The sequence below is a fragment of the Chloroflexota bacterium genome (genome assembly GCA_023475225.1).
GTDB lineage: Bacteria > Chloroflexota > UBA6077 > FW602-bin22 > JAMCVK01 > JAMCVK01.
This window is the reverse complement of record JAMCVK010000036.1, coordinates 1-115,343: the sequence shown is the minus strand read 5'-3', so window position 1 is coordinate 115,343 and position 115,343 is coordinate 1. Positions and strand designations below refer to the sequence as shown.

Here is a 115,343-nt window from a genome sequence, read left to right as displayed (position 1 = left end):
ACCTCTGTTTCCCGTTCAGTCAAGCGTGGCTGTTGCCCACATTCTTCGGCTGCCTCCCTCATTCGAGCTATCACCTCGCGAGCAACAGCGGGATGCAGGAAGGCATCCTCCTGGTACACAGCACGGATAGCAGCGACCAACTCCGCTCCACCAGATTTTTTCAAAACGTAACCAGCGGCGCCAGCCTCCAACACGGGGAAAACATACTCATTGTTATCGTGCTGAGTTAGAACGAGTATCTTCACCTCTGGAAATGCCTGCTTGATCCGGCGGGTCGCCTCAAGCCCGTCCATCACAGGCATCGAAATATCCAGCAGCACCACGTCCGGTCTGAGTGTTTCTACCTGCTTCAATGCCTCTAACCCGTTCGCCGCCTCCCCGATGACTTGAAGGTCATCTCGCCGCGCCAACAATGAACATATACCATCGCGCAGGATAGCATGGTCATCAACAACCAGGACCCGAATTTTATCCATCATCACCTCCAAGGGAAACGCAGATCCGAATCTCTGTGCCATTACCGGGCATGGAGGTGATATAAAGTTCACCCCCGATAGCGCTGATCCGTTCCTGCATGCCCATCAATCCCCAACCGCATTTCGGATCGGCGGAACGGGCAATTGAGTCCACATCGAAGCCGATGCCATCGTCCTTAACGACAATCTCCAGCGCATTCGATTTTCGAGCGAACCTTATGGTAGCGTGGCGTGCCCCGGAATGCTTAGTAATGTTATTGATTGCTTCTTGCACGGTACGAAAGATCGCTGTTTCAACTACCGGTGACAAGCGAGGCACATCTCTAGCCTTCTGCACCTTAAGGCGCACCCCCAGCTCTCCCAGCCGTGTCTCTGCATACCAGCGCAGCGCCGCTGTCAACCCCAGCTGATCGAGCATCGTCGGGCGCAGATCGAAGATAATCTTATGGATTTCGTCGATGGTATGGATGGTCAGTTCCCGCATTCGTTGCAGCAGTGGCTGCATCTCTGATGAGGAGCCCGCCTCTCTTGCTGTATCAAGGGTATACAAAAGCGCGCTCAACGTCTGGCTGGTTTCATCGTGTAATTCTCTTGAGATACGTTTACGTTCCTCTTCCTGTGCGGAAATGACTGCACGCAATAAGGCACCACGCACTTGCTCTTTGCGCTGCAACTCCTCATATAGCTGCGCGTTCTCAACAGCAATGGCGATTTGGTCGGCTATAGAGGTGAGCAGCGCGATCTCTTCCGTTGAAAATTCGTGCAGTACACGTGTACCAACACACATGCTCCCCAGCCTTTGGCCTTTAGCGATCAATGGGATATGGGCCAATGAGCGTAGATTTTCCCGTTGAAGGGCGGTACCCGCCGTTGTCTGGTAATGAGGAACGTTCGATACTATGACAGGTTTGCCGGTGTCCAGTACCCCAGCACACCCACTATCGCTGAGTCCAACGCGTGTAACGACCATAGCCGCCTCTTTCGATAACCCTCGAAACGCCCGCAACTTCAGGGTGTGATCCTCCCCTTCAACTAGAAAGATCACACCCACGTCCACTCCGCTGATCCGCATAACCTCGGCCAGCACGATATCCAGACACTCCTCCAGATTCCGTGATTGAATGACGGTACGAGCAATAGTATTCAGCGCTGAGAGATCACGATTACGGGCGAGTAGCGTTTCCTCGAGACGTCTCTCTTGAGTCACATCACGCCATACCTCAACGATGCCATTTACCCGTCCACCTTCATCTATAAGCGGAGAGGCAACGATGTCCAGATAACGCCCTGAGCCCTCCTGGGGGTGAAAGTGCGTCACACGAACAGGCCGACCTGTCTCGACTACGATGGGTAGCGGACATGGACAATCGGCTGATTGACAGGGCGTGGACCCGTGAGCGATTTCGTAACAGGACTTGCCGATAGCAGCACATCCGTCGTCTAGATGCCTGCTTAGCCTCGCATTAACCTGTCTCACACGATAGTCCCGATCAATCACCATCAGCTCATCACTGAGACTGTCCATCACTGTTTGGAGTTGGTCACGCGAGCGCTGGGCTTCCTCTTGCGCCGCAACACATGCAGCTGTGCGCTCCTGCACACGCCTATCGAGTTCGCGGTTCCATGCCTGGCTCTCTTCCATGGACGTCTTCAAACGCAAGCGCATTTCATCAAAAGAGCGGGTTAGGGTGCCGATCTCATCACGACCATGCACCTCTAAAGGTGTCTTCAGGTCACCACTGGCTATGCGCCGCGTCGCTGTTGTGAGAGCCTGTACGGGCGTGATCACCATGCGCGTAGTCACATAGACCAGTCCCAGCACACCCAACAGCGCCATTGCGCCCAGGGTGAAAATCTTTGACAGCAATTGATGCCTCGGCGCGAACGCTTCAGCTTCGCCTTGATGAACTGCGACTCCCCACTGAGCCCGATACAGGGGTGCAAAGGCCAACACCTCGCGCTGGCGGTCCAGACCCCACGACGAGACATGACAGTCATGACAGGTCGTCACAAGCGGGCGATGGTCTTGGATCATCCTGATTAGATTGCCACTGTGATCGCCGAACTTTGAAACGCGATCGGATCGGCTGCTGGAAAGGATCACACCATTAGCATCCACAAGATCTGCATAGCTAGTTTCGCCCAGGGCAGGAGAATTGGCCAAGACGCCAATGTTCGACCCGTTCAAGTCGATGGTCAGGGCAAGTAAACCGATCACCTCTCCCGCAGCGTTTCGAATGGGGGCAGCTGCCAGGACTGATGGCTGGGGATTATGAGCGTCGATGGTGCTTGATATCGAGAAACGTTCGCCTTTCAAAACACTCACCACCGGGGTGGCATGGTCCAGTGAGAGAGAGGGGGCGCTTGGTGGTTGTGTCATGAGGATTCTTCCCTTGTTATCAAGTAGATAGACCTGGTCACCAAAAAGGGCAAGGCGATGAGCTACGGCTTTCAAGGCATCTTCGCGTTGCGTCGGATCCACTAACTCCTCTTGTGTGGCGGCAGTGGTCAGGGCGTGATCGATGTTGGCCAGGACGTAATCGATACGACTGGCCATGGTCTGGGCCAGCGCTACACGTTCTTGCAGGGTGCGGTCGGTGTTCTCTTGGAGGGCGCTTATACCAAGAAAGGCGAAAAGGCCTACCAGCGAAATCACACCAATGGCGGCGATGATCGCCATCTTCCTGCCCAGACCGATGTTGGGCCAAAAGAAACGAGACACGTGGTGCTCAAGCGATTTCTCAATGAAATTCCATTGTGGCTGGATTATCACCCACCTCCCTCTCCCCCCTTGAAAGTGTCGCATATTATCCCCCGGGGTTCAAGGTAACCCTTCAAGATTTCATTATGAGAGTCGGGACACATCCCCAGGCCCCTACCCCTGGCAATTCTGCTATTCGGCTTTCCCATGATAGTTAATGCGCTTTGGTTTGTCCATGCCGGGCTTTATGAGAGACCGGTTACCTCACAGGTGGATTACTACATAGTGTACTAATTTTGGCCCTAAAAATCATTTATTTTTAACATATCTTTTTTCCTAGCTCTTTCGTATACTTTGGGTTATTCTAAGCCCTGCTCCAGGCAGAGCCTGGAGTGCCTCTGATAGGGGGTGATCGCCTCAGCATATAGCCACTGGTGTTCCCCTACTTGATTAGGGAGAAGATTCATCTTATTAGGAGGTAAATGGGAGTGAGAAAAGTCACGGGTATCCTGTTGGTGATCCTGTTGGTTAATGTCCTGATAGTGGGCTTGGCGGGTTGTGCCCCGGGCGCCCAACCTGCGCCTACGGCCACGAAGGCCGCTGCCCCAGCGCCCACCAAGGCCGCAGCCCCTGCACCTAAGGTAGAGAGCATCGTAGTCAGTACCTGGGGTGGCAACTGGAAAGATACGCTGGATAGGGAGGTAAGCAAACGCTTTACTGCTGAGACGGGGATCAAGGTCGAGTATGAAGTCGGTGGCACGGTCGATCGCCTGGCCAAGGCCAGGGCGGCTAAGGGCAAGCCTCAGGTGGATATCACCCTCACCACCACTCATATGGGGCGCCTATACATCTCGGATGACCTCTTCGAGAAGCTCGATCTCTCCAAAATCCCCAACTCCAAGGATCTCTTCAAGGAGGCGGTTCGCAGCGATTATCACCTGGGTGTGTGGTCCTACGTCTACACCATCGTCTACCGCCCCGACCTGATCAAAGAGAATATTACCTCCTGGGCTGACCTTTGGAAGCCAGAGTTCAAGGGCAAGATCGGCTTGCCCGACTTCGACCCCAGCCATATCATCGTGATGAGTGCGTTGCTATCAGGCGGCAATGAGTTCCAGTGGGAGAAGGGGCAGGAGAAGCTCAAGGCCCTCAAACCCAACATTGCCGGCTTCTACGCTACCGATGCCCAGAGTCAAGACCTGTTGAAGACCGGCAACGCACCGATCGAGGTCATGCTCAGCATCAACGCCTTCCACCTCAAGGAGCAGGGTGTACCGGTCAAGATAGTCGACCCGAAGGAAAAGGCAGTGGTTGGTATCGACACGGTCGCCATAATGAAGGGGATCGACCCGGCTCGCCGGGAGGCGGCCTATAAGTACATAAACACCATGCTTGATAAGGATGTCCAGGAGAAGCTGGCCGCCTCCTTCAAGTGCGGGGTGATGAACATGAAGGCCAATCTCCCTCCTGAGTTAAAGGGCCAGCCAGGTGTCCTGGCCACACCGGATGACTGGAAGACGAAGGCTTACCTGATTGATGATGGACAACGGGCCAAGATGATGAGCGCCTGGAAGGAATGGTTCAACCGCGAGATCGTGGCCAAGTAGGGCCGGATAATATCCTGCACATCCTCAGGATGAGGATGTGCAGGATCGCTAATAAGGTATAATGATCTCTTTAGAGAAGAAGACCTTTGAGCTCGCTTATGGAAGGGCGCAGCTAGCTATTTCTCTGCCAAGGCAAAACCTCCTTGGCCTGCTCAGCGGCAAGAGGGTGGCTAATCTGCCTGATGTCAGAGCGGCCGTGCGGCGTGTCCTCAGCCAACCTATCGGCTCCCCACCACTAGTTGATATCGTGCGAAGAGGGGAGAAGGTGGCCATCATCGGCGGGGACATCACCCGTGTCTGGGTGCACTATGATCTGCTCATCCCGCCAATCCTCGACACGTTGAATCAGCGCGGCATATCCGATGATGACATCACTGTCATCATCGGACAGGGCACACATCGCTCTTTGACCAGGGAGGAGGTCCTGACCGTTTATGGCGCTGAGGTCGCAGCCCGGGTGCGGATTGAGGGTCATGATTGCCTGGATCGAGCTAATTTAGTGAACTTGGGAAAAACGGTGCGGGGCACCCCCATCGAGTTGAATAAGAAAGTTGTTGAGTCTGACCGGGTCATCGTCACTGGGGGTATCGTATATCATTTTCTGGCCGGCTTTGGGGGCGGTAAAAAGGGCATCATGCCTGGGATAGCTGGCTTCGATACAGTACAGACGAACCATGCTCTTTTCTTCAATCCTCCACCCGCCAGGGGAATGAATCTATCAGTCGGTTCTGGTTGTCTTAAGGGCAATCCGCTCTCCGCAGATATGGTCGAGATAGCCAGGCATGCTCATCCTGATTTTCTGGTCAACGTGGTGGTCAATGGGCAGCATCAGCTAAGCCATATAGTAGGAGGTGACCTAATAGCAGCCCATTTGGCTGGTTGTCAGTTCGTCAGAGAGCATTTCTCTGCCCCCTTAGATGAAAGGGCAGAACTGGTCATCGTTTCCTGCGGGGGATGGCCGAAGGATATCAACCTTTATCAAGCCTACAAGACGTTGGATAACGCTGTGCGGGCGGTGCGTCCGGGAGGGGTGATCGTCCTCTTAGCTGAGTGTAGCCAGGGATTGGGGGGAGCAGAGTTCGAGGAGATCTTCACCAGCCCGGATAGCCTGGAAGAGAAAGAGGACCGCTTGCGGGCCTACTGCACCATTGGTGGCGCTATGGCCTACGGGTTCTGCGTGCAGGCCAAGGCCCACACTGTAATTCTTGTCTCTGAGCTGCTTGACGAACAAGTCAGAGTGAGTGGCACGATCCCTGCCCACTCTGTTGATGAAGCGCTGTCGATGGCTTATCATCTGCTGGGTATGGACACACCGATCACCTATTTAATGCCTCAAGGTTCCATTACCTTCCCCATCCTATCAACGGAGATGACAGAGCCATGGCTGTAATGGAGAAAGAGCTGCCGATCGGACTGACGGACCGCATCTCTCGTCTCCCTAAGCGACGGCTGGCCTTGCTCTTTCTGCTACCAGTATTGGCTGTACTGCTGGTTTATCTGGCTTCGCTGGGCTTCCTCTTCCAGTATAGCTTTCGCACCTTCGTCCCCGGTTCCTTACAGATCGGAGGCTTCACCTGGGCCAACTACTGGAAAATCCTCGATCCCCTTTACTTGGGTTACCTGATGGACACCTTCCGCCTCAGCGCCTATACCACCATCTTCACCCTTATCCTGGGATATCCGGTAGCTTACGCCTTAGCTCGTTCCCAGTCTCGCCCTTTTAGCTCGATCGTATTGATTCTCACCGTAGTGCCCTTCTTTACCGGGGTGATCGTCCGTACCTATTCCTGGATGCTTATGCTTGGCAGCAGCGGATTCCTGAATGCCCTGCTTCTTCGTTTAGGGCTGATCTCTGAGCCGATAGAGATGATGTTCACTGAAACGGCAGTGATCATCGGTTTGGTTCAATACTCCTTGCCCGTGATGATTCTGCTCCTGGCGGCGGCGATCAGCCATATCGATGTCGCTTATGAGAAGAGTGCCCAGAGCCTGGGGGCCAATCCCTTGCAAACCTTCCTGCGTGTGACTCTGCCCTTAAGCCTCCCGGGGATCATCTCTGGCTCCATCGTCATCTTTGCCTGGACTCTCAGCGCCTTCCCCACGCCGCAGATGCTGGGTGGAGGTAAGGTGAAGATGATCGCCATCTCGATTTACGAGCAGGCCATTGAGACGGCCAATTATCCCTTCGGGGCGGCCTTGGCCTTGTTCATGTTAGTGTTGACTCTACTCGTCATGGGTGGATTACAATGGGCCCTGAATCGTCCCGGGAGGGGGAATGGGCATGGTTAGACGTAAGCCCGCCCGAAAGAAACTGCTCTGGACCAGCGGCCGTCTCCTTTTTTGGGCCGTAGTGATAGCCGTGTTGGTCTATTTGACTCTGCCCACGGTGGTCGTAATCATGGCCTCTTTTAACCCCACCGCTATTCTGTCTTTTCCTCCTGAAGGGCTATCCCTACACTGGTACCAGAACATGATTGAACGGTCAGAATTTCAGAGGGGCTTTTTCAATAGTGTTTATACTACCTCGCTGGCCAGCCTGGCCGCGGCTATCATCGGCATAGCGGCGGCGATCATCATTGAGAGAGCCAACTTGCCCGGCGCTGGACTGCTGGCCGTGGTACTCCTTTCACCTTTGATGGTCCCTGGTGTAGTAACCGGCTTAGGGCTCTTGCTTTTCGCTGCTTGGTCAGGACTGATGGCCAGCCGAGAGATCCTGGTCCTGGGGCATATTATCCTCATCATACCCTTCGTCCTGCGCAGCGTTTGGGTGAGCCTGCAAAATATCGATACAAGCCTGGAGAAGGCTGCCGCCAGCCTGGGGGCGAACCCGGCAAAGGTGCTTTTCCATGTTACCCTGCCGATGCTGCAACCAGGCATCTTCGCCGGGCTCCTGTTTGCTATCATTATCTCCTTCAATGAGTTCGTTGCCTCGGTATTCATCAGCGCTAGAACAACCGAGATCTTGCCGGTAGCCATCTACACCTATGTACGTAACTTCACCGATCCGACGGTGGCTGCTGTTTCGACGGCCTTCATCGTCTCTACCACCCTGATCCTTTTGGTGGTTGATAGAATCGCCGGGATAAGCAAGATCCTGCAAATAAAGTGAGGGCGAGCATGGCACAGATAAATGGAAATGGAGATAATGCGATCATTGTGGAATTAAGGGACGTATCTAAGCATTTCGGGGAGGTGATGGCTGTCAGAGACATATCCTTGCAGGTATACAAGGGTGAATTCTTGTCCCTGCTTGGGCCGAGTGGCTGTGGTAAGACCACCACTCTCCAGCTGATCGCTGGCTTCCACGAGCCGACAAGGGGAGAGGTGATCATCGATGGGGAGGCAGTGAACGACGTACCAGCCTACCTGCGGGGTTTGGGGATGGTCTTTCAGAATTACGCCCTCTTTCCTCACCTGACCATCTTTGAGAATATCGCCTTCGGGTTGCGCATGAGAAAGATGCCTAAAGCGGAGATCGTCAACCGGGTCAAAGAGGTTCTATCCCTGGTCAAACTCAGCGGCTATGAGCATAGATACCCACGGCAGCTCAGCGGTGGGCAACAACAGCGGGTGGCCCTGGCCAGGGCGTTGGTCATCAGACCCAAGGTCCTCCTCCTGGATGAGCCACTGGCTGCTTTGGACAAGAAGCTGCGTGATGAGATGCGCGTTGAGTTGAAGGAGATCCAACGTAAATTGGGGGTGACGACCGTTTTCGTCACCCATGATCAACAGGAGGCACTCAGCCTATCTGACCGGATCGCCGTGATGAATGCCGGCCAGATCGAGCAGATAGCGACGCCTTATGACATCTATGAGAATCCCCGGACTAAGTTCGTGGCGACCTTTATTGGTGCCTCGAACCTATTCAAGGCCCGCCTGATCAGCCAAAATGCCCGTACAGCTTGGGCCGAAGCAGAGGGACTGGGTAAGATCCTCATCAGTCTCGATGCCCAGAAGCTACCAGGCGAGCCCGAACATATTGAGGTCATCGTGCGCCCGGAAAGAGTGAAACTGGTGGAAGCGGTAGACCCAGAGGCACATAACATCTTCCTGGGAAGACTAACTACCCTGATTTATCAGGGAACCCATACAGAAGCACACCTCATCCTCGATTCTGGTCGTCGTGTCGTGGCTTACGTCGATGCTGTAGAGATGAGCCAGCCGCTTCAGCAGGGAGCTACGGTTAGTCTATATATGGATCCTCAGCACTTCCTGATAGTTTAGCTATGTACGAAATAAGATTTTTAGGACTTGGTGGACAGGGGGTCGTCTCCGCGGCTGATCTCCTGGGAAAGGCAGCTGTCAAACAAGGAAAGTGGGCTCACTCCTTTCCCTTTTTTGGCACAGCTATTCGGGGAGGGGTGGTGAAGGCTTTCACCAGGATAGATGACCAGCCCATCAGTATTAAATCATTCATTTATGACCCAGACATTATCGTCATTTTTGACCATACCCTGCTAAATCATCCAGAGGCTACGGAGGGATTGCAAAGGCATGGCTTCATTCTGCTGAATAGCAACCACTCCCCACGAGATATCGGTGCACGACTGGGGCTCAAGGTGTGCAGCGTCGATGCTACGGAGATCGCTCTCCGGCTATTGCAGCGCCCCATCCCCAGCACTGTGCTGCTAGGCGCCCTCAACAGGGTGACTGGGATCGTGCCCCTCTCCCTGATCGAAGAGGTGATTGGCGAGGAGTTCCCAGCGAGAGTCGCCGATTTGAATGTACAAGCGATGCGGGCCGGATACGAAAGTGTAAGAGGAGAGCTTTAAGCGATGGAACATCCGTGGCAAAAGGCACGGCCCATCTCACCCTGGATACCAGGCGGACTTTCTAGGCATAACCGAGAGGTCTCCAGGGTGAGCGTGCCTAAGGTCGATATGGCCAAATGTACCATGTGCAGCCTCTGTTGGATTTACTGTCCCGATGGGGTGATAAGCCGTCAGGGCAAGATAGTTATCGACTATGAATACTGTAAAGGTTGCGGTGTCTGTGCTGAGGAGTGTCCGGTTCAGGCCATAGAGATGGTTGTGGAGGAGCGGCTGTGAGCAGACAGTATATTTCTGGCTGCTGCGCCGTGGCCGAAGCGGCTAGGCTGGCTGAGGTCAATGTGGTGGCCGCTTATCCTATAACCCCCCAGACCTCCATTGTGGAGTATTTAGCCAACTACGTGGCCAAGGGGGAGCTCAAGGCAGAGATGATTCCGGTGGAAAGCGAGCACAGCGCTATGTCTGCTTGCATTGGGGCGGCCTGCGTTGGAGCCAGGACCTTCACCGCCTCCAGCTCGCAGGGGCTGGCCCTGATGCACGAATGCCTGTTTATGGCTGCTGGGCTCCGCTTGCCCATTGTGATGGCCATCGCCAATCGGGCCCTGGCTGCCCCAGTATCCATATTCTGCGACCACCAGGATTCCCTGGCCCAGCGAGATACCGGTTGGTTGCAGTTCTACGTTGAGAATTGCCAGGAGGCCCTGGATACTATCCTGATCGCCTATCGGACGATCGAGGATGAAAGGGTCTTGCTACCAGCCATGGTCTGCCTGGATGGCTTCTTCCTCTCCCATATCTCCGAACCAGTTGATGTGCCTGAGGCAGAACAGGTCAAAAGGTTCCTGCCGGCCCATTCCCCCAAGTACCCCATCCTGGATGTGAACAACCCAGGCATATTCAATGTGATGGCCTTCCCTGACACCTACGAGGAGTTCAGCTATGACAGGCATGTCAGCATGTTGCGAGCCAGGGAGGTACTCCGAGAGAGCATGGCCGATTTCGCTCGCCTATTTGGGCGAAGTTATGACCTCATCGAGACCTATGGTTGCGAAGATGCCGAATTGATACTGCTCGGCATGGGCAGCATGATGGGCACGGTGCGCACGGCTGTGCGCCTTCTGCGAGAGGAGGGGGAGAAGGTGGGATTGGTCAAGATCAAGAGTTATCGGCCTTTCCCCACCCAGGAGGTAGCTGCGGCCGTACAGAAGACCGCTGTGATTGGCGTCCTGGATCGGGGACTCTCCACCGGTTTGGGTGGTATCATTTACCCCGAGGTGCTCAAGAGCCTTTACCACTTGACCACACGTCCCTTAGCGCTGAACTTTATTGTCGGGCTTGGTGGTCGAGATGTAACCATCCCGATCCTTCAGAGGGCAGTGCAGGAGATGAAGCAGGCGATCGGAGCCTCTCGCCCGAAGAGGGAGACCATTTGGCCGGGTGCTGATAGAGCCCTCCTCCAGGCCTGGGGGATCAAGGACTAGGGGGTAAATGCTATGGCCACGACGTTGAAGACGCTAACTGACGAGGAGTTCGTCGCCCCTGGTAGAGCCGGATGTAACGGTTGTGGGGCAGTCATCGCGGCGCGCATGGCCACGAAGGTCCTGGGGCGAAACACGCTCATGGCCAATGCTACCGGCTGCATGTGTGTGAACTATGGTTACGCCGGCGCGCCGAAATTCCCCTTCATCCATACCCTTTTTGAGAATGCCGCGGCGATCATCTCCGGTATGGATGCCGGACTACGCTCACTGCACAAGAGGGACGATGTTAATCTAGTGGTGTTGGCTGGCGATGGTGGTACCACTGATATCGGTTTGCAAGCCCTCTCCGGCGCCGTTGAGCGAGGGCATCGCTTCCTCTATATCTGTTATGACAACGAGGGCTACATGAACACCGGTGTACAACGCTCCGGCGCTACCCCTTATGGGGCAAAGACGACGACGACACCGGTGGGTGGAGACAGGCTTGGTGAACCGAGGCCGCTGGAGCGACGCAAGGATATGGTTCGCCTCCTGGCTGCCCACGGCATACCCTATGCTGCTACTGCCTCCATCGCTCACCCCCTCGACTATATCCGCAAGGTGGAGAGGGCCATTGCTATCGATGGCTCCTCATACATACACGTGCTCAGCCCCTGTTCGCCTGGCTGGGGGTTTGCCGAGAATATGACCATCAAGATCGCCAGGTTGGCCGTTGAAACACATTTCTTCCCTATCTATGAGGTCGAGGATGGACGTTGGTACAGACTGACCATCAAGGCGGAGAGAAAGAAGGCGGTGGAAGAGTATCTGAGGCTACAGGGCCGCTTCAGTCACCTGTTCAGCGAACGATATAGGGATGAGATCGCCAGAATACAGGCAGAGGTGGATGCCAATTGGGCATATCTCAAACAGCTAGCCGCACTGCGGGCTGGCTGACAGACGAAGAGCTTCGGCAACTAGACTGTATCTTCAATCCAGCAAGCGTGGCCATAATAGGGGCCACTGACTCCTCGGATAGGGTGGGCTTCAACTGTCTGGAGGCCATCCTGATGGGTGGATTCAAGGGGAAGATCTATCCCATTCATCCCCGACATAAGGAGCTCCTCGGTCTCAAGGTATACGCTCACCTGGAGGAGGTGGAGTCTCCCATAGACCTGGCTATCATCGCCCTTAATCAATACGCCACAGTGGAAATGCTGGAGACGTGTGGACGGCTTGGGATAGCGGGGGCCATCGCCGTGGCTGGCGGCTATAAAGAGATGGGAGCAGAGGGAGAGGAGCTCGAACGTCGCCTCGTCGCCATATCCAGGCGATACGGTATAAAGGTGATCGGCCCGAATACCCTGGGACTGGCCAACACCCACGCCAATCTTAACGCTACATTCTATCCTCTGGGGCTAGCCAAGAAGGGCAATCTCTCCATCATCAGCCAAAGCGGTGGGGTGGGACGCTCTATTGTTGAGAAGGCCACCGATGAAGGACTGGCCATAAGCAAGTGGATCGGCGTCGGCAATCGTGCTTGCCTGGAATTCGCTGATTTCCTGCAATATCTGGACTATGACCCGACCACAAAGGTTATTGGCGTTTTCCTGGAGGCAACGGAGGATGCTCGTCGACTTGTGCAGGTGGCCGGTGAAGTAGCACAGCACAAGCCGGTGGTTATCTTCAAGGCTGGTGAGACTGAGATAGCCCAGCAGTCAGCCCTCACGCACACGGGGAGCATGGCCACCTCGCATAAGGTCTATACAGATATCTTCCAACAGTTTGGACTCATCAGCGTGGGCAGTGTGGCTGAGCTAGTAGCTGCCTGTAAGGCTTTGCTTATCGGGCAGGTGCCCGCTGGACCAAGGGTCGGTGTGATGACCCACACAGCCGGTCCCAGCATCATCGTCGTTGACGAGCTGGCCAAGCGCGGTTGTGTCTTATCCTCCCTCGGTGCACAGACGGTGGAGCGGGTTCGCACGCTTATCGGCCCAAACGTGCCCGTGATCTTGAAGAACCCCCTGGATGCCGCCGCCTTCGGCTATCAGCCGGAGCAGTATGGCCAGGTGGCCGAGGTGTTCATGGCCGACCCCAACGTTGATCTGCTATTGGCTATGCATGCCCTCCATAAGAATTGGCGCTTCCCCGCGCCAGAGATCATTCGTGCCAAGCAGCGGTATGGCAAACCAACCGTAACCTGCTACATAGCCAACGTGGAGGGGGCCAGGGAGCATATGGAAATGATGCACCGTGAGGGCATACCCCTTTACATCACTGCTGAGGAGGCCGCTTGGGGAGCTGCCTGGCTGGTCAATTATGCTCGACGAAAAGGACGAAGGGAGAAACGATGACCATCGGGGCGGTATTGGCTGACTGTCAGCGGCAAGGGCGGACCTTTCTGCTCGAACCTGAGGCGAAGCGAGTGCTATCCCTGGCCGGCATCCCTACCACAGATTGTCTTGTGGCCAGCACACTGGAGGAGGTATTACAGGCGGCAGAGGCGATTGGCTACCCGGTTGTGCTGAAGGTCCTCTCCTCACAGATCGTACATAAAACGGATATCGGTGGCGTTAAGCTCAACCTGCGCAATAAGAATGAGCTAGAGCAGGCCTACCGTGACCTCAAACAGGCGGTAGAGAGGGTGGATCCGACGGCCGAGGTCATTGTGCAAAAGATGGCTGAGAGCGGCACGGAAGTAATTGTAGGGATGAGCACTGAAGCACAATTCGGCCCCATCCTGATGTTCGGATTGGGCGGTATTTTCACTGAGATACTGAAGGATGTCTGTTTTCGCCTCATCCCGATAACACCGCAGGATGCCGCGGAGATGATAACAGCGATTCGGGCCTATCCCTTGTTGCGTGGCTACCGTGGCGTCGCAGCCGATCTGGCCGCTATCAGCGATATCCTGCTCAAGGTCTCGCAGCTGGCGACCGACTATCCTCAGATCAGCGAGCTCGACCTTAACCCGATCGTCATCTACGAAACAGGCGCCCTTGTACTTGATGCCCGCATAGGGTTACGGCCGATCAACCCAGAGATAGGACTGTAGAATCCGCCACAGGCGGACTGCCCATCCCCAGGGATTCTGAGGATGGGCAGCGCGGATAGTTATCCTTCTCCCTAAGCCGACCATACCGGACCTCTAGGTTAGGCGACAGCTGGCCTTTGCTCGGTCGGTCGTGCGACTGGGGCCCTTGTTCCCAGAGCCAGGGCGAAGAAATCCCAAAGGTAAATAAGCACCCCGGCGACCATGACGACGCCGAAGACCAGTCGCCAGAAGAGCCAGAAATTCAGATATTGATTCACCACTGTGGTGTGGTCAATTCCTAGCATCCTCTCCAGGTAGACCTGGACAATCCCAGCCGCGGCCATCATCAATACCATCCCAACCATTCCTACGTTGATGACCCAGAAGGCAGTAAGCCCTCTTCTCTGACCGAACCTCTGGAGCCCTCTCATTTCCGGCAGGAAGGTATAAATGGACATGAGCACCAACGTGGCATAAGCCCCAAAGAAGGCCAGATGGCCGTGAGAAGGAGTAAGCTGCGTCCCATGCGTCCAATAGTTCACCTGGGGCAAAGTAATGCTGAAGCCCCATACCCCAGCCCCAAAGAAATGGGTGATGACGCCCCCCACCGTCCAGTGCAAGGCCACCTGATTGGTGATTTCTGTCCTCCGTTCTCGCACATATCTTAAGGTGTCATAGACCATCAGGACGATAGGCACCGGTTCCATAGCACTGAAAAATCCACCTACCCAGAGCCAGTAGGCCGGTGTGCCTATCCAGTAGTAGTGATGACCAGTGCCGAGGATGCCGGTAAACAGGACAAGAGCCACCTCCACATACAGCCACTTTTCTACCACCGCCCGGTCCACACCGGTCAGGCGCATCAAGATGAAGGCCATCACACCGGCCGCGATGAGCTCCCAGGTTCCCTCCACCCAGAGGTGAACCACCCACCACCAGAAGAATTGATCGACAGTCAGATTGCTGAAGAAGCGCATCCCAAAGAGATAGACCACAGCCAGACCAATGATGCCGGTCAGTAGTACCCCCAGGGTAGCTGTGATCGGTTTGATCCGCCTTAGTACAGTGAGCCCGACGTTAACCACGAAGAGGACCGCCCCGATGGCGATAAGCCAGTCAGCCCATCTTGGTGCCTCGATGTATTCGCGTCCCTCCGTCCAGGTTAAGCCGTAACGGGGCACGATGAAACCGACCAGTACAGCTACACCAGTGAGAACCAGCAGTCCCAGCTGGATATAGGCTAGGCGGGTGCTCCAGATCTCCTGTCCCGTCTCTTCGGGCACAAGATAATAGACGATACCCATGAAGCCCAACACTAACCAGAAGACTAAGAGGTTGAGATGAACCTCCCCTCCCACATTAAAGGGGTAGAGGTACATGAGTAGTTGTGGCCAGATGTATTGGGCCGCGATGATGATACCGTCCACGACCTGTAAGACGAAGAGAAGGCTGGCTACGAGGAAGAACCAGTAAGACACCCTTTGGGATTGGTACTTAGGGGTCAGGTCCGGCATAGTTTACTCCTCCTTCAATATAGCAGAATTCATGCCACTCTTAACTCACCCTACTTGAGGCTCGCCAGATAAGATACCAAGGCATCGAGTTCGTCTGGGGTATACTCCAGCTTGGGCATCTTCGTCCCCGGTTTCACAGCAGCTGGGTCCTTAAGGAAACGGCGCAGATAATCTGCACTGAGGCGATCACCCACCTTGGTCAGGTCAGGTCCCACATGTCCACCTACACCAGCGATAGCGTGACAGCTGGAACACCCCTTCTGTTGAAAGACTTCCCTACCCTTCTGCTCAGTGCTCGCCGCTGGTGCGGCAGCGGGCTTGGGAGGCCAATTGTTGGTGTCCACCCCACCAACCCAGGTGAGGAAGGCAACTAGATCCCTTACTTCCTTATCAGAGAGATGCAGGTTGGGCATGAGGGCTCCGGGTTTGGTTTCCTGGGGGTTTTTGAGGAAAGCACCTACGTAGTTGCTTCCCTTTTGAGCGACCACCTTGGTAAGGTCAGGGCCGAGGTAGGCTCCATTGCCCAGGATAGTATGACAATCCATACAGTCATACCCTTGCCAGACCCTCTTTCCCTCCTCCACAGCGGCAGTCACGGCGGGGGTGCGGGCTGATACCCGCGAGAGTGAATCATAGCTCAGGGCCAGAAACACTATGAGGAAGAAAAGTGAACCGAAAATGAAGACATTGCGCAGGACAGATTTGCTCATTTTCTCTGTCATCCTCCTTCAATCAACTGTGGATGATCTGGGGTAGCCCCCGAGGCACGCGGTATCTAGGTAAAAAAAGATAGCCTGAGGTGCCCTTGCTGGCTGTGACAAAAGTCACATACACAGGACCAAATGTCAGCCTACGTTTTATACATTAGCCGCAGGATAGTGACGATGAAGCAGAACAGACATGGTTGACTTAGCGATGAGGAAGATAGAGACGCTGCCACTATTCAGTCATAAAGATATGCCTGACTACGACCCGGTCGAATGGCGACTGGTTGTGGGTTAACCGTAGTGATGCCAAAGATACGGGGTGGTCCATCGCCTTGAAGCGAATTGGAAGGGGCTAAAGAGAGATGAGTAGATGCCTCCTTATCCCTCGCGAGCACGGTGCCTGGGCTATGCTGCTGGTGCCTTTTGTAGTGGGGAGCGGCGTATCTGGAAGAATCGGTTGGGAAACCATCCTATTTCTGCTAACTATTTTATTCGTCTTCTTGGCTCGCTACCCTCTCACCCTTCTCGTCAAGAGAAACAGCGGGGAACAGCGCGAACCCATCCTCTGGTTACTATCTTATGGAGCCTTGGGGACTGTATCAAGCACACCGCTTCTTTTGTATTATGGGCGCTGGGGGCTGATCCCACTGGGTGGACTTGGCTTGATCTTACTCTTAACACAAGTCTACCTGGGGAGCTACCACCTGGAGCGAACGGCCTGGGGCGAACTGCTGGGCATAGCTGGGCTCTCATTGACCGCTCCGGGGGCTTACTATACCACTAGCGGTCAGCTGGATAACATCGCCCTGTGGTTATGGCTGCTGTGTTTCCTCTACTCAGGCAGCAGTGTTTTTTATGTAAAGATGCTGGTCAGACGGCGGATCAGGCGAATGTCGGCGATGGGCGACGAGGGGTGGTCCCTGGCCAGGGATATGGCCATCTATCAGTCCGTCCTGATACTGGCCCTTAGTGGCCTAGTTCTAGCCGCCTATATCCCCCTCCTTGTACCTTTAGCTTTTCTGCCGCTGGCCTTTAAGGTTTTGACCGCAATATTCTCGTCCCAAATGGAAACGAGCATCAAAAGAATCGGCTTCATAGAGTTGGCCCATGCCCTTTTGTTCTGTGTTCTCCTTATCCTAACCTATCGCCTCCCCCAGAGGATGATCTAAGCGATTCAGACTTCTGAGGTGCTCGTTAGGTCTCCTAGCTGAGATCCCGCTTCATCGCCTCGAACTCTTCTTTGGTGATCTCCCCACGGGCATAGCGCGCCTTCAGTATCTCCAAGGCCGACGATCCAGCCGATGATCCACAGGAAGTCCCGCCGGTTCTGGAGAACAGACCGACCAATCCCCAGACGACCAGGGCGAGAAGACCGATCCAAAACAAACTCATAAAGAGCATATTGAACCAACCGAAGCCTCCATAGAAACCCATCATTTTATACCCCTCCTACCTTGACAACTATTCACTAAGGTTATTCTAACAGGGGGAATATAGAAACAATGTGAAGAGCCTATGGAGATATTGTGAGTAAATTCCTGTTCACAGGGCAGCATAGAGGGAACAGTGTATATGCTATAATACATTCCCCAATCTTACTTTAGGAGGATCAGCACAGGATGCGTTACACGAGGCTGGGACGGACCGGTCTGGATGTTTCCGTGATCGGTTTCGGGGGGATTCCTATCCAGAGACTTGGGTTAGCGGAGGCTAAGCAAGTCCTGACCAGCGCGGTCAATATGGGCATCAATTATTTCGATACGGCACGCGCCTATACTGATAGCGAGGAGAAAATTGGTAGCGCCCTACAAGATAGACGTTCTCAGGTCTACCTGGCCACCAAGACATTGGCCAGGACGAAGGCCGAAGCGGCCAGAGATATTGCTGAAAGTTTACGACGGCTTCGAACCAACTATATCGACGTCTACCAGCTGCATAACGTTGACAATGAGACGATCTATGCCCAGGTTATGGGGCCTGGTGGTGCTCTGGAGGCCCTCGAAGAGGCTAAATCAGCAGGCAAGGTCGGCCACATTGGAATGTCCACTCATAGCCACCGGATGGCCCTGGTCGGGCTGCGCAGTGGCGAATTCGAAACCTTGATGGTCGCTCTCAACTTCGTAGAAACCGAGGTGGAGCAGGAGGTGATCCCACTTGCCCATGAGCTGGACATAGCTGTAATCGGTATGAAACCCCTCGGGGGAGGCGCTTTAACCAAGCCCAAACTGGCCCTCAAATACGTCCTAGTAAGGGGAGTTACGCTTACCATACCGGGCATGATGAGCGTAGCTGAGGTGGAGGAGAACGCCAGCGTCGGCAATCTGAATCCGCATCTTACCCTTGAGGAGGAGGCTGAGATAGAGCAGGAGCTCCGTCTGGTGGGCCGCAATTTCTGTCGTGCCTGCGACTATTGCCAACCCTGCCCCCAAGGGATACCAATTTCCGAGGTTCTGAAGAGCACGCTGGTGGTGAAGAGGTTCGGTCCCCGCTGGCTAGAGGGGGGACGCTTTCAGCGATTGGCCAGCGCCGTCGAATCCTGCCTTGAGTGCGGCGATTGCGAATCCCGTTGCCCCTATCATTTGGCCATCCCAACCCTGTTACAGGAGAAACTTAAGGAGCTGTGTGCAGCCTATGCTGAGCTTCAGGGTAGGGATTGATGATCACTGACCTTACGAATCAACAGACGGAAGGCATTGCCCCAATTCTCCACCTCGACAATCTTATGTCCTTCATTTTTGATGCTGCGGGGGACGTTACGTACGGGCTCGCCGTCGTCGATGATGATCTCCAGGAGCTGGTCGGGGGCCATCTCCTCCAGGGCCAATTTGGTCTTGACGAAGTTGAAGGGACAAACGGTCCCCCGCAGATCCAAGGAACGGTCTGGTTTCAAAGAGTCCATCTAGGCCTCGTCTCCTAATTCACTGTAGGTTGGGAAGGTGTCCGCTGTCCCGGCCCAGAAGATCCTTCTCCATCTCGGCTTGGCCAAGTCCTCTGGTCCTAGCAGATTCTCTCCGATGACGTCTTTTAGCCTCATCCTCAAACTATCGATGCCGACCCGATCGATGGTGAGTCCAAGGCGCTCATCCCTCTTACCGTGCTCCTTATACCATTGCATAACAATTTCAATGAGGGGGAAGACCTTTTCATCAGGCACGAACTCGGCCAAGGGATAGGCCACGTGGGGATGCTTGCCGTGCTTGCCACCGACATAGATGGCATGCCCCTTACGTTTAGCCACCATGGCTTCGAAAGGGCAGGCCTTGATGCAATCTCCACAGGAGAGACAGTTAGCTGCGTCGCGCACAGGTAGACCATTACGGGCCCGGGGTGTTTTCAATAGCGGCTCCATAGAGAGGGCATCGTCCTGGCAGGCGCGAACGCATAGTCCGCAACCGGTGCAGAGGTCAGCGACCAATTCAGGTTCCACCTGCCCCTGGAAGCCCAGGTCTGACTCTCGGCTGCGGGGACAGTCTATAGGGCAACCGGAGAAGCTTATCTTGAACTTGTGGAAAGCCTCGATACCGAAGTAGCGCGCGTTGACCTCCTCGGCGAGGGCTTGGGTATCGGTGATCCCATTGGGGTTGTACTCGCAGCCACCGCAGGCCGTGGGCACGCGTACCCGCTTACCACAGGAGGCGATACGCTGTCCCACCTCCTCAAGCTCCTTGGCCAGCGCCTCTACTTTATCCAGTGGTACATAGAGTATCTCTGGGGACATACGCACTGACAGATGCACCACGCCATGGCCGTACTTCTCGGCCACCTCAGCGATCCGCTTCAAGCGTGTGGCAGTCACTCGTCCACCCGGGGCCATACAGCGTACCGTAACCATATTTCTCTGTTTCTGGGGGATGAGCCCTCCAGACTTAAGCTCCTCTGGTCGAATGCGTATCTCTTGTCCAGCGATGAGTATTGCCTTTTCTCCTTCTGTACTGATCGACATCTTCTCCTCCTTCCAGGTGGGCCGTTCGTCAAGTGGTTCATTATCCGCAGATAAAGTTGATAATTTCTATCAACTTTATCCATTATCCTCTCTACATTATAGCAGAAGTATCCGTCTTGTCAAGCTGAAACGGAACTGCTTGTAGATGCTCTATAATTTTGGCATCCCTTAATTGCTCACAGCGGCTTCATCTCACCTTGATTTTCGGGTCATCGTTAGGCTAAGATTAGCCTAACGACCTGATGGGACCGTCTGGCTCAAGGGTTATATACTTCTTTGGACTGAGAGATCTTCTCTGCTCACTTATGGCATTTGATCGGAAGCAAGGAAAGGCATAGCGATAATCCCTGATCTCAAGGTAGGAGTCTAGAAAACAGTGAACAATTTGGGGATAAGGTCTCCCGTGGAGAATGAATTGGTCGGTAAAATGGTTAGAAGAATCCAGAGGATGATCTTCGGAGGCAATATCTATAATCGCGCCGAGCTGGCTGGTGCCTTCGGCGACCTGGGGACCTTCATTCCCTTCGTTGTGGCCTACATTATGATCAACGGTTTGGATCCCTCGGGCATCCTCGTCGCCTTCGGGATCATGAAGATCTTCGTCGGACTATACTTTAAGACTCCCATCTCTGTGCAGCCCATGAAGGCCATCGGAGGGATGGCCATCGCTCACCCTGAGATGATCACTCATGGCATGATCTGGGGTTCAGGGTTGTTCACAGCCATCTTTTGGCTGACGATGGCTCTAACCGGCACCATCAATTGGCTAGCAAGGATCATGGCTAGACCAATCATGTATGGCATCATGTTGGGGCTTGGCTTGAGCTTCATTATGGATGGAGTAGGTATGATGGGAAATCAGCCCATCATCGCCGTCATCGCTCTGGGGCTTACTTTCCTCTTCCTCTCCAATGAGCGCTTACCCGCCCTGTTGCTAGTCCTTGGCTTTGGCTTGGCCGTCTCCTTCATTCAGAATCCCACCATGCTCGCTGATCTGCACCGTCTCTCGCCCCACCTCCGCTTGCCGGAACAAACCTTGACCAAGATCACCTGGCATGACCTGGTTATGGGAACCCTTATCTTGGGACTGCCCCAGGTCCCACTCACCCTGGGCAATGCCATCTTGGGCATCGTGGCCGAGAACAATGCCCTCTTCCCGGGGCGCCCGGTTGAGGCACGGACGATCTGCCTTGACCATGGCCTTATGAACATTGTCAGCGCTTCCATCGGTGGGGTGCCACTCTGCCATGGTGCGGGGGGCATGGCTGGCCACGTCCGCTTCGGGGCCAGAACAGGAGGTGCCCTGGTCATTCTGGGGATCATCATCCTAACCTTAGGACTCTTCTTCAGTGATTCCGTGACGCTCCTTTTTTGGATGATCCCGAAGGCTATCCTGGGAGTCATCCTCTTCTTCACTGGCCTGGAGCTGGCCTCCATCATCAAGGATATCGGCGACCGTAAAGAGGATATTTACGTGCTGCTGGTCACGGCTGGGGTAGCCACTATCAATATGGGAGTGGCCTTCCTGGCTGGTCTCACTTTGTATTATGCTCTGCAAAGAGGGATCATAAAGGTCTAAGCGGATGGCCCAGGCTCCTGCCTTGTCATTATCAGTTCGTTTCGTCAGACGCAGGATCATCCGTAGCAAGTTCTATGCTCTCTTACAGGCTGTGCAGACCCACACCGACCAGCAGAAAGGCTATCCAAGGATCGTTCGAAAAAGAGACTGTTGACCAGTGGGGGTTCCAAGGGGGCTGTGTCCCCTTGGCAGGGGTCTCACAGATGTGCCGTGCCATAATCGTTGTAGGGGCAACCCTTGCGGTTACCGGCGTAGCCCCTTTGGCAGGGGACTGGGGATACACCCCAGTCTGCGAAAAGCCTGAAGAACTTCCTTGAACCCCCTGAAGGCGGATTTGGGGGAGATATTCAACATTCTCAAAAAGGACATTGTTTTTCTAGCCACAGTCATGTATACTGCCACTGCTGGATCCGTCCGATTGTTACGATCCTCTCGGACGTATCCCACAGGATGCCCAGCTAAGGAATGGCCCACATGAAGCTAGGAACTCGCGTTCCTGGCCTGGCTGCTTGAGGTCAGGAAGGGGACATCAGTGACTCGGATCATCGCCTTTGCCAATCAGAAGGGAGGGGTAGGCAAGACTACCACCGCGGTCAACCTGGGGGCCGCCCTCACCGAACGGGGTAAGAAGGTGCTCCTCCTTGATTTTGACCCACAGGGCAGCCTCACCAAGTATCTGGGGATACAGCTGCGTCCCGGTGAGCCGGCTACAGAGCATCTCCTGTTGTCGCCAGAGGTCACCCTGGTGGATGTCATCCGTACCACTCCCTTCGGGCTGGACGCTGTGCCGGCCACGCGCCATCTAGCCGTGTCCCGTACAGTCCTGCGCCAGGGTGATGTCCCCTGGCAGTTTTCCCTCGCCCGTAAGGTGCGACGTTCCTCCCATCCCTATGACTTTTTGCTCATCGACTGTCCCCCGGAACTGGGAGAGCTGAGCATGATGGCCCTCGTGGCCGCTCACGAGGTCATCATCGTCACCCAATGCGATATGGCCGTTTGGGACGGCATGCAGGAGCTACATCAGACGCTCCTCACGGCCCGCGATGAGATGCTCAATCCCGCCCTCAAACTCTTAGGTATCCTCATTAATATGTACGATGCCCGCCTCATCCACGATCAACGTATGCTTCAGATCATCGCTGCCGCCTATCCAGGAGCACTATTTCGCACAATCATCAAGCGTACGGTAAGATATAGAGACTCTTATGCCGCACAGCAACCCATCACTATCTTTGATCGCCACAGTGAAGCGGCTGAAGCCTACCGCCGACTAGCTCAGGAGGTGCTCAATGGCCAGTAAATCACCCCGCCCCGACTACGAGAAGAGGGCGCAAGAGCGCCGTTTTCCCCTCGACCTGGATGCCCATCTGCGTGATACCCAAACTACACCCCCCAAGCCCGCCACCCTTTTGGAGACGGAGGGGGCCAGTCTCGCTCAGGCTTACTGGATCGACATCGACCGCATCCGCCCTGATCCCAAACAACCGCGTAAGAAGTTCGATGAGCGCTCTCTGAGAGATCTGGGTGAATCCATGCGCGCTACTGGCCAGCTGCAACCAGTGCTTGTCCGTCGTCTCCCCGACGGCGCCTTTCAACTGATCACCGGCGAGCGGCGCTTGCGCGCTGTCCAGCTGGCGGGCATGCCTAAGATCCTGGCCGTACTCGCCCGGGACGATGTCGATAGCCTTAAGGCCCAGCTGCACGAGAATCTCTACCGGCGCAACCTGACCGATTTTGAGTATGCTCAGGCCATCAGCGCCCTGCGGGAGCAGATCCGCGAGGAGTTAGGAACCCGCGTTCCTGAACCCACCAGTAACGAGGTCGATGAGGAGCTGGGACGCTACCTGGGCATATCCGGCCGCATGGTCCGCAACTACCTGGCCCTCTTGCGCTTGCCACCTGAGATTCGCCGTGAATTAGGGGAGGATGCGCCAGAGCTCCAGGTCAGGGCCATCGTACACTTAAATCAATATCCAAACCTCCAGCTCGAGCTGGCTCGGACCATCCGCCAATTCCGCCTCTCCAGTCGTAAGGCCATGGCCGTAGCCAAAGAACTGCGCCGCTGGCCACATAGGCCAGTTCGGCAGGTAGTCGCCGCGGTCCTTGGATTCAACACCCCAGAGATGGAGCAGCCCAAGGTCTCCAAATTTGCCCTGGAGCTGGGTACGCACCTCAGCCGTGCCCTGGCCCTCCTAGAGATGGAGGAGGATCCCCTTTCCCAGCTTGATACGGACGACCCACTCTACCTGCAACGACTCCTCACTCCGCTTGTGACCTTTCACACTGCCCTCACTCAGCAATTGGGGGAACAAGCATCTCCCCAACTCTAGGTTCTATGCTCTAAAGGTGCTACCATCGTCGGCCGCTGCCAGAGGACGTCATCGGTAGCAATATGGGTTCTATCCAGCCCAAGGCATCAACAAGTAGCGTACACCTGGCAGAGGTAGGATGAGGGAGACCAGAAAGCCATCAGTCACTAGGACGCCTAAGAGGTAGTCCAGGGCCAACAGTCCTCGCTGCCCAATCCAGTCAGTTAGCATCCCTAAGAGGCTCCAGCGTAGATGAGGGATGATATACGCTGGAAACTTCAGAGGTGGCAGGTATCGTTAACCAGTCGGATGGTAAATACACCGTCTTGATACTCAATTATGTTTATAGCCCCGTTGTCTTGCTCTATCCGCCAGAAGTGGGAATCATCTAGCCCTAGGACAGCACAGAGCAGTACCTTGCAAATCACTTTATGGGATACCAGAACGATGGTCTGACCAGGATGGCGAGCGATCGCCTCATTTAGGGCGGCTACCACTCTCTGCCGCACCTGGCCCAGATTCTCGCCACCTGGTATCTGGGCCAGGTGGGGCTTCTCCTGCCAGCAGTGATAGAGGGCTGCATACTTCGCTGCTACCTCCTCTGGAGTGAGTCCCTGCCATTCACCATAGTCTATATCGATTAAGCCAGCGAGATGCTGAACCGCAAGACCAAACATTTCAGCGATCGGTCTGGCCGTTTCCAGCGAGCGGCTCAGGGGGCTGCTATAAACGGCCACGAGGGAGCCCTCAGCCCTTAACCGTCGGGCCACAGCCTGCGCCTGAATCAAGCCGGTTTGATTAAGCCCTACATCCGCCCTTCCCCTGAAGCGCTCCACCCTGTTCCACTCCGTTTGGCCATGCCGCACCAGGATGATTCGGGTCATCTTTTCTCCCATTCGTCCTCCTTCTCCCGCATGGCCACCAATGCCTCCGCGGCGCTTTGGCGCACGGTATTGTTTACATCCATTGTCGCCATGCCCAAGGCCAATGCTGCTCGCCTGCCGCCGATGGAGGCCAGAGCTCTTACTGCCGCCAGTCTGACGATCAGATAAGAGGTGCCGAGTAGCTGAGCCAACGGTTCGATCGCCCGCGCATTACCTATCTTGCCCAGCGCCTCCACAATGCTCTCCAGGAGATAGGGATCCTTGCTGATTTCCAGCGCCTTGATCAAAGGCTCGACACCACTGGCCTCGTGTAGCTCGCCCAGGATCCAGGCAGCCCGCCGGGGCGTGGCTGGTTCGGGATGCCTTAAAGCGGAGATCAACTTGGCCACAAAGTCTTCCTCGGCTAGTCCCTGGAGCGAAGCCCCGCAACGTTGGCAAACCGTGCTCCCAGGACTGTTCTCCATCCAGCAGCGTGGGCAATAGATTACCATCTGCTAACCCTAAACCGGTACTCTCTTATCCCTCATCGGCACAAGATGAGATGACTGGAGCTCCGCTGATGCGAATGGCTGCCCCATCAACTGACGAGTGGCTGAGAAGACACTACGAAATGGTCTGATGGATGGGCTCTCAAACTCCAACCTAATCCGCCGGATGATATCACCGGCCGGGACGGCCAATTCAATCCAGCAGCCAAGAAGGGAGTGATGCAACTCTACAGAGGAGAGTTCCCCGATAGCATAAGCTTCCCAGCCATCAGATTCGGCCCTACGATAGTCGGTTGGGAGGAGGAGCACCCGTTGGTTAGTGACCGCTAACAGTGTTGGCAGCCTTCTCTTCGCTGGCCAGGATGGGGCCAAGGCTTTCGCCAGCACCTCCTCGCCCTCCCCCAGAAGTTGAGGCAGGACGGCGCTGAGCTCAGTTATGCTCGCTTCCCTCGCCGGATCATCCCAATCAACCAGCACCACTCCACGACGATCCTTCTGTCCCTCTGTCTGGTAGAGTCGCCGTAAGGCTGTGGAGGCCTCGCCTGGAATAAACCTTTCTAACAATTCCTTCGCCCTCTCCAGCCACAGCCATTGATCCGTGGGGAACTCGATAGTCATTGTCTCTTTTCCGGCAAGGGCCTCGAAGACTAACTTTAAGACAGCGTAGGATGAATCTTTGTTGACGTACACTGTAGAGAGCCTCTCTATGGCGCTCACTCTCGCCTTATATCCCCAATGAACCAGCGTAGAATCAGGCGGGATGGTATCGGTCATCATCATGACCTGCCGGTCAGTGATTACCAGAATACCCTCATTCAACTGTTTGCGGCGGATAAACGACCATCTACTGGTTACAGGTGGACGGCTGATGAAGAGCAATATCCTCTCCTCAGGCAGCAGGCAATCCTCCACATACTCCTGGAAGCGATAAGGTAGCTTATGGACAGCGTATTCTGCCGCCGTGTGGGCCTCCATCTCTGTGGCCAGCCAGCGGGGCTTGAGTCCAACCCCCGCCTTCCAGCCGAAGCCACCACGCCGCCCTCTCTCACTCTCACCTTCAAGGCGTTCCAGAGTAGCCCTACGGCGAGCCTCGTGGATGAGATACTCTGCCTCAACTGCCCCATGCCAATTGAGGGTATCGGTGATCAGCTGTTCTCCACGATGATTGTAGAGGATTTCTATCCCATGGCGGCGATCATATGGAAGGTCCTGGATATCGTGGATATGGTTGAGCTGAGAATCACCCAACGGAACAGCGACCACTGCCTGTTCCGTTGCCGAACCATCACGCCGCTCCAGGAAACCGATGGGATGGGCCAACACGAGGCAACCGGGAAAGTTAGACTGGTTTGTCACCAGTAAAACGTCCAGCTCACTCCCCTCTGGGGTTAGGGTATGTGGGATAATGCCCCAATCCACCGGATAGTGCTCAGTGGCATAGTGAACTTGTTTTAGCCTGATGGCCTCGCGGCGCTTGTCATATTCATATATATTGCAGTCATGGCCCGGTAGCTCAATTAATACGTCTATGGTCATCCCATCAGATGAGCGTTGTACTTGAGTATGGCTCATATCGCCGGTTAACCCCCTAACCATGGCCTCTTACTGAATATATCAGATGGTCTATGGTGACCCCTAAGCGAGATAGTTATTCTGTAAGCTATCTCCCTGAACCGAAGTGTTGCTGCCTTCTTGGTGGGCTACTATGTATTTACCGCCAGCTACTGAGGAGAGCGCTGATCCTAGACAGGATGGTTTCTTTTTGTCGCTCAGTCGGCTCATCCTGTTGCCTATTCCCCTGAAGCTCAGCCAAATGTCGGTGCAGTTCAGTGTTCTCGGTTGTCAATCGCTTGATCTCTTCCTTGAGGCGTGCTTCATCCTGACGAAACAGATTGATGCGATGTCGTAGACCATCATTATCAGCCTGCAGCCCTGTGACGTTAAGCTCTAGGATACGCTTATCTTCATTCAGATAGTAGGCTCGAAATTTCATCACCGCGTACATGCTTTCAAAGTGGGCACAGCGCTCTGTGATAGAGGACATGAGCGTGAGGGCTGAATCTGACTCCGAGTCAGGCAAGGCATGCGCTTCCTTGAGGTAGGCAAGCCCATTAGCAAAGATGATGAGCAGTCCCTCTTCCTCATCCCAGCCATTCTCACGAATGAGACGCTGTGCCTCTTGATAGGTCTCCTCTAACATATGAAGTTCTACTTTACGTGCCTGTGTACCTGCAAAAATATCCATGTGGCCGCTCCTCAGCATAAGCATGGGGATGGCTGCCCACAAACAGCTCGATCGCCCTAAACCAAGCCATCTGTTCCTCTCCCCTTGGCTCGTCCCGAAAACGCCAATCGTGTTTACGAATATACTCCCGCAGCTGAGAGGAAAGCTCCTCTATCCTGGTCAAGTATGACCAGATGAGCGCCTTGTCCACCATCAATGGCTGATCAGACAGAGTGAGACGGAGGTGAGGCAAGCATAGAGCATGGCCCTGCTGAAGGCTGTTCGCCTGCCCTTCGATTGATAGAGCTTCCCGGAATCGCACAGTCTGTTCCAGCTCGTCTTCCCTCAATCGGTCGCAGATGGGACAGGTCGGCGGCAGTGAAAGGATACGTCGACCCCGATCCCAACGCCATCTGGTCAAGAGTGGCCTCCTTTCCCCTCTTAGTGAAGTCTCCACCTGGTGTAGGCGATGTAACTCTCCACTTAAATCCTGTAGCCCACTCACATAAAGAGAGATCAGGCTCGAGCGGTAGGGTTCACCCAATCCATATAACATCCAGGCATGCTCCCGACAAAGCCAGGCTGATGGCCAGTCATCAGCCTTGTCGCCCCCCTCTTCTTCCAACAGACCCTGCAAGTGGAGACGTTCAGCTTCCCCCTGCGACATGCAAATAGGACAGCCTGCCCTTTCCAGAAGCTCAGCGGAGGACATACCTATCTTCAAACCTTTAGCCCACCTTCTGTTTGCCCCTACCATTAGATTTAATATTTTAGATTGAGTGCTCAGCTGAATAGCCTCAGGCAAGGGGGATAGCCCCTGATCACCATCCCCTTCCTTGAGGCTGCTGAGCTTCTCCAACTGCACTTCAAGCAGAAAGCGTCGTACATCGCTTCGCCCAGCCACCTGCAATGCCCGCTTAAGATGGTTCAAGCACATCCCTGTCGAGTCCCGATAGAGGGTGGCGAACCAATCCTCAGCGCAGTGGACAACCAACCAGGACAGATAGATTTCTTCCATCTCCCTATTAGCAATGCATGCCGGACACGAACGTCCCCCGATGATGGAGAGCAACCCTTTACCCTCACCAGGGGTCCATCTCACTTCTCTATAACCATCCCCGGACCCTTTTGTTATCCCCTTCGACTTACTGCGTCGCCAGAGGCGATTGACCAGATCCTCATAGATAATCGCCGTTCCCAGGCAGCTTCCAAACTCATCCCTTTCCAGCGCTGCTAACTTCCAGGCATGTTCGTAACAGAAGCCCCAGGAGGCAGCGATCCCTGCCCGGATACCTGGGTCATTGACGTTCTCCCAGAGCAAGGACCATAGCCAGCGTTTCTCTTTTTGCAGAACGAGGTGGCAGATAGGGCACCCAGCCTGTTCGAAGGCTATCTCCAAATCTATAGTGCTCAAATCGCGTGGCATACTTCTACCCTGACGCTCGCCTCTCTAAATTTCAGTTCAAATGGTCCAGGCAGCGACCGACGCCCCCTACCTGAGGGCATGACCCACCCCAACAAAAAAAGCCTCTACCGTGCCCGCCGCAGGCGGGCCAGTAGAAGCTATCAGTCAGTTACCTGACACTCTGACCCAGGCCACTTTCTGCCCAGGCAGGGTGAGCCTCATCACCTTGCTAAAATATAGCAAATTATAGCGCACCTGTCAATGCAGCCAAGCAACCAAGCCTTCGGTTGACACATCTAATTTAGTCAATCTATAATTTGAACAGTGCGGGTTCTAAGGCGGCGCAGCCCCTTTGGCCGGGGTCTTTCGGATGTGCCCTCAGAACAAAGAGAAAGCCTGCAGGGCTATCTTGAATCCGCCGAAGGCGGATTTGGGGGGAGATATCGACACCCTCAATCTATTATCAAGACTACTAATCGGAGGAAGTCGAGATGCCTATTCGTGAGGATCGGATAAGAGAGGTCCAAAAACTGATGGGGGAACACGGCATAGATGCCCTCCTTCTCCTGAACCACGATGAGTACCTCTATTTTATAGGTGAACAGCGGAACCAACCACGGGCGATTATCCCCAGGGAGGGCGAACCGGTCGTTATCGCCTTCCGAGAGGAGTTGGAGGAGGTACAGGCCAAGACAGGGGCCAAGGTCGTCCGCACCTTCAGCAGCCTAGGGGAACAGATGAACGCTGTGATCAAGACCCTTGCCGAGTTGGGCCTCCAGGAGGGAACGATCGGCATACAGATGGGATTCACTACCCCCTATTTCCTGGTGGATAGATTCCAGAGAGCAAACCCGAAGGTGCGTGTAGTGAATTCAGCAGCGGTGATCATGCCGCTGAGAATGATCAAAACGGACGAGGAGCTCTCCTTTATGCGCAAGGCAGCCGAGATAGCGGCCATTGGGATGAAGGCCGCTATGTCCACCATTAAAGATGGGGTCATGGAAAATGAGGTGGCAGCCGAGGCTGAGTACGCCATGCGCCGCGCCGGTGCCCAGGGAGTAGCCGTTCCTACCTTCGTCAATTCAGGCTATCGCTCCGGCTGGCTACATGGTCGATCCACCTATAAGATGATCAATCAGGGAGAGCTGATCGTCCTCGACCTGCTTCCCATCTACCACGGCTACTGTGCCAACCTGGCCAGAACAGTCGTCCTGGGAGAACCCACTGAACCGCAACAAAGACTGTTCGAGGCCTACCTGGCAGCGCAGCGAGCCGTCCTGGAAACCATCAAACCCGGTGTAGCGGTCTCAGCCCTGGATGCCGCGGCAGAACGGGCGCTATCCAACGCGGGTTACGGACAATATTTCGTGCGGGGCATCAGCCACGGTATAGGCTTGGCCTTCGAGGAAACCCCTGCTCCGACCATCGTGCCCGGCGATGGGCGCGTTGTACTCCAGACAGGCATGACTATCACAGCCGGACATTCCATCCTATTCGTTCCCCATATCGGTGGGGTTCGCCTGGAAGACGTAGTCTTGGTCAGCGAAACAGGTTGGGAACCACTGACAGACTACCCTCGCCAGTTGAGCATATAGGAGTACCGTCCAAACAGGATTCGTTCTGCGGATTGAACGTCCGCTGAAGGTATCATCCCATAACTACAGATCCAGGGCCTTGTGATTGTCGCTCGGCAGCCGCATGGTCAGGATGGGATAGGCTTGAAGCCCGCCCTTCAGCCTGATCGCTGCCCACCACGACGCCCGGCCTTACCCCTACAATCGCCTTCCGTCAGACCACCAAAATAAAGCCATGCTAAGCCACTTGGGCCAGCTTCTATAACGATCCTTACGGGCCATCCCTGATTATAGATGGTCTATGATTCTGGATATAGCTTATCAAAGTAAAATTTATAGGAGATATAAATAATTTATGATATAATGTGGCTAGCACAGACTATCGTGGGATGAGGAGATGCTCAGCCTTAACGCTCTAAAGGTATTTCTCCTTGTGGCCGCTGAGCGGAATTTCTCCGCGGCCGCACGGCGCCTTGGCCTCAGCCAGCCGGCCATAAGCGCTCAGATACGTAACCTTGAGGCTCACTTCGGACAAAAACTGCTGGAGCGTTCCGGCCGGTGGGTTAATCTTACCGTGGCGGGTGAACGGTTACTGCGATACTCCAGCCAGATTATGGCTTTGGTCGAGGAGACTGAACAGTCCATGGCTGAGCTAAGAGGGGCATCATTTGGAACACTAACGATCGGCGCCAGCACAATACCGGGAGAATATGTCCTCCCCTCCCTCATCGGGCTTTTCCAGGAACGTCATCCCCAGGTGGAGATCCATTTAGATGTGGCTGATAGTCATGAGATCGTGGAAAGGCTGCTCAAAAGGCGCTTTGACCTGGCCGTCATCGGCGCACCCCTGGAGCCAGAGCGCTTGCTCCTCGAGCCCTTTGTTACCGACGAGATTGTCTTGGTCTGCGCCCCGACCCATCCTCTGGCGGCGCGAGATAAGATCACCACAGACGAGCTCAAGGAATATCCCTTCATCCTCCGCGAGAGAGGATCAGGGACACGGCAGATAGTTGAGCAGGCGCTGGCCGCTAAGGGAATAAGGGGGAGAGACCTGAAGGCGGTTGTGGAACTGGGCAGCACTGGGGCCGTTAAGACGGCCGTGGAAGCAGGATTGGGACTCTCTTTCCTCTCCAGGTATGCCCTGGAGGAAGAAAGCGCTTCCGGCCATCTAAAGGTGATTGAGATGGAGAATCTGGTGATCAAGCGCACTCTGTACCTGGCCCTGGAGCAGGGACGCCCCCATACCCCATTGGTGGAGATGTTTCGCCGCTTTCTCCTCTCATCCCAAGTGGATCAAGTGGTTGAAGGTTAATCTACAAGTTACGTGCCAAATATCCTGCTTCAAAGGAGGAGAGCAAGATGAAGGTCTTACTGTTAGGTTCTGAAGGGTTGGGGAGAGGTGATGATGATCTTGGTGCAATGATCCTGGCCAATTTCCTGCGTCTTCTGGCTGAAAGCAAGGAGAGGCCACAGACGATCATCTGTTGGAACGTGGGGGTTCGCCTTGTGGCTGAAGGATCGTGGTGCCTACCCCACCTGAAGCGTCTGGAGGATATAGGAGTGGAGATCCTGGCCTGCGGGACCTGCGTTGAGTACCTCGAGTTGAAGGATAAGATAGCGGTTGGCAAGGTTTCAACGATGCCGGTCTTCATAGATAAGCTGTTACATAACGATGTGATCAGCGTTTGAGAGGGGGGATAGGCGCGCTTCTTCCCAGTATCATCTCAGCTGATAGAGCAAGAGGGGTCAAGTCCATTATTTCAGCATAAACGAGTCTGACCCCAATCCCTGGTAATCTCAATACTATTGTGCTAAAATCAAGGCACACCCGGTTGTACATCCTTCGCCTTTGTTAAGGCGGCAGTAGTCGGCGGGTGCTTTCATTGTGTTGACCTTGATTATCAATTTATGGAAGGAGACAACGTATGCAGGTTAGTTCCAAGCTCATAGTGGGACCGACCTTCGGGGAGATGCTCCATCCCCAGAAGATCGACCCAGCCACGCGGCGAAAAGCCCTTAGGATGCAGAAAGAAGACCCACTTGATCCGATCAATCTGTTCAATATCACCTGGCGCAATGACGCAAATCAGATTTATTATGAGGTCTTGTCCAAGGAATTGACCGGTGTGGACGCCCCCATCGTCGTCCTGTACTCCAAAGACTTCCCAACCGGCAGCCACAAGGTGGGGGCTACCTATAGCGTGCTGGTTGAAAAGGAACTGTATGGCGAAGTGGATCCGGCCAAGCATACATTGGTATGGCCGTCGACCGGTAACTACGGCATCGGCGGTGCATGGGTTGGCTGCCGAATGGGCTTCGATAGTATTGTGATTCTACCTGAGGAGATGAGCGCTGAGCGCTTCAAGATCATCGAATCCTATGGGGCACGCGTGATAGCCACACCAGGCTGTGAATCCAACGTTAAGGAGATTTACGATAAGACTTGGGAATTGCGCCGACAGGACCCCGAGCGCATTCGTATTCTTAACCAGTTCGAGGTAATGGGCAATTATCGCTTCCACTACCACGTCACTGGCAACACCATCGTTGAGTTGACGGACATACTCAAGGCCCAGGGGGTGGGCAACGGCAAGGTAGCTGCCTTTTGTTCAGCAATGGGCTCAGCCGGCACGATCGCCGCTGGCGACCGGTTAAAGCAAGTCTGGCCTGACCACAAGATTATCGGACTTGAACCCATACAGTGCCCTACTCTGTACAATAATGGCTACGGTGGACACGATATTCAGGGCATTGGTGATAAGCACGCGACCTGGATTCATCACGTCACCAACATGGATGCGATCATGTGCATCGATGACATCGAGAGCAAGAAAGGCTTGCAAATGTTGACTGAGGAGCCTGGCTGGAATGTGCTGATGCGCCAGGGTATCCCTGAGGACAAGGTCAAGAAGTACGCGACCATCTTCGGCATCAGCGGCGTTTGTAACGTGCTGGGCGCGATCAAGACGGCCAAGTTCTACGATCTTGGGAAGAATGACGTGATTGTCACCATCCTAACTGATGCCATTGATCGTTATCACTCAGTCATGGGTCAAATGACGCGGACTTATGGCCAGATGGACGAGACCGAGGCCAAGGTTCGCCTGGTGAGCATCTTCCATAGCCAGAAGACTGACTGGATCAAAGAGGGCACGCGCGACGTTCGCCGCCAATGGCATAATCTGAAATACTACACCTGGGTTGAACAGCAGGGCAAGACGGTCGAGGAGCTCAACGCCCAGCTCAGCGAGGAGTGGTGGTTGGCTGAGCAAGCCAAAGTGGCTGAGATCGATAGGCGTATCAGCGAGCATCGCTAGCCTGACACTCCGAGGCCAGGATAAATAAAGCGCTATTCTTGAAACCGAGATCGGTAGGTGCATTATCGCGTATTGCTAGCCTGAAGATCGGGCCAAATCCGACGGGAGGTTTCAAGGAGGCAACATCTCCTGCACCAGCTCGGTCCTAGGTATGTGAATGGTCTATGATTCTGTCACCTGTTAACTGTTCAGTGAATATGTCACCATTAAAGTATGAATACGGAGATGGTGACGTTGAACAAGAAGGAGAACAAGCGAGCGGTGGTTCTGGCTAAGATTGACCGTGGGGAAATGACAGCCGTCCAAGCTAGGGAGGTGATTGGATTGAGTGTACGACACATACGGCGGCTGTTGGCAAAGTACCGCAAAGATGGACTACAAGCATTGGCTCACGGTAACCGAGGCCGAAAACCACACCACACTTTAGACCCCACCATTAGGGTGACATTTTCACTGGACAACAACACAGCTCGGTCCTAGGTATTGACATACCCCTCATCGTGTGCTAGTATACAAGTGCCACAAATTGAATAGTCGAGGGCAAGGGCGCCCCCAATAAGGGCTTAAATGGGGAAGTGCGGTGCAAAGCCGCCACTGTCCCGCAACTGTGATTTGATCGCCTCCGGGCGGTCAATCAGTCAGGTCACCAACCCTTGCCGCTTGCCGTGAGCCTTCGAGGAGAAAGGCGTGGGCAGACATAGTCTCAGGACTATGGTATCCCCTTGTCCGATTCTCAGGGCGAGGGGATTTTTGTTGTATCCACCAGCGATAGTTCCCCGCCTATCCTTGGAAGGCGGGGGCTCTTCTATTTGGGGCAACATTCTATCTTAACAAGGAGAACTGGATGAAAAAGCCTCTTCTATGTCTTGTCCTAGCGGCCCTAATCATCAGCATAATCGCCGGCTGCGCCCCAGCCACGACTCAGACCTCGACACCAACAGCGTCCTCCTCCTCGTCAACGGTAAGCTTTCCCCTCAGCCTGACCGATGATGCCGGGCGAACGGTACGGATCGAAAAATCCCCTCAAAGGATCGTCTCCCTAGCCCCTAGCAACACCGAGATCCTCTTCGCTCTGGGACTCGGCGACAAAGTAGTGGGCGTTGATGAGTACTCCGACTATCCAGCAGAGGCCAAAACGAAGGCAAAAGTTGGCAGTTTCTCTAAGATCAACCTCGAGAAGGTCGTTTCCCTAGCTCCCGATCTCATCCTGGCCACGAACATTCACGTCAAGACCATCGTGCCCGAACTGGAAAAGCGCGGCCTAACCGTCGTCGTCCTTCAGCCCCAAAATATAGAGGCTGTTCTAAATAACATTGCCCTGGTAGGCAAGCTCAGCGGTAAGACTAAAGAGGCAGCTGCCCTCACGGCTGACATACAAAAGCGCCTCACCAACATCGCCACCAAGACGAAGACGGCTTCCTCCAGGCCAAGGGTTTTCCTTGAGCTAAGCCCAGACCTCATCACCATTGGACCAGGCACCTTCATTGACGACCTGATCAGCCGGGCTGGCGGAGAGAACATCGCTGCTGAGGCGAAGACCGCCTGGCCACAGCTTAACCAGGAAACTATCGTGCTCAAGGACCCTCAAGTGATCCTCCTCGCCGATCATCCGGCCGGAGAGACGCCCGAGAAGGTTAAGTCTCGTCCCGGTTGGCAAAACATCAGCGCCGTGAAAAATGGGCGTATTGTGGTCCTCAATCCTGACCTTGTCAACAGACCGGGGCCAAGGGTCATCGAGGGGCTGGAGATGATGGCCAAAGCTATACACCCGGAGCTATTTAAATGAGCGAGACCAGCGCGCCAGCGAAGATAGCCGCCCCTCTTGTTAGGAAAACCTGGAGCGACGATGTATTACATCGTCGCTCCGGAGCTCGTGTTGCTCCACTGGCTCTGGGGTTCCTGATCCTAGTGGCCATAGCTATGCTCTCCGCTGCCTGTGGCGCGGTGGCTATCCCTGTCTCGGCGATAGTCCAGATATTACTGGCGAAATCCCCCCTCAATGAGCTGGTCAACATCGTCCCTAGCTGGCCAGCCAGCTATGAGACCGTTATTCTGCAGATCCGCCTGCCCAGGGTCCTTCTGGCCGGCCTAGTAGGGGCATCGTTGGCCGTATCCGGGGCTACTTACCAGGCCCTCTTTCGCAATCCGCTGGCCGACCCCTATCTCATCGGTGTAGCCTCCGGTGCCTCCCTGGGAGCAGTACTGGCCCTCGTGCTGCCCCTACCCCTACCACTCTACAGCATGGGGGTCGTGCAGATAGCCGCTTTTCTCGCTGCCCTACTCACGATAGCCATGGTCTATGCCTTGGCCAAGGTGGGGCGGTCTACACCCGTCACTACTCTACTATTGGCTGGCGTGGCCCTGGGGGCCTTGGCCTCAGCCGGCACCTCACTTCTGATGTACCTTAATGGTGATAAACTGCATTCCACGTACGCCTGGCTTCTGGGTGGACTCGCCCTCAGCAGCTGGCCGCAGGTTTTTACCATCTTCCCCTATAGCGCTTTAGGGTTGGCTGTGATGATCCTGTACGCCCGCCCTCTGAACGTGATGCAGCTGAACGAGGAACAGGCCGCCCTTCTTGGCATCAATGTGGAACGCCTGAAGCTGATCCTGGTCGCCGCGGCTACCCTGGCTACCGCCGCTGCTGTCTCAGTAAGTGGGCTCATCGGCTTTATAGGGCTGATCGTACCCCACGCTGTGCGCCTTATCTGGGGTCCCGATTACCGTTTCCTGCTGCCAATGTCAGTCATAGCCGGGGCAGCGTTCCTGATCGGGACGGATAGTCTGGCCCGCATCGCTTTAGCCCCAAGTGAGATCCCGGTGGGAGCGATCACCGCTTTCTGCGGAGCACCATTTTTTCTGTATCTACTACGCCAGAAAAAAAGGGCTGTATTCTGATGGAACATCCCATACTACAGGTAGATAGGGTTACCTTTTCCTATGGGAGAAGGCGGGTGGTAGAGGATGTGAGTCTCTATCTCAACCGTGGGGAGATGATAGGGCTTGTAGGACCCAACGGCTCGGGGAAATCTACGCTCATCAAGGGTATCAGCGGATTACTTCGGCCGGAGCAGGGACGGATCCAGCTAGAAGGACAAGACCTCTCCCATCTGCCACGGATGGCCATAGCGAAAAAGCTGTCCGTCGTCCCTCAGAACCCAACCCTCCCCGAGGCCTTCACCGTAGCCGAGATCGTACTCATGGGGCGCACACCCCACCTTCGCTTCTTGCAATCTGAGGGGGAGCATGATTGGGCTGTGGCCCGCTGGGCTATGGAACTGACTGATACGTGGGAGATAGCTGAGAGGCGAATCGAGGAGCTATCCGGTGGCGAACGCCAGCGGGTAATCATCGCCCGCGCCCTGGCTCAGGAACCACGCCTCCTCCTGCTGGATGAGCCAACCGCCCACCTGGATATCAATCATCAGATATCTGTATTAGAGCTGGTGCGGCAGCTGCACCGAAAACACGATCTGGCTGTGCTGGCTGTCTTCCACGACCTGAACCTGGCCGCCCAGTACTGCGAGCGACTGATCCTGCTCTCTGTGGGGCGAATCTATACTCAGGGAAGTCCTCAACAGGTGATCACAAGGGAGAACATCCGGACCGTCTACGAGACCGATGTCCACATCCTGGCTCATCCCTTAAACAAATTGCCTACAGCGCTCATCACGGCCAGCAACGGATACGACGAGCGCACCGCTCAGGATATGCTCAGGGACGATCAATGAAGAGAAAAGAGCGTAAAGGATTGATTATCGTCCATACGGGAGACGGCAAGGGCAAGACCACAGCTGCCCTGGGGATAGCTCTTCGTGCCGTGGGGCATGACCTGCGGGTGCTCATCGTCCAGTTCATCAAGGGCGCCTGGCATAGCGGTGAGGTGAGAGCGGCGAAAAGGCTGAGTCCAAATCTGCAAATCGTCCCTATGGGGCAGGGATTCCTGCGGAGCGAAGAGGAGAAACACGCCGCCAGGAATCGGCAACTCATCCGTCAGGCTTGGGAGTTCGCCCGCTCCCACATCCTGGCCGGGAGCTACGATGTGATCGTCCTGGACGAGGTAAATTACGTGATCTCCTACGGATTGCTTTCCGTTGAGGAGGTCGTCCATCTTATCCGAGAGAAACCGGCCGGATTACATCTCATCCTGACCGGTCGGAATGCCCACCCGGCCGTGATCGACGAAGCCGACCTGGTCACCGAGATGCGAGAAATTAAGCACCCCTTTAAAAATGGGCTCATGGGACAGAGGGGCATCGAATTCTGAGGTATGAGATGGCCAAGAGTATCCTGAAATCATATAGAGAGTTGCCCGCCCTGCCTCGAATCTTCCGAGAGGAATGTTACCGGCTCCTCACGGCAGTGCAGTTCCTGACCATTCTCCCACCCTTCCTCCAGCGCGAGGTCAGCGTAGCCACGCTGGGTCGCTCGCTGGCCTACTTCCCTATAGTTGGGTTGCTCTTAGGACTTATCCTGGCTGGGCTGGACGCGCTCTTACAGCTCGCCTTCCCTCCAACCATAGTCAACGCTCTGCTGGTAGTCTCTTTAGTGTGGCTCACGGGCGCTCTGCATCTAGATGGGCTCATGGATGCCTGCGATGGACTCTTCAGCCACAAGGAAGCGCCACAAATGCTTGACATAATGCGAGATAGCCGTGTCGGCGGCTTTGGCGTGGTTGGGGCCATCTCCATATTGCTCCTTAAGTATGCCTCATTGAGCGCCTTGCCAGCCGACTTCCGTCTGGGTGGGCTCATCCTGATGGCCACCCTCGGACGCTGGGCGATGTCCTACGCTATCTGGGCCTTCCCTTACGCCCGCAGTCAGGGAAAGGGCACACCCTTCAAAGGGCAGGCCTCGCGGGGACAGGCCCTCCTTGCCACCCTCCTGACCACTCTGGTAGTGGGGTGGTTTTTGCAGGTATGGGGGATAGCGCTCCTTATCTTTATCTGGCTGAGCACCTGGCTTCTGGCGAAATATATCATGACTAAAATTCCAGGCCTCACTGGAGACACTTATGGGGCGATCAATGAAGTGACCGAAGCTATCACTCTATTACTCCTGGTTGCTGGAAGGACGATGAACCCATGAGTACCAGTAGACAGATACCGCGCTTGATCATCGCTGGGGTCAGTAGCGGTGTGGGTAAGACTACCATAGCTACAGGCATAATGGGGGCCTTGAGACGGCGCGGATTCAAGATCCAGCCTTTCAAGGCCGGGCCTGACTACATCGACCCCAGCTACCACAGTCGCATCGCCGACGCCACCTCGCGCAACCTGGATCCCTGGATGCTCCCAGGGGCATCACTGCTCGAACTCTACCTCCACGCTGTGGAGAAGGCCGATATAGCCATAATCGAGGGGGTGATGGGACTCTTTGATGGCCGCTCTGGGCATGAGGAGACAGGCAGTACAGCCGAATTGGCTAAACTGCTCCGCTCGCCAGTCCTCCTAGTGATAGACATAAGTAAGATGGCTCGCAGCGCCGCTGCCGTCGTTCTCGGCTATCTAAATTTTGATCCTGAGCTGCGCCTGGCTGGGGTTATCCTTAACCAAGTAGGGAGCGAATCCCACCGACGTTGGGTCACTGAGGCCATCGAGAAGGCCACCCGCATACCTGTAGTCGGTTATCTCCCCAGACAGGAAGAGCTCGTCCTCCCCGAGCGCCACCTGGGACTGATCCCCACCACAGAGGGGGATGCCTGGGACGAATTTCTAGAGAGACTGATCCAACAGGTCACGAAGACTATCAACTTGAGGGAGGTAGTGCGCATCGCTCGATCAGCCGAACCGTTGCCTGCGATCACTACAGGCTTATTCACCAAGGAGCAACCAGAGAGGCAGGTGAGCATCGCTGTGGCCCAGGATGAGGCCTTCAGCTTTTATTATCAGGACAACCTGGACCTCCTCAGCGCCTGGGGGGCAAGGCTCCTCCCCTTCAGCCCACTGCATGATCCAGCGCTTCCCTCTGACATCAGCGGAGTTTACATCGGTGGAGGTTTCCCCGAGCTCTACGCCGCGGGCCTGTCGGCGAACCGATCGATGCAGCACTCAATCAAAATGGCCGTAGCGGCCGGCATGCCCATATACGCTGAGTGCGGGGGGCTGATGTATCTCTCCCAAGGCATCGTCGATTTCGAGGGGAGGCGATACGAAATGGTAGGGGCGATACCCAGCCAGACTCTTATGCGCCAGAGAAGGATGCGCCTGGGATATGTGACGGTGAGAGCCCGCCGAGATACCCCTCTCCTACAACGTGGGGATACAGTACGGGGACACGAATTCCATTGGTCAGAGTTAGAAAAGAATATAGCCAAGACGGAAGCTGCCTACGATGTGCTGGATGACCGACCAGGGCGGATGGAAGGCTACAGCAGGGGACATCTGCTAGCCTCGTACGTGCACTTACATTTTGGCAGCAACCCTGCTCTGGCCCCTAACTTCATCGCCTCCTGTGCCCGCTGGGCAGAGAAGGGTACAGCGTGAACGAGATAGCTATCTTAGTCATCGCCTTAATCCTTGATCTCACTCTCGGCGAACTGCCGGCGTCGCTCCATCCTGTGGTATGGATGGGACGGCTCATCACCTTCTTAGAGAGGTACGCCCCTGAGAACGGGCGCGGGCCACAGCTCCTTTATGGAGCAGCGATGGTGTGCTTCGGCGTACTTCTTTTTGCTGTGCCAGTGTGGGTTCTACTCGGTTATTTAGAGCATTGGCCTACACTGATCTACATATTTATAAGCAGCCTGCTTCTCAAGGCAACCTTCGCCGTAAAAGAACTACACCGCGCCGCTCAGCAGGTAAAGGGCCCACTCCTTGAGGGGAAGGTGGAAACAGCCAGAGCAAGATTGAGAAGTCTAGTAAGCCGTAACACAGATGAACTGGCCGAACCACTGACCGTGGCCGCGGCGGTGGAGTCGGTGGCTGAAAACACCAATGACTCCTTCGTCGCACCCCTCTTCTATTATCTACTCTTCGGTGTGCCTGGGGCTATCGCCTACCGCTTGATCAACACCTTCGATTCTATGATCGGTTACCATGGTCGCTATGAATACCTGGGTAAGGTGGCTGCTAGGCTGGATGACCTGGCCAACTTTGTGCCCGCCCGTCTGGCGGCCCTGTTCATGGTGATAGCGGCTCATCTAACAGGCAACGATGCCCAGCAGGCATGGCACATGATGTTGCGCTACCGCCGAGTCACCGAGAGCCCCAATGCCGGTTGGACGATGAGTGCCATGGCCGGAGCGCTAGGCGTTCAGCTCGAAAAGGTGGGACATTACAAGCTAGGCGAAACCAGCACCCCGCTATCCCCAGCAATGATTGATCAATCTTTATCTATTATGTGGGCCACTGTTACGCTCACCGCTCTATTCTCTCTGGCCATCGAGGTGGTGAGACATGCTACCTAAAGAATGGTTAAGGGACCTGGCCATCTGTCCCCACGGTACAGCAAATCGAAGGGAGATGGAGCAACTCGGACTTAGTCCTCAGGATATCCTTGACTTCAGCGTCAATTCCAACCCCTTTGGTCCTTCGCCTCGCGTGGCGCTCGCTCTGACAGAGGTGGATGTCGCCCGTTATCCCGATAGCGAAGCCATAGAGCTACGCCAAGTCCTGGCCAGAAAGCTAGGGGTTGCTATGGAGCAGATCATCGTTGCTAATGGTTCGGTGGAACTGATCTGGCTCCTGGCCCTGGCCTATATCCGCCCAGGGGATACTGTGCTCATCAGCGGCCCTACCTTTGGTGAGTATGAGCGGGTCAGCCGCATCACCAACGCCAGAGTCATCGAACAGAGAGCCCGGGTAGAGGATGCGTTTCGTCCGGACCTGGACCAAACGCTAAGACTCATCCGCAGGGAGAAACCCCGATTAGTCTTTCTCTGCAACCCCAACAATCCCACCGGCGTGTACCTGGAGCGCGGGAGGCTAGAAACCCTCTTGGCCGCCTGCGAAGATAGTCTACTAGTGCTTGACGAGGCCTATATAAACTTCGTGGAGAACCACTACTCCACCGTCGATCTTATTGAGCACAGCTATACCTGTCTTCTCCGCTCACTGACCAAGGATTACGCCCTGGCCGGCTTGAGGCTGGGCTATATCCTGGCAAATAGTAGAATCATCGGCGCCCTGCGCAAGGTGTGCCCGCCCTGGAATGTTAATGCTGCTGCCCAGGTGGCCGGCATAGCCGCCTTGCAAGATGATGAACATCTGGAGAGCGCATGTAGAGCCATAGAGGAAGCCAAGCGCTATCTTATGTATGAGATCACCGCCTTGGGACTCAGGGTCCTCCCGACAGCAGCTAATTTCTTCCTCGTTGAGGTGGGCGACGCCACTCTCTTCCGCTCAGCCCTGTTAAAAAGAGGCTGCTGCGTGCGTGACTGCACCTCCTTCGGGCTACCCCGATTCATCCGTATCGGTATACGCACTCAGCCGGAGTGCGAGCGGCTGGTAACAGCTATCAAGGAGGTGCAAATCCTTGGCTAGACTATTCCTTGTGCGCCACGGCGCAGCCTTGGCAATGAACACACTGCGCTATCAGGGCCATAGCGACGTGCCGTTAAGCCCTCTCGGCCTGAAGCAGGCGGAGTATCTGCACCAGCGACTGCTCAACGAGCCCCTTGAGGCCATTTACAGTAGCGACCTGCAGCGCGCCTCAGAAACAGCCCAGATCATCGCCCGTGGACATAAGCTTGTGCCTGTATTGCGCCGTGAGCTGCGGGAGAGGTGCTTCGGAGGATGGGAAGGACTAACCTATGCAGAGATACGTTTGGATTACCCAGAGTTGATAGGGGCGCTACACGGCGACCCAAAAGATGCTGCCCCACCTGATGGCGAATCTCTGGCCCAATTAGAGAGGCGAGTAAGCATCATATTCGTCGATATTGAGCAGTGGAATGGGGTGGTACTGATAGTCAGCCACAGCGGTCCTCTGCGCCTGCTCCTCTGTCGGCTTTTAGGGCTTCCTTCAGGGTCCTACTGGCAACTGCGCCTGGACTATGCCAGTCTCTCGATCGTTGATATTTACCCTGAGGGAGCCATACTCTCCCTCCTGAACGATACCTGTCACCTGAGGGGTACAGAATGAAGGCTAAGACTATCATGGTGCAGGGCACTGCCTCCTCGGTAGGTAAGAGCATCCTTGTCGCTGCCCTCTGCCGCATCCTCAGACAGGATGGTTATCGCGTGGCCCCGTTTAAGGCCCAAAATATGGCCCTTAACTCCTACGTCACGGCCGATGGCGGGGAGATAGGCCGGGCTCAGGCGGTACAGGCAGAGGCGGCCGGCATTGCGCCTACAGTGGATATGAACCCCATCCTCCTCAAACCGGAGGCCGATACCCGCTCCCAGGTTATCCTGTTGGGGCGACCCTATGCCACCCTCGCAGCCGGGGAATACTATCGTCACCGCACTGCCTTCCTGGACATCGTCCAGGAGAGCCTGGAGCGGCTGCGAGCCACATATGAGGTGGTAGTCATCGAAGGCGCCGGCAGCCCGGCGGAGATAAACCTGAAAAAAGACGAGATCGTGAACATGCATGTGGCCAAAATGGCTGCCTCCCCAGTGCTGCTAGTAGGCGACATTGATCGCGGGGGCGTCTTCGCCGCCTTGGTAGGCACACTCACCCTCCTTGACCCCGATGAGCGCGCCCTCGTACGTGGCCTGGTCATCAACAAATTCCGCGGCGACCTCTCTCTCCTGCAACCAGGGTTGGCCCTTCTAGAAGAACGTAGCGGCGTTCCCGTTTTAGGCGTAATCCCTTACCTCCACGCCCTTAAGGTGGCTGAGGAGGACTCCGTCTATCTGGAACAGCGGCCTTCAGCTCTCGATCCTCCCCACCTCATTGACATAGCCGTGATCCACTTACCCCACATCTCCAACTTTGATGACTTCGATCCCCTTGGACAGGAGGAGGAGGTGAAGGTACGCTATGTAAGGAGGGTGGCTGACCTTAGACAGCCCGATCTCATCATCATCCCGGGTACCAAGACTACCATCGCAGACATGCTGCATTTAAGGCAGACTGGCCTGGCCGACAGAATCATCGCCCTGGCCCAAGGGGGCACCCCTATCATCGGTATCTGTGGCGGCTATCAGATGCTTGGCCAGACGATCCAGGACCCCTTGGGTGTAGAGTCTCAAGGGGGAATCGTAGCTGGCCTCGACCTTTTGCCGGTCAACACCATCTTCCAGGATAAGAAACTTACCCACCAGGTGAAGGCTACGGTGAACCCTCAGCCTGGCTTACTCGAACGAGCAATCGGCGATGAGATAGAGGGGTATGAGATTCACATGGGTCGCACAAGTACGGTAGAAACGCGCCCTCCTTTCACGGTAATCTGGAGGGCTGGGACATCGGTCAGCGTGCCGGATGGTGCCCTCGACCCAGAAGGGCACATTATCGGGACATACATGCATGGCCTCTTCCACAACGCCAAGCTGCGGGCCTCGCTATTGCAAAAATTGGCCGAGCGCAAGGGGCTAGATCATCTCCAATGGGGCAAGTCCATCCCACAGGAGGAACCATACGACCGGCTGGCCGCCGTGGTTAGAGAAAGCCTGAACATGCCCCTATTGTATAGGATCTGTGGTCTGAGGGATGATGACCATGTCTAAGCGCTTAATTCTAATTCTGGGTGGTGCACGCAGTGGCAAGAGTGCCTTCGCCGAGAGGCTGGCTGAAGAACAGGGAGGCGCTGTCCTCTTCGTGGCTACGGCTACAGCGGAGGACGAGGAGATGCAGCAGCGCATCACCAAACACAAGCAATCCAGACCACCGGGCTGGCGGACGCTGGAGGTCCCCGTCGGGATAGCGGAGAACCTACAACAGGAGAGATACAAAGCTCAGGTAGTGCTCATCGACTGTCTGACCCTTCTTACCGCCAATCTTCTCTTAGAGAATACAAACAATACACTCGCCGCCGAGAAACGGCTGGAGAGCGAGATAGAGGCGCTACTCCAGTACTATGATCAGAATGAGGCTACGCTCATCATCGTCTCCAATGAAGTCGGTATGGGACTCATCCCACCCTATCCTTTGGGAAGAGTTTATCGTGACCTCCTTGGCCGGGCGAACCATATCCTGGCCAAGCGGGCCGATGAGGTCTACCTGATGGTAGCTGGATTACCCCTGCCCGTGAAGATGCTATCAAGAGACTGAACAGTGGGGGTTCCAAGGGGGTGCAGCCCCTTTGGCCGGGTTTTTCAGACGGATGTGCCCCAAAATACAAAAGGACTGCCGAGCCGCCTTGATGGGGAGTGCAGGGGGGGGCGAAGCCCTCCTGCCGGGGGTCACAGGGGGTGTCCCCCTATTCAACAAAAAAGCCCGCAGGGCTACCTTGAACCCCCTTGAGGGGGTTTGGGGGAGATGTTCAACATTCTTATCAATGAAGGAAACAACATCCGAAGACGATCTATCGCATGGCTTGCCTCCAGAGGGAAGTAAACTTTGAACGGACTTCGTCGCGTCAAGGTGCTTATGCCAGGCACCTGCGGGGAGCTGGTGCAAGGCACCATCAATGGGACCCCTTTCCTCGTCTCCTGTCCCATCGACGTCTTCTCGGCGGTAACCGTCGAGCTGGGGGAGGATAGAGGGGGTATCAGCACCCCAGCAGATGCACCTAAGGCCGCGGCTGCCCTGCGACTGGCCTTGGCCCACTTCGGCCGAACACACCTGAGCGCTAGACTTACCATCTCCTCCCCTCTACCACGCGGCAAGGGCATGGCTTCCAGCACGGCCGATATCGCCGGGACAATTTACGCCACAGCCATCGCTCTGGAGAGATACATCAGTCCCCAGCAAGCAGCTGCCCTGGCCTTAGCCATCGAACCTACCGATAGTTCTGTCTTTCCTAATTTGGCCATCTTCGATCATCGAGGGGGACGGCTCTACCAGGAACTGGGTACTCCTCCACCTATCGACATCATCGTGCTGGACTTCGGTGGTGAGATAGACACCATCACTTTTAACAACTGTGACCGCTCAGCAATCCTGAGAAGGCTGGAACCCCAGACGACTGAAGCGCTGCGGCTAGTACGCCGAGGCATCGCTGAGGGGAGGCCTGAGCTGGTTGGTCAAGGAGCGACCATCAGTGCTCAGGCTAACCAGCAGCTCCTGCCCAAGCCGCAATTAGACACGGTATTGAATTTGGCCCATGGGATGGGCGCCATTGGGATCAACGTCGGACACAGCGGTACGGTCATCGGCATCCTGGTAGATCGCCGCCACAGCGACCCAGCACAGGTGCTGGCCCAGGCCAGGCAAGAGCTGCTCGAGCTGGAGATGTCCTTTGTCTGCCGACTCGTAGGCGGAGGTTATAAGAACGGCTACTCCCGGGTATTGCCCTCCAATAACAAGCCTCTCCTGCCCCATGCTATAATCTAGCCACACCGATCAAAGGATACAGAGCAAGCTATGCCAAACGGAGAAGTCGCCACAGGGAAGACGCTGGAGAGGCGGACTCGAGATATGCTCACCCTACCATTCTCGGATAGTCTCCTAAGCCAAGGAATGGTGATGTTTCTGGCTACCTCTATGGCCAACCTCTGCAACTATGTTTTTCATATCATCATCAGCAGGCTGCTCGGACCGGTCGATTACGGAACAGTGATCTCCCTCCTCTCCGTCTTTATGATCCTCTCCATACCCTCTATACCCCTCCAAACCGTGCTTACCAAATATGTCGTCAACCTGCAGGTCAAGGCCCGCTACGCCGAAATGGGCTCGCTGTTAAGACGCGCCCTTCGCTTGGGTACCGTATATGGGCTCTTAGCCTTCTTAGCCGTCCTGCTGGCCAGCCATTACATCGCCTCCTTCCTGCATATATCCTCCCCTATACCGGTGATGGTGGTCGGTGGACTATTACTTTTGACAGCCCTGCTACCTTTAACCAGGGGGGTATTGCAAGGACAACAACAGTTTTTTCACCTGGGGGGCAACATCATCGCCGATGCCTTTATACGCCTGATAGCCGGCGTCTTCCTCGTTTACTTCGGGCTTGGCCCTGGTGGGGCCCTCGGCGCTTCCCTTGTGTCCGGGACATTGGCTCTCGCCCTTAGCCTTATCCCTTTGCGTTCCCTTCTCCTTCAGCCGGATGGACACGAGGAGATCGATGTAGCAGACATTCGGGGTTATTTCGGCGCCGTACTGGTGGGTCTGCTCTGCTTCACCATCCTCACCAACATTGACATCGTAGTCGTAAAACGTTTCTTCAGCCCGGAAGAAGCAGGCTACTATGGTGCTGCCTCTCTGGTGGGCAAGATCATCCTTTACCTGCCTGCTGCCGTGGCCATCGTCGCCTTCCCCAAGTCAGCGCAGCGCTATGCCATTAATCAGGACCCTTCCGGTGTGCTACGCAAAAGCGTCTTGATAGTAGGCAGCATATCCCTCTTTCTCACCTTGCTCTACTGGCTTTCCCCTTCCCTGATCGTCAATATCCTCTTCGGTGGCAGCTATGCCCCTACGGCCCAATTGATCGGCGCCTTCGGCCTGGCCATGGCCTTCCTCGCCCTGGTGCACATTCTCATCTACTATCACCTGTCCATCCACAACCAGGGCTTTCTCGTCCTGCTAGTCACCTGCACCATAGGAGAGGCAGTGCTCTTGCTGGTTTTCCATCAGAGCCCGATTCAAGTTATCAGCATCGTGGCCTTGGGTGGACTAGCCATCTGCATCTTAAGTGAGTACTTCTTTCACACCCTCACTGGCGCCCCCCGGAGAATCTAGATGACCACCCCCAAAGAGAAATTTTCGATCATCATGCCGGCCTACAATGAGGAGGATTACATCCTCAACAGCATCGAAACAGCCAGCCAGTTCCTAGAAACGATCGGCTATGATTATGAGATCATCGTCGTCGACGATGGCAGCAGCGATGCTACCCGCCAAAGGGCCGATAAGGCCCGCCTGGCGGCGAATAGGTTGAAGATCGTGCACTATGATATAAACGTGGGCAAGGGACATGCTCTAAAGTACGGCTTTCAATACGCTACAGGGGACTTGATCGTCTTCCTGGATGCCGACCTTGACCTGCCACCGGAGCAGATTCAAACGCTGTACGAGGCGATGCGCCGCTCCAGGGCGGAGGTCGTCGTCGGCTCTAAAAGACACCCAGAGTCAAGACTCAACTATCCCTGGCACAGAAAGGTGATGAGCGATATTTACTATATCCTGATCCGTATGCTCTGCGGCCTCCCCGTAAAGGATACGCAAACCGGTATAAAGCTATTCAGCCGAAGGGTACTCGAACAGGTTCTCCCTCGTCTGCTGGTGAAGAATTACGCCCTGGACCTCGAGCTGCTGGTCAATGCTCACCGCCTCGGCTACCGGATCACCGAGGCACCGATCACACTCACCTTTCAACGCCCCTTCAGTCGCCTGCACTGGCGAGATATCCGTAACATCCTGATGGATACCATGGCTATTTTCTATCGCACCTACATCCTGGGTTACTACGATAGACCGATCGTGAGACCACTTCCCCCATCCAGCAACCAGCTCACACCCCTCACCACCACCCCACCCGTCTCCATCGTTATTGCCGCCAAGGAACCTAATCCCTATTTGGACAAGTGCCTGGCCTACTGCGCACAACTGGATTACCCAGACTTTGAGATCCTGATCGTGCCCGACTACCCCTTTGAGACAAAGGGGGAAAAGGTAACAGTCATCCCCACGGGCCCGTTACCCCCTGGCCAGAAGCGAGACCTGGCTACAGCCCACGCCAAAGGGGAGATCATCGCCTATCTCGACGACGATACCTTCCCAGATAAGATGTACCTACGGAATGCCATTAAATACTTCCGCGATGAAACCGTGGGCGCTGTTGGAGGACCAGCCATCACCCCACCGGATGACGGACTGATGCAAAAGGCCAGCGGCCTGGTCTACTCCTCACCACTATGCGGCGGCAACCTGGCCTTCAGATACATACCTAAGAAGCGTAAGGATGTCGACGACTTCCCTACCTGCAATCTACTGGTACGCAAGGATGTCTTCCTGGCCGCCGGAGGCTTCAACACCAGATTCTGGCCTGGCGAGGATACCAAGCTCTGTCTGACCATCACTAAAGAGCTGGGTAAGCGGATTGTCTATGCCCCAGAGGTCGTCGTCTGGCACCATCGGCGCGCCCTTTTCGCCCCGCACCTGCGCCAGATTCTGAGCTACTCGCTGCATCGTGGCTACTTTGCCCGTCGCTTCCCCCAAACCTCCCGTAAATTGCTCTACTTTATACCCACCCTGTTTGATCTGGGGTTGGTCGTCGGCCTGTTCCTAGCCCTGTTTAGTCCTACACTCAAAGCCATCTATCTGGGATCTCTAGCCATCTACCTGGCCGTTATCGTCATCAACGGTTTAGCCATCGGGCTCAGCACGAGAGATCCCAGGCTTGCTCTGGCCGTCGCCAGCGGCATCATCATTACCCATATCCTCTACGGGATCAACTTCGCCAGGGGGCTCCTATCCAGGTGGCTTAAGGAAGAGAGGATGGGGGAATGAAGGTTGCTATAAGCTACCCCCCCCTGCCGAAGGCCAAGGGCCATCCAACGCTGGGACAGAATAGGCAGTTCCAGTACTTCTCCCACCCGTCGTTCATCTACCCACTGGTGCCGGCTTGGGCCGCTACTCTTTTGCAGGCGAACGGCTTCGACGTTATCTGGAACGATGCTCTTGCTGAGGGTTGGTCCTACGCCCAATTCCTCCACTTCTTCAGCACAGAGAAGCCCGACCTGATGGCCATCGAAACAAAGACCCCCGTTATCAAACAGCACTGGGAGATCATCACCACTCTGAAGGAGATCAATCCAGCCACGCAGATTGTGCTGATGGGGGATCACGTCACCGCTCTCCCCGGCGAGTCGCTGGAAAATTCCCTGGTTGACTATGTGCTCACCGGCGGAGATTACGATTTCTCCCTGCTCTCCCTGGCCAGGCACCTCCGTGATGGCGAGTCTCCACCTAGAGGGCTCTGGTATAGAGAGGGAGAGGCGATCAAGAACAGCGGTCCCTTCGTGCTGAACCGTGATCTGGACAGCCTGCCTCTTATAGACCGCGACCTGACCAGATGGACCCTGTATGGTGAACATCTGTTTAAGAAACGCCCAGCCACCTATACCATGGCCGGACGTGATTGCCCCTACGGACGCTGTACCTTCTGCGCCTGGACCACGCTCTACCCTCGCTTCCGCGTCCGCCACCCAGCGTCATTGCTCACCGAGATCGAGTTCCTGATTGAAAGATACGGTGTTAAAGAGATCTTCGACGACACAGGTACCTTCCCCGCCGGTGGTTGGCTCAAAACCTTCTGTCAGGGAATGATCGAACAGGGCTACAACCGCCAGATCAAGTTCTCCGTCAACATGAGGATGGGCGTATTGTCTCAAGCCCAGTATGACCTGATGGGGCAGGCTGGGTTCCGTGTCTTAAAATTCGGGCTGGAATCGGCCAGCCAGGACACTTTGAATCGCCTCCGCAAGGGCACAACAGTGCCCCAGATCATTGAGTCTTGTAAGATGGCCAAGCAAGCCGGTTTAGAGGTACATCTGACGACGATGGTAGGCTATCCCTGGGAGAGCCGGGAGGATGCTCAGCGCACGCTCGATCTGGCCAGGGAGATGTTGACGGCCGGCTACGCTGATATGCTCCAGGCGACGTTGGTCATCCCTTATCCCGGGACAGTCCTGTTCGCCGAAGCGCAAGAAAATGATTGGCTGCGCTTCGCTGATTGGGAACGCTATGATATGTCTAAGCCTGTGTTGCGCTCGCCGATACCTGACCCGGAGCTACTGGCCCTAGTAAGGGGCCTCTATCGCTCATTTCTAACGCCGCAATTTATATGGCGAAAGGCCCTCTCCATCCGTAGCCCAGCAGATATCGGTTTCTTCTGGCGAGCCGGTCTGGCCGTGCTGGGACACCTGCGAGATTTCGGGCGGCTATATCGATGAGATCTGTCTCCATCATCATCCCCACTCTTAACGCCGAAAAGGTCTTGTCCCAGTGTCTCGACTCCATCAAAGGACAGGATTACCCGGCGGACAAGATAGAGATCATCATCGCCGATGCTGCTTCCACCGATAGGACGCTGGAGATCGTCAGGTGTTACACGGATAAGATTTACCGGAATGAACTACAGACCGCTGAGGCGGGCAAGGCGTTGGGGCTTAAGCACGCCTCACACGAAATCATCGCCCTGATTGACTCAGACAACGTCCTGCCCTGTAGCGATTGGCTGGCCAGGATGACTGTCCCCTTTGCTGACGCCGAGATCGCTGGGGCAGAGCCGTTAGAATACACCTATCGACGGCAGGATCGTTGTCTCAATCGCTATTGGGCCTTGCTGGGTATGAACGATCCGCTCTGTCTATTTTTAGGTAACTATGACCGCTATAGCACCCTCACTCAGAGGTGGACACAGGCACCTGTGTATAGCGAGGACAAAGGAGACTATCTGAAGGTCACCTTAGACAGACAACCCCTGCCCACCATGGGAGCCAATGGCTTCCTGATTCGTCGAGAGCTCTTGCAGAGATGTGCGGTGCAGGACTACCTGTTCGATGTTGACCTAATCCAGGAGCTGACCGCACGCCAGATAAATAAGTTTGCTAAAGTCAAGGTGGGCATCGTTCACCTCTTCAGTGAGGACATAGCCACGTTCATACGGAAACAGAGACGACGCCTGAGGGACTATCTGTACTATAGCCGACAAGGGTTACGGCGCTACCGTTGGGATCAGGTAAGCAGAAAGGGCATCCTTAAGTTTATCCTCTATTGCCTGCTTGTCCTTCCCCTTGTCGGACAGAGCGTCGTCGGCTATACCAGGAAGCCGGATCCAGCCTGGTTCTTCCATCCGCTCGCCTGCTGGCTCACCCTGGGCATTTACACGGTGGGCAGCCTTCAGGCTGTATTCAGCACAAGCCGGCAAAATAGAGACGATTGGAGACAATAGCCTATGTTGGGACGCAGGGTATTTGTCACAGGGGGAGCCGGCTTCATCGGCAGCAACATCGTGGACAGGCTGTTTCAGGAGGGAGCCGCACAGGTAACCGTTTACGACAACCTGAGATCCGGCCACAAGGGGCTCCTTCAACAGCACTGGACCAAGCCTAACTTCCGTTTCGTGCAGGCCGACCTGATGGACCTGGAGCAACTCAAGGCAGCGATGAAGGGACACGACTTCGTCTTTCATATGGCCGCTAACCCAGATATAAAGTTCGTCGCCACACGCACCGACGTAGATCTACAACAGGGCACCATCGCCACCTATAACGTCCTGGAGGCGATGCGCGAAAATGGCGTTGGGGCCATGGCCTTCTCCTCCAGTTCTGTAATTTACGGGCAGCCGACAGTCATCCCTACCCCCGAGGATTATGGGCCCTTGCTGCCCATCTCCCTGTATGGCGCCAGCAAGCTGGCCTGCGAGGGATTGATCGCCGCCTATAGCCATCTCTTCCAGACATCGGTCTGGATCTTCCGCTTCGCTAATATCGTCGGTCCCCGCCAAACGCATGGTCTCATCGTGGACCTCCTCGCTAAGCTGAAAATGGACCCCTACAACCTGGAGATTCTGGGTGATGGGAAGCAGAAGAAGTCCTATCTACTAGTTGATGAGTGTGTTGAGGGCATGTTCTACGCCATTCAGCACTGTGGGGAGGGATTGAACGTCTTCAACCTGGGTAGCCAGGATAGCCTCACCGTCGACCGCATCGTCCAGATACTCCTTGAGGAGGGAGGCTATCGCAACGTCGCCCTGAGGTACAGTGGTGGCGATCGCGGCTGGCCAGGCGATGTGCCCCTGATGCTCCTGGATGTCAGCAGGATCAACCGCCTGGGCTGGAAGGCCCACCTGACCTCCGAAGAGGCCATCAGGATAGCCATACAGAGACTGCTGAGATGCCGATAGCGCTGGAGGGGGATCCCCAAAACGAAGAGCGAGGGCCTACCTACTGGGGCGGACTCTCAGGCACTATCGCCTCCCTGGGGATAAGTCCAGTCTCCTTGAGGATGTCTCCCCCATTGGCCACCGTCACCTGCCCAGCTTTCGCCCAGGGAGTATCCACTCGCCACTGCTGCAACACGGCCCGTTGACCACGCAATACGAAGACGTTCTCGTACTCCCCATAGGCCATGGGCAAACCGAAGTGGGCGATGGGGTCAGGATCGGCCAAGTAGCGGGCCTTGATGGCCGGGTTGCTATCCAGGAGCTTCAGGTGGCGCTGCACGATCTCACTCCAGGGAAGTCCGGCATCGGCTGACCAGTCGAAAGACTTGGGCACCTGACGATAGGCCAATAGCCAGTCGTCCTTGCCCGCTTTGGAGAGCTCATCGAAGACGTTGACGAAGTAGACCTTTTCTACCTCTGGTCGCCACTGGAAGACCTGTTTTTGCATCACCTGGCTGGTGAAGCCATCCCAGATGAAGCGCCTTGAGGCAGGATAGCCCAGGGCTGGCACCCCGCCTAGGCGCTGCAACTCAGCCCAGAAGAGGGCCTGGGGGTCATTGGTGACGGCGTAGCCTGTGCCAGCGGGGGCCTCGCCCCGGGCCTGAGTGTAGAAGTGGCCGTTGGGAACCTGCCAGTCTAGCTGTCGCACAATGCGCGCGCCGGACAGGCCCCTATAACGGCCTTTGGCCACATCCAGAGTGTCCAACCAAATAACGACATTGCCGCTAAGACTAGCGGCGATTACTCTATCCCGAATGAGATAGGATCTGATGCGGGATTCAGTATCGTAGAGCCAAATGCCATCCTGCTCTGACCCTTGAAAAACTGACCATACTAGCAGCGAGCCATCCATGTGGGGATCAGTTGGAAGAAAAGGTTCCACAAGGTTAACATCCTCTCCTGTTGCCAGATTGGTAACGTACATCTCAGGACGGCAGCAGAGTAGTGCCCCAGGGGGAGGGAAACCCTTGACCCAGGCAATTCGGTCCCCGGACAGTGAAAAGCCGTAGGAAGGCATTGGCTCCGGGGGCTTGAGCTCTACAGCACTCTTTTGATCCAGATGGTAGACGCTAACCACGCCTATTACGTTGAACTTGATGCCGTGCAACCCTGCTGCTCGGTAGGCGACGCGACGACCCCAGATCTGGGGCGCGGTTTCGTCGGTGATCGGGGTCACAACGACTGGGAACTCGCGACGGGAAACGAGGTCATACCCATAGAGATCATACGAGCCTTCGTAATCGTTTACCCAGTTGCGCTTGTCTCGCCAAATTACTGTGGTTCCCCAAATGGACGGCATCTCTTGATGAGAGGGGTCGGTGGTGAGCCGCAATTCTTCTCTGGAGTCCAGGTTGAAGGCATATATATCCCAGTTGCCATTACGGTTATCAGCCCAGACGACCCAGGGCCTGAAAATCCTTGGTGCAACTTGGTCGCCAACGGCGGAGGAAATAACGAACTCTCGATTCCCTTGCAGATCAAATCCGTAAATATCCCAATCTCCTCCCCGCTTGTCCTGCCAAACAACTAGACCATCATGAATCGCGGGATTCAGTTTTTCCCCCGGAGGTCCAGATATGCGGAAAATTTCGGCTTTGAATGGGCCGTCAGCATGCACAACGTCCGTGCTCGCTGAGAATAAACCTGAGACGAGGGTTACGAATAAGGCAATCATCACCGAGCCTGTCAAGTGCACTGGAATACGTCTGTGCAGCATGGTGCTAAGCCAAGCCTCCTTACGGCGTGGGCGGCGCGATGATAGCCAGCTTCCTGATCCAGGGTCGAATTACCGTCCCATCGGCGTTCCCAGTGGTATCAGGATTGTAATTGGGGTCCGTGGTAGAATAATCTTTTGCGACAGCAGCATGCTTCCAGACGTTCTCCCCCGGCACCGGGTTCAGCTTACTGACTAGCCACACCATGACGCCCCCTGCCTGGGTAGCCGTCCTCATAAAATAGTTCATGTCGTTCCAATAGGCGGATGAGCCGAAATCATAATCTCTGTTGGAGCCCTCCTCCGGCTTCCAGCCCGCTTCGGTGATCCTGGCCGGGGCCAGATGGACCCACAAGTGCTCCTGAAGCCAGGTGGGGAAATACTGCTCCACTCGATGCTGCCAGGCGTTGTTCCTCCTAAAGTAATTGTGCCACGAGAAGGAGTTGTAAAGCTGGATCATCGCCTTGACCGACGCCCGGTTGTAGCCACCCAGTTCCCCAGTGTCTAACTGCATGGGCACTCCACCCTCAATATTGTACTCCTCTGCGTAGTTCTGCTGCGCTATGGGCGGCGTATATAGCTCTATGTTGCGAGTCCCCTTGTTTGCCTGGGTAGTGTTATAGACATCGGTATAATAGGCCGCTATGGTGTCCCAGGTCGATCCCAAGTAGGCGTTAAGCCCCCACTCTGTGTTGGGTTCGTTACCTGGCAAATAGCGACTAATCACCAGCCCATTATAAGCCAAAACCTTATCGTAAACTCGGAAAATTTCATCCACCACACCATTGTTCGGATGCCCCTCGAAGGGCTGACTATAAATGGGTCGGGTCTGCGGCGAAGGGTATATCCGCACAAAGACCTCCATCCCGGCCGGGTGGGTTACCCGGGCCTTAAGCCAGTCGGCTAGAGCCTTCTGGCTAACAGTCATAACCCAGTCATTAAGACTAGAATCCCAATCGACCAACTGCCTACTTAGTAGCACTACGGAGCCTGGGTTGTACTCGTTGAGGGCCCAGTAGTCTTCTTGGCGATGATCATCGTCCCTAAGATGCATGCCCCTTTTCGGGTTGGTGGTACGGGTGGCATTCTCATACTGATTCAGCCAACCACGCAGGTCAGTAAGGTCGCTGGCATAGATTATGGTTGCAGCAGTTCCTGCACTAGGTCCCCCTGGTGTAACCCCACTGCTCCAGTTGGGTAGCGCCCCCATAGATTTGCTGCTCCAGAGCCCCTGGATAGCCTGCCTCATCTCTGTGAAGTGCACCGCCTTGATCGGCATCTCAGCGGCCACAACCGGATCGGTCCAGGGGAAGGGTTCGAGCCCAGCGGCACTCCGATTGTTGTTGATGGCATTGATGACTTCCTGGATATCAAAGGCCCTTATGGGACTGCCAGGGGCAACGGGGTTCGTCCATTGCGTGGCCATAGCTCATCCTCCTTGACAGCATTAGAAAACCTTAAGGGTATAGAAGGTGACAGTCGACTGTGCTTCGTAGCTCGTTGATGTATACCACACGGATGTAGGTACTGGTAATGGCGGGATCGTCAGTCCAAAAAGCAGGCATGATGGTCGCTACGCATAGTAGCAGCCACCGCTATCGGCCACCTTGCGCGTCCCCGCAAAGAGACTGCCACTCAGTTTGATGTTACCAGCTACCTCCAGCTTTTCCCCAGGACTCGTCCCAATGCCCACGTTGCCAGCATTTGTGACTGTGATTAAATCCCCATTCACCTGCGTCCATAAACAAGCCTTCCCGTCAGGGTTATACCAGACGAACTTATCCCCAGCTACTGGTGAGGCCGGCCAAATCGTTAGGGTCCGTCTGGCAAATTCAAGCCCAGCGAGGCTGCCACTCACCCCTATGATGCCCTCCCCAGGCACATCACGGGGCATGAACGGACCTACCGTAAGGTGAGCATTTGCCCCTCCAATATGGAGCCGCGATGCCGGACCCGTCGTCCCTATGCCAACGTTGCCAGCATTTGTCAGCACCATCTTGATCGACCAGCCACCGCCATTAGTTTGAAACTGTATATCGCCGTCGGTTGATAGCAATTGGCCAGCGCTATTTACTTCGTAATAGGCTCGCTTAGCAGGTGTTGTTTGTTTTACTAAGATAGATGGGTTTACACTTCCTTCTACATGCAGCTTCGCCTCTGGACCAGTCGTCCCAATACCAACATTGCCATCTGTTGTAATTCTAACCTTTTCAGATGGCGTTCCTTGACCCAATAGAAAGACCAGCGCCGGTTTGACGTCACCCTGAACATTGTTTGTATTGATAACGCCGATTTCTCCAGCCTCTATACTGCCTCCATTATAATCGCGGTTTTTGAACAGGATGCTACCACCAGCACCAGCACCCGCACCCTGATAAGTGTAAGAGTCCCTCTCAATGATAATCTGTTCCCGAAGCGTGGTATCGCCGGTTCCATAAACTTCGTAAGTATGCAATCTCGCTCCCGGACTCTCTGTCCCAATTCCAACCTTGGCCCCGAAGATGACGTTACCCAGGTTCGCCGGAAAAATGTTGCAGCTACACTCGGGCATGATGACCTCCTTATTTATTCCCCTCTGGGGTAAGTGGGGTCAGGCTCAGCAGGAAACGCCCATCGTCCAGCGAGGTGATATCGAACAGTTGGGGGACGTATATCCGCAACGCTTTGACGAGGTCGGCTTTGGTCACCACCAAGCCGGTCACGTTCAATGGGGAAATGGCTGGGCCCATTGGGAGGCCCTGGAGGATAGTCCCCTCACCTGGAGCCGCTGCTTCCCGCTGGTAGGCATCCGCTGCCATCACGCCTCCTCTCTGGAGCTTGCTGCTGTGGAATAGTGAAATCGCTTCGGGCAAGTCCCTTTGGCAGGGGTCTTAGCGCCCTGTTGTTAACATTATAGCACTGCCCCCTCCCACTTGTCAGTACAAAGACCCTGGATTGACTGCCTGAAATCTGCTATACTGTTATTACTCAGGGAGGGGGTGAGTACTATGGCGAGAGAGCTAAAAACCATCGATATCAGTAATATCCCAGAACTGTTACGAATTGTGGAGGAGGTCCGAGCAACGCACGAGCCGCGCGTTTTGAAACGGGACAACGAGGAAGTAGCAATCCTCACCCCCACTCACCCAACCAAAAAGCGCATCCCCAGGGACAAGCCGTTCACCAAGAATGATTCATTGTGGAATCTTATTGGGATTGGCCACTCCGGTCTTGGGAATATCTCAGAGAATAAGCACAAGTACCTAGCCGAGGCATATCTCGACTATCGCAAGAGGGCATGAAGAACCACCCTTCGGCATCCAGCTCTCGCGTTTTCATCGACACCTCAGCCTACTTTGCCCTGGCTGACGATGACGATACCAATTACCACCGTGCTCAGGCTATACTCACACAACTGGCAAACCAGTGTTCGCCTCTTTTCACGACCACCTTCGTTGTTGCCAAGACCCATACACTACTACTTGCCCGACTCAACCAACACATTGCCACCAAGTTCCTCAAGGAGATCGAAAACAGCTCCACGACTGTTGTGCATCCTACTCTTTTGGATTTAAAGCAGGCACGGGCAACCGTTTATAAGTATGCCGACAAGAATTTCTCCTTCACCGATGCCATAAGTTTCGCGGTGATGGAGCGCATGAACATCAGCTACGCTTTAAGTTTTGATCGTCATTTCGCCCAGTACGGCTTTCATCTGTTGACTGCTGGCAAACCTTAACAGCCACCGACATTCAGAACCTCAGTTTTCACCAAGAAAAGAAGCGTACTAAATATGGGTATCATGAGTATCGCCCCTTGACTTCCCTTTATCGCTCACTACAATGAGGAGGCAAAGAGAGATCCAGCACTGTGAGAGAGGAGATCGCCGAGATGCAGGTGGTGATCCTGGCTGGCGGATTGGGCACCAGACTGCGCCCCTATACCTACGCTACGCCAAAGCCGATGATGCCCATCAACGCTAAACCGTTCCTGGAGCACCAACTTATACTCCTGAAGGAACAGGGATTACGGGACATCGTGATCTGTGTCGGCTACTTGGGCGACCGGATCGTTGATTACTTCGGCGATGGCTCCCGCTTTGGCCTGTCCATCCGCTATTCTCACGAACCACAACCGCTGGGAACCGGCGGGGCCATAAAGAGGGCGGAGAGTCTGCTGGAGGACCGCTTCATCGTCTTGAATGGGGATACCTTCTTATCCTTCGACTATGGAAAGGTCATCACCGCCTTCGAGCAGAGGGATACCCTAGGATTGATGGTGGTCTACGACAACAGGATAGCCATAGGGATCTCGAATGTCGCTCTAGATGAAGACGGCTTCGTCATGGCCTATAATAAATACCGCAGCACGATGGCCATGGGTTACCTAGATGCTGGGGTAACGCTGTTTAAGAAAGAGATGCTTTCCCTCATAGCGAAAGGAAAGGCGGTTTCCCTGGAGGAAGGGGTCTTCCCTCAGCTAATAGCCGACCATCAATTGGCTGCTTACCCAACCAGACAGAGGTTCTATGACATAGGCACTCCAGAAGGACTGGACTCCTTGAAAGGGATACTAAAATGATCATCTCGCGCACACCCCTGAGGATAAGCTTCGCTGGAGGGGGAACCGACCTGCCAGCCTACTATACGCAAGAGCCTGGTGCTGTCCTCTCCACAGCCATCGCTAAGTATATCTATGTCACCGTAAATAAGAAGTTCGATGACCTGATACGGGTCAGCTACTCCATCACCGAGATCGTCGAAGATGTTGACTCCCTGAAACACGGTTTGGTTAGGGAGGCCCTGAAGCTCGCCGGGATAGGTTCTGGAATAGAGATCACGACCATCGCCGATGTTCCTTCGCGCGGCACGGGATTAGGGTCCTCCAGCACCCTGACCGTCGGCTTGCTCAACGCCCTGGCCGCCTTTCAGGGTCAAGCAAAATCAGCCAAGATGCTGGCCGAGCAGGCCTGTGAGATAGAGATCAACCGCCTGGGCGAGCCCATCGGGAAACAGGACCAATATATCGCTGCCTACGGTGGACTACAGTTCATCCAGTTTCAGCCCGATGGAAGTGTCTTCGTCGATCCAGTGATCTGCCCCCAAGAAGTGAAACAACAGCTAGAAAGGAACCTGCTGCTGTTCTACACCGGCCGCACCAGAGAGGCCAACACCGTCCTGCTGAAGCAACGCCAAAAGACGCCCGCCAACAGAGATATCTTACGCAAAATGAGGGGGCTAGCCTTCACCTTGCGGGACTGCCTTACCAACAACCGTGACCTGGATAGGTTTGGCCAATATCTGCACCAGGGGTGGGAGTATAAAAAACAGCTGGCCAGTGGCATCAGCGATGCTCTGCTCGACAGCTATTACGAAAGGGCCCTGGCTGCTGGCGCACTGGGGGGCAAGCTCCTCGGGGCCGGTGGCGGCGGCTTCTTCCTCTTCTATTGCCCCGAGGATAGACAAGACGGGCTGCGCCACGCCTTAGCTGACCTGAAAGAGACCCGTTTTCGGTTCGAGCCCCAAGGGAGTAAAATAATCTACGTTGGAGATTAAATGGAAACGGTAGAAGAATCGATCACCACCTATCTGGCTGAGGTGAAGGCCAGCATGGAGGCCTTACCCCTTGACGAAATAAAGGACGTGGCTGCGGCCATCTACGAGGCCTACAAGTCGGGGCGGCAGGTCTTCATCATGGGCAACGGTGGCAGCGCCGCCGCCGCCACCCATTTCGCCTGCGACCTCACTAAGGGCACGGCCTTCCCTAACAGGAGACGCCTCAGGGCCACCTCCCTGGTCGATAACATAGCACTACTGACCGCCTGGTCGAACGACCAGGCCTATGAGGATGTCTTCGTGGAACAGCTGACTGACATGATCGGCGCAGGAGATGTAGTCATCGCTATCAGCACCAGCGGCGACTCGCCCAACATCCTACGGGCCATCGCCTATGCTAACCATTGTGGGGCGCTGACCATCGGCCTGGCCGGTGCTGATGGCGGAAGGCTTAAGGACATCGCCCAACATTGTTTGATCGTGCCCACCCGCTGTGTCGAGGCCACCGAAGGGCTACACCTGGTGATCCTGCACGCCATTAAACTCTGGTTGAGAGGGATGATCGGACTTGAGAGCGGTCTTTCTTGATCGCGATGGGGTCATCAATGTCAGTCCCGGCGAACATAAATACGTCGAAAGCGCTGAGGAGTTCGTCTTCCTCCCCGGCGTGAAGCGGGCGCTACGTCGTCTGGCCAAGACCCCCTACGCCATCATCATCGTCACTAACCAGTCGGTCGTCGGTAAGGGGCTCATCTCCCTCGCTCAACTGGAGGAGATTCACTATAAGATGCTCGAGGAGCTAAATCAGGCTGGCGGTAGGATAGATAAGGTCTACGTTTGTCCTCATCGCCCCGAGGAGAATTGCGCCTGTCGCAAGCCCAAGGGGGGCATGCTCCAGACGGCCGCCGCCGAATTTGGCGTAAACCTGAAGGAGTCGTTCTTGATCGGCGACAGTCTCGACGATGCCCAGGCTGGTTACGAAGCAGGTTGTCGGGTCATCCTCGTGCTCAGCGGCAGGTATCGTGGTGAAGCTACCACCAGTAAGAAATACGGCTCGTTTCAGCTGGCCACTGACCTGAGCGCAGCGGTGGAGATAATCATCGCCCGCCGTGAGGGGGATAGCGGCGCATGACCGCCCCTAAGTCCATACTGATCATCTGTCCCTTCTTCCGACCCAATGTGGGAGGGGTCGAAGCCCATCTGGATAAGCTCACCCGCCATCTAGCGCAAAATAACTACAACGTTCAGGTCATCACCTACCAGCCATTAACTACCCGGACGAAGGGTCTCCCGCTGGAGAAAAGCCCCAATCTGGTAATACATCGGGTACCCTGGTTCGGCCAGGGGCTGTTCCACAGGCTAGAACCGTTCTTTCCCCTCGTCTTCGCCTACCTTTTCCCGGGGCTCTTCCTGTATAGCCTCTACTTTTATCTGTCTCATCATAAAGAGATAGATGTTATCCACGCTCACGGCTTTGTGGCCGCGGCCATCACCAGGGTCTTGACCACCATCCACCGCAAGAGAACCGTGCTGAGCACTCACGCCGTATACGACCTGGGACAGCGTAAGGTGCTGGCCGCCATCATCGCCTGGTTACTCTCCCCCTTCGACTTCATCCTGGCTGTCGGCGAGCCCTCCCGGCAAGAGCTCCTCCAGATCGGACTGCCAGAGGAACGTATGGCCATACACCCTAACTGGATCGACCTGGAGCTCTTCGCCCCTCTCGATAAGGCTGAGAGCAGAGCAAGCCTAGGATTCAAACAAGACGATTTCATCGCCCTCTTCCTCGGACGCTTGATCGCCAAGAAGGGGGTGTTGTTGCTGCTCGAGGCCGCCTCCCAGGTCAATTCACCGCTAACCTTCGTCTTCGTCGGCGACGGGCCGCTGGCCGCCACGCTCCAGGAGCGCTCCTTGAAACAACCAAACGTCGTCTTCAGAGGACGTATCCCAGACGATGCGCAGCACACCATCGTGGAGTACTACAGTGCGGCTGACGTCTGCCTCCTTCCCTCCCAATACGAAGAGGGATTCGCCACGGTGGTTCTGGAGTCCATAGCCTGTGGAACGCCGGTCATCGCCGCCAACAGGGGCTGCCTGCCCTATTTCATCGATCCCTCTGTGGGACGGCTCATCGAACCAACGGTGGCCAATATCGTGGCGACGCTCGACTATTACTACCAGCATCGGGAGGAGCTGGAGAGATTGCGCATTAACTGTCGGGATTATGCCCTGGCCCATTTCAGTGAGAGGAACATCGAGGTGATCGAACGCAGCTATGACTGAGGCGGAAGAGACTGATCTAGAGACTGTTGAACAACAGGGTTCCAAGGGGGCTGGGGATGTGCCCCAGAGCACAAAAAAAGCTCACGGGGCTACCTTGAACCCCCTGCGGGGGTTTGGGAGAGATATTCAGCGCTCTCATCTACAAAGGATGCTCTCCCATGTGGGGGATATGGGACTACGCCGCCGCGTACGCACCATCCTGCGCTACCTGGACCTTAAAGATGACGATACTGTTCTGGACTGTGGCTGTGGCGAGGGCTTTTACCTCGAGATCATTTCCCGATTGTACAACTGTCGACTTTATGGGCTGGACCTGGACCGAAAACTTCTGGCGCGAGCCAGAGAGAGGCTAGGGGAAAGGTCAGGCGTAACCCTGCTCCAGGGCGATGCGACTCGCCTCCCCTTCCCCGATGAGAGCTTCGCTAAGGTGATCGCCTCCGAGCTCCTGGAGCATGTCCCCGATGACCTCCAGGCCATAAGGGAGATACGCCGCGTCCTCAAGACAGGGGGAATCGTGGCCATAACCGTCCCCAACCACAACTACCCCTTCTTCTGGGACCCCCTCAACAAGACCAGGGAAGCCCTCGGCCTGGGACACTTCAGCAAAGAAAAGGGGCTCCTTGGGGGAATCTGGGCCATGCACCTGCGTCTCTACTATCCCGCAGAGATTCAGAGGCTTGTTCAAGAAGCTGCGCTCTCCGTCGAAGAGATGGAGGGTTTAACCCATCGCTGTCTTCCCTTCAACCATAACATCCTCTATTTCTTCAAGCAGATCGTTTTCGAACGTGTGCCCTTACCCGCCAGCATTCACGCCTCGCTGGACAAGTTCGCCTGGGATCAAGATGGGACTTCCCCCTTCAATCCCATCCCCCTTTTCCAGAAGGTCCTGGACATCGTTGATAAGCCCAATGATGATTTTCATAGCCTGGATAAATCATCTATGTGCATCGCCCTCAAGGCTCGTAAATAGCTTCTTCTTGTGGTTCGCAGCGGCTGATACCCTCCAGCCTATCGAAATCGGTATCCCAGCTATAGATCCCAGGGACCTTTTTCCTTTCCATATAGGCGACATTGTAGGCATCAGCAAAGGAGAGATTCCTGTCCACATAGAGCTCAAAAGCACGGTGATAAAGATCCTTGCCCGGAAGTTGGAGTCCCCTCAGAGAGATGATGTCCAAGACAAGCCCCCTGATCTGGCTTCGAGGCGCCTGGTAGCGGTGCTGTAGGGTGAAGACGGTCTCAAAGATAACCAGGGGCGAGGTTACGACCTTCTCCTCACCCCGCTCAACCCTGGTCAATAGGGCCAGCGCTCGCCGTGCCTTCTCTTCATCGTCCCGCGTAAAGTAGCGCAGCAAGACATTGGTATCTAAGAAACGGGGTCGCATCGGCTCTCCCTAGGTCTCGGCAAGGACTTCAGCAGCGACCTCTCTCTCAAAGTCCTCTCGCACTTCTCTGAAGTCCTCCGGCCTTTTTCGAGGGGTTACCGCCCCATAGCCTGCCAGTACCCTTGAGGGCGCCCGCCTCATCCTGACTACCTCTCCTTCCACTTCAAAGTGAATCTTGTCCCGCGGTTGTAAACCAAGGGCTCGGCGCACCCCCAGAGGAATGGTCACCTGTCCTTTTTGTGTGAGCGTGGTCTCTGATCGTCTCATAGTAATACCTCATAATGTAGAAATACTAATAATTATAGTAATACTATAATAGCATAATATTGCTTCAGCGTCAAATCAGGCTGCCGTGAGCCCTCTGCCCTCACTGCCCTAAGGTATAGCAGAGTGCCCCCTACCGGTCAACATCACCTGCTTCTTATAAAGGAATAGAGGATCGTCCAGTTAGCGAAAGACCGAGGTCCCCTGGAAGGGATAAAGGGGGGTCCCAAAACGAGGGGCGAAAAGGCCATCTACTGGGGCGGACTCTCAGGCACTATCGCCTCCCTGGGGATGAGACCAGCCTCCTTGAGGATGTCTCCCCCGTTGGCCACCGTCACCTGCCCAGCTTTCGCCCAGGGAGTATCCACTCGCCACTGCTGCAGCACGGCCCGTTGACCACGCAAGACGAAGACGTTCTCGTACTCCCCATAGGCCATGGGCAAACCGAAGTGGGCGATGGGGTCAGGATCGGCCAAGTAGCGGGCCTTGATGGCCGGGTTACTATCTAGGAGCTTCAGGTGGCGCTGCACGATCTCACTCCAGGGAAGTCCGGCATCGGCTGACCAGTCGAAGGGCTTGGGCACCTGACGATAGGCCAAGAGCCAGTCGTCCTTGCCCACTTTGGAGAGCTCATCGAAGACGTTGACGAAGTAGACCTGCTTCACCTCTGGTCGCCACTGGAAGACCTGTTTTTGCATCGCCTGGCTGGTGAAGCCATCCCAGATGAAGCGCCTTGAGGCAGGATAGCCCAGGCTGTCCACCCCACCCAGGCGCTGAAACTCAGCCCAGAAGAGGATATCGTTCGCATCGCTGATGGCGTAGCCCTTGTGGCTCGTGCCCGGTGGGAAGCCGTTGGCCTGAGTGTAGAAGTGGCCATTAGAAACATCCCAATCTAATGGTAAGGAGATGCGAGCTGCCCATACTGCTCCCCCGCTAGGTGGCTGCACGACGGTGCCTCCGTCTATCCAAACCACAAGATTGCCAGAAATCCGAGGGTCGATCTGATTGGTCGGCCCTATAGCGATGAGGAACTCCATCTTTGTCCTGAGATCATAACCATAGATATCCCAGTTACCAATGCGGTTATCCTGCCAAACTACCAGCGGCCCATAAATGGCAGGGGATATCTTTCTGCCAGGGCTAGTGGAGATGGGGAATTCCCTCCGCGTCTCAAGATCGTAGCCGTAGATTTTGGTATTATTACTATAGAAGCCTTCAGGCGTGCTATCCCGGTCGTCCTGCCAAACTATTATGTTCTCCCATATCGCGGGCTTCATAGCTGTACGCTGATTGGTGACCTGCAAAGTGGACCTGCTGTCTATATTAAAGGCCCACACATTCCCAAATATTGGACTCGTCCCATAGTGGTAGCCTGTCCCATCCGCCCAAACGATTGTCTTGCCAGAAGCGAATAGCGAACTAGCCTCCGTCACGTTTTTGGCTACCGAAAACGCCACTCCCCGCTGGCGATCGTAGGCGTCGATGTCCACCCCACAATAGCCCACCTTGGCACAAGGAAAGGGGAAAGATGTCCAGGCAATCGCATCTGCCGAAATCACTGGCCGGTACGCTGAACCAGGAATAGCAAGGGGAAGGGTGATCCCAGCCTTCCTCGATAGGTCAAACCCGCGAAGGACCCTATCGTCCATCCAAATCAATAGATTTCCATGAACGCTGTACCACTTGTTGGGCGTACCTGTCTCCGTCACCCGGAAAAGCTTGTTTGTTCTCAAATCCCAGCCATAGATATCCTGCCTGCCCCCAGCCTCGGTTGACGCCCATATGATGGCGTATTCTGAAACCACAGGGCGCAGGTTACTTCCTTTGTCGCTGATAAGGAAGGGGGTAACTTGGTACTGCTGCCAAGCCCATGCCACCTGTGGCTGCGGATGAAGTGACCATACACTGCCCAACATCAGCAAGCAGAGAACTAGCAGTGCACCTCTACATGTACATTTGGATGCTAGGCGTTGAGGAAACAGACGTACTTGTCGAACCATGGGCGCCTGGTGTCGTCCTCCTTCACAGCCACGAAGTCGGCAAACTTACCGGTTGCATCCGATAGAATCCACACGGCATATCCATCCAATTGACCAGATATGCGCACATAGTCGTTGTAGTCTCCCCAGGAGCTAATACCTGTCCGAGCTCCATCGCAGGAAGTAGTCGTCGTATCTAGATTGGCGCTGCATGGGTTGGGGGGGAAGCAGTCTGGATGCCAACCAAACTCAGTGATGCGATTTGGCATGCCACTTGCTTTGCGGTCTTTCAGAAACTGGGGCCAAAAGTTATAAACCGCATGCTGAGATTGATATCCTGGCCAAAAATAGTTGTGCTGGACGAACCGTCCTACTGCTGTTCCGTTTGTGTGGTGGTCTATCATGTCAATACAGTAGTAGACTCCATAGTCTGTGTTAAGGCCCTCAAAATCTTTTGGGCCGGTGCTAGACACCCCTTTTCGTGTGACTGTGCCATTGGACCAGTAATTAGCCACCGCTACGCATGCGTATTGCATGAAAGCAGGGTGGGTATATTTCGCAGGGACGGCCCTGCGCTTCTAGCTGGTCGTATATGTCCCTATAGTAGTGCTGCACATCTGTCCAAAACCTGATCCACCAGCTCACACTACCATCGATGGCCCATTCTATTTCTGGCTCGTTGCCGGTCACCCAGCGAAAGCTAGTAAGTCCATTAGCCTTTAGGCTGTTGGCAAGGGTAATTATCTCAGTTGCTACGTCCCCAGGACTCTTCTGCGTGGCCTTGTCATAGTTATAGGTATATCGATAGGTTGGATCATAGAGTGAGTAAGAACCATGGATCGGTGCATAGCTCCAATGAGGGGCATTAGGTGGGACGTGGCGAATGAATATCTCAGCGCTGTTCTGAATACTTTTGAGATAGTTAAGCATAGCGGGACGCAAAACATCCGTGCTTAGCACAACAGCCAGCCCCGGGGTAAACATCTGAAGGGCTTGCAGTTCAGATGTTCGTAAGTCACCATTATTCCGCAAATGAATCCCTCGTTTCGGGCCTCGTAACCCACCTGTGTTTTCATATTGGTTCAGCCAACCCCGTAGGTCGTTGATGTCCCGGGCACTTATGGGCCGGCTGCTAGAGGGCGCGCTGCCAACGCTCCAATTGGGGATCGTCCCCATCGACTTCCGGTTCCAGAGGTCCTGAATGGCCGTGCGAATCTCGTTGAAGTGTATAGCCCTAATAGGGATGCTACTGCTGACAGGAACATCGGTCCAGGCATAGCCTGGGAGTCCATAAGCACTGCGGTTGCAGTCAACGGCGCTGCGCAGTTCGTTGATGTGCACCGCCCGGATGTGGGTATTACTTGTAGCAGGATGGTCAGTCCATTGAGTAGCCATAGTGTTCAATCCGCATAGTAGCAGCCACCGCTATCGGCCACCCTGCGCGTCCCCGTAAAGAGGCTGCCACTCAGTTTGATGTTCCCAGCTACCTCCAGCTTTTCCCCAGGACTCGTCCCAATGCCCACATCGCCAGCATTTGTCAGCACCATCTTGATCGACCAGCCACCGCCATTAGTTTGAAACTGTATATCGCCGTCGGTTGATAGCAATTGGCCAGCGCTATTTACTTCGTAATAGGCTCGCTTAGCAGGTGTTGTTTGTTTTACTAAGATAGATGGGTTTACACTTCCTTCTACATGCAGCTTCGCCTCTGGACCAGTCGTCCCAATACCAACATTGCCATCTGTTGTAATTCTAACCTTTTCAGATGGCGTTCCTTGACCCAATAGAAAGACCAGCGCCGGTTTGACGTCACCCTGAACATTGTTTGTATTGATAACGCCGATTTCTCCAGCCTCTATACTGCCTCCATTATAATCGCGGTTTTTGAACAGGATGCTACCACCAGCACCAGCACCCGCACCCTGATAAGTGTAAGAGTCCCTCTCAATGATAATCTGTTCCCGAAGCGTGGTATCGCCGGTTCCATAAACTTCGTAAGTATGCAATCTCGCTCCCGGACTCTCTGTCCCAATTCCAACCTTGGCCCCGAAGATGACGTTACCCAGGTTCGCCGGAAAAATGTTGCAGCTACACTCGGGCATGATGACCTCCTTATTTATTCCCCTCTGGGGTAAGTGGGGTCAGGCTCAGCAGGAAACGCCCATCGTCCAGCGAGGTGATATCGAACAGTTGGGGGACGTATATCCGCAGCGCTTTGACGAGGTCGGCTTTGGTCACCACCAAGCCGGTCACGTTCAACGGGGGAATGGCTGGGCCCATCGGGAGGCCGGGAGGGACTGTCCCCTCACCTGGAGCCGCTGCTTCCCGCTGGTAGGCATCCGCTGCCATCACGCCTCCTCTCTGGAGCTTGCTGCTGCGGAATAGTGAAATCGCTTCGGGCAAGTCCGTTTGGCAGGGATCTTAGCGCCCTGTTGTTAACATTATAGCACTGCCCCCTCCCACTTGTCAGGTACTACTTTGGGAGGGCCAAAGAATGTGGTTCCAAGGGTCTTTCGGATGTGCCCCAGAGCACAAAAAGCCCACAGGTCCGCCTTGAAGCCCTTGCAGGGGTTTGAGGAGATATTCGACCTGATTTAATTCGGTAACTTGACAATAGCATCTATTAGTGGTACTATCAGTGTGCTCTGTAGTGGGATATAAGTGGAGGAGATGCCAATGCGAACTCATATCTTCATACCAGAGGAACTAATGAAGGAGATAGACCGGATAGCGGGCAAACGAAAAAGAAGTCGCTTCATTGAGCTGGCCATCCGGGAGAGGTTGGCCCGCGAAACACTATCTACAGCCCTGCGGGAGTCGGTGGGAGTCCTGAATGTCGTCGACTACCCTGAATGGGAAAGCGTTGCGAAGATCTCGGCTTGGGTACGCTCCGGCCGGAAAGAAGACGACTCCCGGCTGGCACGCAGAATGAGCGGTCGAAGGAACTAATGGTGCGATACTTACTCGATACCGATGCAATAATTGATTACTTAGTGGGCATTCCGACCTCGGTGGCGCTCGTCCAGGATCTGCACCAGCGTGGTGGCCTGTTATGCGTCTGCGACGTGGTAATCGCCGAGGTTTACGCCGGAGTAAGACCGAAAGACCGCGACAAGGTCCAAAGACTACTCCAAGCTTGCCAGTTTTTGGCTACCACCCAAGAGGTAGCCAGACAAGCAGGGGAGTGGCGCTATACCTATGCCCGGCAGGGAGTAACCCTTTCCACTACCGATACCCTAGTGGCAGCCACCGCCCAGGCCCACCAAGCTAGCCTTATTACGGGTAATAAAGATGATTATCCCATGCCGGAAGTGACGGTCCTGCCGCTACTCCGGGCCAATTGATAACCATTTCCAAAAACAGTGATATAGGCAAACTGCTACCCCAGAGTGGGGAGGATGAGGCTCAAGCCGGAGAAAGCAGATAACAATGGAGCCAGAGGCCACAAGGAATACTGGGCTGAGAGACTCCTCACTAGAAACTGTCCCTCTGAGGGGCATCTGTACGGCGACTCCTAAGTATATCTGGGCCATAATATTCCTTGGTTACGTTTCTCCCAAGGCTAGTTTTGGGGACCCTGAGCTCCAATAGAGAGGGCCAAATGTCGCTTATTGAAAAGATTGAGCTCTGGTATCGGAAGCGTAGAATGCGCCTCACCCAAGGGCAACCCTTTTATGAGCGCTTCTTCGACGATCGCGACTGGATGGTCATCTCTCACGACATCGGGCCCTACCTCATCAGGAAACCAATTCAGGAGCACCTGCAAAACATCAGGAACAAGGTTATCGTCGACGTCGGCTGCGGAACAGGAGCGGTGATCAACAGCCTGGACTTGAAGGACAATCTGGTCTGTGGCTGCGATATCTCCCACGACTCGATCAGCCGCGCTCGCCGCCTAAGCCACTCTGGCATACACTTCCTACAAGCCGATACCCTTCATCTACCATTTGAGGAGAGTAAGGTAAACGTTGTGCTCTGTCTGGATGTTCTGGAACATCTGGAAAACGACCAGGCCGCCCTGACTGAGATGGCCCGGGTCCTGCCAGAGGGAGGCGAGTTGATCGTCCGTGTCCCCTATAGACCGTATCACCCAGACTATAAGGAAGCCTACGGACATCTGCGCCACTACATGCGCCAGGCGCTAGAGGGACTCCTGCGGGAAAGCGGCTTCGCCATCGAACAAGCCCTCCCCATGTATCCCCGCTTCACCACTATCAATCGCTACTTTTATGCCTTCATTACCGCCCTTAATCTGCTTTTAGGTAAGATAAAAGGGGACAATAAGACCTTTTATGAGCGTCGCCTAGGGGCGTTGGCCATATATAAGCAATTATGTTTCCCTCTGCTCCTGGGACTGAGCCATCTGGAGGCGAAAGGGAATACAGATAACCAAGGCTCAACGTTCCTGGTGGCCAGGAAATGGGGTAAGTCCGACGCTCCCGCCTCTGAGGATAAGACGTGAACATATTATTCATCTACCCCGGCCCGGATATCTCCTACCCCATCCAGCTGGGAGCACTCTCGGCCTTCCTGAAGAGATACGGACACCAAACAGCCTTGCTAGAATTGGTGGTCCAGAGACGCCTGAACGCTACACATTGGGCAGACGTCCGTAAGGCTATCGAGATCTTCCGACCTCATCTGGTCGGCTTCACCGCCTATGAGACGAGCTTCGACTGGATCAGGGAGCTCGCCGACTACCTAAAGACTCAGTACAACCTCCCCATCATCGTCGGCGGGTATCACGCTACACTCGTCCCCCAAGAGGCGATTCGACATAACTCCATAGATATCGTTTGTCGGGGGGAAGGGGAATATCCCCTACTGGAGCTGGTCACCAGAATGGAGCGGGAAGAGGATACGACCAGCACCCCAAACCTGTGGGTAAAAAAAGACGGACAAGTCTACCAGAATCCTATCCGTCCGTTGATTGAGGATCTCGATGAGCTGCCCTTCCCCGACAGGGAGATGCTGGATTACCAGAGGCATCTAGAGATGGGGGGAGAGGGGGACCGAAACGTGAAACTGATAGCCAGCCGGGGCTGTCCCTATGACTGTACCTATTGCTCAAATTACTATATTAAACAACTATATCCCAACAAACACAAATACTTAAGAATGCGCTCAGTTGATAACGTGCTCCAGGAGATAGAGGGGCTCGCCAATAGATATACCTTCGACTCGCTCGGTTTCCACGATGATAATCTGACCCTCTTTCCCCGCTGGTTGGAGGAGTTCTGCGAGAAATACCCCCACCGCTTCCGCTTTCCCTTCTACTGTGCAGCCAGGCCGGAGACCTGTAGCGCAAAGACCCTACGGATGCTCAAAAACGCTGGCTGTAACCTGCTTCTGCTTGGAATAGAGTCGGGCGATGAGCAGCTGAGACGATCGGTATTGAACAGGCGGATGACCAACCAAAGCATAATCAAGTCCTTTCAGACAGCCAGGCGACTGGGCATCCAAACCTGGTCATTCAATATGGTGGGGTTGCCCTATGAGGGGCGGCTTAGTTTGCTGCGGACGATCTGGCTGAACTTCCAGATAGGGCCCGACTTCGCTATGACGAGCATCTTCTACCCTTTTAAGGGCACAGCCTTGGGTGATCTCTGTTACGCCAACAATTGGGTCAACCTGCAGAGACGGAGCAGCGTCGGCTCCTACGCCTGGGACTCTGTGCTCAATCACCCCCACCTCTCTCGGCTGGAGATAAGACTGGCCAAGTACCTGAACACCCTCACCGCTCTCAGGGGCAGAGGACTCCTCTTCAAGGCCATCAGGGGCCGCATAGTGAACTGGCTACGCCACAGAATGTGCAGGTGGGCTGGGCCTGCCTGAGGAAACTAAAGGGAGAGGGTATCGAAGAATGAGGGTTCCGAGGGGGCACAGCCCCAGCGCCAGGATAGCCTGGAGACACAGCCCCTATCTCCCCTTCCCCCACCGCATGGGGAGTGCAGAGGGGCAAAGCCCCTCTGCTAGGGTTTGGGGTATCCCCAAACCCCAATTCCCCCCTTCTCCCGTCCTTCCCGGACGGGAGAAGGGGGGTAGGGGGGATGAGGGCGTTCAGTTATCGATTTTAGCCGTCCATCTGCTCACACCCGAAATCACCTCCGGCGGCGATAGAGCCTTCGTCGAACTGGCCAGGCGTTGGCAACAGGCTGGGGCAGAGGTAACCCTCATAGTGCCGGAGATAGCGGCCAGGCGATGCCAGGAAGAGATCTCACCCTCAAAGATGTATGTCCTAAAAGGGTCATTGATTGATGCACATCGTCTGTACTCTCGCTATCTCTTCCTGTTGCCCTTGGTCTATCTCCTCCGCGCTCTGAAGTCCTGCCGCCTGATCAGAACCGCTGGGGGAGAGGTGCTTTACACCACCGGCGACTTCTTCTGCGATACCATCCCCGCTTTCTACCACCGCCTCAAGTTTCCACAGACCAGGTGGGTAGCCACCATCTTCCATCTCAACGAATCGCCCTTCAAGCGGAGAGGAAATACGTTTATAATGAGCGTCGTATCATGGGTATTGCAAAGATTCAGCTTCGTCTTAATCAAACGCCTGGCTGATAGGGTCTTTCTCTTGAACCATGCGGTGAAGGAGCGCCTGGTGAGGCTTGGCTTTTCCCCAGAGAAGCTCTGTGTAGTCGGGGCCGGGATAAGCCTGGCCGAGATCAACGCGGCCACCTCGCGCTCCAAAAGAGGACCTGAGGGTTGTTTTCTGGGGCGGCTCAACCCTTCCAAGGGCATCTTCGACCTACCCGAGATCTGGGACATGGTGGTCAGGGAGATGCCCTCCGCCAGACTGCTCATCATCGGCTCCGGCTCGGCGGAATGGACGGAGAGGCTAAAGAGGGAGATCCAGCGGCGAGGGTTGGAGGAGAACATCACCATAGCCGGGTTTTTGCCCAAAAGCGAGGTATATAGCCTGATGAAATCCAGTCGTGTCTTCCTCTCGACCAGCTACGAAGAGGGTTGGGGGATAGCTATGGCCGAAGCGCTGGCCTGTCGCTTGCCGGTCATCGCTTATGACCTGCCAGCCTATCGCCCTATATTTGGTGACGCTCTTTACCCTATACCCAGGGGCGATACCAAACAATTTGCCACGGCCATCGTTCGCCTGTTGCAAGATGAGGACCTCAGGAAGAGCATGACGGAACAAGCTTATAAGGTCGTACTCACCTACGATTGGGACAGGGTAGCCGAGCGGGAAATGAGTCTGATCAGGGAACTGCTATGATCACCTGGTCGAAACGACACTGGACAGACCTCCTCATCTTTCTTTTTTACTGCCTCCTTACCTACATTGTGACCTACATCGCCCGGCCCCGGGCCCCAGGGGCGATGTATGCCTTCCATGGCGATGCTCTGGCCGCCATCTGGTCGATCTGGTGGTATAAATACGCCTTCCTGAACCACCTGCCCTTCTCCTTCTGTCCTTTAGTAGCCAGTCCCTTTGGGATCAATATCGTCGCCCTGGAGTGGTTCACTCTCTACCCAGAGATAGCCCTGGCCATTCTCACCAACGAGGTCTTCGCCTTCGACTTCATGGTGCTCATCAGCTTCCCCCTCTCAGCTATGATCATGTATTACCTTTGTTATCACATCACCAAGAACAAGGCCGCCAGCCTAGTGGCCGGCGTGATCTATTCGTTTTCGAACTACCACATCTGGCGGACCTTCGCCTGGGTACCCCTGGCCAGCGTGCAGTGGATTCCGCTCTATTTCCTCTTTCTCCTGAAACTGCACGGACAGCGGACATATAGAAACGCCATCATCGCTGCCCTCCTCTACACCTTCATCCTCCTATCGAGTTACATCAACGGCTATATCGTAGCCATAGGCACACTCTACTTCCTTCTCTTCTGGCTGGGGTACGCCTACATAACCGAGAGGAGGCTTGATCTCGATCGCCAGACGTTGAAGGTGGGTGCTACAGCCATTTTACTAAGCCTGGCCATCATCCTGCCCTTCACCTTTTCCACGCTGCAAACGGTACTCACCACCCCAAAGCAGCTCCTGCCCTATGGCTTTGCGCGCCCCTTTGGCGATGTGGTTGGGCTGGCCCCACGACTGGTGGACTACTTGTTGCCCCCCATTTATAACCCCCTCTTCGGTAAATATATGACACAATGGAATGCGGAGGAGCCGGTGCGCGGCTATTTCGCCCATGGGCTGTACATTGGTTACATCACGCTGATCCTGGCCATTTATGGGCTGTGGAAATGGCTCCCAAGGAGGAAGCAGTCCCCAGGAAACAGGGAACGCCATTTTGCCCTCTCCTTCTTCATTTTCCTGTTCGCTGCCAGTCTGTTCACCTCAGCGGCACCTATCATTAATATTCCCCTGCCGGGGCTCGGGCAGCTCCCCATCTGGACCCCCAGCTACTTCCTCTACCCCATAGCCCCATGGTTTCGCGAGTATGCTCGTTTCTCGGTACTGGTTATGCTCTCTGCAGCTATACTGGCCGCACTGGGTTTCCAGTATGCTCTGGCCGGGGTCGTTAGCCAAAGGCGTCTCTATTTGAACGTCATCTTCATCACCGCACTTATTCTAATGGAGCAGAGCGTGCACATCCCCCTGACCGTCATCACCACCAGCGTTCCAGAGGTATACTATTGGTTGGCTTCCCAACCTGGCCAGTTCAGCATCGCCGAGTATCCAATGAACGATATATTCGTTTCCCCGGAGTACCAATTCTCCCAACGGATTCACCACAAGCCAATGGTTAATGGACAGGGTAAGAGTCGCACCGCCGATATGCTTATGCCGAGCATTGAAGATATAACCGACGTCGCTACCCCAGGGGTGTTAAGCTATCTAGGGGTCAAGTACGTGCTGATTCATAAAGCAAAATACATCCTTACTGGCCCTCTGCCCAATCTAGAAAACAGGCCGGAGTTCACTCTGGTGAAAGATTTCCCGACAACCACCGTCTATGAGCTCCATGCACCGCCCGCCCTGGTGATCGTCGCCCCCGCCCGCAGCCTGGACCTCGTCAGCGAGAAGGCGAAGCCTGAAATAGGCTGGTGGTCTACAGGCAACAAGGGGGAGCTCAACCTGCTCAATACGCTGGACCATCCGCTCACCATCAACCTGCGTTTCACGGCCCGCACCTTCGAGGAGCCCCGTCGGCTGGCCATCTCTTACAACGATGTCCTGCTCCAGATTGAAGAGCTCTCGCCCACACCCAAGGAGATAACGGTCAAGAATCTAGCTTTGCAACCAAGCAAAATAGGGCAAGGCCCGGTGCCCAAACCCAAGGTCCTCAACCTCTCCATACCGGATAACAGTGATCCACCAGAGTGGTTCGGGTTGCGTGACTTCCGGGTGGAGCCGCGGTGAGGACGCTCGTTCTGGCCTTATATCTACTTCTCATCCTGTCGCTCTTGCTACTATTCCTTTCCCTTACCTGCCAGAGCCAAGCACCAAGGAACACGGTGAAGGCCTTTCTCGATGCTATATCCGAGGGGAAGATGGAGCAAGCCAGAGCTTACTATGATCCAGTAACCGGTGGAGGCATACTGCGCGAGATCCAGGAGCCCAAACTGATCGCCGTTATGCATCAAGCCCAGCTGCGCTTACAGTGGAGCGATCTGCCCTCCCTTGATCCAGAGGCGCAGACGATCATCGTCCAGGCAGATAGCGCCGAGGGGACTTACCGTATGTATTTCTACCTCGTTAAGAAAGAGGGGCGTTGGTACATCCAGTCCTATCGGGTCACCGACTAGCCTTCGCCGTCATCCCTTCGAGTCGCCCAGTCCAAAGGGGCCATTGGCTCAGAGGTAGCGCACCTGACTCTTAATCATGGTGTCGGAGGTTCGAATGCTGCATGGCTCCCCGGGCTAACGGCGCAGAGAACACTGCTGTGGGATCGAGTAAAGATTCTCCTGCTAAGGGGTCTCAAGGGGCGCACAAGAATCGAGTGCATGTCTACTTGAGCATTTCTAGCTGCGACCACAGGTGACAGCAAGAGAACAAACATGTTTGTTTGAGGGAATATCACCCCCATGCCGGAAGCGTCACGCTTGGAAGTTCTACCGGCTCGTTCGTTTCTGGAGAAGTTGGATAGGTTAAGATTGTCAATTCTTTACTCAGTTCACTCCAGCCTACAGCCTGGTATGTTGCCGTGAGTTGATTATCAGACAGAGCAGGAATATGTGCGTAGCCAAACGGCCGCGTATGCCTTACGGATTCCATGTTGCTCTCCCCCTTTCAGATTGAAACCCTTCACCGCCGGACGCTATTTCTCCGATTACTTGTTTACGCTGAACGAATCTAAGTCCCTCTCTCCTTGTGATAGTTGCCACGTCTATCGGACCACCGCAACCCCTAATTCCAACAGTCAACCTTTGTGCACTAATGGTGGTTCTTATAAAAAAGATTGCCAGGTCTACACAATCCTGCAAAGGCATTGCTGCCAGAGGTAGTGCCATCTGCAGCTGGCCTAGGGCTTGCAGTAGCCCCTGTGCTTGTGCGGCCTGCAAATTGAGGGCCCGGGTTACGATATCCACTAATCTATGATCATAGCCTTGTATGAGACGATCAACAAACTCGCGCTGCCCTCCCCAGGTTATTCCAAAAACATCGGTGGCAAGGTGCTGTTCCACAGGTGGGGGATTTCGCGGTATGTCGAATAGAAAAACTCTCCCATAGGGTTCTCCCTCGTTGAATCCACCGACCACGAAAGTCATGTTTGGCCCATCATAGGTTGGTGGCATGGCGGATTGCCATTGTTGCATAAAGAAATCACTCATACGTTGAGCAAAGTCCCGGATGGCTAGTCTTTCTTGTGGCAAACCAGATTCAAATTCTGGTATGAAACTGTGAGCTGTTCTCAATCTAATGGCTGCCTGCCCATAAGTGACAGCCCCAACAGCAATATTTGGAGGGGAGAAGGAAAGCAGTTTGGTTGCATTGTCAAAATTCACATGGATGGCAGGGCCTTGCGGTTGTTGTGCTGCAAGGGTTACTCGGCTTTCAGCTGCAAGAACGAGACCTTCTGGCCCCTTTATAACGATGCCAAATGACATTATACCTCCTTACGACTGAAAACAGGTTTCAAGTCTGTGAGCAATCTCTATCTACTATTGCTTGTTATGTTTGGGGTTTTCCTTTTCGATTATCTTCTTTTCTTCCGCCCGCGCCTCCTGGATGGACCCCATTTGCTTCACTTGGAAAGTCACGGCACCCTTGATGGGGTCGGGGCCACCCGGCAAGTGCTCCTTCAGGCGCTCTGTCACCCTGCCTCTTTTGGCGCTACCAGTGTAGATGTTGTTGCCGTCACTATTCTTGATTTTGTATACAACTGGCTTACCTTTTGGGGCCTTTTCAAGGCTACTCTCGTTGAAGTCTCGTGAACGTGAGAACCTCTTGCCTGCCATTCTCTTTTCCTCCTCTAGTTAGCTGGACTTAAACTCTTCTTCTGACGCTCAAGGACAACCCCATCGTCTCTCCCAAGGAGACAGTAGCACCCCTTGAATGCAAGACCAACGGCATCCCACACCGACTTATCCTCTTTGCAAAGTGCTGGCACGATTCGGCCCTTGTCTAATCTACCAACAACAAGCTTGAACATCTCAAGATGAGCTTCTTTAGGGTCAGACTTCTATGCCTGGACATTGTTTCCTATCCTGCACTTGCTGACGAACGTAGCCCTGTCAACATCTCATTTAGCTTCCGCGGGTCTCGACACACAAGCAGCATCCATTTCCCAAACTCGCCATGATGATTAACCGCCGATGCCCACCGCTGGGCTGCTGCTTCCTTTGCCCTATCCCTTTCACTCTCAAACCCCTTCACTTCCAAAATCACATTGACCACTGTGTTATTCTCACACCGCACACGAACCAAGAAGTCTGGGATGTAGTAATGACTCTGCCCATCGAACTCATAAGGTATGGTGAAATCCAGGTGGTCGTTTCGGGCGTAGGAGAGGACGTAATCAAGGCGCTCCAGAGCAAAGGCTACGGTATGCTCCCAGGCCGCTGTATCTACTACGACGTGGCTGATATGGCTCTTCCCCGTGCCGTGACATACGCGGCTGGTGCGGAAGAGCACGTCGCGTGTAGAGCCGATGGGGCGGAAGCGTTCAATGACCGGCAGCAGGGGCTGCTCTCCTGCCGTTGTATCGGGTCTGATAGCCTGCTGTAGCCTCTCTACCACACGCTGGCGGTAGCGCAGCAAGCCGACTTCCTCCAGAGGCACAGCGTATCGTTTTACCCGAGTCTCCAGATATTCCTGGACTATTCTCAGCACCTGGGGAAAGAGCAGGCGCCGCTTCACATCAACCTGTTCACCGTCTTTCCTATCAGGAACCAACCGGTGGGTTATCTGGCTGGCCATGTCATACATGGTCGCCTGGAGCCTTTGGCCGCGATAGAACTCTGAGCGGTCATGCACGATGACATCCCCCGGGCCAAGCTGGTCGGGACGGGCCATCCGATAGCCGTTGGCATTCTTGACCATGACTTCGGTAGGATCAGTGCTGGGCGTCAGTTCCATCTCAGGAATAGCCGCTACATCGGCGGTGACGCGGTAGCGCACATCGAAGACGTAGCCTTCGACTCGTGGGAAGGCAATCTCATAGTCCTTCTCCCGCTCGGGAAGCGCTTTCACCAGGGTGGTCGGACGCACCTCAGGAGGAGTGCTGATTTTGCCCTTCTGGACGGGTATCACCTCAAAGGGGATGCCATACACATCCACATACTCAGGTACGGTGAGGTCGTCATACTGAGTACGCCTAAGCCCCCGGCCCATTACTTGCTCGCACAATAGCTGTGAGTCAAAGGCGCGTAGACCAAAGACCTGGGTCACGTTCTGAGCATCCCACCCCTCGTTGAGCATGCCGACGGAGACCACACAACGCACCTGTTCCCCTGGTTTACCTTGCTTGCCAATGGTGGCTACCTTCTCCCGAAGCAATTCCGCCTGTCTCTCTTTTGTGAGCTTCGGGCCACTAATGGCTTCCTCACCTTCTTCACCCAAAACCAAGACGGGAGTGGCTTCAGTATGGCTCTCCGCTTCCTCCAGGAGCTTGGTGTCAATGCGGATAGCTCGCTCTTCTCTGGGGAGGTTGCGTAGCTCGTGCAGAACCTTACCTTGGGCAATGTATTCGTGGACAAGCTCGGAAAGTCCGGTGTCCTGGCAGGCTGCGATAAGGACAGGTGGCACCGGAGCCCCCTGCTTTCGGTATTCATCAAAGGTTAGCTTCCAGCGCCCGGCGAGCATCTGAAGCGCACCATCGGCGTGCTGAAGCACTGACTCCGGCTTGGCGTGGCGTTTTCCCCTCTCCCGCTCTGAGAGAGGGAGCTGCTCCATGATCCATTTCCAGATGTGAAAGTAGGCTGGGATTGGGCGCCCAGAGTCATCGTCCACCGGGATACGGGAAATTTTGACTATGCCCGACTCAATGGCGTCCACCAGTCCGAAGTCAGAGACAATCCAGGGGAGAGGCCGTCCCTCTTCGTAGCCGCTGCCTTTGATGTAGTAGGGAGTGGCGGATAGGTCCACGCAAAAATTGATCCCACGGGTAGCGTTGATGCGATCCAGGGCCTGCACCCAGCGGGTGGCCCGCTCCCACTCCTCCGCTGCTTCTTTCCTGGTCAGGCCCTCTGTGGCAGATAGGCGTCCCTGTTTTGAGTTCTCCTCCAGTGGGGCAGGGCGATAACAATGGTGAGCTTCATCATTCAGGACCAGGATGTTTCCCTTTCCACCCAGGTCAGCCAGAACACGATTGCAGAAGGCGTTATTGCTCTCCTTTCCCCGTCGGAGCACCTTCCGATACCTGGGGCTCTCCTCTCCTGGCTCTGGCTCATCGTTGGGAGCAAAGGCGTGCCAGTTAGTAATCAGATACTTGCCGCCGGACAGGGCGGGCAGCAGCGAACGCGGCACCAAGTCAAACTTGGCATAGTAGTTGTCCTCATTGGTGGGGAACAAGACCTGGAGCCGCTCCTTGACAGTGAGATTGGGGCAGACCACCAGGACAGCATCGGAGAAGCGGGTGTCCTGGCGGTTCTGGAGCTTATTGAGCACCGACCAGGCAATGAGCATCGCCATCACCACCGTCTTGCCACTGCCCGTCGCCATCTTGCAGGCGTAGCGCCTCAGTCCTTCATCCCTGGGGATGTCAATGCCCTGGCGCTCGGCAGGAGAGGCCTCCACCAGCCAGATTATGGTCTCCGCAGCTTCAAGCTGGCAGAAGAAAAGCCGTCGCTCTCGCTCGTCCCGCCGCCAGTGGTGGAGCAGGTCCCTGGTAGTGCGGGTGACACCAGGGTAGCCGTGCTCCCGCCAGCTCTTCACTCGCTCACGCATGCGGTTGACTTCCTTCAGCTCGGTGAACTCCTCAACGGCCAAAGCCCTGCCCTCGGTGCGAGCGCGGGTGCGCAGGAGACGGCGGTAGTAGCCCGCAGGCCGCCGTCCCGCCTGCAGGGTAGGCTGCCCAGCGGGGAAGTCCCACCAGCGGGTTGGCTCCTCAAAGGCATTATTGATAATGGGGTTGTCAACAGCGCTGCTCATGGCATTTTGGTGTGCTGAGAAATTAGTTTTCGTCCTGCCTCAGAAATCTCCCAAATACCCGAAGGGGAATCAGCCTTCATAAGGGTCTCCCTTACAAGGGTGTTACGACACCACTGAGCGCTATTCCGCCACCGTGCCGTTTTGGGGCTCGAAGGAAGGGGCTGATAGTCATACTCATTAAAAATGCCCTTCATCTTAACCGCGACTCGGTCGAGAACTTCGCCTACAGAGCACCTCCCTCCTAGTTCCACAAGCGTTTCTAAAATTGGAAGACGATACGCGTCCTCCCCGGTGCGCAGACCCCGCGAAAGACGCTCTACAGGGCGCCGACGTATCCTCTTCGCGAGTCTAGATGGGATTCGGGCAGCAAAGAGCCTCGCCCATTCCTGCTGGAGCGTCTTAACCCTGCCCCGGAAATCGGACAGCCGCGTTGCCATTTCAATGACTTCTCTTGCCCTATCATATTGCCCACTCTTGAAGGCCTCGGACCCGGCTTCGTTAAGGCCGTTTGCCACCATCTCAATCTCTTCTAGAAGGATATCAAAGGCAACGTTTACTTCATTCCCATCCATGGTCACCTCCTTTCACGCACAGGCAGCACCAGAACCACCTCCCTGGCCTTGACCACGGGGAGCTTTGGACTCAAAGGGCGACCTCAACCGGCTTGATCAGGATGTCCTCCACTGGCACAGCCTCGCCATGCTTCTGAAGGCTCTCCAGGTATGCCCCTATCGCCTCGTGGACATTGGACAGGGCTTCCTCCAGGGCATCGCCCTGAGTATGACATCCTTTAGGGGCAGAAGGCATGATAGCCCCCGTCCTCCTCCCGCTCCAATATAACTGTATAGTGATGTCTTTCCATAGTTGCCTTCTGATGGACTATTCCAGCCGCTTTACGCTCACGATCTCGTTCCCGAAGATGTCTACCACCTTCACTGCGATGCGATGGTTAGGCCCAGGCTTGAAGGGAAGCGATACGGTGCCGCGCAGTGCCTCCAGCTTATCCGGGTCAACGATGCCCCGCAGCGAGCGCTCCAGGCGCTCCCAGGGATTGCTATCGCCTCCGGGGAAGAAGGCTTGGCATACATAGAAGGTGGCGCCGTCGTAGTCCTGGTCCAGGAACCAGGCAGCCACATCCCGCCCATCCGTAGATTCCACATTGCCAGTGAAGGGGTTGTAAATATCCACCCCCCGCAGCTCCACCGTGTAGGTTCCGTCCTTCTGAGCCTCTATGCGCACATCGGGCTGGCCAAAGACGGTGAATATCTGGCTGGAGGCGGTGGTCTTGAGCAGGTCTCCGGTCTGGGTGTCGGGGCGGATGTAGGCTATCTAGGTCTTGAGGCGGGGGTGAGGACTCTTCTGGAGGAAGGCCTGCACCTCGGAGTCAAAGCTGTAGCCGGCCACGATTAGCCGATCATGCCATTCGGCAGCCTCTATCGCCTGGCGCACCTGGTTGGCATCCACGGGCCCAAAAGGCGGGCCGAAGAACACGGCTACCCGAACCGACTTCCCATTCTCCTGGGCTTCAGCCTCGGCGTGGAGCACCTTGGAGGTTAAGGGTCGCACATTCTGAAGAGTTAGCTTCTTGCCCTGGGGGAAGGTAAGCCCGTCCCGGCGCAGCAGCTCCATCATGTTGGAGATGTAGCTCCCAGCGGGGTCAGCCGTTGGGCCTACGGCTACTGGTTCCTCTTTAGGGGGCACAGCGGCCTCTTCGGGGGTATCCACGGTTGGGGCTGGGATGGCCTCGACAGTGAAGGGCCCAGACACCCGCACCTTGCTCCGGTCCACATAGGGCTGGTCATAGAGGGTCTCCTGCTGAGGCGGCTCGTTCTGGGCGATGGACTTCAAGGTGATGTGGGGCACCATCTTATACCTGAAACCGGAGGAGACACCTTCCTCCGGGTGGGCCAGCTCATAGTAGGGGAAGGTGGCGGTGAGCAGTCGCTGGCGGGCCAGGGTCAGGGCCACCCTTGAGGTATCGCAGGTGATCCAGCGCCTGCCCCACTGCTCCGCCACATAAGCCGTGGTTCCCGAGCCGCAGGTGGGGTCAAACACCAGGTCGCCGGGGTCGGTGGTCATGAGGATACAGCGCTGGACAACCTTTGTGTTCGTTTGAACAGCGAACTGCCTTTCTGGCTGTCCCATCATGTCGGACCATAAGTTGGTCAAATAGGAACCGGGAGAGTCCTCAAGATATTGGATGTAGCGTAGCGCCGTGCGTTCCGGCAAAAGCCTACCAGCTTCCGCTAATCTCTGCAGGCCTGAAGGGTTTGTTCTCCAGCCCCCCTCCCTTGGATGCCAAACTTTACCTGCAAACTGAAACGGCTGTCGGCTGGCTTCAGAGCCTGTCCGGGACTGAAGATCAGTAGATTTGAATACTCTGGCACCTTGAGGAAGGGGTGCATAGCCCATCCTCTCTCCATGTGTTAACCTTCGTCGTGTTCCGTCTGGCAACTCGACCTCTTGAAACTCATCTGAAGTGGCCAAATCCTTGGGAACAAATAATTGCCGATATTTTAGTTCATCTTTCCTTTTCGCATACCAAATAAGATAGTCGCATATGCCTGGAATATATTCGGCAGTTTGACTTCCTGATTTACGAAAAACGATAACGCCAACGAAGTTCTCCTTTTGAAACACCTCATCCATCAGTGCCCGCACCAGATGCAGGTTCTCGTCGCCGATCTGGACGAAGATGGAGCCGCTTTCGGCCAGCAAGTCACGGCAGAGCAGCAGGCGGTCCCGCAGATAGGTAAGGTAGGAGTGGATGCCCAGAGTCCAGGTATCCCGGAAGGCTTTTATCTGCATCACCTCCCGGGTCAGGCTGGCGTCCTGTCCGTCCTTTACATCCCGCTGGTGCACCGTGGGCTGGAAGTTGGAGCTGTAGGAGATGCCGTAGGGCGGGTCCACATAGATCATCTGCGCCTTGCCCACCATGCCCTCCCGCTGGAGCAGGGAGTTCGCCACCAGCAGGGAATCGCCCAGGATGAGGCGGTTGGCCCAGTTCATCTCATGCTGGTAGAACTCCACCCGCTTGTCCATAGGGAGCTGGGGGTCGGCGAAAAGGGAGAGCTGCTTCTCCGGACGTTCGGCGGCGTGGATGATAGCGCGGGTGGAGATGCGCTCGTGGATATGAAGGGAGACGGTGGGCACCTCAAAGGACTGGCGCTCGGCCTTGCCCGCCCAGACCAGGGTGGGGCTGAGGTGGGGATCATACTCATACCTGCGCTGCTCTCGCAGCGCATGCTCATATTTGCCCAGCCCAACTTCAGGATTGTTCTTGCGTTTAGCCTCCTCGTATCGGTAGTCACGGACCCGGTCGGGGTCGCCACTCGGAGGTCGTTTTCTGGCCATAACAGTTCACCTCCCCCTATCCTGCTTCAAGGAGGCTGCGGATGCCCCAGCGTTGAGACGCCTCGGATTGCGGTAGGTCGCGGCGAACTCCTCCAGCTTCTCTTTCTGAATGAGCCAGGTATTGTGAACCTTCTCGGCGGGGATGCGCCCCCGCTGGCAAAGGCGTTTTACTGTCTCCGGGCGGACTCTCAGATAGATGGCTGCCTCTGGAACCTTGTAGTAACTGTCAAGAAGGGGCATAACTCACACCTCGCTTTAAGCCTGTTTTGTTAGCGCTATCTTGATTACGGCTCCCGCCGGATGATACCCTTTATGTGGTCAAAGTCTCGGTCAAAACTCAAAATGGTATCGATCTTGGCTCGTTCCATATGAGCTACGTTGAGGGCATCAATAAAGTCGAGATTGGTGGAAACATAAAGGTCTAAGGCTCGAAGATAGACTCTCTTATTGGGTAACTTCAAGCCTCTAAGGGCGATGATGGTAGTTAGGTGGGTTCTAATATCTTGTCTGGGAAGGTTATACAGAGCCTTAGAGGAAAGAATCTGGACTGCCTCGATGATGATGGCCTCGGAAGTAGTTACAGTCAGTGTTCCAGCCTCTAATTGTTGGAGAATGCGATAGGCCCTCTCTGCCTGTTCAGGGTTATCTTGAGTGAGGTAGCGGATGATAAGGTTGGTGTCGAGAAACTCCACCGCCATAGTTTTATAAGCCTTCTCTGGCCGCCTCTTGGGCCTGTTCCCCTCCGGCAATGTCAGACATCTCCCTCAGGGTGAGGGGTTGTTTAAGGGGCGGTACGGCTTTAAAGCTGGTTTCAAGACGGGATCCCAAGGGAGCAATTTTCACCCCCTCCCCTTCTTCTACTTTAAAGACCACCTTATCCTTCGGTTTTACTCCGAGGAGCTTTCTTATCTCCACCGGGATAGTGATTTGACCTTTGGGACTAACACTACTGACAAGCTCTTTCATGTTCGTACTTCCTAATTATTGTACAACTTGTGTAATATAATTTTACCATATAATTACTTGATTGCCAAAGGCCCTGCCCCGTTTTGGAACCCCCGTTGTTCGCTGGTCTCTTCTTGAGCTCCAGGGAACCAACCTTAATGGGCTTAAAAAGCTTCACCCCAGTCCCCTTCACTCAGGGTACCCCAAGAGTTTCCTATTCTAACGCCTTATTTTCCTCACCGGATACCTGATAATAGTCTTGGAGACTTTGGCTTCGGGGCGAGTGAGGTATTCCTCTTCGTGCATACCAGCTATCTCGTAACTGTTCTCTTCAATGAACTTATGTAAGCGCTCAACAGTGGGATACTCCTGGTCATAAGGTCCCAGGTGAAGTATCTGGGCTACGGTGCCATATTCCCAAGTCTCAATCTTGACCTCAACATTAGGCACCTTCTGGGGTAAAGAAGTTGTATCTTCAGGAATGGGTAAGCCTATGATATGAGTCCACTCCTCTTTGGGCACTAGGTGAGCATCAGGATAGCGGGCGCGGGGAGGGCTGACCTTGAAAGTGGGCGTTCCCTTCTTCTTGAGGTCAAACTTTAGTGTATAAACTGAACTGTAGAGCGCCGGCAGGACCTCAGAGAAGACCTTGTCCGGGGCGCCCTTAGCACGGACCACGGCCATCCTTTGCGATGGAATCTCCAATATTTGGGGCTCTGTCTTAGATGATTTTCGTGGTGTCATCTGATACCTCCTTTGCCGAGCCAGTATAGTGATACCGCCAAATGACAGCTACGAGAGCATTGAATATCTCCCCCTAACTCCTGCCACCCAGTGGACGCCCAGAATGGCAGCCGCCTCAGCTACATTCAGATAAGTATCAAGCACAGGCATAAGCTATGCCCCCTATGTCCCCGAACATTTGAGCCTTTCGCTCTCACAACAGTAGCACGTCAATATTACAAAGGTCAATCCTTTGCTCATCCACCTCAACCCTCAGAAATAGGAAGCAGGTTAACATAAGAATACATTGGTCATATAAGTGATTGTTTGTATCTTAGTCGCCATAATAGCTATATTCAGCGATCTTCCTTTAGTTCCACGCGGACGATACCTGCAAGCTTAGCGCTAATGCTACCTGTCTGCTTGACTAGTTTTCTCCCCTCTGGTATACTTCCATTGTCCCGTAGAGGGGGTGAATATTATGGCCAGAGAACTAAAGCGGGTACGGCTTGGACCAAACACGAACCTCGTACGTATCCTTGAGGATGTCCACACTGATAAGACCCCTAGGCTTATCGAACGAGAGGGGGAACCTCTTGCTGTTGTGATTAATCCCGAAGATTATACCGAGGCAGCGCCAATACCAAAAAGCAAACGCCACAAGAACAAGTTGCTAGACCTTGCGGGTGTCTGGAGTGACCTGGACGCGGATCGGATGATCGACGATCTGTATAAGGCTCGCCATGAGGCTCCACCCAGCGCTCCCATCAAACTATGAAGTATCTCCTGGACGCCGACTGGGCAATTAGCTTTCTCAATGGAAGAGCCAACGCCGTCCATCTTATTAGTGAGTTGGCCGATAAGGGTATTGCCCTAAGTGTTATCACCTGGGGTGAAATTTACGAAGGCTTGCTAACCAAGCCCGATTCCCCTCGACGCATCACCCAACTCGATGACTTCACCCAGGCCGTCGACCTTATCGCCCCAGACCTTACCGTCGCCCGCTAGTACGGCCAGACACGCACCGATCTTCGCGCCCAAGGGCTGCTCATTCCTGATAATGACCTCTGGATTGCCGCTACGGCCCTTGCCCACAATCTCACAATCGTTAGCCGCGATCAGCACTTCTCCCGCATCCCCAACCTCAAGCTCTACCAATCAGGCAAGCGCAGCAACTAACCGTCTCACTCGTGCTATGCTCTCCGGGAAGGGTGAAACAGGGTGTTGGATATCTCCCCTAAACCCCCGCAGGGACTGAAGGTAGCCCTGCGGGCTTTTTGCACACTGGGCACATCTGAAAGACCCTTACCAAGCTGTGCCTCCGGAACCCCCTTGTGTGACAGCTGCGGATCAAGAAGCCAGACGCTGTATTTGGTGTTGTACTTCGCTGGCAACCTCAGCAGTGCTGGCCGAGCCGCCCAGGTCCGGGGTCAGACATTTGCCTTTCCCCGTCACGGCCATCAGGGCTCTCATCACCACCTCGCTCATCGCCTTCTCACCGAGGAACTCCAACATCATCGCCCCCGACCAGATAGTGGCGATCGGATTGGCGATCCCCTTACCGGCGATGTCAGGTGCTGACCCATGCACCGGCTCAAACATCGAGGGGTAGCGCCGCTCCGGGTTCAGATTGGCGCTGGCCGCCAGCCCCAGGCTGCCCTGGAGCGCTCCCCCCAGATCGGTCAGTATATCAGCAAAGAGATTGGAGGCGACAACGACGTCAAGGCTCTCCGGCTTGGTAACAAAGCGGGCGGCCATGGCATCGATATGCCACTTCTCTGTGGTTATCTCCCCATATTCCTGGGACACCTCCTGGAAAACCTCATCCCAGAAGACCATGCTGTATTGACAGGCGTTGGACTTGGTCACGCTGGTAACTCTCTTTTTAGGGCGTCCCTTGGCCAATTCAAAGGCGTAGCGTATCACCCTCTCCACAGCATGGCGAGTGAAGACGTTCGTTTGAATGGCCACCTCGTAGGGTGTGCCGACATGTACGCGGCCTCCAACCCCGGCGTACTCGCCCTCCGTGTTCTCGCGGACGCAGATGAAATCAATGTCCTCGGGCCCTTTATCGCGCAAGGGACCCCGAACGCCCGGCAGGAGCTTGATCGGTCGCAGGTTCACATATTGATTGAAGCTTTTGCGGATGGGCAAGAGCAACCCCCAGAGCGAGATATGATCGGGAACGGAGGGGAAACCGATGGCTCCCAAATAGATGGCCTCGTACCCCTCCAGGATCCGCAGCCCATCCTTGGGCATCATCTCACCCTCGGTCGAATAGTATTCGCAGCCCCAGGGGAAGTAGTCAAAATGCAGACGGAACCCATTATCAATCTGACTGGCTAGCTCCAAAACCTTGACGGCGGCGGGAACGACTTCTTTCCCGATACCATCGCCTGGGATTACAGCTATACGATATTCGCGCATTTTTTGCCTCGTTTAGATTTACTAGTGCCCTCATCCCCCCTACCCCCTTCTCCCGCGGAGCGGGAGAAGGGGGGTTAGAGGCTAGGGCGGAGCCCTAGAACCCTCCAAGGAGGCTGCGCCCTCCTTGACCTCCCCCTTCTCTTTTATGGGAAGATGCCCTCATCCCCCCACCCCCCTTCTCCCGCTCCGCGGGAGAAGGGGGGTTAGAGGATGTAGCGCGGGGGCTTGCCCCCCGCTTGGGGGGAGACGCCCTCATCCCCCACCCCCCTTCTCCTGCTGGGATAAGGGGGGAGTAAAATTGGGAATACTCCAAACCCCCGCTTGCCGCAGGCGCAGGCAGACCTCCTCAGCACACCAGTGGGAGAAACAGTGCTCGCCTATTGGGCCGTATAGCCGCCGTCGACCGGTAGGGCAGCTCCAGTAACGTAACTTGCTTCAGCGGAGGCCAGATAGAGGGCAGCGTAGGCCACCTCCTCGGGCCGTCCCATCCGCCCTAGAGGACGATTTCTTTCATAAAAACGACGTGCCTCCGCTGGATCCGCCTGGCTCTCGATGACCTGCTCAGTCATCGGCGTCTCAATCACGCCTGGGCAGAGGGCATTAATCCTTATATTGTACGGAGCATAGTCCAGCGCCATGTTCTTGGTAAGCTGGAGAACACCGCCCTTGGAGGCCGTATAGGCGGCCAGGTTGCGTAGCCCAACGATGCCAGCCGCAGAGGAGGCATTAATGATCACCCCACTCCCCTGCTTGATCATCTCCAGAAGGGCATATTTAGAACAAAGGAAAACGCCCTTAAGGTTCACAGCTATAACCTTATCCCAATCCTCTTCTGTTGTCTCCGTCACGCGGCCGAGCAGATTGATTCCGGCATTATTGAAAAGAATATCCAATCGGCCATAGGACGCGATGGCTGCCCCGACCATCCGCTCCGCATCAGCTGCCCTGGATACGTCCACCTGGACGAAGATGGCTTCACCACCCTCCCCTCGGATAGCCCTGACCGTCTCCTCGCCCATCACCTGGGCGAGATCGGCCACTACCACCTTCGCCCCTTCCCGAGCAAAGAGCAGAGCCGTAGCCCGGCCAATACCGGAACCAGCCCCAGTGATTATGGCCACTTTATCCTTCAAACGCATCTCTAATCTCCTACTCATATATCGATAGCCGTCCCACTGATCGCCCGTGTATCATCCGCCGCCAGGAAGACGGCCACGGCGGCGACGTCCTCAGGTTCGAGCCAGCGGGATACACCAGGATACATTCCCTTTATCCTTTCCGTACCCACCAGCCCGGGGCAGATGGCGTTAACGTTGATGCAGTAGTCCTTCATCTCCAGGGCCAACACCTCCGTCAAGCCGATCACGCCGAACTTGGAGGCACAATAAGCCCCCAGGCCAGCTTCGCCCCGCCGGCCCGCCCGGGAAGCGATGTTAATGACCTTGCCCCGTCGCTGGGCGATCATATGCGGTAAGACCGCCCGACAGCAAAGGAAGATGCTCCTCAGATTGATGTTCAGCACCGCATCCCACTCCTCCAGACACGTCTCGAGAAGGGGCTTGCGCAAGCCGATGCCGGCGTTATTGACCAGAATATCTATGCGGCCGAACCGAGCAAGAGCATCCTGAACCATCCCCTTGACCTGCTCCTCCACAGCGACATCGGCCACAAGGGGAAGAGCTGCGCGTGACAAACCCTCAACCTCTTCAGCTACCCGTTTCACATCGGCTGCTGTGCGGGCGACGGCCACAATATGGGCCCCTTCCTTGGCGAAGGCGAGGGCGATGGCCCGACCGATTCCCTTCCCCGCCCCGGTGATGATGGCTACCCTATCCTCGAGCTTCACTCCCCACTACCCCAGCAAGTTGCAGAGCACCCCGGTTGCAGACACTGATACAAAGTCCACAAGCGGCACACTTAGCCCAATCTATGACCAAAGCCTCCCCTTGAACACTGAGCGCCCCCTCGAAGCAAGAACGCAAACATAGCCGGCATAGGCTGCATCTTTCCATATCCACGACAGGCCTAGCCTCGTAGAGCACCTGCCGTTCTCTGACCCTCTTACGAGTCAAGCCGCGCCATTCATTTATATCCTTGACCCCTCTCCCTTCCAGGTACTTGACCAGGTCGGCCGTAATCTTATCGAAGACCTCCAGTCCATTCAGAAGAGCGGCGGTGCAAATGCCAACCCCCGTGGCCCCAGCCATAATCATCTCGATGACATCCTCATAGGTACTTACCCCACCCACAGCTATGACCGGTATATCCATGAAGCGGGAGATCTCATAGATGTACCACAAAGTCAGCGGCTTGATGGCCGCGCCGGAGAGGTAACCAGCCCCATCCTCGCTGCCCAGGGCTGGCAAGCCCGTATCGATATCAATCTGCAAGCCCGGCCCCACCGCATCCATGGCCGCTAGAGCATCGATACCGTACCCTTGTAAGCGCTTTAAGACCTCCTCCAGGTTCGGTATGAAGGGCACCAGCTTGACCAGGAGGGGCACTTTCAAGCGCGGACGGGCCAGGCGGACGGCTTCGATCAGCTCCTCGACGTTATAATCACAAAGGGTGATCATATCCGCCCCTTCGGCGGCCAGGGTTTCAGCAAATTCAGCTGCCATCTGGGGAGTGATATAGTTTTTGGCGATGCTGACGATCAGGGGCACATCAATGTCCAGCGAGCGAATCTCCTGGCGCCACTGCTCGAAGCCAATATCGGACCAGTCGGCATTTAATAACGCCTTTCCCATCTTGGCCATGTAGGGGCTAGGGGAGATCGCCCTCGCCGGGCGAATGCCCTTAGTCGTTATCGCCCCCAACCGGTGCTTAGCGGCCCGGCGGATCAGTTCCGCTCTACCGGAAAGCGGTCCCTCCGTCAAAATCAGTGGATTGCGCAGCTTATGGCCAGCGATCTCTACCGAAAGGTTAACCCTATCTTCCATGCAGAATCCCCTCTCCTTCGTATACGTTGAACGTTTCCCCCAAACCCCCGCAGGGGGTTCAAGGTGGCCCTGCGGGCTTTTTGCACTCTGGGGCGCATCCCCAGACCCCTGCCAAAAGGGCTGCACCCCCTTGGAACCCCCGCTAGTCAACAGTCTCCTTCAAGCCATTGATCCCACTCTGGAGAGCAGTCGCTCCAGGGCGCGCTCCGCCTCGGCCAGGACACGACGCTCATCCAAACTGGTAAACTGCCCCTTTCGCAGCAACACCTGTCCATCAATGATGACCGTATCCACATCGTGACCGCGGTGAGCATAGACCAGCGCTGAGGACGGCTCGCTTCCCCTCGTGGGATTGGCATGAGGCACCTGACGGTTGAGGAGAACGATGTCGGCCCGTTTCCCCACCTCCAGACTACCAATTTGATCTTCCATCCCCAGAGCCCTCGCCCCACCAATAGTGGCCATCTCCAGGACCTGTCCAGCGGGCATGGTCCGTGGGCCCAGGCGTGGTTTCTGAATCAGTGAGGCCAGGCGCATCTCCTGAAAGATATCCAGATTGTTGTTACACGGTGCGCCATCGGCCCCCAAGGAGACGTTGATGCCCATCTCCAGCATCTCTGGAATGGGAGCGATGCCAGAGGCCAGTTTCAGATTGGATGAGGGACAATGAGACACGTTTGTCCCTGTTTCCTTAATGATCCATTTCTCCTCATCCGTCACCCAGATACAATGAGCCAGGACCAGGTTCTTCCCGGTTAAGCCAAGGGAATGCAGATAGACCACATCACTACCTCTTGGAGAGGACGACCACTTCTCCGTCAGCGCCCGGCTCTCGGCAGCGTGGGTGTGGATAATTATCATATGCTCCTTAGCCAGTCTGGCCACTGCGGCAAGGAGCTCCGTCGAGGTATTGCCCGGACCGCGGGGGCAGAGGGCGTAACGCAACCGTCCATTCCCTTTCTCGTGGAAGGCGAACAGGAGACGCTTCGTCTCCGCCAGAGAATCGGCCGTGCTCTCACCCACCATCCCCGTTCCCAGCTCCACCACATCCATCATGGCCTTGCCGCTGTGGGCCCGAAAACCGCTCTCCAGGATAGCCTGGAAGACAGCATCCGTGTGATTGACCGTTTCCATCGTGAGGGCAGTGGTGGTACCACTCTTGATCATCTCGACGATAGAGAGCAGCGCTGAGCTGTAAAGCGATTCCTCATTATGGCTGCTCTCCAGGGGCCAGATGCGCCTGCGCAGCCAATTGATGACGTCCATATCATCAGCCAAACCTCGAAAGAGGGTCTGACAGAGATGCACATGCGTCTGGATGAAGCCGGGGAGAACCATCCTGCCCTGGGCCTCGATGACCGTATCCGCCTCCGAACATTGGCTGGCTACCTCCCGAATGAGGCCATCCTCGCAGTACAGGTTGCCCTCATAGACCTCTCTGGTGGCATTCATGGTGACCAATAGTCCGTTGCGAATTAGCAACGAGCCCATCAAACGACCTCCACTTTAGGATTAAGGGCCTGTCGTATCTTCTCTTTCGTGGCTGGCAGCTCAGTGATGCGCACCCCTACAGCATCGTAGATGGCGTTGATGATCGCCGGAGCAGCAGGGGCCACGGCCAGCTCGCCCATGCCCTTAGCCCCATAAGGACCAAAGGGGTGATAATCCTCCACCAGAATAGGGGTGATCTCAGGTGTCTGCCTTATAGTGGGAAGCCGACACTTGGCCAGGGTATCGGTGATTACCCGTCCATTGTCCAGCTTAAATTCCTCCGAAAGGGCATAACCCATCCCCATCACCACCCCTCCTTCGATCTGTCCCTCCGCCCCGTGAGGGTTGATGACCTTGCCCGCGTCGTGAGCGGCGATGACCTTCATCACCTCTACCTCCCCGGAGGATTCGTCCACAGCCACGATGGCCACATGCGTGGCAAAACAATAGGAGAAATGGAGACGATATTTTTCCGGGTCCCCTCCCACTGGCAGGTCAGCTGACTCAGGGAGAGGATAAGTTTGAGGGGCGACGTAGCGATGTTCGGCTCGCAGCCTCCAACCCCTCGTCTGGGCTAAGGCAGACAGGTCCTTCCACGACAAGAGGAGGCGTCCCTCACCCTGGTCGATAAAATGTCCCCCCTGTATAATGATGCGGGATGGATCAAGCTGAAATTCATCCGCTACGAATGAGACGAGCTGTTCTTTGAATCTCTCTGCGGCCCGCAAAACGGCGTTGCCGGCCACAAAGGTCTGGCGGGAGGCGGTGGTCATGCCTCCCTCAGGGGCCTCCTTTGTATCACCAGCCTGGACAATCATGTGATCATAGCCCATACCTATGGTCTGAGCGGCAATCTGCGCCAGAACCGTATCAGAGCCCTGTCCGAGGTCAACTGCCCCCACACGGAGGAGTACCCTCCCCTCATCAGTCAATTCTATGATTGCCCCGCCAGCATCCTCCATACCGGATCCCAAGCCGACGTTCTTATAGGCACAAGCTATACCTACACCCACTTTCTTGCCCGGTTCAGCCTGAATGCTTGTCGTCGTCAGGGCCTCCTGTACCCTGGATATAGTCTCCCTTAAGCCCACGCCGTGCTCCAACCGATCACCGGTGATCGTCGCCCTGCCTACATCCAAGGCATTAATCTGGCGCAGATTGAGAGGGTCCATGCCCAGTCTACGGGCTATTAAATCCATATGCGCCTCCGAGGCGAAGGCCGGTTCAGGACAACCGAAGCCGCGCATCGCCCCACAAGGGACATTATTGGTGTAAACGGCATAGGCATCAACCTTCACGTTGGGAATAACGTAGGGACCACAGGCGAACTCGGCCGAACGGAAGAGCACGGCCTCACCGGCAGAGGCGTAGGCTCCTGTGTCCCCGATGATTTCCACCTCCGCGGCCACCAGTTTGCCGTCCCTGGTCATTCCCGTTTTGTAGCGCAGGTATTCAGCGTGCCGCTTGATCCGCACGCGCAACGATTCCAGCCGGGAAAAGACCATCTTCACTGGCCTTTTGGTGTGCAGGGCCCCTAGAGCACAAAGGATCTGAACCGTGACATCCTCGCGTCCTCCAAAGGCTCCCCCCGTGGGCAGATGGATGATGCGCACCTTCTCCTCGGGCAGGGCCAGCGAGGCGGCGACCTGGCGGCGGTCGTCCCCAGGGCCCTGACTACCAACCCAAATCGTTACGCCGCCGTCCTCGTTTGGAGCAGCGAGCCCAGCTTCCGGTTCCAAATAGGCGTGGTCAATAAAGGGGGTGAAATAGGCCTGCTCCACAATCACGTCTGCCTGAGCGAAACCCTTGGCGACGTCCCCTTTGCGCACCTTGATATGGGCCAGCACATTACCACTCTCGTGAATGAGAGGGGCGTCCGGCTCCAGCGCCCGCTGAGGGGTAGAGACCACCTCCAGGGGACGATATTCCACCTTTGTCCGCTCCAGGGCCGCCTCAGCCACCGTCTGGCTCTCAGCCAGGACGAGGGCGAGGGCATCCCCCACATATCTGACCTTCTTATCGGCCAATACCGGTTGGTCAGGGATAAGCAGGCCAAAGGCGTTCCGCCCCGGGACATCCTTGGCCGTCAGCACGGCCACCACCCCAGGTACCCTTTCTGCCTCACGCGTATCAATAGAGATGATCTCCGCATGGGGATACTGACTGCGCAAAGCCCGGGCATAAAGCACATGGTCGATGGTCAGATCGTCAGCGTACTTCGTTTCCCCTTTCACCTTGGGAATAGCATCAATTCGTGGTACAGGACGGCCGACCACCCTAGAATCTGGGGGGAGCTCGATCCCGGCCGGTTTCTTCTCCCCACGCAACATCCTGGCTGCCTCCTGCACGGCCTCGATGATCTTGACATAACCTGTGCAACGACAAAGGTTTCGGGCCAGGGCCTGTTTGATCTCCTCCTCAGTGGGATCAGGACAGCGATCGAGGAGGGCCTTAGCGCTCATTATCATGCCTGGGGTACAGAATCCACACTGAACAGCCCCACAATTGACGAAGGACTGCTGGATGGGGTGGAGCTCGTCACCCCTTGAAAGCCCCTCGATGGTTTCCACCCTTTTACCGTTTAAGCGGGACATCTTCAAAAGACAAGAACGCACCGCTTCCCCATCGACGATGACCGTACAGGTGCCACAGTGTCCCTGGGCGCAGCCGTTCTTGGTACCGGTCAGCTGCAACTCTCCCCGCAGGAAAGTAAGCAGGGTAGTATTCGGAGAGACATAAGCAGACACAGGCCGACCGTTCACAATCAGAGAAATAGCGATCTTATCCAAAACCCTTCCTCCATTTGCATCTTCCTCGATTATCTTTGCGGAGGGGAAGGAGGACTCTGCGAGGACACCTTCCCGGTTTATCTTTCGGGACGGGCTCGCCAATATGAGCCGCTCTTGGGCCAGGGGGCAGCGATCAGTTCCCTCGTCTCCGGTCCGGCCCGTTCCAGAAGGTCCTGCCGCATATGGCGAGCCCTGGACAATACGGCCTTCTCATCCATCGTTTGCACCACCCGATTCTCCATGACCACCTTCCCATCAATGATGGCAGTCACCACATCGCTTCCCCGTGCGCTGTAGACCAACTGGGGAACAACTCTGGTAGTATCTAACAGATGAGGTTGAGCGAAATCGACGATGATGCAATCGGCCCGTTTGCCAGGTTCAAGGGAGCCCACCTGGTCAGCGAGTCCCAATGCCCTGGCCCCATTGATAGTAGCCATAGCCAGGGCCTGCTCGGCCGTCACGGCCTCAGCATCCAATTTGGCCACTTTATGCAGGAGGGCCGCCGTTTTAGCCACCTCGAACATATCATAGGTGTAGCTGGCCGCCCCATCAGTACCAAGCCCCACACAGATCCCCCTGGCGAGCATCTCTGGAACCGCGGCAATGCCATAGCCCAAATGCATATTGGCCACTGGGCAATGGACCACCTTGCTTCCCGTCTCGGCCAGGATCTCCACCTCCCCTGGGGAGAGCCAAACCGCGTGGATGAAGATTGAATCAGGTCCAGTTAGTCCTAGCGAGTGGAGATATTCCAGATCGCGCATCCCATAGCGCTTATAACAATAGGCGATGATATCCTGCCAGCCCGCCACATGCGTGGCTATGGACAGGCCCATCTCCTTGGCCAGAGCGATCGTTTTCTTCAAAAGGCGGTCGCTGATGTCCTCCGTAGAGCCAGGACCGAGGGCCACCATAGTACGGTTTTTTCCATGCCAATCTTGCACGAAGCGCCGCGACTCGGCGATAAGGGCATCCTCCCGGCGCACCATGGTCATGTACTCGGACTCAATGCGTTCACCGGCGAAGGTCTGGTCCAGAAGCCCGTAGACGATATGGCTTCTAAGGCCAGCCCGGTCGAGCGCCTGAGCGACTAAGCGAATGTTCTCGAAATCAGTATGCAGATACCAGTGATCGGAAACGGTAGTCGTACCGCTCTTGATCATCTCCAAGGCGGCCAACTCGGCGCTGGCCGTGGCATGTTTTGGCTCCATCTTGGAGACGATAGGAAAGAGATAGCGCCAGTTCCAGGGATCGAAGTGCATGTCGTAACCGATGCCCTCGATCATGGCTTGATAAACATGGGTATGACCATTGATCAGTCCTGGGAGGACGACGCAGCCATCTGCCTCGAGGCACTTCTCTGCCTCATAGTCCAGATGTTCCCCCAGGGCGACGATCACCCCCCCATCCACGGCCAGGTCTCCCCGTTCAATGACCATACGTCTCTCATCCATCGTGACGATGGTTGCCCCCCGAATCAGTAAATCAATCATCATCCACCACCTCAAATGTGCCCGGGGATTATCCCCGAAAAATCCTCTCCGCATTTTCGGAGAGGATACGGCGAGAAACCCTGATCCTTCATTTCAGAGAGACCCCCTCGCGATCCCTCTAAGGCGACAGGCCGTATCAGTCCTTCTCGTACGGACGACCAATGGCCGCTGGGGCTATTGCTCGGCCTATAAAGCCGGTCACAGCGATCAGCGTTAACACATAGGGCACCATCTGGAGGAACTCCGGAGGGAGGGGGACTCCCATCGCTTGAGCCGACATCTGCAAGGCATCAGCAAAGCCAAAGAGAAGGCAGGCTATAAGCGCTCCGACCGGCTTCCAATTGCCAAAGATCATCGCCGCCAGTCCCATGAAGCCGCGCCCTTGAGTCATAAGCTGACTGAACTGTGACAATTGACCCACCGAGAGATAAGCACCACCGATCCCAGCCAGAACCCCGCTGGTGATCACACAGGCATAACGTAGCTTGAAGACATCAATCCCCGCTGTATCTGCTGCTCTCGGATGTTCCCCTACGGCCCGAATCCGCAGGCCGAGTGGCGTCCAGAAGAAAAAGATATGACTTATGAGTACCAGCAACAGAGCAACATAGACCAGGGGATTTTGCGATCCCAGAACCGGCCCCACGATGGGAACATCAGAAAGCAACGGCAGCCGGACTGTAGATAGTCCGGGGACGAGGGGAGACATGCCATATTGTCCCCAGATCCTCACCAGGAGAAAGCCAGGCAGCCCGGCCCCCAGAATGTTAATGCCCGTAGCACTCACAATCTGATCAGCCTTAAACTTGATACAAACTACAGCGTGAATGGCCGCCGTCAGCCCTCCAGCGATCATAGCCGCCAGCACTCCTAACCAGGGATCATTAGTGAAGAAGGAGACGACGACCGCCACGAAGGCCCCTATGAGCATGATCCCCTCAAGGGCAATATTCATCACCCCCGAACGCTCGGAGAAGAGCCCGCCGATGGCGGCATAGATGATTGGTGTGGCCAGCCGCAGGGTGGCCGCCAGAAGGCTAAGATCGATCAGTTGACTCAGCAGGTTCAAGGACGACAACCTCCTCCCGACGGATTGTAAACAGGTAGCCCACCATCCGACTGGCCGCCACAAAGAAGATGATGAGCGCTGAAAGAATCAGGATCAGGTCCTTGCTGATGCCAGCCGCCTGTTGCATCAGGATGGAACCTGCTCTTAACGAGCCAAAGAGCAGGGAGGCCAGGACCACCCCCACGGGGTGGAGCTGGCCCAACAGGGCGATAGCGATCGCATCGAAGCCGTAGCCAGGAGAGAACTGGTCATAAAAGCGATAATGCAGGCCCAAAACCTCAACGCCGCCGGCCAGGCCGGCCAAACCCCCACTTATGGCCATGGCCAGAACCATCGACCGGGATACGTTGATGCCCCCATACTCAGCAGCGAGTGGATTCGCACCAACGGCCCGAATCCTGTAGCCCAGTCTGGTCCGGAAAAGAAGGTACCAGACAATCACTGCACAGATGAGGGCCAGAAAGATCCCCGAGGTGAGGCGTGTCCCCTCAATGAGGCGGTCCAGGCGAGCGCTTTCTTCCACCGGCGGCGTCGCCGGCAGCTGTCCCGGTGCCCGCAAGGAACCCCTTACACCGACGAAGAAGCCGGTGATCTTAAAGGCAATATAGTTCATCATTATAGTGCTGACGACCTCATGCACACCCAGCCTGGCCTTAAGGTACCCGGGGATGGCCGCCCAAACCGCCCCCGCCCCGACAGCTATGAGGAGAGCAAGGGGAAGGTGAACGACCTTCGGCAAACCGGTAAGGGCGAAGCCGACCCAAGCAGCAAAGAATCCCCCCAGGATCAGCTGTCCTTCTATACCAATATTGAAGAGGGAACAGCGAAAGGCCACGGCCACACCCAGTCCGGTGAAAATAAGGGGTGTAGCGCTGAGCAACGTCTCCCCTATGTTACGCTTATCACCAAAGGCCCCCTCCCACATGGCCGCATAGGCCGCCATAGGGTTGTCTCCACAGACGATGAGGATAAGAGAACCCACGATTACAGCGAAAAGGACAGCTAAGACGGGCATGAAAACGTTCGTCAGCCCTTTCATCCACTTGCTGTCAGACCGTAGGGAGGCCAGCCTAGCCATCAGCTCTCGCCTCCTGCACCATCTCCGCACTGACCCCAGCCATCCACAGTCCCAGCTGCTCCTCTGTCGCTTCGCCGGCCGAACATGACCCGACGATCTGTCCCTCGTACATGACCAGGATACGCGTACTCAAATCAAGGATTTCGCTCAATTCCAGGGAGACGAGCAGGACCGCCCTGCCCTGGAGCTGTTGCTCCACCAGTCGCTGGTGCACGAACTCCGTCGCCCCTATGTCCAGACCACGCGTGGGCTGAGCGGCGATCAATACCTTAGGGGAGCGTTGAAACTCACGAGCCAGGATTACCTTTTGTTGATTCCCTCCCGAGAGGGAACGGGCCGCTACCGCGTAGCCAGGGGTGCGAATATCGAAGGTCTTGATCAATCTATCAGCAAATTCCGTAGCATTGACATAATCTAAGGCCACCCTTCCAGCGAAGGGGGGATCATCCTGAAAGCCAAGGATGAAATTTTCCATCAGGGAGAAGTCGAGAATAAGCCCCCTGCGGTGACGATCCTCCGGGATATGAGCTATACCGGCCTGAAAAAGCTGCTGGGGTGAAAGTCCGGTGACCTCTCTGCCATCCACGAAGATGCGGCCGGCGGTGGATTTACGCAGACCAGTAAGTACCTCCACCAGCTCTGTCTGACCATTGCCAGCTATGCCAGCTAAGCCGATGATCTCACCGAAGCGAATCTCAAAGGAGACGCCCCTGACAGCTGGTAGACCACGATTATCAACAGCATGCAGATTCTCCACCTTAAGCGCCACCGGTCCAGACTGCACGGCCGGTTTCTCTACCTGCAGGAGAACATCGCGCCCCACCATCATGCGCGCCAGTTGTTTTTCGTTGGTTTGGGCCGGTCTGACTGTACCAACGACCCTTCCATCTCGGAGGACAGTGATGCGATCCGCTACGGTGAGCGCTTCGTTCAACTTGTGGGTGATGAAGATTATCGTGTGCCCCTCTTTTTTCAGATTGTTCATAACCTCATAGAGCTCGCGTACCTCCTGGGGCGTCAAAACGGCCGTTGGCTCATCGAGGATCAGGATATCAGCCCGGCGGTAGATGGCCTTGAGGATCTCTACCCTTTGTTGCATGCCGATGGAGATATCCTGTACCCGGGCGAGAGGATCGACCCGCAGCTGGTATCGTTGGGATATCTCCGTGACGATCCCCGCTGCAGCGTGCCGATCCAAGAACCCCCTCCTGGAGGTCTCTGCGCCAAGGATGAGGTTTTCAGCGACGGTGAAGGGAGGGATCAGCATGAAGTGCTGATGAACCATGCCGATGCCCTGAGCGATAGCCTCATGGGGGCTGGAGATTTGGCTGCGCTGGCCGCGCAGCCAAATCTCCCCACTATCGGCATGACAAAGTCCATAAAGGATATTCATCAGCGTCGTCTTACCAGCGCCATTCTCGCCCAGAAGACCGTGGATCTCCCCCTGTTCAACCTCCAACGTGATATGGTCGTTGGCCAATACAGCGGGGAAGCGCTTAACGATATCCTTCATTACGACCGCGGACGCCAAAGAGAACCTCCCTACAGCTTGGGTGGGGTGAAGGTCTTCAATTCATCCAGGTTCTTGGGGGGAACTACCTGGCCGCCGATCACCATCTCCTTGAGCTTCGCCACCTTCTGCATGACGTCAGCGGGGATATACTTGCTCTCGGCCAGACCCATTCCACCATCTTTTAGACCGAATTGATGGACACCACCCTTGAAGGTGCCTGTGGCCACGCCCTTACAGGCATCGGCCACAGCACTATCGACCCGCTTCACCACGGCCGTCAGATGATTATCTGGCGCCAGGTTACTCTTGTCCCTATCCACAGCGATAACCCAGAAGCCCTTGCCCTTTTCCTTGGCCGCGCTGAAGACCCCAACGCCGCCACCACCGGCAACCTCAAAGATGATATCGGCTCCCTTAGCAAACTGAGATAGGGCCATCTCTTTCCCTTTCGCCGGGTCAGCGAAGGAACCCACGTAGCCGATCAAGACCTCAGCGTTCGGGTTCGTAGTCTTTATACCAGCCTGGAAGCCTGCCTGGAAGCGCACGACAGGGGGGATCTCCATGCCTCCCACGAAGCCGATCTTATTGCTCTTAGTGAGCAGACCGGCCACTGCCCCACCAAGGAAGGCCCCCTCCTGCTCCTTGAAGAGCAAGGAGGCCACATTCGGGGCATCCACCTCCGCATCGACTAGGGCGAAATGGCTGTTCTTGAACTGTGGAGCGACCTCCTTCATGCTATCCACCAACAGAAAACCGACGCCCACGATCAGGTCAACCTTCTGCTGCGCCAGGCCGGTCAGGTTAGGGACGTATTGGGCCTGTTCGCGAGACTCGACAACCTTCGTTTGTGATCCGAACTCCTTCTCGGCCATCTTCAACCCGGCGTAGGCCAAGTCATTGAAACCCTGATCACCGAGTCCACTCTGGTCAGTGACCATGGCGAAGACGAGCTTCTTGGTCGGGGTTGGGGCCGGCGTAGGAGCAGCCGCAGGCGGCTTAGTTGGTGTGGCCGCCGCTACAGGGGCCTTCGCTGGCGTCGCCGTCGGCGCGGGGGCAGCTGGAGCGCAGCCAACCCCCACCAGAGCGACCATAAGGGACAGTAAGACCACTACAGTTAGCAAGTGGAAGCTATGTCTCATTCCTTTCCTCCTTCACGTACTTTTTGCCCAGGCTACGTTTGTTACCATTATACACGTGGATCTCTTTCCCTAGAACCACCTCCTTACCCCATAGTCTTGCTGAGGCCGTCAAAGAGGCAATCACCAACTTATCCCCGCCCCAGCTCGGCGATGATCAGCGTTTGCAATCTCAACAGCTCTACTTAGAACCTCACACCTCGATCTTCCCCCGCCAAGGTATCGCTATGCCCTCAATAAAGCCCATCGCGAAAAATAAGATGGTAGTCGTGGCAGCGGCAAGTAACATCGCTGCCCAAAGGACATCAGTCTGAAATTGAAAGGTGGCTATGATCAACAGGTAGCCCAGACCACGATTGGCACCGATCCACTCAGCCACTATGGCCCCCAACATACTCGAGGTAACCGAGATCTTCAGGGCCGCAAAGAGATAAGGCATTGCGGAGGGCACGCGGAGCTTCTGGAAAGTCTGTATTGTAGTAGCATTGAAGACGTGCATCAGCTCAAAGGCCGAGGGCTCCAAGGCTTCCAATCCCTTAATCACATTGACCAGGGTAGGAAAGAAGCTGATGATAGCCGCGATAGCCACCTTTGGCTGCCAATCACTACCCAGCATCAGGACCAGGATAGGGGTGATGGCCACGATGGGAATGCTGCGTAGGGTAATAGCGAAAGGGTAAACGGCTCGCTCGATAGTACGGTTATAGACGAACAGGACAGCCAGGAAAATAGCGATCCCATTGCCAAGGACGAAGCCACCCATCGCCTCCAAGAGGGTAACTAAAAGGTTCTCCATAAGCCACCACCACTGGCTGACCATGGTGGCCCAGATAGTGCTTGGCTTCGGGATAATGTACTCCGGGAAGCGGCAGATCGTCTGCACCACCTGCCAGACGAACAAGACCGCTACGATGATCAGTATCGGCACAGCAGAGCGACGTGTCTCCTTTAATAGCCCCTGCCACCTGGTTTGTAGGGGGAGCTCCTCTTCGACGACAGTCTCCATCTCTTTAATGATGGCCTCATCCAAATCAGGCATTTGTCTTCCCTCTTTCCCTCACCAATATCTTTTTTTTAGGCGGCTAAGCACCGTCGCACCTTAGTGACGTGGTCATAAAACTCTTGACTGTCCTTAATGGCCTCCAGCCTGGGGCGAGGCAGGTCAATCTTGACGATCTCCTTAACCCGCCCTGGCAAGGGCGCGAAGACCACTACCCTATCAGAAAGGTAGACGGCTTCAGGGATGCTGTGAGTGACGAAGACGACGGTAGTAGTGGTGCTCCCCCAGATAGTCAGCAGCTCCCGATTCATCCGCTCCCGGGTGATCTCATCGAGGGCACCAAAGGGCTCATCCATCAAGAGGACAGAGGGGTTAGTGGCCAGGGCGCGGGCGATGGACACGCGCTGGCGCATACCGCCGGAGAGTTGACGAGGATAAGATTGCTCAAAGCCAGATAAACCAACCAGGTTGAGCAAGCCCAATGGCTTACTCTGACGCTCCTCAGAAGGAGTGGTCAGGATCTCTAAAGGCAGCTGCACATTGGAGAGGGTCGTTCGCCAGGGGAGGAGAACGGCATCCTGGAAGACGAAGCCGAAGTCATAGTCCTTTCGGGCCTGCGCCGTCGTCTTCCCCTTCACCCGGATCTGCCCACGGGTGGGCTGAAGGATATCAGCGATCAGGCGCAACATAGTCGACTTACCACAACCTGATGGACCAATGAGGGTGACGAACTCATTCTCGGCAATATCAAAGGTAACCCGCTCCAAGGCCCGCAGGCGTCGCTTACCGGTCTCGAATTCCATGGTCACATTTATGACTTCGATGGCTGGTATCATTAGTATAATTCTCCCTTGGTTAATGGCCCCCTGTTGCCTTCCTAAGGCTTATCGGCCAGGCAGGAGCAGGGAATAATCTCTATCCTGGTTAGCTGCTCGCTAAGGCAGCTAACCAGGATAGACATCCTTTGAAGATCCTAGCTACACCCCGGTCGGTAAGATCGGCGTAGGCTTGTGTACCTTCTGCAAGAAGTCCATGGTGAATACTTCGTCAATGTTGAACAGCTTTGTGATTTGCTTGTACTCATACAACATCTTCATGCCAAAATCCCATACCTCCCCGCTCATCCAGGCCATACCATGCTTTCTGGTCGTCTCCGTCAGTATGAGGGGTATCTGTGTATCCATCTGAAACCTCTCCACGGCCGGATCTGCTCCTTTAGCATACTTATTCACTACCAGATCGATGGCCTCTTGCTGGTGTTCAAGGGCGTACTTCCAGCCCCTAAGTGTGGCGCGCAGGAAGCCCTCAATCTTCCCTGGCTCCTTGGCTATCAGCTCATCGCTAGCAGCATAGATCATGGCATGGAAGCGGATGCCAAGGTCGTAACCCAATATGCAGCTCCACTCCTTTCCTGCCTTTTGCACCAGGTAAGGCTGGTTCACGATCCACGCACTGCAAGCATCCCATTGCTTCATAATTAGTGGTGTGACATCGTAGCCTTGACCGACTATTTTTACATCCGTTGGCGACATGCCATGCATCTTCAGTAGCATCTCAAGCATATAGCGGGCTTCTGGTGTCCACGCGACAACTTTACCCTTAAGATCTTTGACACTCTTAATGCCTGATTCTTTAAGGGATAGTAGACAGAAGGGAAGTTTCTCATACTGAGCCCCGAAGGCTTTGACTGGTATCCCTCGGCTGCGGGAAGTAATTACCATAGCTCCGCTACTGGGTACACCAACATCTTCGGAACCAGCTGCCACCAAGGCTATTGGGTCGATCCCAGCTCCACCGGTGCGGATATCCACCTCCAATCCCTCATCTTTGTAGTAGCCCTTGTCATCCGCTACAAACATACCGGCATATTCAGTACACTTTGTCCAACCCAAGCGCGCCGGAGCCTTAGTTAAGGACTTGGGCGCGGCTGGCGCACAGCCTGTAAGCCCGGCCAAGGCCCCTGAAGAGAGGGCTAATGTACCCCCGAGGGCAAGCGCCGACTTGAGGAAATCCCTCCTTGACAGGGGAGATAACACGACACCGACTCTACTCCCTTTCATTTTTGTGTTCCTCCTACACAACCCACAACGCTCGGACTACAACGCAACTTTCAAACTAACAGGGCACAGATTCTCTTCTTCCTCCCCCAACTGCTTCTCTTTTTCCCGCGGCATCGCCTCCTTTCTCACTTGCTCGAAAGCGGATGGTCAAACCTGGCTTCTCTACGACTGCAACCCGGCTCGTCTTATCAGTCTGGCCGTTGCCGCCTGCACGGTGGCGAAGACCTCCTCCTCGTTCAAGGTCATCACCTGCCTACTCTCCATGAGCACCTGTCCATCGACGATGGTTGTATCCACATCACCGGCGTTGGCCGAGTAGACCAGATGCTCAACGATGTTAGACGGCCTATCCAGCAAAAGCGGCCAGAGATGCGGCTTTCTCAGATCGACGATAATGATATCAGCCTTCTTTCCCACCTCCAGGGAGCCAACCTCTTCAGCCAGCCCCAAACAGCGGGCCGCACCGATGGTGCCCATCTCCAGCATCTTAGTGCAAGGCAGCAGGGCTGCATCCTTCTCCTGTAGCTTTTGCAGAATAGCCCCAAGGCGCATCTCCTCGAACATGTCGAGGTTGTTGTTGCTCAAATTGGAATCGGTACCCAATCCCACCCTCACCCCTGCCCTGAGCAGTTGGGGGATCGGGGCTATCCCCGCGGCGAGCTTCATATTGCTCGTCGGGTTATAGGCTACGGCCACATCTCTCGCTTGCAGGATGGCTATATCCTCCTCAGAGAGATGAACACAGTGAGCTGCTAGGAGGGATGGTCCAAGCACACCCGAATCGTCAAGGAGCCTGACTGGCGAGACGCCGTGCTGCCGGTACATCGTCTCCACCTCCTCCCGCGTCTCGGCCAGATGGGTGTGGATCCCGACCCCATATTCGGTGGACAGACGCTTGATCTCCTGGTACATCTCGGGAGAGCAGGAATAAAGCGCATGGGGACCGAACCAGGCCTGGAGGCGACCCTTCCCCTTCCATCTCTGCACAAACTCCATGCTTGAATCAAGGCTCTCGCCCACGCCAGTGGGGTGCTCAATAATTTGAGGGCTGAAGATGGCCCGCAACCCCGACTTCTCAGCCACCTTGGCTGCCTCCTCTGGGAAGCGGTATATATCGATGAAGGTGGTGATGCCCCCCTTGATCATCTCCAATTGATTGAGCAGGGCCGCGGCATGCATGGCCTCCGCCGTGTAAGCCCTATCCAGAGGGAAACAGATCTCCGCTAGCCAGCGCATCAGGGGCAGGTCCTCACACACTCCCCGTGTCAGGGTCTCGTGCATATGCGCATCAACCAGCCCAGGCAAGACGACCTTACCCCTGGCATCAATGACCCTCTTGGCTGGCTGGCTCAACCCCTCACCTAAGTCGACGATCTTCCCCTTGTCGACGGCCAGAGAGCCCTCCAGGATGATCCGTCCCCCGGCATCCATAGTCAGGATCAAGCCCCCCCGGATCAAGAGATCAAGCATGGACCCTCCCTTGGGCCAGGTCGAGGGCCGTCAGGGCATAGACCTTCGTGGCCCAGAGCAATTGCTTGACGCTTAACCTTTCGTCATCAGCGTGGGACAGGACCGTATCCCCCGGTCCATAATTGACCGTGGGAATGCCTAGATCGTTGATCAAGAAGTCCATATCCATATAACCATCGCTGTAGGCCAGGGCTGCCTCCTCTCCCACTACTAAGGGATGGTTCCTCCGCAGAACGGAGATGAGGGGGGAATCGGCCGGGATCGTGGCCGGCTTAAGTCCCCGCTCCCGGATAGGCTCCCACCGCCAGTCCGGCCTGGCCACCTCCAGGCTCGCCTTGAATTCTGCATCAGCCGCGGCTAAGCCGTCCAATATTCCTTGCATCCCAGCGAGCACCTCCGCTGGGGTCTCTCCTGGGACCATCCGTCGGTCCAGCCAGAGGCAACAGCGATCGGGGACGTTATTGTAGGCCGTGCCCCCTTCAATCAGTCCGATATTGAGCGTGGCCCTGACCTCCCCTACTGCCGGGAGATGAAGCGAGGGGAGCGGTACTTTACATAACTTATCTATCACCCGTGTAGCCTTGACGATAGCGTTGATTCCCAGCCAGGGGCGTGAGCCATGGGCCGTCTTGCCCGTGACGCAGATCTTGACCGGCAGCGTACCCTTACAGCCGATGACTAATTTAAGATCAGACGGTTCAGTGACGATGGCCCAGGAAGCCTGCAAACCATCTTCCACAAGCCCCATGCTTCCCCTGTGCTCAGATTCCTCATCGATGACCGCGGCGATAGCTACGCTCTCATCCAGTGGCACCCGCGCCTCGGCCAGGGCCTTGATCGCCATCGTAGCAGCGGCCAGCCCACCCTTCTGATCAACGGACCCCCTGCCCCAGATGTAGCCATCAACCAGGTCGCCACTGAAGGGGTCTTTCATCCCCAGGACTGGTATGGTGTCCGTATGCCCATGGAAAAGAAGGGCTATCTTCTCCGGTCGCCTCTTGCCCTCCAGGATACCAAGGACGTTGAGACGGTTCGGAGAGAGCTCTCGTTTCTGCACCCGTAGCCCCATCCCGGCGAAGAGGTCGGCCAGAAAGCCGGCCAGCCTACTCTCATGGCCAACCTCGCTGGGGATGCGAATCATAGCTCGGGCGAAATCAATTACTTCGCTCTCGTTGATGGCCTCCAATAGACGTTTTCCTTCCATCAGGGGAGAGGCCAGTTGTTCTTCTCCCATAGAAGTCTAGCCTCCTTTCGACATTCTGCTATCACCTGGGCTTCATCCACCGTCTTTAGCTCCCCATGCCTCACGACGATATTCCCATCGATGATGACCATATCCACGTCTCCCCGCTCACAGGTACCGACCACGTAGCTGGCGACGTTATGCTCGAAGAGGGGAACCGTGCTCCGAGCATCAGAGATGAGCACAATATCGGCCTTCTTCCCCACCTCCAGGGAGCCGATCTCGTTCTCCTTCTGCAAGCATTTCGCCCCCTCAATCGTGGCCATCTCCAGGACCTGAGCATCGGGCAAAATCTCCAGGTTTTCGTAACGGATGCGGTGGATCATCTGAGCAGTGCGCATTATTTCAAACATAGAGTGGGTTTGTCCATCGGTTCCCAATCCAACTGTAACCCCCGCCTTAAGCAGGGGCATCATATTTGGCCAAAAGCCGAAAATGGCGTTAGATTCGGCGTTATGGGCCACCTTTACATCATATTGGCGAAATATTTCCGGGTCCTGTAAGGGATCTATGTAGCTACAGTGGAACAGGAGGACATCCGGGCCAAGGAAGCCGATATCCTCCAGATACTTGACTGGCCGTTGACCAAACCTTCTGGTCGTATCGAAGGTGTGCCACCGATCGTCGGCCAGATGCATCATCAGACCAGCACCCAATCTGTTCGCCTCCTCCCGCACCTGCTTGAGCAGCTCTGTCGGACAGGTAAAGGTGGTATGCACCCCTAAGCGTCCCTCCACCCGTCCCCCTCTCCGACGGGCTTTCTCAACGAACCTGACGTTCTCCCCCAGTCCCAGTTGAGCATTCTGCGGGCTGATGCGCCCCGTCGTCTCGAAGGAGATGACCCCCCGCATGCCCGATTCCATCACGGCCTGATCAACCATGTCCAGGGCACCTGGCAGGGCATAGGACCCTTCCGCCGTATCTGAGGTCGTGGTGATTCCGCTATGGATGTGCTCCAAACAGTTAGCCAAGGTTCCGATGTAGAGTTGTTCTCGGGTGACCTTATCCTCTAACAACGGCAGCCAAAAACGCTCCATCCAGGAGATGAAGGAAAAATCGGCCTTCTCGAAGCCGGCATAGGGTATGCTGCGCACTACAGCGCTATAAAGGTGGTTATGGGTGCTGACGAAGCCAGGGATGACGACCATCCCTTTGGCCTCTATCACCTCATCTCCAGGACCGACCTCGCCCACCTCTTGCGCTGTCCCTATCCCGGTGATGCGATCGCCTCGGACAAGAAGGCAACCATCCCTGATGATCCTCTTCTCCTTGTCCATAGTGACGATCAAACCATTCTTGATGAGCAGCATTCTCCTCCTCCACAAACAAATTCCGATCGCTAGTTGAATACCCGCCGCATATAACTGATGGCCATCTCCGTAGCCGACGCATCATCTGGCTTGGGCAAGATCTCGGCCGAGACAAAGCCGCTGTAGCCGATCTCAGACAGGGCACGGGCCACTTCAGTAAAATCCAGATGTCCACAACCAGGGGCCCACCTATTGCTATCAGCGAAGTGGACATAACTAATCCGCTCTCCAGCAGTGAGGATGGCTTCGCGGAAGGAGACCTCCTCAATGTTCATATGAAAGGTATCCATCAAGAGGGCGATCCCCTTGCGGTCGATCTCCTTCAGAAACGCGAGGGACTCAGCCACGGTATTGATAAAATTCGTTTCGTATCTATTGATCGGCTCCAGGGCCAGGGTTACCCCCAGGTCGGCAGCGAAGGAGGCGCACTCCTGGATGCCCCGCCTGGCCCATCCCCTTTGCCTTTTTCTCAACGATGCATCTTCCCGAAGCCGTCCCCGAATTAAGCCCAGGAGCACCTGAGCACCAAGGCAAGAGGCTAGTTTTATCTGTTCCTTCATTCGCCCCACGGCCTTCTCGCGCACGGACTGCTCAGGATCAACAAAGCTCAAACCGTCCTCCAGATAGGCCCGCCCCGTACCAATGGCCGAAACTCGTAGATTGTAATCCCGTAGCAATGCGCTCAGCTGCGCGATATCAATGTCGGTCGACCTGCACAGGGAGAGCTCCAGGCCGTCGTAGCCCAGCTGGGCTATCTTTCTGACCCCCTCTACGAGGTGACCGGCAAAGACCAGGGGGGCAAAGCGGCCCTTATGGGGTGAGATGGCTATGCTTAGTTTAGGGGAAGTAGACAACCCCCTATCCCCCCTCTATATCAGCCAAGGATACCATCCGGCAGTCCTGCCACGCCGCCTCCAGTTGTTTCATCTTTTCCAGCCGCTTACCGTGTCTTCCCCCCTCATACTCCGTCTGAAGCCAGGTGGATATGATCTCGAAGGCGTGCTGTGGCGGAACAAGCCAAGCCCCCAGGACAAGGACGTTCGCATCGTTATGCTCCCGACTCTTCTTAGCCGTGAACAGGTCGTGACAAAGGGCGGCCCTAACCCCCTTAATCTTGTTAGCGGCGATGGACATGCCCAGGCCGGTTCCACAGATGAGGATGCCTCTGTCATATTCGGCTGCAGCCACGCCCTGGCCGACAAGGTAAGCGAAGTCTGGGTAATCAACCGGGTCAGCTGAGTGTGTCCCAACATCGGTGACCTCCAGCCCCTGGCTGCGCAAAAAGGCGACGAGCTCCCGTTTCAACTCCCAACCGACATGGTCGGAACCGATGATGACCTTCACCCTACCTCCTTAGCCCTAGTCGAGGCGAAATTGCCCCCCCCAAGCCTCCCGCCATCCGCCGGAGGCGGACTCCTGTTTTATAAAGATGGCGGAGGAGCAGTTGATCCTCGTACCACTAAATGAGTCTCCAGGACGATGTCCTTCTTCTCGGCGCCGGGGCCGCTATCGACCATCTGCATCAGGCGCTGGGCAGCGATCCTGCCCATCTCCACTTTGGGCATAGCTACAGTGGTCAAGGGCGGATCGGTATAAGCAGCTGGGGGGATATCATCAAACCCCACCACCGAGATATCCCTCGGCACACTCAGCCCACGGTCACTGATGGCCTTAAGGGCGCCGATGGCCATGATGTCGTTGTACGCCAGAACGGCCGTGATGGGCGGCTTCAGGGACAACAGGTGCTGCATGGCCTCTTCCCCAGCTGGATAGCGGAATCCTCCGTGGACAACCATCTCCTCCACGAACGGTAGGCCATGCTGCTCCAGGGCCAGCCGGTAGCCGTGCAGTCGGCCTGCACTGTGGGTCATTGGAAATGGTCTGGCGATAAAAGCGATCCGACGATGCCCCAATCTTATTAGATGCTCCGTCGCTGCGCGGGCACCCTGGGTATTATCGGCAGTGACCGTATCCACCTCGCTGGCCATATCCATTGGCTTACGGTCAGCCAGAACTACCGGTATCTTATGTTTAAGCAGCACCTGAAGTGCCTCGCTGGCGGGGCTAGATGGGATAAGGATCACGCCATCCACTCGCTTGGAGCGCAGCACGTGCACATAGCGCAGCTCCTTCTGAGCATCGTAGTCGGAGTGACACAAGACCAGGCTATAACCGAACTGAAAGCCAGTCTCCTCCACCCCCTTAGCCACCTCAGCGAAGAAGGGATTAAACGTATCCGGAATGATCAGGGCGATGGTCAGTGTTTCCCGTCGGCGCAGGCTCCCCGCCAGGACATTGGGCTGGTAATCGAGCTCCTTGATCACTTGTAGAACCTTCTGGCGCGTCTCCGCTGCGACTTCAGGCTTATTGTTAATGACGCGCGAGACGGTTTGATACGATACACCGGCTTGGGCAGCCACATCCTTGATCGTTACCGGTGGCACTTCTCTTCTCCCTAAGGACTCGCATAGGGCTGGTCGGTGTAGAGGGAAGCGATGGTACATACAACCAACCCTTAAGAAAAAATCGCCCGAATGTGAACGTTCACATCATAGCGGGGGGACCGGAACTTGTCAAGTTCTGAGCAGTTTCCTGTGGTCCATTTCTGCGTTCATCCTCTCTTGGCCAACAAGTTCGGCCGATAGCTAAAACCAGCGGATGGTCATGATTTTGTCATCGGTGAAGAAGCGAATCGCATCCTGCCCCTGACCGTGGAGCACGCCGAAGAAGGAGTCTCTCATGCCCCCAAAGGGGAAGAAGGCGACAGGTGCGGCGATGCCGATATTGACCCCAATGTTCCCGCACTCTACCCGATAGGCAAACTCCCGCGCCAACTTGCCACTCTGAGTAAAGATGCTCGCCGCATTGCCAAAGGGGCTGCCCGCGATGATGCGGTAACACTCTGCAAGGCTCTCTACCTGCATGATGCCCAATACTGGCCCAAAAATCTCCTCGCGCGCGATGGTCATGTCAGGCGTGACCTCGCCAAAGAGGGTGGGCCCGACAAAGTAGCCGTGGGGGAAATCGGGCACCTGGATGCCCCGACCATCGAGGAGCAGATTCGCTCCCCCCTGGATGCCCTGCTCGATGTAGCCAAGGATCCTCTCCTTGGCCTGCCGCGAGATGACCGGGCCCATTTGCGTAGCCTGATGCAGACCATAGCCAACCCTCAATCCGGAGGCGGCCTCAACCATTCGTTTCCCCAGCTCCTCAGAGACGCCACCGACGGCCAGAACCACTGACCCTGCCAGGCAGCGCTGTCCAGCACAGCCATAGGCCGAGGTCATAATCACCTCCACCGTGCGCTCGAGGTCTGCATCAGGCATGACGACCAGGAAATTCTTAGCGCCAGCCTGGACCAGCACACGCTTACCGTGGGAGGCGCTATAACTGTAGACATGCTTGCCCACCGGCGTTGAGCCGACAAAGGTTACCCCTTTGACCCTGGGATGGGCCATGAGCGCCTCTGCTACCTCACTAGCGCCGTTCACCAGGTTCAGGACACCCTTGGGCAGACCGATCCTGTCCACCAGTTCCGTGATGAAGCCCTGGGTGAGCGGCGTTTGAGGGGAAGGCTTGACCACAAAAGTGTTGCCAGTAGCGATGGCATAGGGGGCAAACCAGTAAGGAACCATTGCCGGAAAATTGAAGGGAGCCAGATGAACAAAGACCCCCAACGGCTGTCTGAGGGCAATGGAATCGATGCCCTCGGCGATATCTTCAGCGTTGTACCCCTGCATAAGTGAGGGAATGCCACAGGCAACCTCCACATTCTCAATAGTGCGCCGCACCTCACCCTGAGCCTCAGCGAGGGTCTTGCCGTTCTCCATTGTAACGAGTTCGGCGATCTGGTCAAAACTGTCCTCAAGGGCCTCCTTCAGGCGGAACATATACTGGGCCCGGCTGATCGGAGGCGTCGAACGCCAGCCCCAGAAGGCCTCGTAAGCGGCCTCAACGGCTTCGTTGGCCTCGGCCACTGTGGATATAGGGACGCGGGCGATCGGCTCGTCAGTGGCCGGGTTCATCACGTCAAGAATCACTTCGGACTTGGACGTGACCCATTCTCCTTTGATGTAGTTTTTGAGTGTGCGCAGTGCTGGGCTCATTCTACAACCTCCCCGTTCCGAGATGATAACCCTTAACTACCTTCCCTTTCCAGATGACTGGCGAGCCCGCAGGGCAATCAATACCTTCTTCGGCCATGCGGGCAGTGAGGTGACCCAAACGCCCAGAGCGTCGTGGATGGCCTTGACCATACGAGCATTTGCATGTCCCACTCCTCCTGCGGACGGGTGAATAAGTCTCTACAGCTGTTGGCCAGATTGACGAAGCTCGGCCAGCCCCTTGACACTGGCCGCTGCCAGCATACCTATGTCCGTCCAATAGACGATGACCCTCATCCCCTTGGCCATCCAGAATTTGAGGGTCTGTACGTCTCCCACGTGCATCCCTGAGAAGCATCCATGCCTCCGGCTGGCATCCACCACTTTTTGGCAGGCATCAGCCAGCAGCGGGTTGCTCAGGTCCTCAGGCACGCCGTAAGAAAGGGCGAGGTCGTTCGGGCCAATGACCGCCGCGTCCACACCGGGGACCGAGAGTAGATCATCAATGTTCTCAACCGCACGTTGGCGTTCGATCTGGATAATGATCAGGTTTTCCTGATTGGCGTGGCGGGTGAATTCCAGCTGGTCTGCGGTGCGGTAATCGTTGTGGCCCTTCACCACCGAGCAACCCCTCTCACCAACCGGCGGGTACTTGGCATAGCGGACGATCCGCTCGACTTGGTCTCGTGTTTCAACACGAGGGACCATGACCCCCTCTGCTCCCGCATCAAGGGCGCGGGCGATCCAAGGATATTCGTCATTGGGAACACGCACCAGAGGGCAGACACCGGTCAGGCGGATCACCTTGATCAGATCAGCGATAGTCTCCATATTATATGCGCCATGCTCCATGTCCACGAAGATAAAATCAAGCCCAGCGTTGGCCAGAATTATAGGGACTGCTGGAGAGCGTAGTTCTTGGAGCATCGTGCCAAAGACCGCTTTTCCCTGGGCAAGCACTCCGCGGAGCCTGTTGGGTCGCATCTCAGGCGGTGCCTCCTATGGCAAAATTCTTCGCTGGGGCCAGACTTCTGGATTGATCAAGAAAGTGGGGCACTCCCCACGAAATACCTTAAGGACTTCCTGGACCACCGTGATCCCCATGCGGGCCCGCCCCTCAGCGGTGAAACTGCTCACGTGCGGGGTGACTACCACATTCTCCATCTGGAACAGGGGATTGTCGGGATGCGGAGGTTCCTTCTCAAAGACGTCCAGTCCGGCTCCGGCGATCTGCCCATGGCGAAGCGCCTCTATGAGTGCCGCTTCATCCACCACTGGCCCGCGAGAGGTGTTGATCAGGAACCCACTGGGCTTCATCGCAGCGAGTTGGGGCCTGCCGACCAGGCCGCACGTGTCCTCGTTCAGAGGCGTATGGATGGTGACCACGTCGGAGCGAGACATCAGCTCCAATATACCCGCGACGGGTTCCATTCCTTGCTGGCAGACCTGTTCTGGATCCACATAAGGGTCATAGACCAGGATCGGGCTATCTAGGGCCCTCTGACAGATCTCGGCCACCCGCCGGCCGATGTGTCCGAAGCCCACCACACCGACTGTTTTGCCCCTCAGTTCGCTACCGACCACTTGGGTGCGAATCTCAAAGTGTCCCGCACGCAGCGCGTTCTCTACTACCCGCATCCGTTTGGCCAGCATCAGCATCATACACAGCGTGTGCTCGGCGACGGATTCGGTAGGGGCATCTGGCGTATAGACGACTGGAATGCCAGCACAGGTAGCCGCCTCCACGTCCACGCTGTCCGTGCCAGCACCCGGCCGACCGATCACTTCCAGGCGCTGGCCGAGTTTGATCTCGTGTGCCCGGATGGGGAATCCGACGGAGACGATGACTCCGTGCACGTGAGGCAACAAGGCCCTCAGTTCGTCCAAGGAGGCCTGGTACATTTCAAGCGGTTCGACCTCTTGCCGGAGCAGGGCCATAGCCTGGGGATGGATCGGCTTGTCGAGCAGTACTTTCTTCATTTTATTTCGACTCACCTCTGTGAGATGGCTTCCGAAGCGAGCACAGCATTCGGGTTAGGCGTCGATGCCCCAGGTTTGGCTTGCTGGAGATGGATTTCGGTGACGCTCAGCAGACGGCGCATTGCCGCCTCCGCCTTGGAAGGGTTGTGCTTGCGGATCGCTTCCAGCACCTCCCGGTGATACTTGAACCCGGCCGCAGTGTGGGGGACAGCCTTAATGAACGTCTCTAAGGCTGAGCGTAAAATTTGAGCGAAACGCAGTAGTAGCGGGTTATCAGCGGCGCTGGCTAGGGCCAAGTGAAAGCGGATGTCAGCCTCCTCGTAGAGCCTAGTGTTGTGGTGGCGAAAGGCGTCAGACATGGTGTCAAGAATCTCGGACATTTCCTCAATTTCTTCGTCTGTGGCGTGCAATGCCGCGACGCGGGCCAGCCCAACTTCCAGGATATGGCGTGCCTCCATAATCTTTTCGACTTGCTCGGCTTTGAGGAAAACCGACCAGTCAAAACTCTTAGAAATGGGGTTCAGGGGCGATTCGGTCACAAACATCCCGATGCCGCGGCGAATTTCTATGATGCCTATCGCCTGGAGCGCTCGGAGGGCCTCGCGGAGGTGAGTCGAAATAAAAT

113 protein-coding genes, 1 pseudogene and 1 riboswitch (1 of these 115 running past the window's edge) are annotated in these 115,343 nt (G+C 55.5%); of the genes and pseudogenes, 54 read left to right on the top strand and 60 right to left on the bottom strand.

The features are described 5' to 3' along the window. Together M1136_09200 and M1136_09195 are read right to left on the bottom strand one after the other, a co-directional pair. A protein-coding gene (locus tag M1136_09200) for a response regulator transcription factor (GenBank protein ID MCL5075803.1) crosses the window boundary here: on the bottom strand, positions 1-479 show its 5' portion. It extends 169 nt beyond the left edge of the window; the window shows 479 of its 648 coding nt (coding positions 1-479); it begins with the start codon at positions 477-479; its stop codon lies beyond the left edge, outside the window. Then, complete coding sequence (locus tag M1136_09195) at positions 469-3,249, bottom strand: GAF domain-containing protein (GenBank protein MCL5075802.1); 2,781 nt, start codon at positions 3,247-3,249, stop codon at positions 469-471. Before M1136_09195 ends, M1136_09200 begins: the two co-directional genes overlap by 11 nt. A gap of 416 nt (positions 3,250-3,665) precedes the next feature. Between M1136_09195 and M1136_09190 the strand changes: the two genes are divergently transcribed. The 11 genes from M1136_09190 (at position 3,666) to M1136_09140 (ending at position 14,068) form a co-directional block, all read left to right on the top strand. Beyond that, on the top strand, positions 3,666-4,784 hold the full coding sequence (locus M1136_09190) for an ABC transporter substrate-binding protein (GenBank protein MCL5075801.1): 1,119 nt from the start codon (positions 3,666-3,668) through the stop codon (positions 4,782-4,784). A 61-nt stretch (positions 4,785-4,845) separates the two neighbouring features. After that, on the top strand, positions 4,846-6,174 hold the full coding sequence (gene larA, locus M1136_09185) for a nickel-dependent lactate racemase (protein ID MCL5075800.1): 1,329 nt from the start codon (positions 4,846-4,848) through the stop codon (positions 6,172-6,174). Then, positions 6,165-7,073, top strand: coding sequence for an ABC transporter permease (locus M1136_09180; GenBank protein ID MCL5075799.1), 909 nt, complete (start codon positions 6,165-6,167; stop codon positions 7,071-7,073). The genes larA and M1136_09180 overlap by 10 nt, the downstream gene beginning before the upstream one ends. Further along, a complete protein-coding gene (locus M1136_09175) occupies positions 7,066-7,893 on the top strand; it encodes an ABC transporter permease (protein MCL5075798.1) in 828 nt (275 codons plus the stop codon). The genes M1136_09180 and M1136_09175 overlap by 8 nt, the downstream gene beginning before the upstream one ends. Before the next feature lie 8 nt (positions 7,894-7,901). Further along, positions 7,902-9,008: an ABC transporter ATP-binding protein gene (locus M1136_09170; GenBank protein MCL5075797.1), complete on the top strand. Its 1,107-nt coding sequence runs from the start codon at positions 7,902-7,904 to the stop codon at positions 9,006-9,008. A 2-nt stretch (positions 9,009-9,010) separates the two neighbouring features. After that, complete coding sequence (locus M1136_09165; protein ID MCL5075796.1) at positions 9,011-9,556, top strand: 2-oxoacid:acceptor oxidoreductase family protein; 546 nt, start codon at positions 9,011-9,013, stop codon at positions 9,554-9,556. 3 nt (positions 9,557-9,559) lie between these two features. Next, a complete protein-coding gene (locus tag M1136_09160; protein MCL5075795.1) occupies positions 9,560-9,832 on the top strand; it encodes a 4Fe-4S binding protein in 273 nt (90 codons plus the stop codon). Then, entirely contained in the window at positions 9,829-11,034 is a 1,206-nt protein-coding gene (gene porA, locus M1136_09155) for a pyruvate ferredoxin oxidoreductase (GenBank protein MCL5075794.1), read from the top strand. Before M1136_09160 ends, porA begins: the two co-directional genes overlap by 4 nt. A gap of 12 nt (positions 11,035-11,046) precedes the next feature. Further along, positions 11,047-11,970, top strand: coding sequence for a thiamine pyrophosphate-dependent enzyme (locus M1136_09150; GenBank protein MCL5075793.1), 924 nt, complete (start codon positions 11,047-11,049; stop codon positions 11,968-11,970). Next, positions 11,928-13,367: a CoA-binding protein gene (locus M1136_09145; GenBank protein ID MCL5075792.1), complete on the top strand. Its 1,440-nt coding sequence runs from the start codon at positions 11,928-11,930 to the stop codon at positions 13,365-13,367. The genes M1136_09150 and M1136_09145 overlap by 43 nt, the downstream gene beginning before the upstream one ends. After that, positions 13,364-14,068 carry an acetate--CoA ligase family protein gene (locus tag M1136_09140; protein ID MCL5075791.1) on the top strand — a complete coding sequence of 235 codons (705 nt, stop codon included), beginning with the start codon at positions 13,364-13,366 and terminating at the stop codon, positions 14,066-14,068. The genes M1136_09145 and M1136_09140 overlap by 4 nt, the downstream gene beginning before the upstream one ends. A 98-nt stretch (positions 14,069-14,166) precedes the next feature. Here the strand turns inward: M1136_09140 and M1136_09135 are convergent, their stop codons facing one another. Beyond that, entirely contained in the window at positions 14,167-15,561 is a 1,395-nt protein-coding gene (locus M1136_09135) for a cbb3-type cytochrome c oxidase subunit I (GenBank protein ID MCL5075790.1), read from the bottom strand. 50 nt (positions 15,562-15,611) lie between these two features. Beyond that, entirely contained in the window at positions 15,612-16,271 is a 660-nt protein-coding gene (locus M1136_09130; protein ID MCL5075789.1) for a cytochrome c, read from the bottom strand. 359 nt (positions 16,272-16,630) lie between these two features. On the opposite strand from M1136_09130, the gene M1136_09125 reads away from it, so the two are divergent. Next, a complete protein-coding gene (locus M1136_09125) occupies positions 16,631-17,437 on the top strand; it encodes a YwiC-like family protein (protein MCL5075788.1) in 807 nt (268 codons plus the stop codon). Positions 17,438-17,471: 34 nt separating this feature from the next. Here M1136_09125 and M1136_09120 read toward each other — a convergent pair whose 3' ends face one another. Further along, positions 17,472-17,705 (bottom strand): SHOCT domain-containing protein, encoded by a 234-nt coding sequence (locus tag M1136_09120; protein MCL5075787.1) that lies wholly within the window; start codon positions 17,703-17,705, stop codon positions 17,472-17,474. Between the two features lie 182 nt (positions 17,706-17,887). Here M1136_09120 and M1136_09115 point away from each other — a divergent pair, with 182 nt between their 5' ends. Beyond that, positions 17,888-18,925: an aldo/keto reductase gene (locus M1136_09115; protein MCL5075786.1), complete on the top strand. Its 1,038-nt coding sequence runs from the start codon at positions 17,888-17,890 to the stop codon at positions 18,923-18,925. Here the strand turns inward: M1136_09115 and M1136_09110 are convergent. Together M1136_09110 and M1136_09105 are read right to left on the bottom strand one after the other, a co-directional pair. After that, complete coding sequence (locus M1136_09110; protein MCL5075785.1) at positions 18,910-19,167, bottom strand: sulfurtransferase TusA family protein; 258 nt, start codon at positions 19,165-19,167, stop codon at positions 18,910-18,912. The genes M1136_09115 and M1136_09110 overlap by 16 nt on opposite strands. Next, entirely contained in the window at positions 19,168-20,211 is a 1,044-nt protein-coding gene (locus tag M1136_09105) for a 4Fe-4S dicluster domain-containing protein (GenBank protein MCL5075784.1), read from the bottom strand. A gap of 376 nt (positions 20,212-20,587) precedes the next feature. Here M1136_09105 and M1136_09100 point away from each other — a divergent pair, with 376 nt between their 5' ends. From M1136_09100 to M1136_09090, 3 genes are all read left to right on the top strand, one after another. Further along, positions 20,588-21,790, top strand: a complete 1,203-nt coding sequence (locus tag M1136_09100) for a putative sulfate/molybdate transporter (GenBank protein MCL5075783.1) — start codon at positions 20,588-20,590, stop codon at positions 21,788-21,790. Between the two features lie 532 nt (positions 21,791-22,322). Beyond that, entirely contained in the window at positions 22,323-23,090 is a 768-nt protein-coding gene (locus M1136_09095) for a ParA family protein (GenBank protein MCL5075782.1), read from the top strand. Further along, positions 23,080-24,120 (top strand): ParB/RepB/Spo0J family partition protein, encoded by a 1,041-nt coding sequence (locus M1136_09090; GenBank protein ID MCL5075781.1) that lies wholly within the window; start codon positions 23,080-23,082, stop codon positions 24,118-24,120. The genes M1136_09095 and M1136_09090 overlap by 11 nt, the downstream gene beginning before the upstream one ends. A 69-nt stretch (positions 24,121-24,189) precedes the next feature. On the opposite strand, the gene M1136_09085 is transcribed toward M1136_09090, so the two are convergent. The 6 genes from M1136_09085 to M1136_09060 form a co-directional block, all read right to left on the bottom strand. After that, positions 24,190-24,330 (bottom strand): hypothetical protein, encoded by a 141-nt coding sequence (locus M1136_09085; GenBank protein ID MCL5075780.1) that lies wholly within the window; start codon positions 24,328-24,330, stop codon positions 24,190-24,192. Between the two features lie 47 nt (positions 24,331-24,377). After that, complete coding sequence (locus M1136_09080; GenBank protein ID MCL5075779.1) at positions 24,378-24,995, bottom strand: histidine phosphatase family protein; 618 nt, start codon at positions 24,993-24,995, stop codon at positions 24,378-24,380. Further along, on the bottom strand, positions 24,980-25,474 hold the full coding sequence (locus M1136_09075; GenBank protein ID MCL5075778.1) for a HEAT repeat domain-containing protein: 495 nt from the start codon (positions 25,472-25,474) through the stop codon (positions 24,980-24,982). Before M1136_09075 ends, M1136_09080 begins: the two co-directional genes overlap by 16 nt. A 9-nt stretch (positions 25,475-25,483) precedes the next feature. After that, positions 25,484-27,067, bottom strand: a complete 1,584-nt coding sequence (locus M1136_09070; GenBank protein MCL5075777.1) for an inorganic diphosphatase — start codon at positions 27,065-27,067, stop codon at positions 25,484-25,486. A gap of 115 nt (positions 27,068-27,182) precedes the next feature. Then, positions 27,183-27,716 (bottom strand): hypothetical protein, encoded by a 534-nt coding sequence (locus M1136_09065; protein MCL5075776.1) that lies wholly within the window; start codon positions 27,714-27,716, stop codon positions 27,183-27,185. Then, positions 27,685-29,121, bottom strand: a complete 1,437-nt coding sequence (locus M1136_09060; protein MCL5075775.1) for a DUF6062 family protein — start codon at positions 29,119-29,121, stop codon at positions 27,685-27,687. Before M1136_09060 ends, M1136_09065 begins: the two co-directional genes overlap by 32 nt. A 470-nt stretch (positions 29,122-29,591) precedes the next feature. Between M1136_09060 and M1136_09055 the strand changes: the two genes are divergently transcribed. The 22 genes from M1136_09055 to M1136_08950 all read left to right on the top strand — a co-directional run bounded on the left by M1136_09055 (position 29,592) and on the right by M1136_08950 (position 52,883). Further along, positions 29,592-30,695 carry a Xaa-Pro peptidase family protein gene (locus M1136_09055; protein ID MCL5075774.1) on the top strand — a complete coding sequence of 368 codons (1,104 nt, stop codon included), beginning with the start codon at positions 29,592-29,594 and terminating at the stop codon, positions 30,693-30,695. Between the two features lie 376 nt (positions 30,696-31,071). Continuing rightward, positions 31,072-31,986, top strand: a complete 915-nt coding sequence (locus M1136_09050; GenBank protein MCL5075773.1) for a selenium metabolism-associated LysR family transcriptional regulator — start codon at positions 31,072-31,074, stop codon at positions 31,984-31,986. 47 nt (positions 31,987-32,033) lie between these two features. Next, on the top strand, positions 32,034-32,363 hold the full coding sequence (locus M1136_09045; GenBank protein ID MCL5075772.1) for a hypothetical protein: 330 nt from the start codon (positions 32,034-32,036) through the stop codon (positions 32,361-32,363). A gap of 236 nt (positions 32,364-32,599) precedes the next feature. Then, positions 32,600-33,991, top strand: coding sequence for a pyridoxal-phosphate dependent enzyme (locus tag M1136_09040; protein ID MCL5075771.1), 1,392 nt, complete (start codon positions 32,600-32,602; stop codon positions 33,989-33,991). Positions 33,992-34,225: 234 nt separating this feature from the next. Next, positions 34,226-34,471 (top strand): helix-turn-helix domain-containing protein, encoded by a 246-nt coding sequence (locus M1136_09035; protein MCL5075770.1) that lies wholly within the window; start codon positions 34,226-34,228, stop codon positions 34,469-34,471. A gap of 47 nt (positions 34,472-34,518) precedes the next feature. Further along, positions 34,519-34,661, top strand: a riboswitch (cobalamin riboswitch). Positions 34,662-34,835: 174 nt separating this feature from the next. Next, positions 34,836-35,777 carry a cobalamin-binding protein gene (locus tag M1136_09030; protein MCL5075769.1) on the top strand — a complete coding sequence of 314 codons (942 nt, stop codon included), beginning with the start codon at positions 34,836-34,838 and terminating at the stop codon, positions 35,775-35,777. Next, complete coding sequence (locus tag M1136_09025) at positions 35,774-36,889, top strand: iron chelate uptake ABC transporter family permease subunit (GenBank protein MCL5075768.1); 1,116 nt, start codon at positions 35,774-35,776, stop codon at positions 36,887-36,889. Before M1136_09030 ends, M1136_09025 begins: the two co-directional genes overlap by 4 nt. A gap of 56 nt (positions 36,890-36,945) precedes the next feature. Further along, on the top strand, positions 36,946-37,722 hold the full coding sequence (locus M1136_09020; GenBank protein MCL5075767.1) for a heme ABC transporter ATP-binding protein: 777 nt from the start codon (positions 36,946-36,948) through the stop codon (positions 37,720-37,722). Further along, positions 37,719-38,258: a cob(I)yrinic acid a,c-diamide adenosyltransferase gene (gene cobO / locus M1136_09015; GenBank protein ID MCL5075766.1), complete on the top strand. Its 540-nt coding sequence runs from the start codon at positions 37,719-37,721 to the stop codon at positions 38,256-38,258. Before M1136_09020 ends, cobO begins: the two co-directional genes overlap by 4 nt. An 8-nt stretch (positions 38,259-38,266) precedes the next feature. Further along, positions 38,267-39,079 (top strand): adenosylcobinamide-GDP ribazoletransferase, encoded by an 813-nt coding sequence (gene cobS / locus M1136_09010; GenBank protein ID MCL5075765.1) that lies wholly within the window; start codon positions 38,267-38,269, stop codon positions 39,077-39,079. Further along, on the top strand, positions 39,076-40,476 hold the full coding sequence (locus M1136_09005; GenBank protein MCL5075764.1) for a cobyrinate a,c-diamide synthase: 1,401 nt from the start codon (positions 39,076-39,078) through the stop codon (positions 40,474-40,476). Before cobS ends, M1136_09005 begins: the two co-directional genes overlap by 4 nt. Continuing rightward, positions 40,473-41,399 (top strand): cobalamin biosynthesis protein, encoded by a 927-nt coding sequence (locus M1136_09000; protein ID MCL5075763.1) that lies wholly within the window; start codon positions 40,473-40,475, stop codon positions 41,397-41,399. Before M1136_09005 ends, M1136_09000 begins: the two co-directional genes overlap by 4 nt. Then, on the top strand, positions 41,389-42,474 hold the full coding sequence (gene hisC / locus M1136_08995) for a histidinol-phosphate transaminase (GenBank protein ID MCL5075762.1): 1,086 nt from the start codon (positions 41,389-41,391) through the stop codon (positions 42,472-42,474). The genes M1136_09000 and hisC overlap by 11 nt, the downstream gene beginning before the upstream one ends. Then, the gene (locus M1136_08990) at positions 42,467-43,075 is read left to right on the top strand and encodes a histidine phosphatase family protein (GenBank protein MCL5075761.1); all 609 of its coding nucleotides are present in this window, start codon (positions 42,467-42,469) and stop codon (positions 43,073-43,075) included. The genes hisC and M1136_08990 overlap by 8 nt, the downstream gene beginning before the upstream one ends. Next, complete coding sequence (locus M1136_08985; GenBank protein MCL5075760.1) at positions 43,072-44,604, top strand: cobyric acid synthase; 1,533 nt, start codon at positions 43,072-43,074, stop codon at positions 44,602-44,604. The genes M1136_08990 and M1136_08985 overlap by 4 nt, the downstream gene beginning before the upstream one ends. Then, positions 44,597-45,148, top strand: a complete 552-nt coding sequence (gene cobU / locus M1136_08980; protein ID MCL5075759.1) for a bifunctional adenosylcobinamide kinase/adenosylcobinamide-phosphate guanylyltransferase — start codon at positions 44,597-44,599, stop codon at positions 45,146-45,148. Before M1136_08985 ends, cobU begins: the two co-directional genes overlap by 8 nt. A 288-nt stretch (positions 45,149-45,436) precedes the next feature. Further along, a complete protein-coding gene (locus M1136_08975) occupies positions 45,437-46,372 on the top strand; it encodes a GHMP kinase (protein ID MCL5075758.1) in 936 nt (311 codons plus the stop codon). 30 nt (positions 46,373-46,402) lie between these two features. Next, positions 46,403-47,713, top strand: coding sequence for an oligosaccharide flippase family protein (locus M1136_08970; GenBank protein MCL5075757.1), 1,311 nt, complete (start codon positions 46,403-46,405; stop codon positions 47,711-47,713). Next, positions 47,714-49,483 (top strand): glycosyltransferase, encoded by a 1,770-nt coding sequence (locus M1136_08965; GenBank protein MCL5075756.1) that lies wholly within the window; start codon positions 47,714-47,716, stop codon positions 49,481-49,483. Then, entirely contained in the window at positions 49,480-50,928 is a 1,449-nt protein-coding gene (locus M1136_08960; GenBank protein ID MCL5075755.1) for a radical SAM protein, read from the top strand. Before M1136_08965 ends, M1136_08960 begins: the two co-directional genes overlap by 4 nt. Beyond that, positions 50,925-51,929 (top strand): glycosyltransferase family 2 protein, encoded by a 1,005-nt coding sequence (locus M1136_08955; protein ID MCL5075754.1) that lies wholly within the window; start codon positions 50,925-50,927, stop codon positions 51,927-51,929. The genes M1136_08960 and M1136_08955 overlap by 4 nt, the downstream gene beginning before the upstream one ends. A gap of 3 nt (positions 51,930-51,932) precedes the next feature. Next, entirely contained in the window at positions 51,933-52,883 is a 951-nt protein-coding gene (locus tag M1136_08950; GenBank protein MCL5075753.1) for an NAD-dependent epimerase/dehydratase family protein, read from the top strand. Between the two features lie 40 nt (positions 52,884-52,923). On the opposite strand, the gene M1136_08945 is transcribed toward M1136_08950, so the two are convergent. From M1136_08945 to M1136_08930, 4 genes are all read right to left on the bottom strand, one after another. Next, positions 52,924-54,639 (bottom strand): hypothetical protein, encoded by a 1,716-nt coding sequence (locus M1136_08945; GenBank protein ID MCL5075752.1) that lies wholly within the window; start codon positions 54,637-54,639, stop codon positions 52,924-52,926. 19 nt (positions 54,640-54,658) lie between these two features. Further along, positions 54,659-56,062, bottom strand: a complete 1,404-nt coding sequence (locus M1136_08940; protein MCL5075751.1) for a hypothetical protein — start codon at positions 56,060-56,062, stop codon at positions 54,659-54,661. A gap of 147 nt (positions 56,063-56,209) precedes the next feature. After that, entirely contained in the window at positions 56,210-57,187 is a 978-nt protein-coding gene (locus tag M1136_08935; GenBank protein ID MCL5075750.1) for a hypothetical protein, read from the bottom strand. A 10-nt stretch (positions 57,188-57,197) separates the two neighbouring features. Beyond that, entirely contained in the window at positions 57,198-57,434 is a 237-nt protein-coding gene (locus tag M1136_08930) for a hypothetical protein (GenBank protein ID MCL5075749.1), read from the bottom strand. 189 nt (positions 57,435-57,623) lie between these two features. On the opposite strand from M1136_08930, the gene M1136_08925 reads away from it, so the two are divergent. From M1136_08925 to M1136_08890, 8 genes are all read left to right on the top strand, one after another. Next, a complete protein-coding gene (locus M1136_08925; protein ID MCL5075748.1) occupies positions 57,624-57,917 on the top strand; it encodes a hypothetical protein in 294 nt (97 codons plus the stop codon). Further along, positions 57,914-58,354, top strand: a complete 441-nt coding sequence (locus M1136_08920) for a PIN domain-containing protein (GenBank protein ID MCL5075747.1) — start codon at positions 57,914-57,916, stop codon at positions 58,352-58,354. Before M1136_08925 ends, M1136_08920 begins: the two co-directional genes overlap by 4 nt. Before the next feature lie 131 nt (positions 58,355-58,485). Continuing rightward, positions 58,486-59,196: a nucleotidyltransferase family protein gene (locus M1136_08915; GenBank protein ID MCL5075746.1), complete on the top strand. Its 711-nt coding sequence runs from the start codon at positions 58,486-58,488 to the stop codon at positions 59,194-59,196. Then, positions 59,193-60,170 carry a GHMP kinase gene (locus tag M1136_08910; protein MCL5075745.1) on the top strand — a complete coding sequence of 326 codons (978 nt, stop codon included), beginning with the start codon at positions 59,193-59,195 and terminating at the stop codon, positions 60,168-60,170. Before M1136_08915 ends, M1136_08910 begins: the two co-directional genes overlap by 4 nt. After that, positions 60,171-60,758, top strand: a complete 588-nt coding sequence (locus M1136_08905) for an SIS domain-containing protein (protein ID MCL5075744.1) — start codon at positions 60,171-60,173, stop codon at positions 60,756-60,758. Beyond that, the gene (gene gmhB / locus M1136_08900) at positions 60,739-61,302 is read left to right on the top strand and encodes a D-glycero-beta-D-manno-heptose 1,7-bisphosphate 7-phosphatase (protein MCL5075743.1); all 564 of its coding nucleotides are present in this window, start codon (positions 60,739-60,741) and stop codon (positions 61,300-61,302) included. Before M1136_08905 ends, gmhB begins: the two co-directional genes overlap by 20 nt. After that, positions 61,299-62,453, top strand: coding sequence for a glycosyltransferase family 4 protein (locus M1136_08895; GenBank protein ID MCL5075742.1), 1,155 nt, complete (start codon positions 61,299-61,301; stop codon positions 62,451-62,453). Before gmhB ends, M1136_08895 begins: the two co-directional genes overlap by 4 nt. Beyond that, positions 62,446-63,423 carry a class I SAM-dependent methyltransferase gene (locus M1136_08890; protein MCL5075741.1) on the top strand — a complete coding sequence of 326 codons (978 nt, stop codon included), beginning with the start codon at positions 62,446-62,448 and terminating at the stop codon, positions 63,421-63,423. The genes M1136_08895 and M1136_08890 overlap by 8 nt, the downstream gene beginning before the upstream one ends. Here the strand turns inward: M1136_08890 and M1136_08885 are convergent. The 7 genes from M1136_08885 to M1136_08855 form a co-directional block, all read right to left on the bottom strand. Continuing rightward, entirely contained in the window at positions 63,407-63,838 is a 432-nt protein-coding gene (locus M1136_08885) for a PIN domain-containing protein (GenBank protein MCL5075740.1), read from the bottom strand. The genes M1136_08890 and M1136_08885 overlap by 17 nt on opposite strands. A gap of 9 nt (positions 63,839-63,847) precedes the next feature. Next, positions 63,848-64,105, bottom strand: coding sequence for a type II toxin-antitoxin system PrlF family antitoxin (locus tag M1136_08880; protein ID MCL5075739.1), 258 nt, complete (start codon positions 64,103-64,105; stop codon positions 63,848-63,850). Between the two features lie 248 nt (positions 64,106-64,353). Further along, on the bottom strand, positions 64,354-65,907 hold the full coding sequence (locus M1136_08875; protein ID MCL5075738.1) for a hypothetical protein: 1,554 nt from the start codon (positions 65,905-65,907) through the stop codon (positions 64,354-64,356). Between the two features lie 158 nt (positions 65,908-66,065). Next, complete coding sequence (locus M1136_08870; protein MCL5075737.1) at positions 66,066-66,350, bottom strand: hypothetical protein; 285 nt, start codon at positions 66,348-66,350, stop codon at positions 66,066-66,068. A gap of 238 nt (positions 66,351-66,588) precedes the next feature. Next, positions 66,589-67,476 (bottom strand): hypothetical protein, encoded by an 888-nt coding sequence (locus M1136_08865; GenBank protein MCL5075736.1) that lies wholly within the window; start codon positions 67,474-67,476, stop codon positions 66,589-66,591. A gap of 5 nt (positions 67,477-67,481) precedes the next feature. After that, positions 67,482-68,183 (bottom strand): hypothetical protein, encoded by a 702-nt coding sequence (locus tag M1136_08860; GenBank protein ID MCL5075735.1) that lies wholly within the window; start codon positions 68,181-68,183, stop codon positions 67,482-67,484. A 10-nt stretch (positions 68,184-68,193) separates the two neighbouring features. Next, positions 68,194-68,430 (bottom strand): hypothetical protein, encoded by a 237-nt coding sequence (locus M1136_08855; GenBank protein MCL5075734.1) that lies wholly within the window; start codon positions 68,428-68,430, stop codon positions 68,194-68,196. 327 nt (positions 68,431-68,757) lie between these two features. Between M1136_08855 and M1136_08850 the strand changes: the two genes are divergently transcribed. The 7 genes from M1136_08850 (at position 68,758) to M1136_08820 (ending at position 75,803) form a co-directional block, all read left to right on the top strand. After that, positions 68,758-69,030: a hypothetical protein gene (locus M1136_08850; protein MCL5075733.1), complete on the top strand. Its 273-nt coding sequence runs from the start codon at positions 68,758-68,760 to the stop codon at positions 69,028-69,030. Continuing rightward, positions 69,030-69,425 (top strand): type II toxin-antitoxin system VapC family toxin, encoded by a 396-nt coding sequence (locus M1136_08845; protein MCL5075732.1) that lies wholly within the window; start codon positions 69,030-69,032, stop codon positions 69,423-69,425. Before M1136_08850 ends, M1136_08845 begins: the two co-directional genes overlap by 1 nt. A gap of 257 nt (positions 69,426-69,682) precedes the next feature. Further along, complete coding sequence (locus tag M1136_08840; protein MCL5075731.1) at positions 69,683-70,543, top strand: class I SAM-dependent methyltransferase; 861 nt, start codon at positions 69,683-69,685, stop codon at positions 70,541-70,543. Next, positions 70,540-71,916, top strand: coding sequence for a B12-binding domain-containing radical SAM protein (locus tag M1136_08835; GenBank protein ID MCL5075730.1), 1,377 nt, complete (start codon positions 70,540-70,542; stop codon positions 71,914-71,916). Before M1136_08840 ends, M1136_08835 begins: the two co-directional genes overlap by 4 nt. A 28-nt stretch (positions 71,917-71,944) precedes the next feature. Beyond that, entirely contained in the window at positions 71,945-73,312 is a 1,368-nt protein-coding gene (locus tag M1136_08830; GenBank protein ID MCL5075729.1) for a glycosyltransferase family 4 protein, read from the top strand. Further along, complete coding sequence (locus M1136_08825) at positions 73,309-75,417, top strand: YfhO family protein (GenBank protein MCL5075728.1); 2,109 nt, start codon at positions 73,309-73,311, stop codon at positions 75,415-75,417. Before M1136_08830 ends, M1136_08825 begins: the two co-directional genes overlap by 4 nt. Continuing rightward, positions 75,414-75,803: a hypothetical protein gene (locus M1136_08820; GenBank protein MCL5075727.1), complete on the top strand. Its 390-nt coding sequence runs from the start codon at positions 75,414-75,416 to the stop codon at positions 75,801-75,803. The genes M1136_08825 and M1136_08820 overlap by 4 nt, the downstream gene beginning before the upstream one ends. Before the next feature lie 456 nt (positions 75,804-76,259). Here M1136_08820 and M1136_08815 read toward each other — a convergent pair whose 3' ends face one another. The 11 genes and pseudogenes from M1136_08815 to M1136_08765 all read right to left on the bottom strand — a co-directional run bounded on the left by M1136_08815 (position 76,260) and on the right by M1136_08765 (position 85,632). Further along, positions 76,260-77,105, bottom strand: coding sequence for a hypothetical protein (locus M1136_08815; GenBank protein MCL5075726.1), 846 nt, complete (start codon positions 77,103-77,105; stop codon positions 76,260-76,262). A gap of 54 nt (positions 77,106-77,159) precedes the next feature. Then, on the bottom strand, positions 77,160-77,456 hold the full coding sequence (locus M1136_08810; protein ID MCL5075725.1) for a GIY-YIG nuclease family protein: 297 nt from the start codon (positions 77,454-77,456) through the stop codon (positions 77,160-77,162). Positions 77,457-77,700: 244 nt separating this feature from the next. Then, positions 77,701-80,589 (bottom strand): DEAD/DEAH box helicase family protein, encoded by a 2,889-nt coding sequence (locus M1136_08805; GenBank protein MCL5075724.1) that lies wholly within the window; start codon positions 80,587-80,589, stop codon positions 77,701-77,703. Further along, positions 80,586-81,161, bottom strand: a complete 576-nt coding sequence (locus M1136_08800; GenBank protein MCL5075723.1) for a winged helix-turn-helix domain-containing protein — start codon at positions 81,159-81,161, stop codon at positions 80,586-80,588. Before M1136_08800 ends, M1136_08805 begins: the two co-directional genes overlap by 4 nt. A gap of 70 nt (positions 81,162-81,231) precedes the next feature. Beyond that, positions 81,232-81,451, bottom strand: a pseudogene (locus tag M1136_08795) (type II toxin-antitoxin system HicB family antitoxin). A gap of 17 nt (positions 81,452-81,468) precedes the next feature. After that, positions 81,469-81,828 (bottom strand): hypothetical protein, encoded by a 360-nt coding sequence (locus M1136_08790; GenBank protein ID MCL5075722.1) that lies wholly within the window; start codon positions 81,826-81,828, stop codon positions 81,469-81,471. Between the two features lie 90 nt (positions 81,829-81,918). Further along, a complete protein-coding gene (locus M1136_08785; protein MCL5075721.1) occupies positions 81,919-83,943 on the bottom strand; it encodes a site-specific DNA-methyltransferase in 2,025 nt (674 codons plus the stop codon). Between the two features lie 6 nt (positions 83,944-83,949). Then, positions 83,950-84,183 (bottom strand): helix-turn-helix domain-containing protein, encoded by a 234-nt coding sequence (locus M1136_08780; GenBank protein ID MCL5075720.1) that lies wholly within the window; start codon positions 84,181-84,183, stop codon positions 83,950-83,952. A 44-nt stretch (positions 84,184-84,227) separates the two neighbouring features. Then, positions 84,228-84,641, bottom strand: a complete 414-nt coding sequence (locus M1136_08775; protein MCL5075719.1) for a PIN domain-containing protein — start codon at positions 84,639-84,641, stop codon at positions 84,228-84,230. 4 nt (positions 84,642-84,645) lie between these two features. Continuing rightward, positions 84,646-84,909 (bottom strand): AbrB/MazE/SpoVT family DNA-binding domain-containing protein, encoded by a 264-nt coding sequence (locus M1136_08770; protein MCL5075718.1) that lies wholly within the window; start codon positions 84,907-84,909, stop codon positions 84,646-84,648. Positions 84,910-85,107: 198 nt separating this feature from the next. Further along, positions 85,108-85,632 carry a GyrI-like domain-containing protein gene (locus M1136_08765; GenBank protein MCL5075717.1) on the bottom strand — a complete coding sequence of 175 codons (525 nt, stop codon included), beginning with the start codon at positions 85,630-85,632 and terminating at the stop codon, positions 85,108-85,110. Between the two features lie 460 nt (positions 85,633-86,092). Here M1136_08765 and M1136_08760 point away from each other — a divergent pair, with 460 nt between their 5' ends. Further along, complete coding sequence (locus tag M1136_08760; GenBank protein ID MCL5075716.1) at positions 86,093-86,389, top strand: type II toxin-antitoxin system Phd/YefM family antitoxin; 297 nt, start codon at positions 86,093-86,095, stop codon at positions 86,387-86,389. 134 nt (positions 86,390-86,523) lie between these two features. Here M1136_08760 and M1136_08755 read toward each other — a convergent pair whose 3' ends face one another. From M1136_08755 to M1136_08635, 25 genes are all read right to left on the bottom strand, one after another. After that, positions 86,524-86,736, bottom strand: coding sequence for a hypothetical protein (locus M1136_08755; protein ID MCL5075715.1), 213 nt, complete (start codon positions 86,734-86,736; stop codon positions 86,524-86,526). 225 nt (positions 86,737-86,961) lie between these two features. Continuing rightward, positions 86,962-88,038, bottom strand: coding sequence for a tartrate dehydrogenase (locus M1136_08750; GenBank protein ID MCL5075714.1), 1,077 nt, complete (start codon positions 88,036-88,038; stop codon positions 86,962-86,964). Positions 88,039-88,415: 377 nt separating this feature from the next. Beyond that, complete coding sequence (locus M1136_08745; GenBank protein MCL5075713.1) at positions 88,416-89,177, bottom strand: SDR family oxidoreductase; 762 nt, start codon at positions 89,175-89,177, stop codon at positions 88,416-88,418. Between the two features lie 14 nt (positions 89,178-89,191). Then, positions 89,192-89,884, bottom strand: coding sequence for an SDR family oxidoreductase (locus M1136_08740; protein ID MCL5075712.1), 693 nt, complete (start codon positions 89,882-89,884; stop codon positions 89,192-89,194). Beyond that, entirely contained in the window at positions 89,868-90,980 is a 1,113-nt protein-coding gene (locus M1136_08735) for a hypothetical protein (GenBank protein ID MCL5075711.1), read from the bottom strand. Before M1136_08735 ends, M1136_08740 begins: the two co-directional genes overlap by 17 nt. Positions 90,981-91,139: 159 nt before the next feature. Next, positions 91,140-92,471 carry a 5'-deoxyadenosine deaminase gene (locus M1136_08730; GenBank protein ID MCL5075710.1) on the bottom strand — a complete coding sequence of 444 codons (1,332 nt, stop codon included), beginning with the start codon at positions 92,469-92,471 and terminating at the stop codon, positions 91,140-91,142. Beyond that, positions 92,471-95,260, bottom strand: coding sequence for a molybdopterin-dependent oxidoreductase (locus M1136_08725; GenBank protein MCL5075709.1), 2,790 nt, complete (start codon positions 95,258-95,260; stop codon positions 92,471-92,473). The genes M1136_08730 and M1136_08725 overlap by 1 nt, the downstream gene beginning before the upstream one ends. Positions 95,261-95,337: 77 nt before the next feature. Then, a complete protein-coding gene (locus tag M1136_08720; protein MCL5075708.1) occupies positions 95,338-96,759 on the bottom strand; it encodes an amidohydrolase in 1,422 nt (473 codons plus the stop codon). A gap of 133 nt (positions 96,760-96,892) precedes the next feature. Continuing rightward, positions 96,893-97,819 carry an ABC transporter permease gene (locus M1136_08715; GenBank protein ID MCL5075707.1) on the bottom strand — a complete coding sequence of 309 codons (927 nt, stop codon included), beginning with the start codon at positions 97,817-97,819 and terminating at the stop codon, positions 96,893-96,895. Continuing rightward, positions 97,794-98,903 carry an ABC transporter permease gene (locus M1136_08710; protein ID MCL5075706.1) on the bottom strand — a complete coding sequence of 370 codons (1,110 nt, stop codon included), beginning with the start codon at positions 98,901-98,903 and terminating at the stop codon, positions 97,794-97,796. Before M1136_08710 ends, M1136_08715 begins: the two co-directional genes overlap by 26 nt. Further along, positions 98,896-100,434 carry an ABC transporter ATP-binding protein gene (locus M1136_08705; GenBank protein ID MCL5075705.1) on the bottom strand — a complete coding sequence of 513 codons (1,539 nt, stop codon included), beginning with the start codon at positions 100,432-100,434 and terminating at the stop codon, positions 98,896-98,898. The genes M1136_08710 and M1136_08705 overlap by 8 nt, the downstream gene beginning before the upstream one ends. Positions 100,435-100,445: 11 nt before the next feature. After that, complete coding sequence (locus M1136_08700; protein ID MCL5075704.1) at positions 100,446-101,555, bottom strand: BMP family ABC transporter substrate-binding protein; 1,110 nt, start codon at positions 101,553-101,555, stop codon at positions 100,446-100,448. 190 nt (positions 101,556-101,745) lie between these two features. Further along, positions 101,746-102,591: an ABC transporter permease gene (locus tag M1136_08695; GenBank protein ID MCL5075703.1), complete on the bottom strand. Its 846-nt coding sequence runs from the start codon at positions 102,589-102,591 to the stop codon at positions 101,746-101,748. A 35-nt stretch (positions 102,592-102,626) separates the two neighbouring features. Continuing rightward, positions 102,627-103,388, bottom strand: a complete 762-nt coding sequence (locus M1136_08690) for an ABC transporter ATP-binding protein (protein ID MCL5075702.1) — start codon at positions 103,386-103,388, stop codon at positions 102,627-102,629. 141 nt (positions 103,389-103,529) lie between these two features. After that, positions 103,530-104,612, bottom strand: a complete 1,083-nt coding sequence (locus tag M1136_08685) for an ABC transporter substrate-binding protein (GenBank protein ID MCL5075701.1) — start codon at positions 104,610-104,612, stop codon at positions 103,530-103,532. A 162-nt stretch (positions 104,613-104,774) separates the two neighbouring features. After that, a complete protein-coding gene (locus M1136_08680) occupies positions 104,775-106,082 on the bottom strand; it encodes an amidohydrolase (GenBank protein ID MCL5075700.1) in 1,308 nt (435 codons plus the stop codon). Next, entirely contained in the window at positions 106,075-107,316 is a 1,242-nt protein-coding gene (locus M1136_08675; protein ID MCL5075699.1) for a M20 family metallopeptidase, read from the bottom strand. The genes M1136_08680 and M1136_08675 overlap by 8 nt, the downstream gene beginning before the upstream one ends. After that, positions 107,286-108,635, bottom strand: coding sequence for an amidohydrolase family protein (locus tag M1136_08670; protein MCL5075698.1), 1,350 nt, complete (start codon positions 108,633-108,635; stop codon positions 107,286-107,288). The genes M1136_08675 and M1136_08670 overlap by 31 nt, the downstream gene beginning before the upstream one ends. A 29-nt stretch (positions 108,636-108,664) precedes the next feature. Further along, entirely contained in the window at positions 108,665-109,489 is an 825-nt protein-coding gene (locus M1136_08665) for a sugar phosphate isomerase/epimerase (protein ID MCL5075697.1), read from the bottom strand. Positions 109,490-109,493: 4 nt separating this feature from the next. Then, positions 109,494-109,979: a ribose 5-phosphate isomerase B gene (rpiB, locus tag M1136_08660; protein ID MCL5075696.1), complete on the bottom strand. Its 486-nt coding sequence runs from the start codon at positions 109,977-109,979 to the stop codon at positions 109,494-109,496. Positions 109,980-110,056: 77 nt separating this feature from the next. Beyond that, positions 110,057-111,079, bottom strand: coding sequence for a LacI family transcriptional regulator (locus M1136_08655; protein ID MCL5075695.1), 1,023 nt, complete (start codon positions 111,077-111,079; stop codon positions 110,057-110,059). 201 nt (positions 111,080-111,280) lie between these two features. Continuing rightward, positions 111,281-112,741, bottom strand: coding sequence for a CoA-acylating methylmalonate-semialdehyde dehydrogenase (locus tag M1136_08650; protein MCL5075694.1), 1,461 nt, complete (start codon positions 112,739-112,741; stop codon positions 111,281-111,283). Positions 112,742-112,939: 198 nt separating this feature from the next. Continuing rightward, complete coding sequence (locus M1136_08645; GenBank protein ID MCL5075693.1) at positions 112,940-113,722, bottom strand: aldolase/citrate lyase family protein; 783 nt, start codon at positions 113,720-113,722, stop codon at positions 112,940-112,942. 15 nt (positions 113,723-113,737) lie between these two features. Continuing rightward, positions 113,738-114,718: a hydroxyacid dehydrogenase gene (locus M1136_08640; GenBank protein ID MCL5075692.1), complete on the bottom strand. Its 981-nt coding sequence runs from the start codon at positions 114,716-114,718 to the stop codon at positions 113,738-113,740. Positions 114,719-114,729: 11 nt separating this feature from the next. After that, positions 114,730-115,343, bottom strand: a 614-nt coding sequence (locus M1136_08635) for an FCD domain-containing protein (GenBank protein MCL5075691.1), incomplete at its 5' end; no start/stop codon positions are given.

Coding starts and splice junctions, on each gene's coding strand:
- M1136_08930 (MCL5075749.1), bottom strand. CDS start 57,434: ATGGCAGCGGATGCCTACCAGCGGGAAGCAGCGGCTCCAGGTGAGGGG.
- M1136_08760 (MCL5075716.1), top strand. CDS start 86,093: ATGGCCAGAGAACTAAAGCGGGTACGGCTTGGACCAAACACGAACCTC.
- M1136_08985 (MCL5075760.1), top strand. CDS start 43,072: ATGAAGGCTAAGACTATCATGGTGCAGGGCACTGCCTCCTCGGTAGGT.
- M1136_08890 (MCL5075741.1), top strand. CDS start 62,446: ATGACTGAGGCGGAAGAGACTGATCTAGAGACTGTTGAACAACAGGGT.
- M1136_08780 (MCL5075720.1), bottom strand. CDS start 84,183: ATGCCCCTTCTTGACAGTTACTACAAGGTTCCAGAGGCAGCCATCTAT.
- M1136_08770 (MCL5075718.1), bottom strand. CDS start 84,909: ATGAAAGAGCTTGTCAGTAGTGTTAGTCCCAAAGGTCAAATCACTATC.
- M1136_08675 (MCL5075699.1), bottom strand. CDS start 107,316: ATGGGAGAAGAACAACTGGCCTCTCCCCTGATGGAAGGAAAACGTCTA.
- M1136_09105 (MCL5075784.1), bottom strand. CDS start 20,211: ATGTCGATCAGTACAGAAGGAGAAAAGGCAATACTCATCGCTGGACAA.
- M1136_09025 (MCL5075768.1), top strand. CDS start 35,774: ATGAGCGAGACCAGCGCGCCAGCGAAGATAGCCGCCCCTCTTGTTAGG.
- M1136_09075 (MCL5075778.1), bottom strand. CDS start 25,474: ATGGTAATCTATTGCCCACGCTGCTGGATGGAGAACAGTCCTGGGAGC.
- M1136_08965 (MCL5075756.1), top strand. CDS start 47,714: ATGACCACCCCCAAAGAGAAATTTTCGATCATCATGCCGGCCTACAAT.
- M1136_08750 (MCL5075714.1), bottom strand. CDS start 88,038: ATGCGCGAATATCGTATAGCTGTAATCCCAGGCGATGGTATCGGGAAA.
- M1136_08945 (MCL5075752.1), bottom strand. CDS start 54,639: ATGCTGCACAGACGTATTCCAGTGCACTTGACAGGCTCGGTGATGATT.
- M1136_08700 (MCL5075704.1), bottom strand. CDS start 101,555: ATGAGACATAGCTTCCACTTGCTAACTGTAGTGGTCTTACTGTCCCTT.
- M1136_08960 (MCL5075755.1), top strand. CDS start 49,480: ATGAAGGTTGCTATAAGCTACCCCCCCCTGCCGAAGGCCAAGGGCCAT.
- M1136_08955 (MCL5075754.1), top strand. CDS start 50,925: ATGAGATCTGTCTCCATCATCATCCCCACTCTTAACGCCGAAAAGGTC.
- M1136_08690 (MCL5075702.1), bottom strand. CDS start 103,388: ATGATACCAGCCATCGAAGTCATAAATGTGACCATGGAATTCGAGACC.
- M1136_08905 (MCL5075744.1), top strand. CDS start 60,171: ATGGAAACGGTAGAAGAATCGATCACCACCTATCTGGCTGAGGTGAAG.
- M1136_08855 (MCL5075734.1), bottom strand. CDS start 68,430: ATGGCAGCGGATGCCTACCAGCGGGAAGCAGCGGCTCCAGGTGAGGGG.
- M1136_08940 (MCL5075751.1), bottom strand. CDS start 56,062: ATGGCCACGCAATGGACGAACCCCGTTGCCCCTGGCAGTCCCATAAGG.
- M1136_08695 (MCL5075703.1), bottom strand. CDS start 102,591: ATGCCTGATTTGGATGAGGCCATCATTAAAGAGATGGAGACTGTCGTC.
- M1136_09125 (MCL5075788.1), top strand. CDS start 16,631: ATGAGTAGATGCCTCCTTATCCCTCGCGAGCACGGTGCCTGGGCTATG.
- M1136_08845 (MCL5075732.1), top strand. CDS start 69,030: ATGGTGCGATACTTACTCGATACCGATGCAATAATTGATTACTTAGTG.
- M1136_08850 (MCL5075733.1), top strand. CDS start 68,758: ATGCGAACTCATATCTTCATACCAGAGGAACTAATGAAGGAGATAGAC.
- M1136_09055 (MCL5075774.1), top strand. CDS start 29,592: ATGCCTATTCGTGAGGATCGGATAAGAGAGGTCCAAAAACTGATGGGG.
- M1136_09065 (MCL5075776.1), bottom strand. CDS start 27,716: ATGGATATTTTTGCAGGTACACAGGCACGTAAAGTAGAACTTCATATG.
- M1136_08735 (MCL5075711.1), bottom strand. CDS start 90,980: ATGGAAGATAGGGTTAACCTTTCGGTAGAGATCGCTGGCCATAAGCTG.
- M1136_09005 (MCL5075764.1), top strand. CDS start 39,076: ATGAGTACCAGTAGACAGATACCGCGCTTGATCATCGCTGGGGTCAGT.
- M1136_08765 (MCL5075717.1), bottom strand. CDS start 85,632: ATGACACCACGAAAATCATCTAAGACAGAGCCCCAAATATTGGAGATT.
- M1136_08880 (MCL5075739.1), bottom strand. CDS start 64,105: ATGAGACGATCAGAGACCACGCTCACACAAAAAGGACAGGTGACCATT.
- M1136_08650 (MCL5075694.1), bottom strand. CDS start 112,741: ATGAGCCCAGCACTGCGCACACTCAAAAACTACATCAAAGGAGAATGG.
- M1136_09180 (MCL5075799.1), top strand. CDS start 6,165: ATGGCTGTAATGGAGAAAGAGCTGCCGATCGGACTGACGGACCGCATC.
- M1136_09070 (MCL5075777.1), bottom strand. CDS start 27,067: ATGGTTAGGGGGTTAACCGGCGATATGAGCCATACTCAAGTACAACGC.
- M1136_08910 (MCL5075745.1), top strand. CDS start 59,193: ATGATCATCTCGCGCACACCCCTGAGGATAAGCTTCGCTGGAGGGGGA.
- M1136_09165 (MCL5075796.1), top strand. CDS start 9,011: ATGTACGAAATAAGATTTTTAGGACTTGGTGGACAGGGGGTCGTCTCC.
- M1136_09040 (MCL5075771.1), top strand. CDS start 32,600: ATGCAGGTTAGTTCCAAGCTCATAGTGGGACCGACCTTCGGGGAGATG.
- M1136_09085 (MCL5075780.1), bottom strand. CDS start 24,330: ATGCTAACTGACTGGATTGGGCAGCGAGGACTGTTGGCCCTGGACTAC.
- M1136_08870 (MCL5075737.1), bottom strand. CDS start 66,350: ATGCCAAATCGCATCACTGAGTTTGGTTGGCATCCAGACTGCTTCCCC.
- M1136_09080 (MCL5075779.1), bottom strand. CDS start 24,995: ATGGGAGAAAAGATGACCCGAATCATCCTGGTGCGGCATGGCCAAACG.
- M1136_08920 (MCL5075747.1), top strand. CDS start 57,914: ATGAAGAACCACCCTTCGGCATCCAGCTCTCGCGTTTTCATCGACACC.
- M1136_08815 (MCL5075726.1), bottom strand. CDS start 77,105: ATGTCATTTGGCATCGTTATAAAGGGGCCAGAAGGTCTCGTTCTTGCA.
- M1136_08745 (MCL5075713.1), bottom strand. CDS start 89,177: ATGCGTTTGAAGGATAAAGTGGCCATAATCACTGGGGCTGGTTCCGGT.
- M1136_09120 (MCL5075787.1), bottom strand. CDS start 17,705: ATGATGGGTTTCTATGGAGGCTTCGGTTGGTTCAATATGCTCTTTATG.
- M1136_08950 (MCL5075753.1), top strand. CDS start 51,933: ATGTTGGGACGCAGGGTATTTGTCACAGGGGGAGCCGGCTTCATCGGC.
- M1136_08680 (MCL5075700.1), bottom strand. CDS start 106,082: ATGCTTGATCTCTTGATCCGGGGGGGCTTGATCCTGACTATGGATGCC.
- M1136_09060 (MCL5075775.1), bottom strand. CDS start 29,121: ATGCCACGCGATTTGAGCACTATAGATTTGGAGATAGCCTTCGAACAG.
- M1136_09130 (MCL5075789.1), bottom strand. CDS start 16,271: ATGAGCAAATCTGTCCTGCGCAATGTCTTCATTTTCGGTTCACTTTTC.
- cobU (MCL5075759.1), top strand. CDS start 44,597: ATGTCTAAGCGCTTAATTCTAATTCTGGGTGGTGCACGCAGTGGCAAG.
- M1136_09045 (MCL5075772.1), top strand. CDS start 32,034: ATGAAGGTCTTACTGTTAGGTTCTGAAGGGTTGGGGAGAGGTGATGAT.
- M1136_08640 (MCL5075692.1), bottom strand. CDS start 114,718: ATGAAGAAAGTACTGCTCGACAAGCCGATCCATCCCCAGGCTATGGCC.
- M1136_08670 (MCL5075698.1), bottom strand. CDS start 108,635: ATGCTGCTCATCAAGAATGGTTTGATCGTCACTATGGACAAGGAGAAG.
- M1136_08830 (MCL5075729.1), top strand. CDS start 71,945: ATGAGGGTTCCGAGGGGGCACAGCCCCAGCGCCAGGATAGCCTGGAGA.
- M1136_09150 (MCL5075793.1), top strand. CDS start 11,047: ATGGCCACGACGTTGAAGACGCTAACTGACGAGGAGTTCGTCGCCCCT.
- M1136_08730 (MCL5075710.1), bottom strand. CDS start 92,471: ATGGGCTCGTTGCTAATTCGCAACGGACTATTGGTCACCATGAATGCC.
- M1136_09175 (MCL5075798.1), top strand. CDS start 7,066: ATGGTTAGACGTAAGCCCGCCCGAAAGAAACTGCTCTGGACCAGCGGC.
- M1136_09170 (MCL5075797.1), top strand. CDS start 7,902: ATGGCACAGATAAATGGAAATGGAGATAATGCGATCATTGTGGAATTA.
- M1136_08775 (MCL5075719.1), bottom strand. CDS start 84,641: ATGGCGGTGGAGTTTCTCGACACCAACCTTATCATCCGCTACCTCACT.
- M1136_08860 (MCL5075735.1), bottom strand. CDS start 68,183: ATGCCCGAGTGTAGCTGCAACATTTTTCCGGCGAACCTGGGTAACGTC.
- M1136_08825 (MCL5075728.1), top strand. CDS start 73,309: ATGATCACCTGGTCGAAACGACACTGGACAGACCTCCTCATCTTTCTT.
- M1136_08645 (MCL5075693.1), bottom strand. CDS start 113,722: ATGCGACCCAACAGGCTCCGCGGAGTGCTTGCCCAGGGAAAAGCGGTC.
- M1136_08925 (MCL5075748.1), top strand. CDS start 57,624: ATGGCGAGAGAGCTAAAAACCATCGATATCAGTAATATCCCAGAACTG.
- cobS (MCL5075765.1), top strand. CDS start 38,267: ATGGCCAAGAGTATCCTGAAATCATATAGAGAGTTGCCCGCCCTGCCT.
- M1136_08885 (MCL5075740.1), bottom strand. CDS start 63,838: ATGCGACCCCGTTTCTTAGATACCAATGTCTTGCTGCGCTACTTTACG.
- M1136_08865 (MCL5075736.1), bottom strand. CDS start 67,476: ATGGCTACTCAATGGACTGACCATCCTGCTACAAGTAATACCCACATC.
- hisC (MCL5075762.1), top strand. CDS start 41,389: ATGCTACCTAAAGAATGGTTAAGGGACCTGGCCATCTGTCCCCACGGT.
- M1136_09030 (MCL5075769.1), top strand. CDS start 34,836: ATGAAAAAGCCTCTTCTATGTCTTGTCCTAGCGGCCCTAATCATCAGC.
- M1136_09140 (MCL5075791.1), top strand. CDS start 13,364: ATGACCATCGGGGCGGTATTGGCTGACTGTCAGCGGCAAGGGCGGACC.
- cobO (MCL5075766.1), top strand. CDS start 37,719: ATGAAGAGAAAAGAGCGTAAAGGATTGATTATCGTCCATACGGGAGAC.
- M1136_08810 (MCL5075725.1), bottom strand. CDS start 77,456: ATGGCAGGCAAGAGGTTCTCACGTTCACGAGACTTCAACGAGAGTAGC.
- M1136_08785 (MCL5075721.1), bottom strand. CDS start 83,943: ATGGCCAGAAAACGACCTCCGAGTGGCGACCCCGACCGGGTCCGTGAC.
- M1136_08935 (MCL5075750.1), bottom strand. CDS start 57,187: ATGCCCGAGTGTAGCTGCAACATTTTTCCGGCGAACCTGGGTAACGTC.
- M1136_09050 (MCL5075773.1), top strand. CDS start 31,072: ATGCTCAGCCTTAACGCTCTAAAGGTATTTCTCCTTGTGGCCGCTGAG.
- M1136_09160 (MCL5075795.1), top strand. CDS start 9,560: ATGGAACATCCGTGGCAAAAGGCACGGCCCATCTCACCCTGGATACCA.
- M1136_08895 (MCL5075742.1), top strand. CDS start 61,299: ATGACCGCCCCTAAGTCCATACTGATCATCTGTCCCTTCTTCCGACCC.
- M1136_08685 (MCL5075701.1), bottom strand. CDS start 104,612: ATGAAAGGGAGTAGAGTCGGTGTCGTGTTATCTCCCCTGTCAAGGAGG.
- M1136_09135 (MCL5075790.1), bottom strand. CDS start 15,561: ATGCCGGACCTGACCCCTAAGTACCAATCCCAAAGGGTGTCTTACTGG.
- M1136_09090 (MCL5075781.1), top strand. CDS start 23,080: ATGGCCAGTAAATCACCCCGCCCCGACTACGAGAAGAGGGCGCAAGAG.
- M1136_08800 (MCL5075723.1), bottom strand. CDS start 81,161: ATGGATGGGAATGAAGTAAACGTTGCCTTTGATATCCTTCTAGAAGAG.
- M1136_08840 (MCL5075731.1), top strand. CDS start 69,683: ATGTCGCTTATTGAAAAGATTGAGCTCTGGTATCGGAAGCGTAGAATG.
- larA (MCL5075800.1), top strand. CDS start 4,846: ATGATCTCTTTAGAGAAGAAGACCTTTGAGCTCGCTTATGGAAGGGCG.
- M1136_08970 (MCL5075757.1), top strand. CDS start 46,403: ATGCCAAACGGAGAAGTCGCCACAGGGAAGACGCTGGAGAGGCGGACT.
- M1136_08805 (MCL5075724.1), bottom strand. CDS start 80,589: ATGAGCAGCGCTGTTGACAACCCCATTATCAATAATGCCTTTGAGGAG.
- M1136_08720 (MCL5075708.1), bottom strand. CDS start 96,759: ATGATGATTGATTTACTGATTCGGGGGGCAACCATCGTCACGATGGAT.
- M1136_09115 (MCL5075786.1), top strand. CDS start 17,888: ATGCGTTACACGAGGCTGGGACGGACCGGTCTGGATGTTTCCGTGATC.
- M1136_09110 (MCL5075785.1), bottom strand. CDS start 19,167: ATGGACTCTTTGAAACCAGACCGTTCCTTGGATCTGCGGGGGACCGTT.
- M1136_08710 (MCL5075706.1), bottom strand. CDS start 98,903: ATGGCTAGGCTGGCCTCCCTACGGTCTGACAGCAAGTGGATGAAAGGG.